The organism is Dactylosporangium cerinum, from assembly GCF_042653625.1.
Classification (GTDB): domain Bacteria; phylum Actinomycetota; class Actinomycetes; order Mycobacteriales; family Micromonosporaceae; genus Dactylosporangium; species Dactylosporangium cerinum.
The window spans coordinates 314,140-425,740 of the sequence record NZ_JBHSIU010000019.1; the positions used below are offsets into that span (position 1 = coordinate 314,140).

108 protein-coding genes, 4 tRNA genes and 3 pseudogenes (2 of these 115 running past the window's edge) are annotated in these 111,601 nt (G+C 72.6%); 53 read left to right on the forward strand and 62 right to left on the reverse strand.

The annotated features are described in order from the left end of the window. On the forward strand, window positions 1-453 hold the 3' portion of the coding sequence (locus ACFPIJ_RS19210) for a LutB/LldF family L-lactate oxidation iron-sulfur protein (RefSeq protein WP_380116513.1). Its footprint begins 1,077 nt before the window's first position; 453 of the gene's 1,530 nt are visible here — the last part of the coding sequence; the start codon falls outside the window, past its left edge; its stop codon occupies window positions 451-453. Then, the gene (locus ACFPIJ_RS19215) at window positions 450-1,109 is read left to right on the forward strand and encodes a LutC/YkgG family protein (RefSeq protein ID WP_380116514.1); all 660 of its coding nucleotides are present in this window, start codon (window positions 450-452) and stop codon (window positions 1,107-1,109) included. Before ACFPIJ_RS19210 ends, ACFPIJ_RS19215 begins: the two co-directional genes overlap by 4 nt. Here ACFPIJ_RS19215 and ACFPIJ_RS19220 read toward each other — a convergent pair. From ACFPIJ_RS19220 to ACFPIJ_RS19235, 4 genes are read right to left on the reverse strand one after another with little or no spacing between them, the layout of a single operon-like run. Continuing rightward, complete coding sequence (locus tag ACFPIJ_RS19220) at window positions 1,103-1,885, reverse strand: ComEA family DNA-binding protein (protein WP_380116515.1); 783 nt, start codon at window positions 1,883-1,885, stop codon at window positions 1,103-1,105. The genes ACFPIJ_RS19215 and ACFPIJ_RS19220 overlap by 7 nt on opposite strands. Window positions 1,886-1,911: 26 nt before the next feature. Continuing rightward, complete coding sequence (locus tag ACFPIJ_RS19225; protein ID WP_380116516.1) at window positions 1,912-2,367, reverse strand: hypothetical protein; 456 nt, start codon at window positions 2,365-2,367, stop codon at window positions 1,912-1,914. Between the two features lie 29 nt (window positions 2,368-2,396). Next, entirely contained in the window at window positions 2,397-2,930 is a 534-nt protein-coding gene (locus ACFPIJ_RS19230) for a M15 family metallopeptidase (protein ID WP_380116517.1), read from the reverse strand. A gap of 51 nt (window positions 2,931-2,981) precedes the next feature. Then, a complete protein-coding gene (locus tag ACFPIJ_RS19235; protein ID WP_380116518.1) occupies window positions 2,982-3,821 on the reverse strand; it encodes a cyclase family protein in 840 nt (279 codons plus the stop codon). A gap of 276 nt (window positions 3,822-4,097) precedes the next feature. Here ACFPIJ_RS19235 and ACFPIJ_RS19240 point away from each other — a divergent pair, with 276 nt between their 5' ends. From ACFPIJ_RS19240 to ACFPIJ_RS19250, 3 genes are all read left to right on the forward strand, one after another. Then, the gene (locus ACFPIJ_RS19240; RefSeq protein WP_380116519.1) at window positions 4,098-4,985 is read left to right on the forward strand and encodes a DUF929 family protein; all 888 of its coding nucleotides are present in this window, start codon (window positions 4,098-4,100) and stop codon (window positions 4,983-4,985) included. Window positions 4,986-4,987: 2 nt separating this feature from the next. Then, window positions 4,988-5,464, forward strand: a complete 477-nt coding sequence (locus tag ACFPIJ_RS19245; protein ID WP_380116520.1) for a vitamin K epoxide reductase family protein — start codon at window positions 4,988-4,990, stop codon at window positions 5,462-5,464. Between the two features lie 118 nt (window positions 5,465-5,582). Further along, window positions 5,583-6,299 carry a YcnI family protein gene (locus ACFPIJ_RS19250; protein WP_380116521.1) on the forward strand — a complete coding sequence of 239 codons (717 nt, stop codon included), beginning with the start codon at window positions 5,583-5,585 and terminating at the stop codon, window positions 6,297-6,299. A gap of 63 nt (window positions 6,300-6,362) precedes the next feature. Here the strand turns inward: ACFPIJ_RS19250 and ACFPIJ_RS19255 are convergent. Further along, window positions 6,363-6,656, reverse strand: a pseudogene (locus tag ACFPIJ_RS19255) (methyl-accepting chemotaxis protein); the annotation flags it as partial. A 216-nt stretch (window positions 6,657-6,872) separates the two neighbouring features. Between ACFPIJ_RS19255 and ACFPIJ_RS19260 the strand changes: the two are divergent. Together ACFPIJ_RS19260 and ACFPIJ_RS19265 are read left to right on the forward strand one after the other, a co-directional pair. Continuing rightward, window positions 6,873-7,382 carry a sigma-70 family RNA polymerase sigma factor gene (locus ACFPIJ_RS19260; protein ID WP_380116523.1) on the forward strand — a complete coding sequence of 170 codons (510 nt, stop codon included), beginning with the start codon at window positions 6,873-6,875 and terminating at the stop codon, window positions 7,380-7,382. Continuing rightward, window positions 7,379-8,098, forward strand: coding sequence for a zf-HC2 domain-containing protein (locus ACFPIJ_RS19265; protein WP_380116524.1), 720 nt, complete (start codon window positions 7,379-7,381; stop codon window positions 8,096-8,098). Before ACFPIJ_RS19260 ends, ACFPIJ_RS19265 begins: the two co-directional genes overlap by 4 nt. A 4-nt stretch (window positions 8,099-8,102) precedes the next feature. Here ACFPIJ_RS19265 and ACFPIJ_RS19270 read toward each other — a convergent pair whose 3' ends face one another. Beyond that, complete coding sequence (locus ACFPIJ_RS19270) at window positions 8,103-8,747, reverse strand: (2Fe-2S)-binding protein (RefSeq protein WP_380116525.1); 645 nt, start codon at window positions 8,745-8,747, stop codon at window positions 8,103-8,105. A gap of 50 nt (window positions 8,748-8,797) precedes the next feature. On the opposite strand from ACFPIJ_RS19270, the gene ACFPIJ_RS19275 reads away from it, so the two are divergent. Together ACFPIJ_RS19275 and ACFPIJ_RS19280 are read left to right on the forward strand one after the other, a co-directional pair. After that, complete coding sequence (locus ACFPIJ_RS19275; RefSeq protein WP_380116526.1) at window positions 8,798-9,406, forward strand: TetR/AcrR family transcriptional regulator; 609 nt, start codon at window positions 8,798-8,800, stop codon at window positions 9,404-9,406. Between the two features lie 40 nt (window positions 9,407-9,446). Continuing rightward, the gene (locus tag ACFPIJ_RS19280) at window positions 9,447-9,884 is read left to right on the forward strand and encodes a GntR family transcriptional regulator (RefSeq protein WP_380116527.1); all 438 of its coding nucleotides are present in this window, start codon (window positions 9,447-9,449) and stop codon (window positions 9,882-9,884) included. Between the two features lie 18 nt (window positions 9,885-9,902). Here ACFPIJ_RS19280 and ACFPIJ_RS19285 read toward each other — a convergent pair whose 3' ends face one another. The 3 genes from ACFPIJ_RS19285 to ACFPIJ_RS19295 form a co-directional block, all read right to left on the reverse strand. Beyond that, window positions 9,903-11,660, reverse strand: coding sequence for an Hsp70 family protein (locus ACFPIJ_RS19285; protein WP_380116528.1), 1,758 nt, complete (start codon window positions 11,658-11,660; stop codon window positions 9,903-9,905). Window positions 11,661-11,747: 87 nt separating this feature from the next. Then, window positions 11,748-12,563: a PP2C family protein-serine/threonine phosphatase gene (locus ACFPIJ_RS19290; protein ID WP_380116529.1), complete on the reverse strand. Its 816-nt coding sequence runs from the start codon at window positions 12,561-12,563 to the stop codon at window positions 11,748-11,750. Then, entirely contained in the window at window positions 12,563-13,198 is a 636-nt protein-coding gene (locus tag ACFPIJ_RS19295) for a hypothetical protein (RefSeq protein ID WP_380116530.1), read from the reverse strand. The genes ACFPIJ_RS19290 and ACFPIJ_RS19295 overlap by 1 nt, the downstream gene beginning before the upstream one ends. Before the next feature lie 225 nt (window positions 13,199-13,423). On the opposite strand from ACFPIJ_RS19295, the gene ACFPIJ_RS19300 reads away from it, so the two are divergent. Next, window positions 13,424-13,795 carry a nucleotidyl cyclase domain-containing protein gene (locus ACFPIJ_RS19300; protein WP_380116531.1) on the forward strand — a complete coding sequence of 124 codons (372 nt, stop codon included), beginning with the start codon at window positions 13,424-13,426 and terminating at the stop codon, window positions 13,793-13,795. 37 nt (window positions 13,796-13,832) lie between these two features. Here ACFPIJ_RS19300 and ACFPIJ_RS19305 read toward each other — a convergent pair whose 3' ends face one another. Both ACFPIJ_RS19305 and ACFPIJ_RS19310 read right to left on the reverse strand, forming a co-directional pair. Then, window positions 13,833-14,330, reverse strand: coding sequence for a hypothetical protein (locus tag ACFPIJ_RS19305; protein ID WP_380116532.1), 498 nt, complete (start codon window positions 14,328-14,330; stop codon window positions 13,833-13,835). Beyond that, a complete protein-coding gene (locus ACFPIJ_RS19310) occupies window positions 14,330-14,647 on the reverse strand; it encodes a DUF6959 family protein (RefSeq protein WP_380116533.1) in 318 nt (105 codons plus the stop codon). The genes ACFPIJ_RS19305 and ACFPIJ_RS19310 overlap by 1 nt, the downstream gene beginning before the upstream one ends. Window positions 14,648-14,797: 150 nt before the next feature. On the opposite strand from ACFPIJ_RS19310, the gene ACFPIJ_RS19315 reads away from it, so the two are divergent. The 3 genes from ACFPIJ_RS19315 to ACFPIJ_RS19325 all read left to right on the forward strand — a co-directional run bounded on the left by ACFPIJ_RS19315 (window position 14,798) and on the right by ACFPIJ_RS19325 (window position 17,938). Continuing rightward, window positions 14,798-15,334 (forward strand): hypothetical protein, encoded by a 537-nt coding sequence (locus ACFPIJ_RS19315; protein ID WP_380116534.1) that lies wholly within the window; start codon window positions 14,798-14,800, stop codon window positions 15,332-15,334. Between the two features lie 319 nt (window positions 15,335-15,653). After that, the gene (locus ACFPIJ_RS19320) at window positions 15,654-17,504 is read left to right on the forward strand and encodes a DUF4118 domain-containing protein (protein WP_380116535.1); all 1,851 of its coding nucleotides are present in this window, start codon (window positions 15,654-15,656) and stop codon (window positions 17,502-17,504) included. A 227-nt stretch (window positions 17,505-17,731) separates the two neighbouring features. Beyond that, the gene (locus tag ACFPIJ_RS19325) at window positions 17,732-17,938 is read left to right on the forward strand and encodes a hypothetical protein (protein ID WP_380116536.1); all 207 of its coding nucleotides are present in this window, start codon (window positions 17,732-17,734) and stop codon (window positions 17,936-17,938) included. A 103-nt stretch (window positions 17,939-18,041) separates the two neighbouring features. Here ACFPIJ_RS19325 and ACFPIJ_RS19330 read toward each other — a convergent pair. From ACFPIJ_RS19330 to ACFPIJ_RS19345, 4 genes are all read right to left on the reverse strand, one after another. Beyond that, window positions 18,042-18,116, reverse strand: a tRNA-Val gene (locus ACFPIJ_RS19330). Between the two features lie 34 nt (window positions 18,117-18,150). Beyond that, a tRNA-Cys gene (locus ACFPIJ_RS19335) sits at window positions 18,151-18,221 on the reverse strand. Between the two features lie 17 nt (window positions 18,222-18,238). Next, a tRNA-Gly gene (locus tag ACFPIJ_RS19340) sits at window positions 18,239-18,311 on the reverse strand. A gap of 110 nt (window positions 18,312-18,421) precedes the next feature. Beyond that, window positions 18,422-19,459 carry a CapA family protein gene (locus ACFPIJ_RS19345; RefSeq protein ID WP_380116828.1) on the reverse strand — a complete coding sequence of 346 codons (1,038 nt, stop codon included), beginning with the start codon at window positions 19,457-19,459 and terminating at the stop codon, window positions 18,422-18,424. Window positions 19,460-19,575: 116 nt separating this feature from the next. Here ACFPIJ_RS19345 and ACFPIJ_RS19350 point away from each other — a divergent pair. After that, window positions 19,576-19,651 (forward strand) — tRNA-Gly (locus tag ACFPIJ_RS19350). A 12-nt stretch (window positions 19,652-19,663) separates the two neighbouring features. Here ACFPIJ_RS19350 and ACFPIJ_RS19355 read toward each other — a convergent pair. Beyond that, window positions 19,664-21,370, reverse strand: coding sequence for a CehA/McbA family metallohydrolase domain-containing protein (locus ACFPIJ_RS19355; protein ID WP_380116537.1), 1,707 nt, complete (start codon window positions 21,368-21,370; stop codon window positions 19,664-19,666). A 107-nt stretch (window positions 21,371-21,477) separates the two neighbouring features. On the opposite strand from ACFPIJ_RS19355, the gene ACFPIJ_RS19360 reads away from it, so the two are divergent. Then, window positions 21,478-23,979 (forward strand): ATP-binding protein, encoded by a 2,502-nt coding sequence (locus tag ACFPIJ_RS19360; protein ID WP_380116538.1) that lies wholly within the window; start codon window positions 21,478-21,480, stop codon window positions 23,977-23,979. On the opposite strand, the gene ACFPIJ_RS19365 is transcribed toward ACFPIJ_RS19360, so the two are convergent. Beyond that, window positions 23,980-24,717, reverse strand: a complete 738-nt coding sequence (locus tag ACFPIJ_RS19365) for a YaaA family protein (protein WP_380116539.1) — start codon at window positions 24,715-24,717, stop codon at window positions 23,980-23,982. Between the two features lie 36 nt (window positions 24,718-24,753). After that, window positions 24,754-25,641 carry a sigma-70 family RNA polymerase sigma factor gene (locus ACFPIJ_RS19370; RefSeq protein WP_380116540.1) on the reverse strand — a complete coding sequence of 296 codons (888 nt, stop codon included), beginning with the start codon at window positions 25,639-25,641 and terminating at the stop codon, window positions 24,754-24,756. Between the two features lie 200 nt (window positions 25,642-25,841). Between ACFPIJ_RS19370 and ACFPIJ_RS19375 the strand changes: the two genes are divergently transcribed. Together ACFPIJ_RS19375 and ACFPIJ_RS19380 are read left to right on the forward strand one after the other, a co-directional pair. Further along, window positions 25,842-27,560, forward strand: a complete 1,719-nt coding sequence (locus ACFPIJ_RS19375; protein ID WP_380116541.1) for a RecQ family ATP-dependent DNA helicase — start codon at window positions 25,842-25,844, stop codon at window positions 27,558-27,560. 73 nt (window positions 27,561-27,633) lie between these two features. After that, window positions 27,634-28,050, forward strand: a complete 417-nt coding sequence (locus tag ACFPIJ_RS19380; RefSeq protein ID WP_380116542.1) for a nitroreductase/quinone reductase family protein — start codon at window positions 27,634-27,636, stop codon at window positions 28,048-28,050. On the opposite strand, the gene ACFPIJ_RS19385 is transcribed toward ACFPIJ_RS19380, so the two are convergent. After that, complete coding sequence (locus ACFPIJ_RS19385; protein WP_380116543.1) at window positions 28,037-28,546, reverse strand: DUF6980 family protein; 510 nt, start codon at window positions 28,544-28,546, stop codon at window positions 28,037-28,039. The genes ACFPIJ_RS19380 and ACFPIJ_RS19385 overlap by 14 nt on opposite strands. 47 nt (window positions 28,547-28,593) lie before the next feature. Between ACFPIJ_RS19385 and ACFPIJ_RS19390 the strand changes: the two genes are divergently transcribed. Further along, entirely contained in the window at window positions 28,594-29,004 is a 411-nt protein-coding gene (locus ACFPIJ_RS19390) for a hypothetical protein (RefSeq protein WP_380116544.1), read from the forward strand. Between the two features lie 53 nt (window positions 29,005-29,057). On the opposite strand, the gene ACFPIJ_RS19395 is transcribed toward ACFPIJ_RS19390, so the two are convergent. After that, a complete protein-coding gene (locus ACFPIJ_RS19395) occupies window positions 29,058-29,993 on the reverse strand; it encodes an ArsR/SmtB family transcription factor (RefSeq protein ID WP_380116545.1) in 936 nt (311 codons plus the stop codon). A 54-nt stretch (window positions 29,994-30,047) separates the two neighbouring features. On the opposite strand from ACFPIJ_RS19395, the gene ACFPIJ_RS19400 reads away from it, so the two are divergent. Then, window positions 30,048-30,842 carry an isocitrate lyase/PEP mutase family protein gene (locus ACFPIJ_RS19400; protein WP_380116546.1) on the forward strand — a complete coding sequence of 265 codons (795 nt, stop codon included), beginning with the start codon at window positions 30,048-30,050 and terminating at the stop codon, window positions 30,840-30,842. A 3-nt stretch (window positions 30,843-30,845) separates the two neighbouring features. Here the strand turns inward: ACFPIJ_RS19400 and ACFPIJ_RS19405 are convergent, their stop codons facing one another. Then, the gene (locus ACFPIJ_RS19405; RefSeq protein WP_380116547.1) at window positions 30,846-31,973 is read right to left on the reverse strand and encodes a geranylgeranyl reductase family protein; all 1,128 of its coding nucleotides are present in this window, start codon (window positions 31,971-31,973) and stop codon (window positions 30,846-30,848) included. Window positions 31,974-32,068: 95 nt separating this feature from the next. Here ACFPIJ_RS19405 and ACFPIJ_RS19410 point away from each other — a divergent pair, with 95 nt between their 5' ends. The 3 genes from ACFPIJ_RS19410 (at window position 32,069) to ACFPIJ_RS19420 (ending at window position 34,021) form a co-directional block, all read left to right on the forward strand. After that, complete coding sequence (locus ACFPIJ_RS19410) at window positions 32,069-32,557, forward strand: beta-class carbonic anhydrase (RefSeq protein WP_380116548.1); 489 nt, start codon at window positions 32,069-32,071, stop codon at window positions 32,555-32,557. 5 nt (window positions 32,558-32,562) lie between these two features. Further along, a complete protein-coding gene (locus tag ACFPIJ_RS19415; RefSeq protein ID WP_380116549.1) occupies window positions 32,563-33,327 on the forward strand; it encodes an SDR family NAD(P)-dependent oxidoreductase in 765 nt (254 codons plus the stop codon). A 109-nt stretch (window positions 33,328-33,436) separates the two neighbouring features. Then, window positions 33,437-34,021 (forward strand): hypothetical protein, encoded by a 585-nt coding sequence (locus tag ACFPIJ_RS19420; protein ID WP_380116550.1) that lies wholly within the window; start codon window positions 33,437-33,439, stop codon window positions 34,019-34,021. 71 nt (window positions 34,022-34,092) lie between these two features. Here the strand turns inward: ACFPIJ_RS19420 and ACFPIJ_RS19425 are convergent, their stop codons facing one another. After that, window positions 34,093-34,533, reverse strand: a complete 441-nt coding sequence (locus ACFPIJ_RS19425) for a hypothetical protein (RefSeq protein ID WP_380116551.1) — start codon at window positions 34,531-34,533, stop codon at window positions 34,093-34,095. Between the two features lie 485 nt (window positions 34,534-35,018). Between ACFPIJ_RS19425 and ACFPIJ_RS19430 the strand changes: the two genes are divergently transcribed. From ACFPIJ_RS19430 to ACFPIJ_RS19440, 3 genes are all read left to right on the forward strand, one after another. Next, window positions 35,019-35,906: an arginase family protein gene (locus tag ACFPIJ_RS19430; protein ID WP_380116552.1), complete on the forward strand. Its 888-nt coding sequence runs from the start codon at window positions 35,019-35,021 to the stop codon at window positions 35,904-35,906. Between the two features lie 31 nt (window positions 35,907-35,937). After that, complete coding sequence (locus tag ACFPIJ_RS19435; RefSeq protein WP_380116553.1) at window positions 35,938-36,561, forward strand: hypothetical protein; 624 nt, start codon at window positions 35,938-35,940, stop codon at window positions 36,559-36,561. 143 nt (window positions 36,562-36,704) lie between these two features. Next, window positions 36,705-38,090: a diguanylate cyclase domain-containing protein gene (locus ACFPIJ_RS19440; RefSeq protein ID WP_380116554.1), complete on the forward strand. Its 1,386-nt coding sequence runs from the start codon at window positions 36,705-36,707 to the stop codon at window positions 38,088-38,090. Window positions 38,091-38,158: 68 nt separating this feature from the next. Here the strand turns inward: ACFPIJ_RS19440 and ACFPIJ_RS19445 are convergent, their stop codons facing one another. The 3 genes from ACFPIJ_RS19445 to ACFPIJ_RS19455 all read right to left on the reverse strand — a co-directional run bounded on the left by ACFPIJ_RS19445 (window position 38,159) and on the right by ACFPIJ_RS19455 (window position 40,096). Next, complete coding sequence (locus tag ACFPIJ_RS19445; RefSeq protein ID WP_380116555.1) at window positions 38,159-38,605, reverse strand: SRPBCC family protein; 447 nt, start codon at window positions 38,603-38,605, stop codon at window positions 38,159-38,161. An 80-nt stretch (window positions 38,606-38,685) separates the two neighbouring features. Further along, entirely contained in the window at window positions 38,686-39,423 is a 738-nt protein-coding gene (locus tag ACFPIJ_RS19450; protein WP_380116556.1) for an SRPBCC family protein, read from the reverse strand. 1 nt (window position 39,424) lies between these two features. Next, entirely contained in the window at window positions 39,425-40,096 is a 672-nt protein-coding gene (locus ACFPIJ_RS19455; protein ID WP_380116557.1) for an ArsR/SmtB family transcription factor, read from the reverse strand. Window positions 40,097-40,172: 76 nt separating this feature from the next. Between ACFPIJ_RS19455 and ACFPIJ_RS19460 the strand changes: the two genes are divergently transcribed. Further along, window positions 40,173-41,318, forward strand: coding sequence for a low temperature requirement protein A (locus ACFPIJ_RS19460; protein WP_380116558.1), 1,146 nt, complete (start codon window positions 40,173-40,175; stop codon window positions 41,316-41,318). A 727-nt stretch (window positions 41,319-42,045) separates the two neighbouring features. Here the strand turns inward: ACFPIJ_RS19460 and ACFPIJ_RS19465 are convergent. From ACFPIJ_RS19465 to ACFPIJ_RS19485, 5 genes are all read right to left on the reverse strand, one after another. After that, on the reverse strand, window positions 42,046-42,693 hold the full coding sequence (locus ACFPIJ_RS19465) for a response regulator (RefSeq protein WP_380116559.1): 648 nt from the start codon (window positions 42,691-42,693) through the stop codon (window positions 42,046-42,048). Next, window positions 42,690-43,853: a sensor histidine kinase gene (locus ACFPIJ_RS19470; protein ID WP_380116561.1), complete on the reverse strand. Its 1,164-nt coding sequence runs from the start codon at window positions 43,851-43,853 to the stop codon at window positions 42,690-42,692. The genes ACFPIJ_RS19465 and ACFPIJ_RS19470 overlap by 4 nt, the downstream gene beginning before the upstream one ends. After that, entirely contained in the window at window positions 43,838-44,635 is a 798-nt protein-coding gene (locus ACFPIJ_RS19475) for an ABC transporter permease (RefSeq protein ID WP_380116562.1), read from the reverse strand. The genes ACFPIJ_RS19470 and ACFPIJ_RS19475 overlap by 16 nt, the downstream gene beginning before the upstream one ends. Beyond that, complete coding sequence (locus ACFPIJ_RS19480) at window positions 44,632-45,459, reverse strand: ABC transporter ATP-binding protein (protein ID WP_380116563.1); 828 nt, start codon at window positions 45,457-45,459, stop codon at window positions 44,632-44,634. The genes ACFPIJ_RS19475 and ACFPIJ_RS19480 overlap by 4 nt, the downstream gene beginning before the upstream one ends. A 168-nt stretch (window positions 45,460-45,627) precedes the next feature. Next, window positions 45,628-48,306 carry a discoidin domain-containing protein gene (locus ACFPIJ_RS19485; RefSeq protein ID WP_380116564.1) on the reverse strand — a complete coding sequence of 893 codons (2,679 nt, stop codon included), beginning with the start codon at window positions 48,304-48,306 and terminating at the stop codon, window positions 45,628-45,630. Window positions 48,307-48,795: 489 nt separating this feature from the next. Here ACFPIJ_RS19485 and ACFPIJ_RS19490 point away from each other — a divergent pair, with 489 nt between their 5' ends. From ACFPIJ_RS19490 to ACFPIJ_RS19510, 5 genes are all read left to right on the forward strand, one after another. Next, the gene (locus tag ACFPIJ_RS19490; protein ID WP_380116565.1) at window positions 48,796-50,088 is read left to right on the forward strand and encodes an ABC transporter substrate-binding protein; all 1,293 of its coding nucleotides are present in this window, start codon (window positions 48,796-48,798) and stop codon (window positions 50,086-50,088) included. Further along, window positions 50,085-51,149 (forward strand): carbohydrate ABC transporter permease, encoded by a 1,065-nt coding sequence (locus ACFPIJ_RS19495; RefSeq protein ID WP_380116566.1) that lies wholly within the window; start codon window positions 50,085-50,087, stop codon window positions 51,147-51,149. The genes ACFPIJ_RS19490 and ACFPIJ_RS19495 overlap by 4 nt, the downstream gene beginning before the upstream one ends. Beyond that, complete coding sequence (locus tag ACFPIJ_RS19500; protein ID WP_380116567.1) at window positions 51,142-51,981, forward strand: carbohydrate ABC transporter permease; 840 nt, start codon at window positions 51,142-51,144, stop codon at window positions 51,979-51,981. The genes ACFPIJ_RS19495 and ACFPIJ_RS19500 overlap by 8 nt, the downstream gene beginning before the upstream one ends. A 60-nt stretch (window positions 51,982-52,041) precedes the next feature. Next, window positions 52,042-53,412, forward strand: coding sequence for a GH1 family beta-glucosidase (locus ACFPIJ_RS19505; protein ID WP_380116568.1), 1,371 nt, complete (start codon window positions 52,042-52,044; stop codon window positions 53,410-53,412). Window positions 53,413-53,486: 74 nt separating this feature from the next. Further along, complete coding sequence (locus ACFPIJ_RS19510) at window positions 53,487-53,927, forward strand: DUF5709 domain-containing protein (protein ID WP_380116569.1); 441 nt, start codon at window positions 53,487-53,489, stop codon at window positions 53,925-53,927. A gap of 38 nt (window positions 53,928-53,965) precedes the next feature. Here ACFPIJ_RS19510 and ACFPIJ_RS19515 read toward each other — a convergent pair. Then, window positions 53,966-55,234 (reverse strand): annotated as a pseudogene (locus ACFPIJ_RS19515) (APC family permease); the annotation flags it as partial. 9 nt (window positions 55,235-55,243) lie between these two features. On the opposite strand from ACFPIJ_RS19515, the gene pdxR reads away from it, so the two are divergent. The 4 genes from pdxR (at window position 55,244) to ACFPIJ_RS19535 (ending at window position 59,182) form a co-directional block, all read left to right on the forward strand. Beyond that, window positions 55,244-56,656 (forward strand): MocR-like pyridoxine biosynthesis transcription factor PdxR, encoded by a 1,413-nt coding sequence (gene pdxR / locus ACFPIJ_RS19520; protein ID WP_380116570.1) that lies wholly within the window; start codon window positions 55,244-55,246, stop codon window positions 56,654-56,656. 34 nt (window positions 56,657-56,690) lie between these two features. Continuing rightward, window positions 56,691-57,542: a L,D-transpeptidase gene (locus ACFPIJ_RS19525; RefSeq protein ID WP_380116571.1), complete on the forward strand. Its 852-nt coding sequence runs from the start codon at window positions 56,691-56,693 to the stop codon at window positions 57,540-57,542. Window positions 57,543-57,616: 74 nt separating this feature from the next. Next, the gene (locus tag ACFPIJ_RS19530) at window positions 57,617-58,264 is read left to right on the forward strand and encodes a dTMP kinase (protein ID WP_380116572.1); all 648 of its coding nucleotides are present in this window, start codon (window positions 57,617-57,619) and stop codon (window positions 58,262-58,264) included. A 108-nt stretch (window positions 58,265-58,372) separates the two neighbouring features. After that, entirely contained in the window at window positions 58,373-59,182 is an 810-nt protein-coding gene (locus ACFPIJ_RS19535) for a histidine kinase dimerization/phospho-acceptor domain-containing protein (RefSeq protein ID WP_380116573.1), read from the forward strand. Between the two features lie 70 nt (window positions 59,183-59,252). Here the strand turns inward: ACFPIJ_RS19535 and ACFPIJ_RS19540 are convergent, their stop codons facing one another. The 4 genes from ACFPIJ_RS19540 to ACFPIJ_RS19555 all read right to left on the reverse strand — a co-directional run bounded on the left by ACFPIJ_RS19540 (window position 59,253) and on the right by ACFPIJ_RS19555 (window position 61,927). Continuing rightward, entirely contained in the window at window positions 59,253-59,651 is a 399-nt protein-coding gene (locus ACFPIJ_RS19540) for a PIN domain-containing protein (RefSeq protein ID WP_380116574.1), read from the reverse strand. Then, a complete protein-coding gene (locus ACFPIJ_RS19545) occupies window positions 59,648-59,800 on the reverse strand; it encodes a hypothetical protein (RefSeq protein WP_380116575.1) in 153 nt (50 codons plus the stop codon). Before ACFPIJ_RS19545 ends, ACFPIJ_RS19540 begins: the two co-directional genes overlap by 4 nt. 53 nt (window positions 59,801-59,853) lie before the next feature. Continuing rightward, window positions 59,854-60,555, reverse strand: coding sequence for a dethiobiotin synthase (gene bioD / locus ACFPIJ_RS19550; RefSeq protein WP_380116829.1), 702 nt, complete (start codon window positions 60,553-60,555; stop codon window positions 59,854-59,856). Between the two features lie 199 nt (window positions 60,556-60,754). After that, entirely contained in the window at window positions 60,755-61,927 is a 1,173-nt protein-coding gene (locus ACFPIJ_RS19555) for an aminotransferase class I/II-fold pyridoxal phosphate-dependent enzyme (protein ID WP_380116576.1), read from the reverse strand. A gap of 107 nt (window positions 61,928-62,034) precedes the next feature. On the opposite strand from ACFPIJ_RS19555, the gene bioB reads away from it, so the two are divergent. Together bioB and bsaP are read left to right on the forward strand one after the other, a co-directional pair. Further along, entirely contained in the window at window positions 62,035-63,018 is a 984-nt protein-coding gene (gene bioB, locus ACFPIJ_RS19560) for a biotin synthase BioB (protein WP_380116577.1), read from the forward strand. Then, the gene (gene bsaP, locus ACFPIJ_RS19565) at window positions 63,015-63,239 is read left to right on the forward strand and encodes a biotin synthase auxiliary protein BsaP (RefSeq protein ID WP_380116578.1); all 225 of its coding nucleotides are present in this window, start codon (window positions 63,015-63,017) and stop codon (window positions 63,237-63,239) included. Before bioB ends, bsaP begins: the two co-directional genes overlap by 4 nt. A 71-nt stretch (window positions 63,240-63,310) precedes the next feature. On the opposite strand, the gene ACFPIJ_RS19570 is transcribed toward bsaP, so the two are convergent. Further along, window positions 63,311-64,534, reverse strand: coding sequence for an FAD-dependent oxidoreductase (locus ACFPIJ_RS19570; protein WP_380116579.1), 1,224 nt, complete (start codon window positions 64,532-64,534; stop codon window positions 63,311-63,313). Between the two features lie 12 nt (window positions 64,535-64,546). Further along, a complete protein-coding gene (lgt, locus tag ACFPIJ_RS19575) occupies window positions 64,547-65,608 on the reverse strand; it encodes a prolipoprotein diacylglyceryl transferase (RefSeq protein ID WP_380116580.1) in 1,062 nt (353 codons plus the stop codon). Between the two features lie 152 nt (window positions 65,609-65,760). Here lgt and ACFPIJ_RS19580 point away from each other — a divergent pair, with 152 nt between their 5' ends. Continuing rightward, window positions 65,761-66,261, forward strand: a complete 501-nt coding sequence (locus ACFPIJ_RS19580) for an NUDIX hydrolase (protein WP_380116581.1) — start codon at window positions 65,761-65,763, stop codon at window positions 66,259-66,261. A 35-nt stretch (window positions 66,262-66,296) separates the two neighbouring features. Then, complete coding sequence (locus ACFPIJ_RS19585) at window positions 66,297-66,956, forward strand: GDSL-type esterase/lipase family protein (RefSeq protein WP_380116582.1); 660 nt, start codon at window positions 66,297-66,299, stop codon at window positions 66,954-66,956. Between the two features lie 86 nt (window positions 66,957-67,042). On the opposite strand, the gene ACFPIJ_RS19590 is transcribed toward ACFPIJ_RS19585, so the two are convergent. From ACFPIJ_RS19590 to trpC, 5 genes are all read right to left on the reverse strand, one after another. Continuing rightward, window positions 67,043-68,494, reverse strand: a complete 1,452-nt coding sequence (locus tag ACFPIJ_RS19590) for a methionine--tRNA ligase (RefSeq protein WP_380116583.1) — start codon at window positions 68,492-68,494, stop codon at window positions 67,043-67,045. Window positions 68,495-68,634: 140 nt separating this feature from the next. Next, window positions 68,635-69,921: an outer membrane protein assembly factor BamB family protein gene (locus ACFPIJ_RS19595; protein ID WP_380116584.1), complete on the reverse strand. Its 1,287-nt coding sequence runs from the start codon at window positions 69,919-69,921 to the stop codon at window positions 68,635-68,637. Window positions 69,922-69,986: 65 nt separating this feature from the next. After that, a complete protein-coding gene (gene trpA, locus ACFPIJ_RS19600; RefSeq protein WP_380116585.1) occupies window positions 69,987-70,784 on the reverse strand; it encodes a tryptophan synthase subunit alpha in 798 nt (265 codons plus the stop codon). A 1-nt stretch (window position 70,785) separates the two neighbouring features. After that, complete coding sequence (gene trpB, locus ACFPIJ_RS19605) at window positions 70,786-72,003, reverse strand: tryptophan synthase subunit beta (protein ID WP_380116586.1); 1,218 nt, start codon at window positions 72,001-72,003, stop codon at window positions 70,786-70,788. After that, a complete protein-coding gene (gene trpC / locus ACFPIJ_RS19610) occupies window positions 72,000-72,803 on the reverse strand; it encodes an indole-3-glycerol phosphate synthase TrpC (protein WP_380116830.1) in 804 nt (267 codons plus the stop codon). Before trpC ends, trpB begins: the two co-directional genes overlap by 4 nt. A gap of 154 nt (window positions 72,804-72,957) precedes the next feature. On the opposite strand from trpC, the gene ACFPIJ_RS19615 reads away from it, so the two are divergent. The 3 genes from ACFPIJ_RS19615 to ACFPIJ_RS19625 all read left to right on the forward strand — a co-directional run bounded on the left by ACFPIJ_RS19615 (window position 72,958) and on the right by ACFPIJ_RS19625 (window position 76,284). After that, window positions 72,958-74,034, forward strand: a complete 1,077-nt coding sequence (locus ACFPIJ_RS19615) for a serpin family protein (protein WP_380116587.1) — start codon at window positions 72,958-72,960, stop codon at window positions 74,032-74,034. Next, window positions 74,031-75,116, forward strand: coding sequence for a serpin family protein (locus ACFPIJ_RS19620; protein WP_380116588.1), 1,086 nt, complete (start codon window positions 74,031-74,033; stop codon window positions 75,114-75,116). Before ACFPIJ_RS19615 ends, ACFPIJ_RS19620 begins: the two co-directional genes overlap by 4 nt. A 67-nt stretch (window positions 75,117-75,183) precedes the next feature. After that, on the forward strand, window positions 75,184-76,284 hold the full coding sequence (locus ACFPIJ_RS19625) for a Kelch repeat-containing protein (RefSeq protein WP_380116589.1): 1,101 nt from the start codon (window positions 75,184-75,186) through the stop codon (window positions 76,282-76,284). Here ACFPIJ_RS19625 and ligD read toward each other — a convergent pair. From ligD to hisI, 4 genes are read right to left on the reverse strand one after another with little or no spacing between them, the layout of a single operon-like run. After that, window positions 76,281-77,564, reverse strand: a complete 1,284-nt coding sequence (gene ligD, locus ACFPIJ_RS19630; RefSeq protein ID WP_380116590.1) for a non-homologous end-joining DNA ligase — start codon at window positions 77,562-77,564, stop codon at window positions 76,281-76,283. The genes ACFPIJ_RS19625 and ligD overlap by 4 nt on opposite strands. Before the next feature lie 9 nt (window positions 77,565-77,573). After that, complete coding sequence (locus ACFPIJ_RS19635) at window positions 77,574-78,080, reverse strand: Trp biosynthesis-associated membrane protein (RefSeq protein WP_380116591.1); 507 nt, start codon at window positions 78,078-78,080, stop codon at window positions 77,574-77,576. An 11-nt stretch (window positions 78,081-78,091) separates the two neighbouring features. Further along, window positions 78,092-79,627 (reverse strand): anthranilate synthase component I, encoded by a 1,536-nt coding sequence (locus ACFPIJ_RS19640; protein WP_380116592.1) that lies wholly within the window; start codon window positions 79,625-79,627, stop codon window positions 78,092-78,094. Then, complete coding sequence (hisI, locus tag ACFPIJ_RS19645) at window positions 79,624-79,977, reverse strand: phosphoribosyl-AMP cyclohydrolase (RefSeq protein ID WP_380116593.1); 354 nt, start codon at window positions 79,975-79,977, stop codon at window positions 79,624-79,626. Before hisI ends, ACFPIJ_RS19640 begins: the two co-directional genes overlap by 4 nt. Window positions 79,978-80,267: 290 nt before the next feature. Here hisI and ACFPIJ_RS19650 point away from each other — a divergent pair, with 290 nt between their 5' ends. The 4 genes from ACFPIJ_RS19650 (at window position 80,268) to ACFPIJ_RS19665 (ending at window position 85,612) form a co-directional block, all read left to right on the forward strand. Next, the gene (locus ACFPIJ_RS19650) at window positions 80,268-83,366 is read left to right on the forward strand and encodes a midas domain-containing protein (RefSeq protein ID WP_380116594.1); all 3,099 of its coding nucleotides are present in this window, start codon (window positions 80,268-80,270) and stop codon (window positions 83,364-83,366) included. A 139-nt stretch (window positions 83,367-83,505) separates the two neighbouring features. Next, window positions 83,506-84,249, forward strand: a complete 744-nt coding sequence (locus ACFPIJ_RS19655) for an ABC transporter ATP-binding protein (protein ID WP_380116595.1) — start codon at window positions 83,506-83,508, stop codon at window positions 84,247-84,249. A 3-nt stretch (window positions 84,250-84,252) separates the two neighbouring features. Continuing rightward, window positions 84,253-84,990 (forward strand): ABC transporter permease, encoded by a 738-nt coding sequence (locus ACFPIJ_RS19660; protein ID WP_380116596.1) that lies wholly within the window; start codon window positions 84,253-84,255, stop codon window positions 84,988-84,990. A gap of 16 nt (window positions 84,991-85,006) precedes the next feature. Then, a complete protein-coding gene (locus tag ACFPIJ_RS19665) occupies window positions 85,007-85,612 on the forward strand; it encodes a TetR/AcrR family transcriptional regulator (RefSeq protein WP_380116597.1) in 606 nt (201 codons plus the stop codon). Here the strand turns inward: ACFPIJ_RS19665 and ACFPIJ_RS19670 are convergent. The 3 genes from ACFPIJ_RS19670 to ACFPIJ_RS19680 form a co-directional block, all read right to left on the reverse strand. Further along, the gene (locus ACFPIJ_RS19670) at window positions 85,609-86,055 is read right to left on the reverse strand and encodes a hypothetical protein (protein ID WP_380116598.1); all 447 of its coding nucleotides are present in this window, start codon (window positions 86,053-86,055) and stop codon (window positions 85,609-85,611) included. The two genes, ACFPIJ_RS19665 and ACFPIJ_RS19670, sit on opposite strands and share 4 nt — an antisense overlap. A gap of 1,309 nt (window positions 86,056-87,364) precedes the next feature. Beyond that, entirely contained in the window at window positions 87,365-89,137 is a 1,773-nt protein-coding gene (locus tag ACFPIJ_RS19675; RefSeq protein ID WP_380116599.1) for an ABC transporter ATP-binding protein, read from the reverse strand. Continuing rightward, window positions 89,134-90,963, reverse strand: a complete 1,830-nt coding sequence (locus tag ACFPIJ_RS19680; RefSeq protein WP_380116831.1) for an ABC transporter ATP-binding protein — start codon at window positions 90,961-90,963, stop codon at window positions 89,134-89,136. Before ACFPIJ_RS19680 ends, ACFPIJ_RS19675 begins: the two co-directional genes overlap by 4 nt. 123 nt (window positions 90,964-91,086) lie before the next feature. Between ACFPIJ_RS19680 and ACFPIJ_RS19685 the strand changes: the two genes are divergently transcribed. After that, complete coding sequence (locus ACFPIJ_RS19685) at window positions 91,087-91,704, forward strand: TIGR03085 family metal-binding protein (RefSeq protein ID WP_380116600.1); 618 nt, start codon at window positions 91,087-91,089, stop codon at window positions 91,702-91,704. Window positions 91,705-91,872: 168 nt separating this feature from the next. Continuing rightward, complete coding sequence (locus ACFPIJ_RS19690) at window positions 91,873-93,708, forward strand: AMP-dependent synthetase/ligase (protein WP_380116601.1); 1,836 nt, start codon at window positions 91,873-91,875, stop codon at window positions 93,706-93,708. Between the two features lie 308 nt (window positions 93,709-94,016). Here the strand turns inward: ACFPIJ_RS19690 and yczR are convergent, their stop codons facing one another. Further along, window positions 94,017-95,480 carry a MocR-like transcription factor YczR gene (gene yczR / locus ACFPIJ_RS19695; protein ID WP_460493717.1) on the reverse strand — a complete coding sequence of 488 codons (1,464 nt, stop codon included), beginning with the start codon at window positions 95,478-95,480 and terminating at the stop codon, window positions 94,017-94,019. A gap of 58 nt (window positions 95,481-95,538) precedes the next feature. Here yczR and yczE point away from each other — a divergent pair, with 58 nt between their 5' ends. After that, the gene (gene yczE / locus ACFPIJ_RS19700; protein ID WP_380116602.1) at window positions 95,539-96,204 is read left to right on the forward strand and encodes a membrane protein YczE; all 666 of its coding nucleotides are present in this window, start codon (window positions 95,539-95,541) and stop codon (window positions 96,202-96,204) included. Here the strand turns inward: yczE and ACFPIJ_RS19705 are convergent. After that, the gene (locus ACFPIJ_RS19705; protein ID WP_380116604.1) at window positions 96,122-97,051 is read right to left on the reverse strand and encodes an EamA family transporter; all 930 of its coding nucleotides are present in this window, start codon (window positions 97,049-97,051) and stop codon (window positions 96,122-96,124) included. The two genes, yczE and ACFPIJ_RS19705, sit on opposite strands and share 83 nt — an antisense overlap. 72 nt (window positions 97,052-97,123) lie before the next feature. On the opposite strand from ACFPIJ_RS19705, the gene ACFPIJ_RS19710 reads away from it, so the two are divergent. Both ACFPIJ_RS19710 and ACFPIJ_RS19715 read left to right on the forward strand, forming a co-directional pair. Then, window positions 97,124-98,050 (forward strand): LysR family transcriptional regulator, encoded by a 927-nt coding sequence (locus tag ACFPIJ_RS19710; protein ID WP_380116605.1) that lies wholly within the window; start codon window positions 97,124-97,126, stop codon window positions 98,048-98,050. Window positions 98,051-98,137: 87 nt separating this feature from the next. Beyond that, window positions 98,138-98,626, forward strand: coding sequence for a hypothetical protein (locus ACFPIJ_RS19715; RefSeq protein ID WP_380116606.1), 489 nt, complete (start codon window positions 98,138-98,140; stop codon window positions 98,624-98,626). Window positions 98,627-99,018: 392 nt separating this feature from the next. Here the strand turns inward: ACFPIJ_RS19715 and hisF are convergent, their stop codons facing one another. The 9 genes from hisF to ACFPIJ_RS19760 form a co-directional block, all read right to left on the reverse strand. Then, window positions 99,019-99,780 carry an imidazole glycerol phosphate synthase subunit HisF gene (hisF, locus tag ACFPIJ_RS19720; protein WP_380116607.1) on the reverse strand — a complete coding sequence of 254 codons (762 nt, stop codon included), beginning with the start codon at window positions 99,778-99,780 and terminating at the stop codon, window positions 99,019-99,021. A gap of 151 nt (window positions 99,781-99,931) precedes the next feature. Further along, window positions 99,932-100,663 (reverse strand): bifunctional 1-(5-phosphoribosyl)-5-((5-phosphoribosylamino)methylideneamino)imidazole-4-carboxamide isomerase/phosphoribosylanthranilate isomerase PriA, encoded by a 732-nt coding sequence (gene priA, locus ACFPIJ_RS19725; protein ID WP_380116608.1) that lies wholly within the window; start codon window positions 100,661-100,663, stop codon window positions 99,932-99,934. A gap of 30 nt (window positions 100,664-100,693) precedes the next feature. Further along, a complete protein-coding gene (locus ACFPIJ_RS19730; RefSeq protein WP_380116609.1) occupies window positions 100,694-101,008 on the reverse strand; it encodes a hypothetical protein in 315 nt (104 codons plus the stop codon). Then, complete coding sequence (gene hisH / locus ACFPIJ_RS19735) at window positions 101,001-101,624, reverse strand: imidazole glycerol phosphate synthase subunit HisH (RefSeq protein ID WP_380116610.1); 624 nt, start codon at window positions 101,622-101,624, stop codon at window positions 101,001-101,003. The genes ACFPIJ_RS19730 and hisH overlap by 8 nt, the downstream gene beginning before the upstream one ends. A 9-nt stretch (window positions 101,625-101,633) precedes the next feature. Continuing rightward, a complete protein-coding gene (locus tag ACFPIJ_RS19740) occupies window positions 101,634-101,777 on the reverse strand; it encodes a hypothetical protein (protein ID WP_380116612.1) in 144 nt (47 codons plus the stop codon). Next, window positions 101,774-102,388: an imidazoleglycerol-phosphate dehydratase HisB gene (gene hisB, locus ACFPIJ_RS19745; protein ID WP_380116613.1), complete on the reverse strand. Its 615-nt coding sequence runs from the start codon at window positions 102,386-102,388 to the stop codon at window positions 101,774-101,776. Before hisB ends, ACFPIJ_RS19740 begins: the two co-directional genes overlap by 4 nt. Continuing rightward, the gene (locus tag ACFPIJ_RS19750) at window positions 102,385-103,461 is read right to left on the reverse strand and encodes a histidinol-phosphate transaminase (protein WP_380116614.1); all 1,077 of its coding nucleotides are present in this window, start codon (window positions 103,459-103,461) and stop codon (window positions 102,385-102,387) included. The genes hisB and ACFPIJ_RS19750 overlap by 4 nt, the downstream gene beginning before the upstream one ends. Further along, window positions 103,458-104,750 (reverse strand): histidinol dehydrogenase, encoded by a 1,293-nt coding sequence (gene hisD, locus ACFPIJ_RS19755; protein WP_380116615.1) that lies wholly within the window; start codon window positions 104,748-104,750, stop codon window positions 103,458-103,460. The genes ACFPIJ_RS19750 and hisD overlap by 4 nt, the downstream gene beginning before the upstream one ends. A 30-nt stretch (window positions 104,751-104,780) precedes the next feature. After that, window positions 104,781-105,437 carry a TetR/AcrR family transcriptional regulator gene (locus ACFPIJ_RS19760; RefSeq protein WP_380116616.1) on the reverse strand — a complete coding sequence of 219 codons (657 nt, stop codon included), beginning with the start codon at window positions 105,435-105,437 and terminating at the stop codon, window positions 104,781-104,783. A 93-nt stretch (window positions 105,438-105,530) separates the two neighbouring features. On the opposite strand from ACFPIJ_RS19760, the gene ACFPIJ_RS19765 reads away from it, so the two are divergent. Together ACFPIJ_RS19765 and ACFPIJ_RS19770 are read left to right on the forward strand one after the other, a co-directional pair. After that, window positions 105,531-106,640 (forward strand): epoxide hydrolase family protein, encoded by a 1,110-nt coding sequence (locus ACFPIJ_RS19765; protein WP_380116617.1) that lies wholly within the window; start codon window positions 105,531-105,533, stop codon window positions 106,638-106,640. 46 nt (window positions 106,641-106,686) lie between these two features. Beyond that, a complete protein-coding gene (locus tag ACFPIJ_RS19770) occupies window positions 106,687-107,427 on the forward strand; it encodes an LON peptidase substrate-binding domain-containing protein (protein WP_380116618.1) in 741 nt (246 codons plus the stop codon). 491 nt (window positions 107,428-107,918) lie between these two features. Here ACFPIJ_RS19770 and ACFPIJ_RS19775 read toward each other — a convergent pair whose 3' ends face one another. Next, entirely contained in the window at window positions 107,919-108,998 is a 1,080-nt protein-coding gene (locus ACFPIJ_RS19775) for a DUF2567 domain-containing protein (RefSeq protein ID WP_380116619.1), read from the reverse strand. Window positions 108,999-109,117: 119 nt separating this feature from the next. Beyond that, window positions 109,118-111,601: pseudogene (gene dnaE, locus ACFPIJ_RS19780) on the reverse strand (DNA polymerase III subunit alpha); its annotated part runs 1,020 nt beyond the window's last position; the annotation flags it as partial.

Below are 111,601 nucleotides of genomic sequence, written 5' to 3' on the forward strand. Positions count from 1 at the left end.
CTCAGCCCGCAGCTCACCGGGGTCGAGGACAACGCCTCGCTGCCGTACGCGTCCAGCCTCTGCGGCGCGTGCTTCGACGCGTGTCCGGTGCGCATCGACATCCCGGCGATGCTGGTGCACCTGCGGGCCCGGCACGTCGAGGAGCGGGCCTCGCGGCCGGTGCCGTCCGCGGAGGCCGTCGCGATGGCGGCGATGGCGTGGGTGATGGCGAAGCCCGCACGGTTCCGCGGCGGGGAGCGGCTGATGCGGCTCGGCCGGCTCCTCGGGCGGCGCGCCGACCGGATCACGGCGCTGCCGCCGCCGCTGTCGGCGTGGACGGCGAGCCGGGACCTGCCCCGCCCACCCGGGCAGACGTTCCGCGAGTGGTGGCGCACCCGCCCGGCCGCACCCGTTTCACCCGCATCCGATTCGGCCGCGCCCGTTTCGCCCGCACCCGCCGAGGAGGACCGATGAGTGACGCGCGGGACGCGGTGCTGGCCCGGATCCGCACCGCCCTGGGCCCTGATCCGGTCGTGCCGGAGGTGCCCCGCGACTACCGGCGCGCCGGGACCGTCCCGGCCGGCTCCCCCGAGCTGCTGGATCTGCTGGTCGACCGCCTCGTCGACTACAAGGCGACGGTGATCACCACGACCGACGCCGGCCTGGCCGGCGACCTGCGCGCCGCGCTGGACGCCACGATGCCCACCGGCGGGCGGCTGATCGTCCCGCCGGGGCTGCCCGACGGCTGGCTTCCGCGCGCCGGCACAGACACCGGCAGCGCAGCCGCCGACATCACCGTCGACGACGGTGTCCTCGGGCCCCGCGACCTCGACGGGTTCGCGGGGGTGGTCACCGCGTGCGCGGCGGCGGTCGCCGAGACCGGCACGATCGCCCTCGACGCCGGCCCGGACCAGGGCCGGCGCGCGATCACGCTGGTCCCGGACCGGCACTACTGCGTCGTGCGGGCCGACCAGGTCGTGCAGACCGTCCCCGACCTGCTCGCCCGGCTCACCCCGACCCGCCCGCTGACGCTGATCAGCGGTCCGTCGGCGACCAGCGACATCGAGCTCAACCGGGTCGAGGGCGTGCACGGCCCGCGCACCCTCGTGGTCCTGCTCGTGACTCAGTAGCGGCGCGGCGGCGACAGCGTCAGGCGGTGCTGGATCCGCTCGAACTGGTAGGGCGTCAGCTGCGCCGTCGCGGCGAACTCCGCCAGGCTGGTGTAGCCGCCGCGACGCTGCCGCTCCGACAGCACGTAGGCGACCCGGGCGGCGTCGAAGGCCTCGAGCGTGCTGAACTGCGCGGCGTCGGCGATGTTCACGTCGACCGGGCCGTTCGGCGTCCACGGGGTCGGCGCCGGCCACGGCGTGGTCGATCCCGTGACAGTCGTCGGGAACTGCGCGGGGAAGCCGGCCGACGCCGTCGAGAACGGCGGCGGGGCAGCGTGCGGCGGGCCCGAGGACGGCGGGCCGGAGTAGGGCACCGCCGACGCGGGAGCGACCGGCGAGCCGTACGGCACCGCCGGGGAACCGTACGCGGCCGGGGCGCCGTACCCCTGCTGCGGCTGGGAAGCCAGGTAGCGCTGCTCCCGCCACCGCAGCCAGAACACGTTGAGCACGAACGAGTGCACGATGCTGGCGAGCCACAGCAGGCCCCACGCGGTGACGATGGTGTCGTCCAGGTGCTCGGGGGTGCCCGTCAACACCCGGTCGGAGGCGACGAACAGCGCGGTCTCGATCGCCATGTACGCCACGCCGGTGCCCCACCAGCCGGGCTTACGGGCGCGCAGCCCGATGAGGACGAAGCCGGCGCCGCTGAGGCAGCCGATCCCCACGATCGAGATGAGGACCCACCAGCTCTGCAGCAGCTTCCAGCCGAACCCCGGGCGGGCGGGTGCGGGATACATCAGGGCACCCTAACAGCGTTGCCGGGTCACCACTGCCCGTGCAACGTCACGGCCAGCAGCGCGGCGGCGAACGCCATCGCGACGAGGACCAGCATCGTCCACGCCCGCACGCGCAGGCCGTGGCGCAGCGCCGGGCGCTCGTCGGGCAGCGCGAACACCCGCGCCGGCCAGTGCCGCCACGAGACGTCGGCGAACACGGCGGCGGCTGCGCCGTACACCACCAACACCCCGAGGAACGTCAGCCGGATGCCGCCGCCGGTCAGCGCCGCGACACCCGCGCCGGTGACCAGGAGCGCCGCGATGATCGGCACGACCTTCCACCGGTTGCCCTGGGCGAGCAGCGTGAGGAAGTCCTCGAGGCGGTCGTCGTCGAACCCGAACCGGGCGACCTTCGGCTGGACCACGAGCAGGCTGTAACCCATCGACCCGCACCACATCGCGGCCAGGGCCAGGTGCACGGTGAGCAGCGACGACACCAGCATGCCCGCAGCCTAGCCGGGAACGGGGAGGCTCACCCGCCGGCGAACTTCCAGTGCCACGGCTCGCGCGGGGTGTTCTCGGTGAAGCCGAACCGTCCCGCGTTGGCCCGCATCCAGGCCTGCGCCTTCGCGTCGAGGTCCAGGTCGACGGCCATGCCCCAGCCGTGGTCGCTGGTGCCGGGCGCCGCGGCGAGGCCGCCCTGCGAGTAGAGGCCCTTGCGGCGGGCGAGGTCGACCTGCTCGTCGTAGCTGCGGTACGAGTCGGTGATGCCGATCGTGACCCCGTCCGCCTGCGCCTTGCGCAGCAGGCCCTCCATGGCGGTCGCGGCGGGCGCGGCGAGCCGGTGACCGGTCGCGCCGATCTCGGTGAGCGCGGTGGCCGGGATGCGGCCGTTGTCGTAGCGCTGTTTCAGCGTCGCCTCGGACACCCCGGTCGCTGCCGTCAGCGCGCCGGCGAACGCGGCGGCGTCCTGCGCCACGGGCGCGGCCGACGGGCGGAACGCGGCGAGCTGGTAGCGGATCTCTGCCATCCGGGTGGCGATGCCGGTGATGCCTTCCACACGCACCGCATCGGCACCCGGAGGCGCGACTTGACAGAAACTCAGGCTTGCACGAACTCAGGCGTGCACGCCGGGCGGGATCACGCCGTAGATGAGCGCCGTGGACCCGGAGCCCTTGGCGTTGATGAAGCCGCCGCAGAGGATCGAGGCGCCGGTGGTCGGGAACCCGGCCAGGTTGGCGAGGATCTCCAGGCTGATCCGGTGCCGCTGGTAGACCAGCAGCGACGCCAGGAACTCCGGGTCGGTGCCGAGGTCGGGGCCGAACGTGTCGATGCCGGTGCCGCCGTTGCGGCCGATCCGGCCGGTGTCGATGAACCACTGGACCGTCTGCGGCGCGAAGCCCGGCTGGTGCAGGACCCCGTCGGCGTCGAGGTTCGGGAAGGCGTCAGTGCCCCACTTGTACTCCCAGCCGGTCCACATGATGATCATCGACTCGTCCGGGATCCGACCGTGCCGGCGCTCCCACTGCTTGACGTCGTCGATGGTCAGCGCGTAGTCGGCATTGCGGGCGCACTTGTCCCGCACGTCGATCTTGACCGCGGGCAGGAACAGGTCGTTGGGGTCGAGGTCGTCGGCGAGGGGCTCGCCGGCGTTGAAGTGGCCGGGCGCGCCCCAGTGGGTGCCGGTCGCCTCGCCCTCCCGGACGAACTGCAGGTAGTAGCCGTCCTCCTCGATGGTGGCGATCGTCTCCAGCTCGAACGCCGGGTCGCCGGGGTAGATGTTGGTCTTCGCCGGGTCGTTGACGTGCGACAGGCTGATCAACCGGGTCTTGCCGGGCTTCAACTGTCCCGCTCCGCTTCCACTGCCGCTCTCGGCGGCCGCCGCGCTGCCGGCCAGTCCGGCGGCGCCGGCCACCGCACCGGTCGCGGCCGCTGTCAGAAGGTGTCGTCGCTGCATGATGTGGATCCGCCCCTCGCATCCGTGCTCTGGGTCAGTGTTCCTGTCAGTAATCCTGGTGCCGACATGCCACAGTGCACCCGCACACCGGACCGCGCAAGATCTGCCGTCCTACCCGGCGTGGCGGGACCTTCGACCCAGTGCGACGGCGGGCCATCCGCCTAAAGTCGGCGACGCAGGGAACCTGTGGGTGCTCCCGTACGACTAACCAGGCAGACGAGTGGGGGGTTGCGCGTGTCGAAGCGCCAGCGGGACTCGCGCGAGTACGCGCGACGCATGCGGATGATCCAGGAGCGGGCCACGGCCCGGAAGGGCCGGATGCGCCGGGCGACGGCCGCGATCGCCGCGGTTCTGGTCGTGTTCGCCGTCATGATCGTGGCGAAGCTCGGCGGGGCGGGCGAGGGCGGCGGTGGCGAGCAGGCCTCGCCGTTCCCGACCGGCGAGGCCGCCGCGGCGATCGTGGCCAAACTGACCTCGGTCCCGCCGTCGGTGCTCGACCAGGTCGGCACCGGCTCCGCCGCCGGCCCCGGATCCGCCGCGACACTGCCGAAGGCGATCAGCGGCCAGGAGGTGCTCACCGACGGGGGCAAGCCGCTGGTGCTGTACGTCGGCGCCGAGTACTGCCCGTTCTGCGCCGCGCAACGCTGGCCGGTCGTCGTGGCCCTGTCCCGGTTCGGGACGTTCAGCGGCCTGACGATCACCGCCTCGGCGTCGGACGACGTGTACCCGAACACGCCGACGGTGTCGTTCCACGGTTCCACGTACACCAGCGACGTGCTCACCTTCCAGGGCGTGGAGACCAGCAGCCGGACCCGCAAGGGCGGCTCGTACACGCCGCTGGACCAGTTGACGGCGCAGCAGGCGCAGCTGGTGCAGAAGTTCAACGCCCCGCCGTACGTCGACGCGAAGTCCGCCGGGTCGATCCCGTTCATCGACTTCGCCAACCAGGCCATCGCCGGTGGAGCGTCGTTCAGCCCGCAACTGCTCGCCGGCATGACCGCTGAGCAGGTCACGGCGGCGCTGGCCGACCCGAACAGCGACATCACCAAGGCCGTCGTCGGCAACGCCAACGCGATCACCGCCGTGCTGTGCAAGATCACCGGCGGCAAACCGGCGAACGTCTGCACCAGCCCGGCCGTGACCGCCTTCCAGGGAAAGGTCTGAGGATGACCGAGACCGCCGTCCACCCGATCGCCGGCGCCCTGGTCCAGCGGTGGGTGCCGCCCGTGTCGCTGGTGCTGTCCGTCCTCGGCCTGGCCGTGTCGGTGTACCTGACGATCGAGCACTACACGTCCTCGACGACCCTCGCGTGCCCGGACACCGGCGCGTTGAACTGCCTGAAGGTCACCACCAGCGAGCAGTCCACGATGTTCGGCGTGCCGGTCGCGCTCCTGGGCCTGCTGTACTTCGCGGTCATGGTGGCCCTGTCGCTGCTGTGGAGCACCCCGCGCCGGGACGTCCGGCTCGCCCGGCTCGCGTTCGCGGCGGTCGGGGTGGTCTTCGTCGCGTGGCTCGTCTACGCGGAGCTGTTCATCCTCGACGCGATCTGCCTGTGGTGCACGGCGGTGCACGTCCTGGCCGTCGGCCTGTTCGCGGTGACGGCGCTCGGCACGGCCTACGCGGACCCGGCCGACCTGACCTGACCTCCTGGCCCGTTTCCGGGTTTGCCCTTTTCCGGAGATGGCGGGAACTATCCGGCGGCCCGCGGCGACTATCCCGCAGACCGTGCAGTTCCCGTCTTCCGAGAGGACAGCCCGCATCATGCGCCTGACCCATGTGGTCCGGGCGGGTGTCGCCGCGGCCGCGGCCGCCGCCGCGGCACTCGCCTTCCCCGCCGTCGCCTCCGCCCACGTCACCGTCAACCCGGGCACCGCCACGCAGGGCGGCTACACGAAGGTGACGTTCCGGGTGCCGAACGAGCGCGACGACGCCTCCACCGTCAAGCTCGAAATCGCGCTGCCGACCGACACCCCGATCGCGTCCGTGTCGCTCAAACCGGTCCAGGGCTGGACCGCGGTCGCCGAGAACAGCAAGCTCGCGACGCCGATCAAGACCGACGACGGCGAGATCACCGACGCCGTCTCGAAGATCACCTGGACGGCGTCGGCGGGTGCGGAGATCAAGCCGCACACGTTCCAGGAGTTCGACGTGTCGCTCGGCCCGCTGCCGGCCGTCGACCAGATCGTGTTCAAGGCGCTGCAGACGTACTCCGGCGGCGAGGTCGTCCGCTGGATCGACGAGCCCGCCGCCGGCGCGGAGGCCGAGCACCCGGCCCCCGTCCTGAAGCTCACCAAGAAGACCGACCCGGCCGCGACCGCGGCGGCCACCGGCGCCGGGCCGGCGGTCGCGGCGAAGGACGACGACGGCGGCGACGGCACCGCGGTCGGGCTCGGCGTCGCGGGGCTCGTCCTGGGCCTCGCCGGCCTGGTCGTCGCGGTCCTCGCGTTCCGCCGCACGCGTCCGCAGCCCGGAGCCTGACCCGCCTCGACGGTGAACTGGACGGTGAACTAGACGGTGAACTCCGAGACGGCGTGGCGCGGCGATCGACGTGGCGATGCGGGCCGTGCCGTCGGCGGCCTCGGCCACGTTGCGGGTCATCTCCGCGGTCGTGGCCGACTGCTCCTCGACCGCGGAGGCGATCGTCGTCTGGTAGTCGCTGATCTGGGCGATGATCGCGCTGATCTCGGAGATCGCGGTGACCGCGTCGCCGCTGCCCTGCTGGATGGCGGCGACGCGCTGCGCGATGCTCTCCGTCGCCCGGGACGTCTCCTGGGCGAGGTCCTTGACCTCGTTGGCGACGACGGCGAAGCCGCGGCGCGTCGGCCCGGGCCGCGCCGTCGGCGATCGCGTGGCCGGCGGCCGCCGCCGCGGTGGACGCGCCGGTGAGCTCGGGCCGGCGGGAGAGTCGGGCCGGCGGTCGAACGGACCGTCCGGGTGACACATCGGACGTGCGGTGCCGGAGCTGCGGAAAAGTCCCGGCTCCCGGGTGGTTGAACCCGCAACCGTCTGGTGGGGTAGACCTCGACAGGACCCGCGCGTGAGGAGACCCAGTTGACCACGGACGAGGAGCTGATGACCGCGCTGTACACCGAGCACTACGGTGTGCTGCTCGGCTTCGTCTCGCGGTATGAACGCGACCGTCACCGTGCCGAGGACCTCGTCCAGGAGACGCTCCTGCGGGCCTGGAAGCACATCGGGCGGATCGACGTCAGCCGGGACACCACCCGCGCGTACCTGCTGACGATCGCGCGCAACGTGGTGAGCAACGCGTGGCGGGCGGAGCAGCGGCGGCCGCGGCTCGTCGACGACCCGGACGCGATCGCGGCGGTCGCCGACGCCGACAACGTCGACGAGCTCGTGGAGGGCTGGCTGGTCCGCGCCGCCCTGGACCGGCTGTCGGTCGAGCACCGGCAGGTCGTGGAGTCCGTGTACTACGACGGGCGTACCGTCGCCGACACCGCCCGCCGCCTGTCCGTGCCGGAGGGCACGGTCAAGTCCCGCGCCTACTACGCGGTCCGGGCGCTGCGCGCGGTGTTCGAGGAGATGGGGGTGCTGCGGTGAGCGAACACGACTCGGTGCGCCCACTGCTCGGCGGGTACCTCCTGGGCGGGCTGGACGAGACCGACCAGTTCAGGGTCGACGCGCACCTGAGCGGCTGCGCGGACTGCCGCGCCGAGGTCCATCGGCTCGCGCCGGTGCCGGAGCTGCTGCAGCGGCTGCCCGGCGACGGGCCCGCGGCGGTCCTCGAGGCGCCGACCCGGGACGGCGTCGACGCGCTGCTCCGCCGGGCCCGGCGGGCCGGGCCGCCGGTCCGGTGGCGGGCCCGGATCCTGGTAGGGGTCGCCGCCACGGTGGCCGCCCTGACCGTCGTGGGTTCGGTCGTGTGGTCGCGGTCCGCGCCGCAGACGCCTGCCCGGACCACGCAGGCCGCGCCGTCGGCGCCGGGTTCGAGCACGCCGGCGTCGAGCGCCCCGGCCGGCACCGTCGTGCAGTTCGTCGCGGCCGCCGGCAGCGCGCTGTCCGGCCGGGCCACGCTGACCCCGCGGCAATGGGGCGTGTCGGTGGCCCTGGAGCTCAGCGGCCTGCCGGGCGACGGGCCGTTCGTGCTCCGCGTGGTCGGCCGCGGCGGCCAGGAGGAGCAGGCGGCGTGCTGGGGCCGGACCACGTCCGCGTCGGCCCGGGTCACCGGGGCCAGCTCGATCCAGCTGCCGAACGTCGACAAGGTCACCGTCTCCGACCACGACGGCCACCTGTTGGGGACGGCCGCACAGACCTGAGCGGTCAGCGGCGCAGGACGCAGTCGCCGCAGGTGCCGCCGCCGGGGATCCGGTAGTACAGGCAGCAGTTGCGGCGGCGCAGCGCCCGGCCGTGCAGGTCCGCCGTGCCGGCGAGGGGCGCGACGCCGAGCAGCTCGGCGACGGTCGCCCAGACGGCGGGGTCGTCGAGCTGGCCGGCGGCGCCCGCCAGGGCCGAGCTGACATTGCCCCACAGCACCTTCGGGGAGAGCCGGAACTCCGCCTGGAACACGGCGAGCAGCGGCGCGACCAGCCCGAGCAGGATCCGGTCGCGGAACACCGCGATCCCTTCGGCCGCCTCGGCGCGCTCATCACCGGCCGGCACGGTGCACGCCATCGGCCAGGGCCCGCCGGCGACCGGTTTCCAGAACAGCTGCCCCGGCGCCGGGAACCTGGGCGTGAGCAGGGGCGGCGCGAGGAGCCGCGACGCGACCCCGAGGAACGTCACCGACGCGACCACCCGCACCGGCACCGTGGCGGGGTCGAGCCCGAACATCGTGACCAGGGTGTCCCGCGCGACCCCGACCCGTTCGGCGGCGACAGCCGGGTCGAGCAGGTCGGTGAACGGCCGCCAACCGGCGCCGGCCTCGGTGCCCGCCTTGAGGTCCTCCCACACGAAGTACGGATTCACCGCAGCAGCCTATTCCCGGCTCCGGGGCCGGTCCCCGATAGCATGGACTGATGTCCGTGACCGCAGACACCGGCGAGCGTTCGCGGATCATCGAGGCCGCGCACCGCTGCCTGGTCGACACCGGTGGGGGCGGCCTGTCCGTCACCGGTGTGCTCGCCGCCGCAGGCCTTTCCACCAGGGCGTTCTACCGGCACTTCGACTCCAAGGACGCGCTGCTGCTGGCGATGTTCCGCCGCGACAGCGACCGCGTCCACGCCGAGCTGACGGCGGCCGCCGACGCCGCGCCGACCCCGCCGGAGGCGTTGCGGGCGTGGATCTTCGGGCTCCTGTCGCTGACCGCCGACAGCCACCGCCGCCGGCGGGTCCTGGTGATGTCGTGCGGCGAGCTGATGGGCACCGCCGGCTACACCGCCGAGCGGGCGCGGATGTCCGCCGCACGCCACGCGGCGATCGCGGCGATCCTCGAGCGGGGCCGCGCCGACGGGTCCCTGCCGTGGGCTGACCCGGACGCCGACGCGCGGACCATCACGGCCGCGCTGTCGGCCGCGTTCCAGGAGCGGATGACGCCGGACGCGGCCCAGGACGACGCCGGCGCGACCCGGGCGGCCGAGCAGGTCACCGACTTCGCGTTCCGCGCCCTGGGCGCCACGGCCGTCTGAGACCTTCCGCCCCGTGTAGCCAAGTGGCTACAGTTTCCGGATGCCGCCACGGTACGAGCGTGTCGCCGACGCACTCCGGGCCCAGATCATGGCCGGGACGCTGCCACCCGGAGCTGTGGTGCCCAGCGCCGCCACACTCGCCCACGAGCACGACGTCGGCCGCGACACGGCGCTCAAGGGCATCGCCGTGCTGCGCCGCGAGGGCCTGCTGTTCCTCGCCCCCGACAAGTCGATCCGGGTCGGTCCGGTGACCGCCCGGCCGGCCCGCGGCCCCGGCGGCCCACCCGGTGGCCACCTCGACGGGCCCGCCGAGGTCCGCGCCGTCCCGCCCGGCGGGGTCGTGTCGGCGCGAATGCCGACCCCGCGGGAGCGGGAACGCTTCGGCCTCGCCGAGGGGGTGCCGGTCCTGGTGGTGCGCACCGGCGAGGCGGAGGAGATCCACCCCGCCGACCGGTTCGGCCTGCACTGGCCCTCCTGAGCTGTTCGCGCGCTTCGCTCAGTCGGCCCAGGCGATGATCCCGTCGAGCCGGGTCACGATCGCGTGCCAGTCCCAGCGGACCGCGTCGGCGTCGACGGCGTCCAGCCGCCGCCGGGCGGACCGGCCGGCGAGGGTCCGGTCGGCGTGGCGCAGCAGGTCGTCGACGCCATCGAGGAGGCTCCCCTCGGCGAGGAGCGCGATGACGTCCTGCAGGCCGAACGCCTCGGCCAGGTCGACGGCGACGTCCCGGGCGGCGACCAGCAGGTCCGGCATCCATTGCCGCGGCGGGAAGCCGAGGTTGTACTGCACCAGGTCCAGGTCGACCTCGTCCTCGTCGCCGGCGTCGTGCACGAGTGACACGAACAGGTCCCGGGCCGCCGGCCAGCCGTCGAGCCCGGCGAGCTCGTGGTCGCCGGCCTGCAGCAGGTACGTGGCGAGCCCGGCGACGCTGCGGAACAGCAGCGGGCCGCCACCGCGGCTGAGGAACACGGTGTGCTCCGGTTCGGCGAACCTGGCCCGGATCGTCCAGCCGTAGCCGGACGGCAGGCCGAGCCGCAGCGGGTGGAACGGCGCGTCCCGCCACGTCCACCCCGAGATCAGCACGGGATGCGCCGGCAGCCAGTCCCACAGGCGCCCGCCCTCGCCACTGTCGGGCGCTCCACTGTCCGGCCCGCCACTGTCCGGCACGGTCGGGTCCGGCACGACCTCCGGCACGGCCTGCGGGTGCGGCGTCGCGGCGGGCGGGTGCGGCGCGGCCAGGACCGCGACGCTGCCCTCGGCGGCGAGGAGCTCCGGCTGGCCGGACGCGACCGGCGGGATGCCGACGACGCGGTGCAGCAGGGTCGCGACGAGCGGCATCCGGGTGCCGCCGCCGGCGAGGTACACCCCGGCGACCGACGCCGCGTCGACGCCGGCGTCGCGCATCACCCGCAGTGTCAGGTCGGCGGTGGGGCGCACCAGTGGGGTCGCGATGCGTTCCAGGTCGTCCGGGGTCAGGGTCACCTCGCCCCGGCCGGCGACGGGCACGACGGCGGACGTCCCCGCGCTCAGCAGTTCCTTCGCGAGCCGGGCCTGCTCCGTCAGCCACCGCTGCTGCCCCGGATCGAGCCGCGCGCCGGCGGGTGCCACGGCCAGGAGGTGGGCCGCGATCGCCGCGTCGACGTCGAGGCCACCGGCGCCGGCGAGCCCGGCGGCCGCGACGACCTGCGGACCGGCGGCGGTGGAGCGCACCACGGTGACCTCGAAGGGGCCGGCGCCCAGTTCGTACACGACGATGCACTGCCCCTCGACGACCGGCGCCTGGAGCCGTCCGAGCAGCGTGGAGGCGACCGCGACCGGTGACGGCACGAGCCTGGCGGCAGGCAGTCCGGCCATGGACGCCGCGGCGAGCAGCGCCCCGCGGTGGTGGGCGTCCCAGAACACCGGATGGGTCAGGGCCACCTCGTGGGGCGCGACCCCGCCGGTGACCCGCAGCGCCTCGGCGTGCACGGCCCACAGGACCGCGGCGAACAGGTGCACGACGGGCACGCCGGTGCCGCCGAGCGGCACGGTGACGTCGGCGGCGCGCAGCTTCGGGTTGGGCTCGTAGCGGTCCGGGTCGGCCGTCCCGCCCCGCACGGCGGCACCGCCGACCGCGAGGACGCCCCCGGCGACGTCGAGGTGGACCGCCGACGGCAGCAGCGGCGAGCCGTCGAACAGCAGCGGCGTCACCGCCCCGTCGTCACCGGTCAGGACCGCGGCCGTGCTGGATGTACCGAAGTCGATGCCGAGGTGCATCGCACGATCTTGCCAGCAGGCGGCTCACCCGTCAGCCCCGGGACCTGCAGCGTCAGCCGGGGCGCAGCGTCAGCCCGGGGCGCAGCGTCAGCCGGGGCCGGCCGGGATGCCGAGCGGGTCGGTGTCGACGCCCGGGTAGACCACGATGCCCGGGTCGGTGTCCTCGTCCTCCGGGGCGGCGTGGGCACCACGGGTGTAGGTGCCGGTGTCCGCACCGGCGGTGACGAGGTGGTCGACGACGACGGCGGTGACGTTGTCGCGGCCACCGGCGAGCACGGCCCGGCGCACGAGGAGGTCCGCGGCGGCCTGCGCGGCCGGCTCGGCCCGCAGGACGTCGGCGATCTCGTCGTCGGTGAGCTCGAGGGACAGCCCGTCGGAGCAGACGACGAACCGCTCCCCCGGCACCGGCGGCAGGACCCACAGGTCCGCGTCCGGGGCGGGCCGGGTGCCGAGCGCCCGGGTGATCACCCCGCGCCGCCGGGTGACGCTCTCCGGGGCGGTGTGGTCGACGGTGAGCTGCGTGAGGACGCCGCCGACGAACCGGTACACCCGGGAGTCGCCGACGTTGAACACGGCCCACCGCTCCACACCGGCGTCGAGCACGAGGCTGATCCCGGTGAGGGTGGTGCCCATGCCGGTGCGGACCGGATGCTCGACCGCGGAGGCGAGGATGTCGGCGTTGGCGCGGGCGATCTCGTCGTGGACGTCCTGCGGGGTCCGGTCGGGCCGGGTGGCGAGCCGCCGCAGCGCCTCGACGGCGAGTTCGCTGGCGACGTCACCGGCGGCGTGGCCGCCCATGCCGTCGGCGACCGCGAAGACCCCGTCGGCGACGAGCGCGCTGTCCTCGTTGCGCCGGCGGACCCGGCCGACGTCGCTGGCGGCACCAGCCCGGACGGCCGCCATCACGCACCCGCCGCGACGGGGCTGCCGAAACGCTCGACCAGGGCGGCGACGACGCCGTCGCGGCTGGACGGCACCGCGTCCTGCGGGGAACCACTGGACAGCACCCAGGTGCCGTCGGCGGCGCGGGCGATCGCGAGCCCCACCTCGGGTTCGTCGCCGGTCCCGGACCTGATCGCGACGGCGGCCTCGCCGTCGCCGGCGGTGCAGCGGTCGACGAAGCGGGCCAGCGGCGCCGCCAGGGGCTCGGCCGGGTCGAGGGCCTCGACGCCGTAGAGCCCGAACGGCCCCGGATACGCGGCGAGGCCCGCCGCCGTGCCGCTGAACAGGTGCATCACCAGGGTGCGGTCACCGGCGGAGCCGGCCGCCTCGGTCGTCGTGTGCAGGGTCGACAGGGCGGCGACGGCGCTGAGCACGAGCGGGCCGGGCACGACGCTGCCGCCCTCGTCGGTGCACAGCCCGCGGGCGAGCAGTGACGCGACCCCGGCAGCGGTGACGATGTCGGTGGCCGCCTCGGGTTGCAGGCCGAGCCGGCGCCGGACGGCGTCCATGCCGGCGGTGCGCTCGCCGTGCGGCCCGGCGGCGGAGCGGAGCAGGAACTCAAGCTCCGCGAACGTGCACAACGTGGTGTCGGCCATGACCGGAAACGCTCCTCCTTCAGTGCTCGCCCCGTCTTGCCGTGCCGCTGCGCCGGCACCATTGCATGATCGACGGCCGGGACGCGAAAGTCATGCGCTTCCCCGGACGTCGGCACCTTTGGATGCGTCGGCCCGTTCTGCCAGGTGCGCCGGCTGGCGGCTTGATGCCCGCTGAGGGTGCGAGCGGCGCCGGGCAGCACCGGAAAGCACCGGAGGAACGGCCCGATGAGACTACCACCGCGGGCGGTCGGTGCTCGTAGACTGCCGCCCCCGGAAAGCCTGGACTTCGGTCCGCCCCGGCCGATCGGTCTGGACGTGGCACCGGACCCGGGTCGGACCGCCCGGCGCCGCCGCTGGGCCGGGTTCGCGCTGGTCACGGCTGTGCTGGTGGCCGGCCCCGGGGTCACGGCCGGCGGCGCGGTCACCGTCGAGCAGATGGAGCAGCGCTACGCCGGACGCCTGACGGACCGCTACGCGAGCGTCGGCGTCGCCCTCAACGACACCGGCGCCGACGTCGACGACATCGTGCGCGCCGCCGACGCCGCCATGTACCGCGCCAAAACCGCCGGCAAGGGCCGCTCCGTGCTCTCCCGGTGATCCTTGCCGGCGCCGGCGCATCGGTCTCCAGCAGGGTTCAGCAGGCGTCCCGGGCGTACTTGCGGTACGCCTTCCTGGACATCTTCTCCGCCTTCTTCCCGGGCTGGGCGAGCACCTCGTAGGGTCCCAGGTCCTTGAGCATCGGCGGCGTGAACTGGACGCCGCTGACGGACGACCGGCCGACGATGTCCCCACCGGCGACGTAGGTCCGGTCGTCGCGCAGCTCCTGCAGCGCTCCCTGCGTCTGCGTCCAGCCGTCCGGGGTGGTGAAGAGCGGGATCTCGGCGTAGTCCACCGCCTGCGGGGCGGCCACCTCCCACAGCGGTGCCGGATCCTCGAACAGGGAGACCCTTCTGACCTGACTGCCCTTGCACGGCGCGAGGACGATCACCGGCCGGCCGTCGACCCAGGCCATCGCGGCCAGGAACACCTCGCGCGGGGTACAGCCGGCGTTCGCACCGGACGCGACGAGCAGCGCCGCGCACACGACGAGCCGGAACGCCTTCACCGCGACGCCTCCGTCCAGTGCGGTCATCACCGATCGCTGCTCCGCACCGCGGACGAACCGTCGGCAGGACCAGGTCGGCTGAACGGCAGAGGAATGCCAGCCTCATCCAGCACGGCGACGTAACCGTCGAGGCGACCACCCAACTCCCCCGCAAGATCGTCGACCCATTCCAGCGCGCCGTCGATGTCTCCCGCCTCGATGGCGGAACGCAGCTCGGCGATCGTCGCGCACAGGGTGGACAGACTGTCCCCTTGGATCAGCACACCGGGAAACCGTCGCGGCGGGACTCTGAGCACCGCGAAGTTGCTCTCGTGCGCATACAGATCAACCTCGACGCGGTCCATCCAACGACGGTATCCCGACTCCGGACGGCGTACGGTGCGCCGACTAACGGTCCGCTAACGGTCTGCTAACGACCCGGATCGAGGATCGACGCAGCGGATGCCCATCAACGTCCGCTCCGGTCCATACGCCTCCATGACAGGAGAACGCACATGTCCGTCACGTCCCAACTCACGCACTTCCGCAGCGCCGTCGTCCGTCGGGCAATCGCTGCGGCGGTCGTGGGCGCCACCACCGTTGCCGGCCTGATCGCCACGGCCGGACCTGCCCACGCCGGCGGAGAGACCGATTTCGTCCTGATCGACAACGGGATCATCGACCTCGGCCTGATGATCGATCCGTTCACCACCCAGTTCCTCGCACCCGGCGCTCAGATCAGGTGGAATGCCAACAACACGACGCACACGTACGCGCCCTCCGTGTTCGGAGTCTTCTCCCTGACGAACGCCTCCCGCTCCTGCGGCTGGATCAAAATCGAAGCGTTCAGATACAACGGCACCTCGCTCGGCTCCGCGTGGAGCCCCGGATACTGTCCGATCACGAACTCCAAGAGGTTCTTCCCCGCCGAACCATCCCTGCCCCCGTTGAACCAGCCCGACGTGCACAAGGTGCGGGTCTCGGCCATCACCCAGACCAACGGCGGCAGCCTCATCGTCCAGGGCTCGGGCGACGCGTACCCGTACGACTAGCCAGCGGCAACCGGCCGCCGTCAAGCTACGGGAGGCCCGGTGCGTTGGTGGTGCGAGCCGCAGGCCGGCCGACCGGTCGGTTGTCACCCTTCACCTCGCTCGGCCGCACCATGTGAGCGGCATAGCGTGACCTGCGGCGTCCGACATGATGGTGATCGAGGGCAGGCGCATGGCCTTGTCCCTCACGTCCAGGTTGCCCAGGCGGCATTGTCGGCGCCGGAAAACAAGGTCGCATCGCCCGTGCCACATGGCCGAACTTGATCGTAGGAGTGACGTGGAGTGACGCTGGTGGCAGATGCTCGGGAGAGGGGTCTTGGTGATGTTGACGCGCCTGGCGGCCCGGCTGGTCCACCTGACGCCGCCGCCGATCTGGCTGGGGATCGTCGTCGGTGCGCTGCTCGTCGCGGCCGAGATGCTGCTGGTCCATCTGCTGGAACACATAGTGCCGCAGGAGGTCCTGGTGGTGTTCTTTCTGCTCGGCGTGCTGGTGATCTCCACGGTCTGGGGCCTGTGGCTGGCGTTGGCGATGTCGGTCGTGAGCGTCGCGGCGTACAACATCGGCTTTGTTCCAGCCGTTCGGAGGTTCGACTTCACGCAGACCGAGGCGTGGGCGGGACTTGCGGCGTTCTTGGTCGCGGTGGCTACCGCGAGCTTGTTGGCCGACCTCGCCCGGGTTCGAGCGGTCGAGGCGATTGAACGTCGCGAGGAGGCCGACCTTTTCGCCGGGCTGGCCCGGCGCTGTCTGGCTGTGCACAACCCGCGGTCGGTGCTGCCGGAGGCCTCGCGCCGCCTAGCGCGGGTATTGCGGCTGCCGTTCGCGGTGATCGAACTCGACGACGTCCCGGCCGAGGAGTGCCAAATGGCACTCCCGCTGCGGTACGGCTCGCAGACCGGCACCCTGCTCGTCCCAGCCGACCTGCCGGAGCCGAGCCTGCGTCGGCTGCGCGAACGGATGGTGCCCCGGTTGGAGATTCTGCTGCAGGCCGCGGCCGAGCGCGAGGCCCTGGTCAACTCTCTGAAGGAGCTTGCGACGGAACAGGAGAGCCTGCGGCGGGTGGCGGTGCTCGTCGCCCGTGGTGTCCCGCCGGCGGAGGTCGTCGCCGCAGTCGCTGCCGAGACGGCGTCGCTGCTGACGGCGGACGCCACGAGGCTGCTGCGACAGGAGATGCCCGGCACGGTCAGCGTCATCGCCGAGTACAGCAAACACGACATCGATCCACTGCTGGGGCGGCAGTTCACCGTCGAAGGAGGCATCGCCGAGCTCGTGCTGCGCGACGCCCGCCCGGCCCGCTTGGACAGCTACGACGACCGCAGCGGTCCTATTACCGACGTGATACGCAAAGAAGGGTTCCACACATCGGTCGCCACGCCGATCGTGGTCGAGGGCCGGGTGTGGGGCGTACTCGTTGTCCTGTGGGTCCGGCGCGAACCGGCGCCACCCGATACCGAGGAGCGGCTGGCCCAGTTTGCCGAGCTCGTCGGCACCGCGGTCGCGAACGCCGAGGGCCAGGCCGAGCTCAACGCGTCGCGGACCCGGATCGTTCTGGCCGCCGACGAGGCCCGCCGCCGTATCGAACGCGACCTGCACGACGGCGTCCAGCAGCGTATGGTCTCGCTCAGCCTTGAACTCCGCGCGGCCGAGGCGTGTGTACCGGGCGAGCTCGACGATCTCAAGGCGCGGCTCGGGCGGACAACGGAGGGCCTGGCCGGCGCGTTCAAGGAACTCCAGGAGATCTCGCGGGGCCTCCACCCGGCGATCCTCTCCCAGGGCGGCCTCATGTCCGCGCTGAAGGCGCTCGCCCGCCGCAGCCCCGTCCCGGTCAGGATCAAAACGGGCCCCAAATGCCGGCTGCCCAGCGGTGTCGAAGTTGCCGCCTACTACGTTGTGTCCGAAGCGCTCACGAACGTGGCCAAGCACGCCCGCGCCTCCGAGGTCGACGTGGATGTCGACGTCACCATCGACGATCACACAGCGCGTGAGGTCCTCGTGCTCTCGGTCCACGACGACGGCGTCGGTGGCGCCGACCCGGCCCTCGGCTCAGGGTTCGTGGGTCTCGTCGATCGGGTCGAGGCCCTCGGCGGACGCCTGCAGGTCTCAAGTCCACCAGGCGCCGGAACGACACTGCTCGCCACACTCCCGACCGACATCGATTCCGCACCGGCTGCGTGACACCTGATCATCGGGTGCGACCACCGAGGCGCGTAGAGGCGTGCCGGCTATCACGGTCGGTACGGCGCCCGCAGCTGGGTTCGCAAACACAGCATCACCGATTCGCAGACAGCCCCGGCTCCCGCACTGAGGATGCCCGGATGCAGCCCGCGTTCGGCTTGCCTGGTGGGGCGGCCGCAGCGCCGTAACCCTGGACAGCCGCAGTGGTGGCGAGGTATTGAAACCAGATGAACAAGGCTGACAGCCCGCCACCCTCCCGTACCGTCGGCGCGGTTGCTGGAATAGCCGTCATCTTCGCGCTGGCGGCGACGTCACGCCACTGGCTGCCTGGATACCCCGACTGGCAGAAAGCTCCGGCAGCCACACTGGTCGGCGTCGCCGTGGGCCGGATCGCTCAACGCATCGCCCTTCGATTGAAAGACCGACGACGGTGACGGCGACGCGGCGCCCACGGGCCGCTGCCGCGCCGTATACCCCCTGTTAGACCCCCTGCATGCAAAAGGCCCGTTCTCGATCTCCGAGAACGGGTCTTTTTGCTGGTGGGCGATACTGGGTTTGAACCAGTGACCTCTTCCGTGTCAAGGAAGCGCGCTCCCACTGCGCCAATCGCCCTAGCTGAGGTGCCCCACCGTGGTGTGGCCTCTCGAGGTGGGAACGGGATTTGAACCCGTGTACACGGCTTTGCAGGCCGTTGCCTCGCCTCTCGGCCACCCCACCGTGGTCACTTTTTCCCGAGCGGACGACGAGATTCGAACTCGCGACCCTCACCTTGGCAAGGTGATGCGCTACCAGCTGCGCTACGTCCGCACCGCCCGGCCAGTCGTGCACCCGGCGACGGATGCAAACTCTAGCCGACCCTCATCCCCCATGCCAAACCGGTATCCCGATCCGGCGTGTCAAGGGACGAAAGACAGAGCTCAAGGGGAGGAAGCAGTGAGGCCGGCGCAGGTGGAGAGGCCGGCGTAGCGCTGGCTGAGCTTGGTCGCGGCGGCGCCGGTGAGCAGGGTGGGCTGGCCGGTGTCCGAGACCACTGCAGGGAGGAACTCCCGGCGGGTGACAGCGCGGTCCCGGACGGTGAGCCGCAGGACGCCGGTCTCGACGCTCTTCGAGGTGCCGTACCAGAGGAAGTTGCCGAGGCCGTACGCGACGAACGTAGGGCCGAGCCAGCCGGAGCCCTGCAGGGTGTGGGCGTGGGCGCCGATGATCAGGTCGGCGCCGGCGGCGGAGAGTTTGCCGGCGAAGGTCTTCTGGGCGGTGTTGGCGCAGCTGTTGCCCTCGTCACCCCAGTGGTTGAACACGATGACGAGGTCGGCCTGCTGGCGGGCGGCGGTGACGGCGGCGACGGCGCGGGTGGTGTCGAAGGCCATGGCGATGCCGGGCTTCGACGGGCCGGGGGCCCAGCTCGACGAGAGCTCGCCGACCTGGCTGAAGCCGAGGACGGCGATCTTCACCCCGCGGACGGTGGTCAGCCAGGGGCGGTACGCCGACTCGACGTCCGCGCCGGCGCCGAACGCGGGGAAGGAAGCCGCGTGCAGCGCGTCGAGGGTGTCGAGGAGGCCGACGCGGCCGTAGTCGAGGGTGTGGTTGTTGGCGATGCTGACCGCGTCGATGCCGGCGGCCTTCAGGGCGTCGATCGCGACGGGCGTGGTGCGGAAGTGGTACGTCTTGGGCTCCTCGGCCCCCCTGGACGTGATCGCGGTCTCCAGGTTGACGATCGTGAGGTCCGCCGCGGACAGCTGCGACGCGATCGGGCCGAACGCGGTCGCCGGGTCCTTGAGCAGCTTCGCGGTGCGGTCCATGAAGTGCACGTCACCGGCGAACACGAGCGTCAGGTCGACCGGAGCGGGCGAGGAAGGGACCGCGGGCAACGCGGCAGCCGAGGAAGGGGGAGGTGGGGGCGCGGGCGGGGAGGACGACGAGCAGCCGGCAAGCAGCAGCGGAATCACGAGCACCATTCGCCTCACGGCGATCACGCTAACGGGTGACGACCCCCTCCGGGAACGCAACGCGACGATGCGCTACAGTCGAACCGCACCAAGGAGAACGGCACCAAGGAACAGCACTAAGCAACGCGGACGTAGCGCAGCTGGTAGCGCATCACCTTGCCAAGGTGAGGGTCGCGAGTTCGAATCTCGTCGTCCGCTCCAAGAAACGCACAGTCACACGAAGTAGGGCAGCGCTCTACGACGGGCCGCCGGGATCGGCGTTGCAGGCGCCTTCGCGAGCAGCCACAGCGGGTTCGACACCCCCGCCACCGTCTTGTCCTTCAGGCGCACCTGCGACCGCACATAGCTGCCCGGTGTGACCGTCGTCCGTGCAGACCCGGTCTTCACGGGCACCACCGACGTGGACGGCTGCAGGCCGGTGCCCAGCTTGCCGGTGACGATCTCCAGGGTCGCACCCTTCGGCAGTTTGGTCGCGGACACGTCGACCGCCACCGGCGCCGAGCCGACCAGGACCGCGCCCATGTAGGAGACGTCGCGGACGCGCAGGTCCATGGCGCCGCGGTACGAGGTCAGGTCCGTGAACCAGGCGGCGCCCGCCGACAGCGCCCGCAGCAGGTCCGCGCGGCTCTTCGACGGCGACCACACGTGGCTGACGAAGTGCTCCTCGTTCGCGGCCCAGTCGGTCGCGTCGTGGTCGTCGCTGGAGCCCAGGGCGGTGAAGAACACGCCGTTGCGGGCGGCGACGTCGTACACCCACAGCAGGTCCTCCAGGGGATCCCGGCCGATCTCGACGAGGTCGACGCCCAGGGCGCCCTGCGTCACGACCAGTTTCGCCAGCTCGTCGCGTTTCGCCACGTCCATCGGGTGGTTCCAGCAGACGAGACCGCCGTGCGCGTGCAGCCAGCGGACCATGGACGCGGTCAGCGCGGCGTCGTTGTCGCGCACCGGCGGGCTCGGAAACGCGGGCAGCGTCAGGTCGCCGCCGAACCAGTTCAGGTGCCGCACCATCGACACCTCGAGGGCCCGATACTGCGTCACGTCCGGATACCGAAGAGCGACCGCGTCGATCACCGAGGCGCGCAGCTGCTCGCCGGCCTGGCCCGCGCGGCGGCTCCGGTCGAACGTCAGCCGGTCGGCGACGAACCGGCCCTGCCGGGCCTCCAGGGCGAGCCCGGTCAGCGCGTTGTCGCCGGCGACGATGTCGGGCCACAGCTTGGCGATGTCGCCGCGGAGCACGAAGGTGAACCGCTGCCACCCGCCCGACCGAACGGGCAGCCGGACCGTGCCCTGTGCTCCGTCGGCCCTGTGCGTGACCTTGTCGACGTTGCCCATCTGGTACGCGACGCGCAGGATCCCCTTCCCCGGCTGGTTGGACAGCTGCAGGTCCAGGGTGAGGGCCCCGCCGCTGCCGATCTGCTCGGGCAGCACGTCCAGGGTCAGTGTGGTGTCGGCGACGCAGGCGTTCGCCATCGCGTTCCACGCCACGCCCTCGAAGCGGACCGCGCCGGCGCCGGTGGCGGTGAGCCGCAGCGCCTTGCCGGTGCCGTCGTGCGGCGAGTGCGGGGACGCGACGAAGTCGGCGCCGTGGCTGCCCGGTTTGCCCACGACGTGCTGCTTCCACGTCCAGGCCAGCCCGTGCTCGGGTTCGGCGGCGCCGTCGAAGTGCACGGCCTGCCGGTGCCCGGACGCCGCGATGCGGAAGTCGTGGTCGGTGAACCAGACCACGTCGACCTTGTACCGGCGGGCCTGGTCCAGGTGCGCGGCGTAGCTGGCCACGCCCTCACTGAACGGCCCGTGGATGTGCGTCGCCATACTGACCGGCCGGAGGACCGGAGCCGCCGCCGCCGCCGGAAGCGCAGCCGCCGCCGGAACAGCGGCGGCCGCGAGCAGCACGCCACGCCGGGAAACCCCCGTATCCACCCTCCGACCTTGCCCGCTTTGTCCCGCGTACCGCAGCGGAACAGCGAAAACGCAACGTTGTACGGCGCTCCGCCTCCCCCGTTGCCGAGCCGGAGCGCCGTCCACACGTGGTGCCGATCGTCCGGCGCGCCCGCGGATACGTGCTGGACGTCGACCCGGACGTGGTCGACCTGCACCGGTTCCGCCGGCTCGCGGCCACGGCACCCCGCGCGGCGCTGGACCTGTGGCACGGCACGCCCCTCGCCGACGTGGAGGGCGTCTGGGCGGCGGCGACCCGCACGCACTGGCGGCAGGAGCAGCGCGACGCGACGGTCGCCTGGGCCGACGACGAGTTGCGGCGCGGGCGGGCCCCGGCGGTCGTCGCCGCGCACCCCCTCGCGGAGCAGCCGGTGGAGCGGCTGATGCGGGCGCTGCAGGCCGAGCGGCGTTACGCGGAGGCCCTCGACGTGTACGCCCAGCTGCGCGAACGGCTCGCCGCGGTGCTCGGCGCCAGCCCGGCACCGTCCCTGCAGGCGCTGCACCGCTCGATCCTGCTCGGGGAGACTCCTCCGGCGCAGCCGGCGCCACAGGTCGCCGGCAATGACGGCAGGGCGCCATCGGTACCGGCGCAACTGCCGCTGGATGTGCGCGGGTTCGCCGGGCGGTCGGCGACGATCGCGGAGTTGGACGCGCTCGCCGACGGCACCGGCGTGACCAGCACGGCCGTGGTGATCTCGGCGCTGTCCGGGACCGCCGGGGTCGGCAAGACCGCCCTGGCGGTGCACTGGGCGCACCGGGCCGCGCGCCGGTTCCCCGACGGCCAGTTGTACGTCAACCTGCGCGGGTTCGGCCCGCCCGGTGCGGTGGCCGGCGCCGACGAGGCGATGCGGGTCCTGCTCGACGGGCTCGGGGTGCCCGCCGAGCGGGTGCCGGCCGGGCTCGACGCGCAGGCGGCGCTGTACCGCAGCGCCATCGCCGGCCGGCGGATGCTGATCCTCGTCGACAACGCCCGCGACGCCGGGCAGGTCCGGCCGTTGCTGCCGGGGGCGCCCGGCTGCCTGGTCCTGGTGACCAGCCGGGACAGCCTCACCGGCCTGGTCGCCGGCGAGGGGGCGGTGCCGCTGCCGCTCGACCTGCTCAGCCGCAGCGAGGCCCGCGAGCTGCTGGCCGGGCGGCTCGGCGCGGACCGGGTGGCCCGCGAGCCGGAGGCGGTCGAGGAGATCGTCGACCGGTGCGCCCGGCTGCCGCTCGCCCTCGCCATCGCCGCCGCCCGGGTCGCCACCGACCCGCGGCGGGCCCTCGGCGACGTCGCCCGCGAGCTCGCCGACGCCGAGCACCGGCTCGACCCGTTCGCCGGGACCGACGCCATGACCGACGTGCGGGCCGTGTTCTCGTGGTCCTACCACCGGCTGAGCCCGGCGGCGGCGCGGATGTTCCGCCTGCTCGGGCTGCACCCCGGCGACGACGTCACAGCACCGGCCGCGGCCAGCCTGACCGGCACGCCGCAGCAGCGGGCCGCGGCGGTCCTGGCCGAGCTCGCCGAGGTGCACCTGCTCACCGAGGCGCAGACCGGCCGGTACGGCTTCCACGACCTGCTGCGGGCCTTCGCCCAGGAGCAGGCGGCCGGCGACCCGGGCGCGCCCGCGGCGCTGCGCCGGCTGGCCGACCATTACCTGCACAGCGCCGCCGACGCCGCGTCGCAGCTGGATCCGTTCCGCGGGCGGGTGCCGCTACCGCCGGTCGCGCCCGGCACGGTGCCGGAGACGTTCACCGGTCAGGACGAGGCCCTAGCCTGGTTCGCCGCCGAGTACCGCGCGCTCATGGCCGCCGTGTCCCTGACCGCCGGTTCCGACGACCCGGGGCTCGCCCTGCATCCGGCCCGGCTGGCCCGCTCGCTGATCGACTTCCAGCAACGCACCGGGCGCTGGGGCGACGAGTTCGCCGCGCACGACGCCGCGGCGCGGGCCGCCCGGCAGCGCGACGACCGGCTCGGTGAGGCGTATGCGGAGCACGGGATCGCCCGGGCGAACGGGTATCTCGGCCGGCCCGACGCGGCCCGCGACGCGGGGTTGCGGGCCGCCGGGCTGTACCGCGACGCCGGGCTGCCGGTCGCCGAGGCCGACGCGCACAGCAGCATCGCCACCGCGATGCTCGCCGCGCGCCGCCTCCCCGAGGCGCTCGAGCACGCCGGGCGGCTGGTCGAGCTCGCCACGGCGCACGGCGGGGCGGTCGACCGGGCGCAGGGGCTCAACACGTACGGCTACACCCTCGCGCTGCTCGGCCGGTTCGACGAGGCGCTCGGCCCCCTCGAGCAGGCCCTGGACCTGCAGCACGCGTCCAGCGACGGGCACGGCGCCGCGTACACCCTCGACAGCATCGCGCTGGTCTGCCTGAACCTGGGCCGGCTCGACGAGGCGGCCGGGCACTACCGGCGCTCGGTGGAGCTGTTCGACCTGGCCGGCGACCGCTTCGGCAAGGTCTTCCCGCTGTGCGGCCTCGGTGACCTGTTCGTCGCGCGCGGCGACCGCGACGCGGCCCGGGAGACGTATGCACAGGCGCTGCGGATCAGCCGCGAGATGGACGCCAACCCCCGCACGGCGGAGCTGGAGGACCGCCTCAGCAACCTGTGACTACAGCGCCGCGACGTGGATGTCGAGCTCGGCAGGCCGGCGCGCCCGGACGTCGTAGCCGAGGTCTCGGACGGCGGCGGCGAGCGCGGCCGGGGTGCGGGGGCGGGCGCCGGCGAGCAGCAGCGCGCGCACCAGGCGGCCCTTGGTGGCCTTGTTGAAGTGGCTGACGACCTTGCCGCCGTGCAGGACGCGGACGCTGACGGCGTTGCGGGGGGTCCACATCCCGGTGTACGCCGAGGACCGCAGGTCCAGCACGAGCGAGTCGCCGGCCAGCTCGTCGAGGACCGGGGGCAGCGCCGAGCGCCAGTGCGCGGTGAGGGCGCCGGCGGTGGGCAGCCGCACGCCGATCGAGCAGCGATACGGCGGGACCCGGTCGGCGGGGCGCAGCGCACCCCACAGGCCGGAGAAGATCAGCAGCTGCCGGCGGGCGCGGGCGAGCGCCGGGCCGGTCAGCGACGCCAGGTCGAGCGCGTCGTAGAGGACACCGGTGTACAGCGCGGCGGCCGGCACGGCCGGGGCGGTGCGCAGGTGCCCGTTGCGGGCCGCCTCGTCTGCCAGGCCCGGGGTCAGTCCGAGCGTCGCGAGGGCGAGCTCCGGGTCGCCGCTGAGCTTCACCAGGTCGTCGATGACCGCGGCGCGGGCGGCGGACAGCGCCGGCAGGCCGAGACGGTCGAGGTCCAGGGGCGCGCCGCGGCGCGGGGCGGCCTTCCCCTCGGACGGTGGCAGCAGGATCAGCACCGCCCGAGGGTACAAGGGACTGTTGCGACAGAGCCCTCAGGCGTGCCGGCCGGCCTGCAGGAACGGCATGCCGTGGTGGTTCGTCTGCGCCAGGCGGCTGTTGAGGTTGCCGGCGTTGGCGATCTTGTCGTGGTACGCCTCGCGACGGCGGGCCACGCAGCCCGTCGGCTTGTCGCTGATCGAGACGAGATCCGGGTCGAGGTGCGTGTTGAGGCCGTCGCGCAGCAGCATGAGCGCCTCGGCGCGCAGCTGGGAGACCCGTGACTCGGTGACGCCGAGGTCGTGGGCGATCTCCATCATGGGGCGCTCCTGGAAGAAGTACCCCTTGACGACCTTGCCGAGGCGTTCGGGGAGCGCCTCGACGGCGTTGTGCAGATAGCCGATCCGTTCGCGGTGCAGGATCAGGTCCTCCGGGCCGGCGGCCCGCTCCGGCACCATGTCCTCGGCGCTGCCGGCCGCAAACCCCTGCAGCGACAGCACCGCGGCCCGCTGCACGTCGTCGTCGATCGACTGGAGCTCGTCGACGCTGACGCCCAGCGCCTCGGCCAGCTCATGGTTGGTCGGGGTGCGTCCGAGCGCCGCGGTCAGTTCCTGTTGCATCGCGTCGGCCTGCCTGGCCCTGGCCCGCACCGACCGGCTCGCCCAGTCCAGCCCGCGCAGCTCGTCGAGGATCGCGCCCCGGATGCGGGTCGTGGCGAAGCTGCCGAACGGGATGCCCCGGCTCGGGTCGAACGCCTTCGCGGCGCCGGCCAGGGCCGCCATGCCGGCGGAGACCAGGTCTTCGCGGCTGACGTGGGCGGGTAGGCGTCCGAGCGTCTGGCGCACCAGATGCCCGACGAGCGGCAGGTGCTCGCGGATCAGATCCTCGAGCTCGCGGCCTTCCAACTGGACCTTGAGCGTGGCACCCTCAAGGGTCGCTGTCATCGGTTCCCCCTCGTGTCTGTGGTGAACCCCGTGCAGGCGGTCCACCTGCTGACACGAAGAACTTTCGACTACGAAGGGTGCTGGCGCCGTCACTTTCGGGTGCCTTTTGGTTGCGAGACGGTGAGACTGCTCAGATTCGGCGTGTCGAAGAAACTCGCTCAGCGCGCCGTGGCATTCGAACACCGGTACAGTCGCCCGCGATGAATCTTGTACCGCTCGCACCCCGCCTACGCCGCGCCGCCCGCCAGCACTTCGGCTGGGAACAGCTGCGCGCAGGACAGCTTCCGCCGATGCGCGCCCTGCTCAAGCGGCGGGACGCCCTCGTGGTGTTACCCACCGGCGGCGGAAAGTCCGCCATCTACCAGGTCCCGGCGATGCTGCTGCCCGGACCCACTGTCGTCATCTCACCACTCCTCGCGCTGCAGCAGGACCAGATCGCCGGACTGAACCGCCGCCAGGCCGGTCAGGCGGTCCGGATCAGCTCGGCCGAGACCCCGAACCAGCAGAAGGCCGCGCTCGAGGCGCTGCGGGCGGGGACGGCCAGGTTCCTGTTCATCACGCCCGAGCAGCTCGGCAATCCCGCCAGGCTGGCAGAGGTGCGCGACCTCAAGCCGGCCATGGTGGCGGTCGACGAGGCGCACTGCGTCTCCGCCTGGGGCTACGACTTCCGCCCCGACTACCTGCAGCTCGGCCACCTCATCCGGGAGCTCGGCGACGGGCGGCACCGCCCCGTGATCGTGGCACTGACCGCGACGGCGTCGCCGCCCGTCCGCGCGGACATCACCGAGTCCCTCGGGCTGCGTGACCCGTTCACGCACGTCGCCGGCCTCGACCGGGCCAACCTGGAGCTGGCGACGGTGCACTGCACCAGCGACGAGCAGCGCTGGCAGCGGCTGCTCGCCCAGGTGCGGCAGGAGCCGCGGCCCGGGATCGTGTACGCGCCGACGCGGGCCATCGCCGAGCAGTACGCGACCCGGCTCACCGAGCACGGCGTCGAGGCGGTCGCGTTCCACGCCGGGCTCGCGTCCGGTGAGCGGACCCGCCGGTACACCGACTTCATGGCCGACAAGATCCCGGTCATGGTCGCGACCAGCGCCTTCGGCATGGGCGTCGACAAGCCCAACATCCGCTGGGTGCACCACGTGGCGCTGCCCGACTCCCCCGACAGCTACCTGCAGGAGATCGGCCGCGCCGGCCGGGACGGCGAACCGTCGCGCACGGTGCTGTTCTTCCGGCCCGAGGACGTGTCCCTGCAACGGTTCTTCGCCGCCGGCGCCCCCGACGGCCACGAGCTCACCCAGCTCGCCGCGGCGCTGCGCGAAGGCCCGGTCAGCCGGACCGCCCTCGCCACCCGCAGCGGGCTGCCGGCCCGGAAGGTCACCTCGCTGCTGAGCCTGCTGGAGCAGGTCGGCGCCGTCGAGGTGCTGTCCGGCAACAAGATCGGCACCCCCCGCTACGCGCCCACCCCGGCCGAGGCGTCCCGGCTCGCCCTCGCCCAGTTCGAGCGGCACCAGACGCTGCGGCGATCCAGGATCGACATGATGCGGCAGTACGCGGAGAGCGCCAACTGCCGCGGCAACTCGCTGCTCGCGTACTTCGGCGAACAGGCCGAACGGGCGTGCGGGCACTGCGACAACTGCGCCAACGGCACCGTCGTGGTCGACCCGGTGGTGCCGCACGTGCCGTGGTACCGGCGGATCCTCCGCAGAACCACGGCGACCCTTCCCGCGGACGAGGTCCCGGTCGCCGACCTGGCGCGGCCGTTCCCGGTGTCGAGCGAGGTCCGGCACACCGCCTGGGGCACCGGCACCGTCATGGCCTACGAGCAGGACCGGGTCGTCGTGCTGTTCGAGGAGGTCGGGTACAAGACGCTGTCGGTGCCGATCGTGCAGAAGTCGAAGCTGCTGGAGCCCGTGTGACACCCGTTGCCCGACCGGCGGGCCCGGCGGTGGTCGGCAGGCGCTGCTGCGGGCCACCGCCTAGGCTGTGGGCATGACCGAGCTGCCCGTCGACCAGCGTGAGTACAACCGCAACCTGATCGCCGAGTTCCGCGCCTCCGGGCGGAGGATCGAGAACCGGCCGTTGCTGCTGCTCACCACCGCCGGCCGCCGGAGCGGGCAGCCGCGCACGACGCCGATGATGTACATCCGCGTCGACGACGGCATGTATGTCATCGCCTCGAACGCGGGCGCCGTCAACGACCCGGACTGGTTCCGCAACCTGGTCGCCGAGCCGGCCGTCACCGTGGAGGCGGAGGGCGAGGAGTACGCCGCTATCGCCCGCCCCGTCGCCGATGAGGACCGGCCCGTGCTCTGGACCAGGATCTGTGAGCGCTATCCGTTCTTCACCGACCACCAGAACGGCGTCGAGCGGAAGATCCCCGTGGTCGAGCTGCTCAGACGGGGCTGATCACCTTCTCGGGCGTCACGTGCTCCCGGTTGACGGCCTCCTCGACCAGGTCCCGGGCCCACCAGCCGTCGCCGTGGAACTCCTCCGGGATCTCGTCCTCCCACGGGTCGAGGCCGAGTCCCTCCATCGCGTCGAACCACGCGTCGCGCCGCGACGCCGGCAGGCGCCCGCCGCACCACGGGCAGTACGCGATCACCGTCATCGACGTGCCGCCGTCCCGGACCGGCAGCCCGTACTCGTCGAACTTCGGGTCGTAGACCACGACCACGTCCGGGTTGTCCTCGCCGTCCTCCGACTCGGACAGGGCCAGTTGAGCACGCATGCCGTCGCAGCAATGTTTACGCACGGCAGGCAGTATGGCGGGCCCGTTCTGTCGGGTGTCCGGCAGGAGGACAACTGTCGTTTCGGGGATAGTCCAGGCCCCTGACCACGGTATACGCTCCCGCCACTGGCACGTTCCGGGGATTCGGCGCCACCAGGGCCCTCCTAGTGTCATCACCTGAATCGCAAATCCACACCCCCGCCATACCGAGAGGACCCACCATGAGCGAGTACGACGGCGGCGACACCGGCGCGGACTACGGTCACGTCGAGGCCGGCCAGGAGCACGAGTCGCTCGACCAGCTGCACCAGGTCGACGCCAGCGAGTCCGACTACAACAACCAGTTCAACGTGTACGAGCAGGACCACGCGGCCGCCGAGTCGACCTCGTTCGACCAGGGCCACCACGTCGAGTACACCAACCCGGAGGGCGCGCACTACGAGGAGTCGGACTTCACGTCCTACGACCACTCGGCCGCCGAGTCGGACCACGTCTTCGCCGCCGAGGGCAGCGAGTCGTCGCACCAGGCCGAGTTCTCGCAGCTCGACGCGCTGCAGGCGCAGCTGGACTCCGCGTTCTCGCAGGCCACGGTCATCGACACCGACACCCCGCCGTCGATCGCCGCCGGCTGATCTTTGTGTTGTTCGCCGGCCCACGGACTTGTCCGTGGGCCGGCGAACTGCGTTCAGTGACCCCTTGGCGCACCGAGGAGCGCGTCGGCGACGTCGGTGCGGATGTTGAGCACGGTGCGGCCGTCGCGGTGCGCGGTGACCAGCCCGGCCGCGCGCAGCGCCGCCAGGTGCTGGGAGACACCGCCGGCGGTCAGCCCGGTCCGCGCCGCGAGGGCCGTCGTCGACGCCGGCGCCGACAGCTCGACCAGCAGCCGCGCCCGGGACCTGCCGAGAACCGCGGCGAGTCCGTCCGGCGTGCCGGCGGGCCGCTCCCACAGCGCGCCCGTCCCCCGTGGGGGGTACGCCAACTGGGCGAGCCGCCCCGTCGAAACGGTCAGAATCGACGGCCACACGAACACCGACGGGATCAGGACGAGCCCGCCGCCGTCGGGCACGTCGTCCGCGGTGCACCACCGTTGCGCGACCGACAGCGTGTCGTCGGCCCACCGCACCTGCTCGTGCAGGTCGTTGAGCAGGCCGCCGACGCCGTCCGCGGCGAGGGCCCGGGCCCGGGTGAACACCTCCGCCTCGAGCAGCCGCCGGATCCGCGGCCAGTCGGGGGCCAGTGCCGCGTCGAAGTAGTCGCCGATCTGCGCGGCGAGCCGCTCCAGCAGCCCGTCCGGCGGCGCTGTGCCGTGCCACTGCGCCGCCACCTCCGCGGTCGGGGTGGCGCGCAGCGCGTCCAGCTCCGCCGGCAGGTCCGCGAACAGGCCGGCCGGCGCCGGGGTCAGGAAGTCCGGCACGTACGCCGGTCCCGGCGGCACCATCCGCCACAGCTCGCTCTGCGGCAGCCGGCCGAGCCGGGGCCTGACCCGGCGGACCCACGGCAGGTGGATCGCGTGGGCGCCGGGATCGCGCAGCACGCGGATGCTGGCGATCGTCTCCCACAGCGGCGAGATCGCGAACCGCACCCGGGCGACCCCGCCGGCGGACAGTCCGATGGCGACCATGCAGTCCAGACTAAAACGTTGGAGCGGCACCCGGGGCGCCGGAAGGATGGCGGCATGACCGACGCCACGCTGTTCCGTTCCCTGCACGACCCCGCCGACCCGCTCGTCCTCGTCAACGCGTGGGACGCCGCGTCCGCGCGGATCGTCGCCGCCGCCGGCGCCCGCGCGGTCGCCACCACCTCCGCCGGGGTCGCCTGGACGCTCGGGGTGCCCGACGGTGACGCGCTGACCCGGGACGCGATGCTCGCGCACCTGGCCCGGGTCGTCGCCGCTGTGGACGTCCCGGTGACCGCGGACGTCGAGTCGGGCTTCGGCGCGGACCCGGACGCCGTCGCCGAGACGCTGCGCGGGGTCGCCGCGGCCGGCGCCGTCGGCGTCAACCTGGAGGACACGGTGCGCGGCGACAGCCCCGGGCTGCGCGCCGTCGCCGACCAGGCGGAGCGGATCGCGGCCGCCCGCGCCGCGGCGCCGGACGTCTACATCAACGCGCGCATCGACACCTACCTGCGCGGCGCGAACGACCTCGACGGCACCCTCGCGCGGGCCCGCGCCTACCTGGACGCCGGGGCGAGCGGGATCTTCGTGCCGGGCGTCGTGGACGCGGCCACCATCACCGCGCTCGCCGCCGCGATCCCGGCGCCGCTGAACATCCTCGTCGGGCCGGGCGCACCGTCCGTCGCGGAGCTCGCCAAGCTGGGCGTGGCCCGGGTCAGCCTCGGCTCGTGGGTGGCGGAGGCGGCGTACACGGTCGCCCGGCGCGCCGCGGAGGAGGCGTTCACCGCCGGCACCTACACGAGCCTCGACGGCGCCATCGGATACGGCGACCTCAACGCCCTCATGTCCCGCTAGTTGTTATTGCAGCAGCTTCAGCGCCGTTCTGATCGGCAGGCGCTCCACGGTGCGTTCGAAGGACGTCTCGCCCAGGCAGAAGCGCTCGAACATGCGCCAGCCCGGCGGGGTCCGCAGCATCGCGTGGAAGAGCCCGGGCCGGCGGCTGAATGTGTCCAGCAGCCGCCGCCCGGCCGTCATCGCCGGGGCGAGGGTCCGCTCAACAGCGGTGACGTAGCCGTCGAGGTCGCCGCTCGCCGCCGCCGCGCCGGCGAGGCTGCCGGAGCGCACGGCGAAGCTGATCCCCTCCCGGGTCCACGGCTCGAGCAGACCCGCCGCGTCGCCGGCGACCAGGACCCGGCCGGTCCGCAGCGGCGACGCCGCGGTGCGGCAGCGGGTCAGGTGCCCGGAGTCGTGCACCGGTTCGATGCCGTCCAGGCCGAGCCGGGTGACGAAGTCACGCAGGTACCGTTTCGTGCGCTCGCCCTGGCCCCGGGCGGCGATCACGCCGACGGTGAGGACGTCGTCCTTCGGGAACACCCACGCGTAGGAGCCCGGCAGCGGGCCCCAGTCGATGAGCAGCCGGCCCTTCCAGCGGGCGGCGACGTCGGCGGGCACCGGCAGTTCGACCTCCAGGCCGAGGTCGACCTGGCCGTACTCGACGCCGGCGTGGCGGGCGGTGATCCCGGACGAGCCGTCGGCGCCGATGACCGTGGCGCCGGTGACGGCCGAGCCGTCCGCGAGCCGGACCACGACCCCGTCGCCGGTCTGCTCCAGCGACCGGGCCGTCGTGGACTGGCGCACGACCGCGCCGGCCTTCTCCGCGGCGAGGCGCAGCGCGTCGTCGAACTGCGGCCGGCGCACCATCAGCAGCAGCGGCCGTCGGCCCGCGGACCGGGCGAACGGCCGCCGGCCGTCGTGGGTGAACTCGACCCGCGTGATGTGGTCGTCGGCGGGGATCTCGATCCGGTCCGCGACCGCCTGAACGGTGAACCCGATCAGCCCCCCACCGCAGGTCTTGTACCGGGGATGCACCGCCTTCTCCAGCACGAGCGTCCTCGCCCCGCCGGCCGCCGCCGCGTGCGCCGCCGACAGTCCGGCCGGTCCGCCGCCGACGACGACCACGTCCCACTGCTGCTTGGGTTCACTCACCCGAGCAGCCTAGGAGGTCTGCGTTCACAGGTGAGATTGGCCTCGTGTGATGCAGACGTCATCCGAATGAGTGACCGATCTGTTTCACTGGCGGGATGTCGGCGATCGACCATCTCATCCACGCCAACGAGCAGTACGCGAGCACGTTCCCCGGCCCGCGTCCGCTCCGTCCGCGCCTGCGGCTGGCCGTCATCACCTGTATGGACTCGCGCCTGGACCTCTTCGGCGCGCTCGGCCTGGACATCGGCGACGCGCACCTCATCCGCAACGCCGGCGGCCTGCCGACGGAGGAGGTGCTGCGGTCCCTCGCGATCAGCCAGCGCCGGCTCGGCACCCGCGAGGTCGTCCTGATCCACCACACCGAGTGCGGCATGCAGGGCTTCGACGACGACGAATTCCGCGCGACGCTGTCCGCCGAGACCGGCCGGGCGCCGACCTGGGACGTGCCCGGCTTCAGCGACCTGCACGACACGATGCGTTCCTCGATCGCGACAGTGCGTGAGTGCGCCTGGCTGCCGCACCGCGAGGACGTGCGCGGGTTCATCTTCGACGTCGGCACCGCGAAGATCGAAGAGGTGCACTGAACCCGGTGCGGTCCTTCGTTGTCACGGGCGGCGGCCGGGGTGTCGGCCGCGCGATCGTGACGCGGCTGCTGCGTGACGAAGCCTCCGCCGTCGTCGTGCTCGAGCACGATCCGGCGGCGCTGACCTGGATCGAGGCCGGCCCTCGGCTTGTCGGGCTCGCCGGGGACGCCGGCGACGAGGCGGTCACCGAGCGCGCCGCCGACCTCGCCGAGGCGCGCGGCCCCCTCGCGGGCTGGGTCAACAACGCCGCCGTCTTCCGCGACGCGTGGATCGACACGGTGCCGGCCCGCGAGCTCCTCGCCCTGGTGATGGCGAACCTGGCACCGGCCGTGGCGGGCAGCGCCACCGCCGTGCGCCGCCTCCGCGCGGCCGGCCACGGCGGCGCCATCGTCAACGTCTCCTCCCACCAGGCGCAACGGGCGGTGCGCGGCGCACTGCCGTACGCGACGGCCAAGGCCGCGATCGAGGGCCTGACCCGCGCCCTCGCCGTCGACCACGGCCCGCACGGCATCCGGGTCAACGCCGTCGCCCTAGGATCGATCGGGACCGAACGTTCGGCCTCGTACCTGGCCGCCCGCCCACCGGACGAGGCCGCCCACATCGTGGACCAGCTCGCCCAGCTGCACCCGCTGGGGCGGCCCGGCGGCGCGGACGAGGTCGCCGAGGTGGTCGCGTTCCTGCTCTCCCCGGCGGCGTCGTTCGTCTCCGGGGCGGTGCTGCCGGTCGACGGCGGCCGCGCCGCTCGGGGCGCCGACCCCGAGGCCCGCTGAGCTTTTCCGGTTCGGCCTCCGTGTCCGGGCCCCGCGGGGTAAACAGCGGGGGTTCGCGCGAGGGGCGGCGGGCCGCCACGGACGCCGGTGATGCTGCACGATCGTTCCCATGCGATACGGGGGGCGGCTGAACCGCATCGAGTTCACTGCGCTGATCGACCAGCAGGCGAACCGGATCCGGGCGAGCGCCGCCGCGCTGCCGTTGTACGGGATCGCCGGCTGGACCGGTCCGTGCCGCATCGGCAGCTGGGCCTGGGACGACGACCGGCTCGTGCACGCCGGGCTGACGTTCGGCGACCCCGCGTCAGGCGGCTGGGTCGAGGTCGTCACCACCGCCGGCCCGCCGCTGCCGCTGCTCATCGACATCCGGGTCGCGGCCGTGATGCCGCAGCCGCCCGAGGACCGCAAGACCTACGAACGCAACCTGCGGGCCGCGTCGACACCGGCGCCGCACCGGGTCGGGATCACGGTCGACGGTATCCCGAAGCCGTTCCAGCGCTGGCCGGACCAGCAGGTGCTGCCGTCCCGGAAGGGCTGGCTGGCGGTCCTCGACGAGGTGCCGGGGCTCCTGCTGCGGGTGTCGGACCTGGCACCGGCGGAGATCCGGCTGGCCAGGATCGGCGACCTGGAGCCGCACCTGGTCGGAACCAGGGCGCAGCTGCTCGCCGGCTACGACGCGGACCCTTCCGCCTGAACCCCGGCTGCCGTTCCGTTCCCCGGTCGCCGTTCAGTTCCCCGGTCGCCGTTCAGTTCCCTGGTCCGCGCTCAGTACCGCGAGGCGAGGGCCTGCGCGAAGTTGACCCGCTGCAGTGCCTCGGCGGCGTGCTGCGGGGAGTACACCACCTCCCGCGCCAGGTAATGGAACTGTCCCGACTGCACCGACACGATCATCGGCCCCGACATCGTGTGCGTCTTCGCAGTCAGGAAGAACAGCCCGAACAGCAGGAACAGGCTCAGCCCGCAGGTGAACGGCGCCATGATCACGGCAAGGATCGCGAACGTGACGCCGAGCCCGATCCCCCAGCCCGCCGTCGTCGTCATCGGCACCGGCTGCGAGATCACCATCCACCGGCTGCCATGGATCGGCCAGACCCCGACCGGCGTGTAGATGGCGCGACCGTCGACGCGCACGTCACCGATCTGCACGTCGGGCCCGGTGTAGGCGGGAAGGTCACCGCCGCCGCTGTACGGGATGGGCAACGTCACGTGAGCATTGTGACGCGTCACCCCCCGTTCGCGGGACCCCCATCCGGCGCCGCGGCGTCCTTCACCCGGCCACAGTGCCCCATTCATCCGGCCACGGCACGCTTCACCCAGCCGCGACGCCCTTCTCGCCCGGCCGGAGCGCCCTTTGCCTGGCTGCGGCGCCCCTAGCCCAGCCGCAACGCCCTCGCCTGACTGCAGGCCCCTTCGCCCCCGCCGCCCCTTGCCTGGCCGCCGCGCCCCTTGCCTGGCCGCCGCGTTTTGCCTGGCCGCGGTGCCCGTTCACCGGGCCGCAGTGTGCCCGCGGAACAGCCGGCGCAATGACCGCCACTGGTTCCCGGCGGCACCCGAACCACGTATGACGAGCAATGCCACCGCGATGACCACGGCACACACGACCACCAGCACCGCCCGCACCGCCGCCGCGCTGAACGGCCCGGGCGTCCGGCGCGGGATCGGCGCCGCGTCGGCTGGCTTAGCCTGGTCGGATGCGACCCGTCGCGGTGCTCGACGCACCGTCCAACCTCGGCCTGCGGCCGCCCGCCGACGGCCTGGTCCCCGGCTGCTACAAGCTGGCCGGTGCCCTGCGCGACCAACGGCTCCTGCCCCGCCTGGACGCACGCGACGCCGGTGTCGTGGTGCCGCCCCGATACGACGTGCGCACCTGGCAGCGCGGCGACGGTGTCCTGAACGCCGCCGCGCTCGCCGCCTATACCCGCCGTCTCGCCGACCGCACCACCGCCGTCCTGGACGGCGACGAGTTCCTGCTCCTGCTCGGCGGCGACTGCTCCATCCTCTTCGGCCCGGCTCTCGCCCTGCGCCGCCGCGGCCGCTACGGCATCGCCTACCTCGACGGCTCGATCGACTTCCGGCACACCGGCAACAGCACCAACGTCGGCGCGACCGCCGGCGAGGGCACCGCGATCGTCACCGGCCGCGGCCAGCCCGACATCGCCGACATCGAGGGCCTCGCCCCCTACGTCCGCGACGACGACCTGGTGATCCTCGGCGTCCGCGACTACGACGACGAGCTCACCGAGGTCCGCGACCTGGGCATCGTCGTGCACACCACCCCGGAGATCCTGGCCGCTGGTCCCGCCTCTGTCGGCGAACACGTGGCCCGCCGTCTCAGCGTCCTCGACGGCTACTTCGTGCATCTCGACGCCGACGTGCTCGACCCGGCGGTCATGCCCGCCGCCGACGCCCCCGACCCGGGCGGCCTGGACCACCCGCAACTCGTCGAGCTGCTCCGCCCACTCGTCACGAACCCCGCCTGCGTCGGCCTCCAGGTCACCATCTACGACCCTGACCTCGATCCGGACGGCCGGCACGCCACCGCCCTCACCGACACGATCGTCACAGCCCTGCGCCACTGACCCGGCCCGACCGCCGATCCTCGATCACTCCATGGTGACTGTCCCTCCACGCCGCAGCACCATCACGCCGCAGCACCATTCCGCCGCGCTTCACCGCTGCACCGCGCCGCGCCGGGCCGGGCCGGGCCGGGCCGGGCCGGGCCCGGCCGGGCCGGGCCGGGTCACCGGGCCGCACCGCGCCACGTCGCCACACCGCGCACCACACCACCGCACCGCGCCGCGCCGCAGCGGGCTGCTGCACCACCCACACCGCGCCGCGCCACACCGCGCCACCGCACCGCGCACCACGGCACGCCACCGGCACGCCACCACGCCGCGCCACCGCACCGCACCACGCCGCGCCACCGCACCGCACCACGCCGCGCCACCGCACCGCACCGCGCCACCGCACCGCACCGCGCCGCGCCACCGCACCGCACCGCACCGCGCCACCGCACCGCAGCACCATGCACCACGGCACGCCACCACGCCGCGCCACCGCAGCGGGCCACCGCGCCACCGCGCCACGCACCACGGCACGCCACCACGCCACCACGCCGCACCGCACCGCGGCACGCCGCCGCAGCGGGCCACCGCGCCACCGCGCCGCATTGCGCCACGGCACGACACCATGCCGCGCCGCCGCGCCGGACCACCGCATCCGCGCTTCGCGTGAGCAGCACTGCGCCGTGCTGCCGCACCCGGGCCGGATCCGCATCGGACGGCCGAGCCTGGGGGTAGCGGGGTCTGGCGGGGCACCGGCGGAGATCCGGCCGTGTTCGGCCTTGATTCCGGTGCGCTGCTGCCGAATGGGCTGGTGTGCTGCGGTACGTCCGCGACGGGGTCGAGCCCGTCCTCGTCCTGCTCGTCATCGCCGTGCTGCGGCACGTCGGGATCGGCGGCACCGCGCCCTTCTGGCTGCTGGCGCTGACGCTGCTGCTCGGCATGGCCTACCAGCAGCCCACCGTCCAGCGCCGCCTCGCCGCCGGTGACCTCTCCCGCCGTCTGTGGCCCCGGCTCGCGCTCCACATGCTGATGACCTCGGTCGCCATGTATCTGCTGGGTTGGGGCTCGCTGCTCGCGATGGCCCACTTCCACATCATGTCGATGCATCTGGAGTGGTCCGGCGCTCGGGCGTGGCGCCCCGCCGTCGTGTCCAGCGCGGTCTGCATCGGGCTCGGCCAGCTCGCGATCGTGGCCGGCCTGCACAGCTACCTGCCGCAGCCGGAGGTCCACGGTGTCGCCGCCCTCATCGTCGTCGGGGTCGCCACGACCGGGCGGACCCTCGGTCGGTCCGTCGCCCGGCAGGAACGCGCGGAGGCCGCCCTGCGCAGCAACGCCGACCGATTCCGGGTCCTGGTCCTGGACTCATCCGACATCATCACCGTCAGCACCGCGCAGGGCGACATCACCTATGTCAGCTCCGCCGCCGACCACGTCATCGGCGTGCCCGCGGAGCAGCTCCTCGGGCGTGGCTTCTGGTCCCTCATCCATCCCGACGACGTCGCCGCCGCCCGCGCCCTGCACACCCGGGTCCTCGCCGCCGGCCCCCACGACAGCCAGCGCGGCGAGCTCCGTGTCCGTTCCGCAGGCGGTGAGTGGCGCTGGCGCGAGATCAGCTCCCGGAACCTCCTCGACCACCCGGCGGTCCGCGGCATCGTCGGCCATCACCGTGACATCACCGAACGCCGCGCCGCCCGCGAACGCATCGAATACCAGGCGACCCACGACGCTCTGACCGGGCTCGTCAACGCTCAGACCTTCGTGCCCGCCCTGGAACGCACCTTGGCCGACCGCGCCGACCCTCTCGGCCTGCTCTTTCTCGACCTGGACGGCTTCAAGCAGGTCAACGACACCCTCGGCCACGACGTCGGCGACGATCTGCTCACCGAGATCGGCCACCTGATCCGCTCCGCCACGAACCCGGCCGACGTCGTCGGCAGGCTCGGCGGCGACGAGTTCGGCGTCCTGCTCCCCCACGTCGCTGACCCGGCCGCCGCGCTCGCCGTGGCGCGCCGCATCGTCACCGCCATCGACCGCGACCTGTCCGTCGCCGGCCACCGCGTCCGCGTCGGTTGCAGCATCGGCGTCGCGATGAGCACGCCCGGCGTCGACGCCAAGGATCTGCTCCACCAGGCGGACCTCGCCATGTACGAAACGAAACGCCTCCGCCGCAACGGCTGCCGGCTCTTCGTCGCGGCGTAGCCCGCAGCGTCCCAACTCCTGCGACGGAACTGAGCACAGGAAGGCCGGGACGGCACGGGCGCGGTTCATCACTGCTCCAGGTGCTCTGCGAGCCGGTCGAAGAACTGGCGCCAACCGGCGACGGCATCCTCGGCGCTGGCGGCGTCGGTGCTGGCCCCCTGCTGCCGCATGGTCATCTCGGTGCCGCCGTCACCGGTCGGCTTGAACATCACGCTGACAGTTGCGGCGGTGCCACCGGTCGTGTCGTCAGGGTGGCCAGTCGTCATGACGAGCCGGGCGGGAGCGTCGAGCTCGCGGTAGACGCCGCCGAGCGCGTGCTCATTGCCTGCGTCGTCCAGCATGACGACCCGCCAGGCGCCGCCCGGCCGGGTCTGCATGACGATGCGGTCCTCCGGCGTGGTGAACTCCCGCGGGCCGAACCACCGGCTGAAGCCGGCGGGCGTGGTCCACGCCCGGTAGACCCGTTTCGGCTCCGCGGCGAGCTTGCGGGTGATCGAGTACTCGGCGGTGTGCACGCTGCGCTCCTTGCCAGTGCGGGGGAGCCGGCCCGGTCGCCGGCTCCCCCGGTCTGTCGTCGCCGGCTCCTCCGGCGTGGTCAGGCGTAAGCGGCGGCGAGCCACTCGGACCAGGTCCGTGCCGCCGCCTCCTGGTCGATGTCGGCGAACACGTGATGGCCGGTGAAGAGCATGCCGCCGCCTCCCACGAACCGCAGCAGCGCGTCGTCGGTGCGCACACCCAGGAAGCCGGGCTCCACGACCACGTCCACCACGCCGGCGACGTCCTGTCCCTCGATGGTGAACTGCACCTTGTCGCCCTCAACGACAGGCTCGGTCAGGCCGACCGCGGCGATGACCCCGGCCCACGCCCGCTCCTGGTCGGACTGCTGCGGGCCGAACGCGGTGACCGGAACCGCGGTGCGGCCGGGGAAATGCACCAGATACTGCTCGAGGGTGCGCAGGTAGAGCGGGTTGCCCTTGCGCAGCGCGTCATACTGCTCCTCCCAGTCGCCGGTCAGGATGCCGCTGTGCACCAGCCGCAGCGCGGTGCTCCCGCCGTCGCGGCCTTCGACCAGATACTCGAACGCCATGAACGCGCCGCTCTCGTCGGGCGTGCCCCGGTAGGCAAAACGGTGCGGCGGCTCCCACGCGGTGACCGTCGACTCGGCGGTGAAGCCCGGCATCGTGAGTGACCCGCGACCGCCGACCCGGGGCTCGACCTCGCTCTTGCCCATGAACCATGAGTCGATGCCGGGCCCGGTGGCGATGGCTTCCCAGACCTGCTCGGGCGTTGCCGCGATGTCGATGTCGTGGGTGAGCTCGAATTCGTGCGACATGTCAGGACTCCTTGGTCTCGGGGCGGTGCTGGATTTCGATCTGAACGTCGATGTCGGCGTCGACGGCCGCCGCGTCCATCGGACGCGTGACTTCCGGACGCAGGCTGGGGTGGAGCGCGACGATGACCCGGTGGTCCCGGCCGCCTTCCGCGTGCTCGTCGTGGTAGCGACTGACCAGCGCGGCCACGGCCGCGGTCAGCTCCTGGGCGAACGCGGCCCGGTCGGCGGCCGAGGCGAACCGCACGGTCCCGTCAAGGGCGAAGGTGGCTACTGGCTTGCCCGCCCGGTCCGCCCCGGTGATGAGCGTGCCGACCTCTTTGACGAGGCGGGCCGCGACCGCGAGCAGCCATCGCGCGGACAACCTGTCAGGTGATCTGGCCGGGTCGGGGGCGACGGCCGCGAGCGCCGTCGGTGAGATCACGAACGAGGCGGCGGCGGCCCGCAGCACCCGCTCCGTGACGTTTCCTTTGCGCCGCTCCTCGACCAACTCGACCAGGCCGTGTGCCTCGAGCGTCCTGAGGTGGTAGTTCACCTTCTGCCTGGGCAGGCCGACGATCGCCGCGAGACTGGTCGCCGAATGGGGCTCCACCAGCAACGCCAGCAGCCGCGTCCGGATCGGGTCCAGCGCTACCTCGGCGGCGCTTGACTCCTCGATGACACCCACTTCGAACATGCGAGAACCGTAACTGCTGACAACTTCCTCTGTCAAGACAAGAAAAATTGTCGGTACCCATCGCTACAGTGACCGCGTGACATCCCAGGTGCGGGGACCCCGGGTCTCCACCATCGAGTTGTTCTTCGACCTCGTGTTCGTCTTCACCGTGACCCAGTTCGCCACCGTGCTGGTCAAGCACGTCGACGTGACCCACGCCCTCCGGGTGCTGCTGATGCTCGGCATCATCTGGTGGATGTATGCGGGCTACGCCTGGCTCACCAACGCGGTGGCCCCGAGCAGCACGCTGCGCCGCACGCTGTTGCTCACCGGCATGGCCGGGTTCATGGTCATCGCCCTGTCGATCCCCTTCGCGTTCGACGGTGACGGGTGGGCGTTCGGCGTCGGGTATGTCATCGTCACCGCCGTCCACTCCGCGCTGTTCCTGCAGGCCGACGACAACGCCTCCATCGGTGCCGCAATCGCCGGCCTGGCACCGATCAACGGCACGGCCGCGCTCCTGGTGCTGGTCGGCGGATTCCTCGACGGTCCGTGGCACTACGGGCTGTGGACGGCGGCATTCGCGCTGGTCATCGCCGCGCCGTACCTGCAGCGCAGCATGGGCACCTGGACGATCAACGCGGGACACTTCGCGGAACGGCACGGGCTGGTCGTCATCGTCGCCATCGGCGAGTCGGTGATCGCGATCGGCCTGGCCTTCGAGGGCATGCATCTCGACCCGTCCACGCTCATCGTGGCGCTGCTGGGCCTGTGCATCGCGTACTACCTGTACTGGAACTACTTCTCCGGCGACGAGACGCGTGCCGAACACGCCCTGCACGCCATCACCGACCCCATCCGCAAGGCCCGCGTCGCAGTCCAGGCCTGGGGCTACGCGCACTACCTCCTGATCGCCGGCATCGTGTTCACCGCGGTCGGCGTGAAGTTGTCGGTCGGTCACGCCCTCGAGCCGCTGCACTGGCCGAGCGCCATCGTCCTGAGCGCCGGCGCCGCCACGTTCCTGCTCGGCCACGCCGCGTTCTTATCGATCCTGCAGCTGCCCGGCGCCTGGTATCGCGTGGCAGCCGCGGCCGGTGTCCTGGCGACGATCCCGCTCGGGCACTGGCGGGCCGTCGCTCAGCTCACCGCGATCCTGGTCGTGATGGCGGCCGCGGTCATCGCCAGAGACGTGAAGACCGTCCGCGTCGAGCACACCACCGCCATTCACGACTTCGGCCGCTGACACGTCTGGACCGAGGGCCCCACGCGCCGGACGGCGTTCTTCGCTGCGAAGAAGTGCTCGCCGTGTGCGCCAGGCACATGGGGGCTGCGACCGGCGGCGGGCCCCGGTGAAACCACAATGATCACGGCCGGGTCGAACCTGGTGAGGCCCGGGAGCGGCCTCCCACAGTAGGGCGGCCCAGCGGCCCCGTCGACGCAACAGCCCCGTCGACCCGGCGACGCAACAGCCCCGGAAGACCCGGAAGACCCGGAGACCCCGGAGACCCCGGAGACCCCGGAGACCCCGGAGACCAGGAGACCCCGGAGACCAGGAGACCAGGAGACCAGGAGACCAGGAGACCAGGAGACCAGGAGACCAGGAGACCAGGAGACCAGGAGACCAGGAGACCAGGAGACGCAACAGCCTGGCAGTCCCCGCCAACACGACGCCGCGTGCCCGCCGCCCGATCCGGCACTGCCGATGTCCGGATCGGCCTCGTTGCCCGCTTGCTCTGCGCCGGGAGCGGATCTTCCCCGGTGATCGAAGGACCAGGATGGCTGCCCGGGCGGCCTGCCCGGGCGGCCGGATTCCGTCCATCGATCAAGAACCGAGGGTCGAAGATCGCCGATCGGAACGTGGTACCCACCGGTCCAGTCGCTTTCGCCCGGAGGCGGCCCGTTCCGGTCCAGCGGTCATCGGCCGCAGGCAGTTGCGAGAGCGTGGCGATGCGGCAACGGGCTGGGCGGTGCTACGGGAAGGTCGGTGGGAGGAGGCCGAGGGCCATCGCCGTGGTGACGGCGGCGGTGCGGTCGCTGACGTCGAGCTTGTTGAAGGCGCGCAGCAGGTGGGTCTTCACGGTCGCCTCGGTGATGTGGAGGGTGCGGCCGATGTCGGCGTTGGTGTGGCCGGTGGCGACGAGGGACAGGACCTCCAGCTCGCGGGCCGAAAGGATCGGCGCGGCGGCGGTCGGGCGGGGCGGGTTGCGGACCTGCTGGACGAGGCGGCCGGCGACGGACGGGGCGAGGACCGTCTCGCCGCGGGCGGCGGCGCGGACGGCGGTGGTGAGGTCGGCGCGGGTGGCGTCCTTGAGCAGGTAACCGCTGGCGCCCGCTTCGACGGCGCGGAGGATGTCGGCGTCGGTGTCATAGGTGGTGAGGACGACGACCCGGGTCTGCGGGAGGGCGGCGAGGATGCGGTCGGTGGCGCCGGCGCCGTCGAGGCCGGGCATCCGCAGGTCCATGAGGATGACGTCGGGGCGGTGGGTGTGCGCGGCGGTGACGGCCTCGTCGCCGGAGCCCGCCTCGCCGACGACGGCCAGGTCGGCCTCGGCCTCCAGCATGCCGCGCAGGCCGTCGCGCACGACGGGGTGGTCGTCGACCAGCAGGATGCGGATCATGGCAGCTGGACCGTGACGGTGGTGCCGGCGCCGGGGCGGCTCTTGACGGTGCACAGGCCGCCGGCCTGCTCGACCCGGGAGCGCATGCCGGCGAGGCCGAAGCCGGAGCCGGCACCAGGAACGGCCGCGGCGGGGACGGTGAAGCCGACCCCGTCGTCGGTGACCGTCAGGACGACCGCCGGGCCGGTCATCGCAAGCCGCACGTCCACGGCGGTGGCCCGGGCGTGTCGGCGGACGTTGGTGAGGGCCTCCTGCAGGGAGCGCAGCAACACGACCTGCGCCGCGGTCGGCAGGTCGGCGAGGTGCTGGTCGAGGTGGCAGGCGGTGCGGATGCCGGTCTGCGACGCGAGCCGGGACAGCTGCCGGCGCACGGCGTCGCCGAGGCCGGAGGTGTGCAGGTCGGCGGGGCTGAGCGCGGCGACGAGGGCGCGGGCCTCGGCGAGGTTGTCGCGGGCGGTGCCGACGACCTGCTCGAGGCGGTGGCTGACAACGAGCGGGTCGGTGGCGGCGGAGGCCGCCTGGGCGAGGGTGATGACGCTGGTGAAGCCCTGGGCGAGGGTGTCGTGGATCTCGGCGGCGAGGCGGGCCCGTTCGGTGGCGACGCCGGCCTCGTGGGAGAGGCGGGCGACCTCGGCGCGGCTGGCGGACAGTTCGGCGATCATCGTGGCGCGTTCCTCATTCTGCTCGACGAGGTGGGAGACGAAGGTGCCGAGGAGGAGCGCGAAGGCCAGGCCGAGGACGGTGAGCGGGAGCAGGCCGTGGACGAGCGCCAGGGTGCCGTCGCGCAGGTACGTCATCGGAACGTGCAGGAGGGTGAGGGTGGCGACGATCGCTACCGAGGGGCGGCGGGGCACCGACGCGAAGATCATGGTGCCCCAGGCGAAGAGGGCGAACGACGCGGTGTGGTCGATCCAGACGGCGGTGAGGTGCAGGGCGGCGAGGACGGCGACGAAGATCCAGGCGCCGCGCGGGGTGACGGTGCGGAAGATGTGGCGGCTGCCGTAGAGGAAGTACCAGGCGAGGGCGGCGGCGACGAGGACCGATGAGACGTAGGCGGCACGGGGACCCGGGCCCTCGTCGAAGACCATGAACGCGATGACCGCGCCGGCCACGACGGTGAAGCCCAGGTCCCACTGCCAGCGCTTCACGAACGCGACCACCGGAACGTCACCAGGCTCAGCACGAGTCCGATCACGCACCACGCGCCCAGCACCAGGGCCGTCCTGCCGGGCTCCCATGAGCCTGCCACCTCCTGTGCGGCGAGGGCGTCGGGCAGGAACACCGAGCGGAATCCCTGGCCCATCCACTTGACGGGGAACAGCGCCGAGACATTGATCATCGCCGACGGCAGCGTCGCGATGTGCACGAAGATGCCGGACGTGAACTGCAGGACGAGCACTGGCAGGTTGAGCACCGCCGGGGCGCTGCGGGACGTGCGGGCGAGGGACGAGGCGGCGATGCCCAGCAGGGTACAGGCGATCACCGACAGGACGAGGAGCCAGCCGAGCGTGAACCAGCGCTCACCGGACGAGGGCAGCGGCAGGTCGAACAGGAGCACGCCGACGAGGAGCAGCAACAGCACCTCGAACAGCGCGGCGAAGAAGACCAGCACGATCTTGCCGATGAAGTACGACCCGGCGGTGATCGGTGTGCCGCGCAGGCGCTTCAACGTGCCGTCCTCACGGTCGACGGCGATCCCGACGCCGATGGAGATGAACGCGGTGGAGAGGATGCCGTAGGCGATCATGCCGGCGGCGAAGACCTGGCTGTGCGTGGTTGACGAGCCCGGCGTGACCGGGGTGTTGAAGATGAGCCCGAGCAGGATGGTGAGCAGCGCCGGGAACGCGAACGTGAAGATGATCGCGTCCTTCTGGCGGATCAGCTGCAGGACCTCGACGTAGCCACGGGAGCGGCCGGTCACCAGAACAGAGGGCATGGTCATGACCGGGCTCCGATCAGGTCGAGGTAGACGTCTTCCAGGCTGGGGCGGCGGATCTGCAGGTCGAGCGCGTCTGGCGGCAGCGTGCCCACGACGGTGTTGGGGGTGTCGGTGCGGACCTCGTGCAGTCCGGCCGAGTCCCGCCACGTGACGGTCGCCTGCGCCTGAGCGAGTCCGCCCACAGTGGACGGGGTACCGTCAGCGACCACCCGACCGCCGGCGATGATCGCGAGCCGGTCGGCGAGGGCCGCGGCCTCGTCGAGGTAGTGGGTGGTGAGCAGGATCGTGGTCCCGTCGGCGGCGAGGGAGCGGATCAGCGCCCAGAACTGCCGCCGCGCCTCCGGGTCGAACCCGGTCGTCGGCTCGTCGAGGAAGACCAGCGCGGGGTTGCCGATGATGCCCAGCGCCACGTCGACGCGGCGCCGCTGCCCGCCGGACAGCGTGCGGACCAGGGCGCCGGCCTTCGACGTGAGCCCGACGGAGGCGATCACCTCGTCGGGGTCGCGCGGCGTGGGGTAGAAGCGGGCGTAGTGCCGGACGGTCTCGCGCACCGTGAGGTCGGCCGCGTCGGTGGCGGTCTGCAGCACGATGCCGATCCGTGCGCGCCACCGCCGCCCGGCGAGACCGGGGTCCTCCCCCAGCACCAGCACGTCACCGGAGTCGCGGCGCCGGTGCCCTTCGAGAATCTCGATCGTGGTGCTCTTGCCCGCGCCGTTGGGCCCGAGCAGGGCGAAGATCTCCCCGGCGGCCACGGACAGCGAGATCCCGTCGACGGCTGTGAAGCCCCCGTACGTCTTGCGCAACCCATGCACTTCGATCGGTGTCATGTACCCATCGAAGCCGGTGCACCTGTCACCGCGGGACGACCGGAGGACGGACGACGGTTGTCAACCGGACGGTGGACAGGCGTCGAGCCGGAAGACCTGGGCGGGTAGGTCTCCCGGCTCGACAGTTACCTGAACAAAGAACGGTTACCTGAGCAACGAGCTAGAGGGTCACGGCCCGGCGGTCACATAAATGATCTGGTTGGCCGTGTTGGCGGGTCCCGCCGTGTTGTTGATGACGTGGTTGATCGTGCCGACGCCGCCGAGGGAGACGCTGACCATGTTGCGGAACTGGATACCGGACTTCACCGGCACCTCGAAGGAGCGTTCGCCGACGACGGCGGGGTTGACGTTGAAGTAGCAGTAACTGCCCAACCCCCACGCCTGGTGCGTGTTCACCGAGTCGGCCACCTTGTAGGCGGCCCAGCCCCTGGTGGAGCCGTTCATCCAGGCGGCCTGGTTCGGCGGGTCGTAGGGCATCTCGTTCTGGAAGAAGTACGTGCGGCCGCCGTTGCCGTTCCAGATGACCTGGTACTGCTGGTAGTGCTCGACGAACAGCCCGTACATCGTGACGTCGTTGCCGTTGACGACCATGCCGTTCTGGCCCTTGCTGACGGTCCAGCCGTAGGTGCCGGCGTTGCCGTGGTCGGCCCGCCAGACCCACATGTGGTCGCCGATCACGTTGTTGCTGTTGACCTGCAGGCTGACCGTGGCGTTGCCGACGTGGGCGCCGCCGATGCGGAAGTACACGTCGTGCAGCGAGGTCGGGTTGGCGGCGTGCGAGGCCGACGAGCCGGCCGGGCCGAGCTCGACCAGGGTCGGGGAGTTGACGGTGCCGGCGTCGATGAGGATGCCGGCGAGCTTGACCCCGTCGACGTCGGCGACCTTGATCGCGGTGACGCCGCCGTCCGGCACGAACGTCGCCAGGCCGAGGCCCAGGATGATCGTGTTCGGGTTGTTGACCTGCAGTGCCTGGTTGAGGTGGTAGACGCCGGGGGTCACCAGGAGGTGCCGGCCGGCGGCGAGGGCCGCGTTGATCTGCGCCGCGGTGTGTCCGGGCCGGACGATGAAGAACTGGTCCAGGGAGATCGACGAGCCCGCCGGGGTCTTGCCGAACCAGCTGGTGCCGGTCGTGTTGGTCTGCAGCGCCGGGACGAACACCCGGTACGTGCCGGTGCCGTCGATGTACAGGAACGGCTTCTCCCGCTGCAGCGGCGTCTGGTTGATGACTGTGTGCGACGGGTTCGGGAAGTTCGGCGGCGGGGCACCGGTGACGCCCTGGAAGACCATGTTCCACACCGAGCCGGCCCAGCTGCCGAGCTCGCTGTTGCGGGTGTACCACTGCTGCTGCGAACCGGACACGACCCGGCCGTCGACCTTGGTGTCGGCCATGAGACCGCCGGAGGACCAGCCGTCGCCGCCGTTCCAGAGCTGGATCTCGTTGTTGGCGCCGCGCAGGTGCATGCGGCGGTACTGCACCGCCTGCGACACCGCCCAGCGCTCGACCTGCACGCCGTTGCCGGTGTTCGGCAGGGTCACGGACAGGTTCTCCGCGCCGCGCCAGAAGTTCTGGGTGGCGTTGCCGCCGAACCAGGTGGCCTCGGCCCGGACGTGGCCGTTGATGTTGACGTCGTCGGGCGAGAAGCCGAGGCCGGCGACCTGGGTGTAGAAGCCGATGTTGGCGTCGATGGTGTGGTTGCCGGGCTTGAACAGCACCGCGTAGCGCTCGGTGCCGAACTGGTTGGTCTCCTGGCCGGCGAAGATCTGGTTGAGCCGGGCCTGCGCGGCCGCCTGCTGCGACGGGTCGTAGACGGAGACGTTGGGGCCGAAGTTCGGGTTCTTCGGGTCGGTCGGCTCGACCGGCTGATTCGACACAGGCGGGCTGCTGGAGGGCGGGTTCGAGCCGCCGAGGGCGTACACCTCGAACTCCCACAGCGAGACGCCCCACTGGGTCGCCTTGGCGGTGGCGTTGATCCGCACGTACCGGCCGTTGCCGGTCACGTCGAGGGTCTGCACCCCGCCGGTGCCGGTGGTGGTCGAGTAGATCGACGTGTAGGCGGCGTTGTCGGTCGAGGTCTGGATCTGGAAGGCGGTCGCGTAGGCGGCCTCCCAACGCAGGATCACCCGGCAGATCGGCAGGACCGAGCCCAGGTCGACGGTGAGCGACTGCGGGACGACGACGGCGCTGGACCAGCGGGTGCCGGTGTTGCCGTCGACGGCGGCGCTGGCGGGCGTGCCGGCGTTCTCGGTCGAGGAGGCGGTGGCCGGGCGGGCGATCGCGCGGTTCGTCGGGCCGCAGGTCTGGCCGGTCGGCGAAAGCTCGCCGAAGACCTGGAACTCCCACAGCGAGTAGCCGTAGGCGGTGTTGCGCACGGTGCCGTACAGCCGCACGTAGCGGCCGGTGCCGGTCACGTTGAGCGTCTGGGTGCCGCCCGCGCCGGTGGCGGTGGTGTAGACGGACGTCCAGGTGGCGGCGTCGTTGGAGATCTGGATCTGGAACGCCTTGCCGGAGGCGGCCTCCCAGTTGAGCACGACCTGGGACAGCGCGGCGGGCGCGCCGAGGTCGACCTGGATCCACTGCGGGTCGCTGAACGCGCTGGCCCAGCGGGTGCCGGTGTTGCCGTCGGTGGCGGCGGTGGCGGGGGTACCGGCGTTCTCACTGGACGAGGCGGTGGTGGGCTTGCCCTGCGAGAGCAGGGTCGGCGCGGCGCTCGCGTTGGGCAGCGCGATCGCGGCGACGGCGGTGGACAGCATCAGCGTGGCGGCCCCACCGAGGAGCCAGCGTCGCAGGGCAGAGCGACGCCTCCCCTCGGGTGCGGGCCCGGCATGCGCCGAGGTATAGCGCGACATACGCGGAAATTTCATGATCCTGCCTGTCAGTCGGGGGACGTGGCGGGGATCCAGACCGGGCAGGTTGGCGGTTCCCGGTCCGTGATCTGGGCGGTGAGCAGCGAACAACAGACATGCCGAAGCCAGGCGGGGCATCGACGGTCGTCGGCATGGGCATGCCGACCGCGGTGCGATGAGAGAGCGCTCTCTCAGAACCACGAGTGTTACGCCGGGGTTGCATCGCCGTCAAGACAAACTTCTATCGCGACGTGAAGAATCCCTTATGTGGCTTTTGTGGAGCGGGCCCGACCTTGACGTCCTGAAAGCGCCCCACTTTAATGACGACATTATTTAAGTCTCGATAGAAACTGGTCGCGGCAACACACCCCCCCGTTCGGCTGGGACCAGCACCACCCCACCCCCTGTCGAGCGCGCGACCGTCACACCGCAGCCCCAACCCCTGCGGTCGCCTCGGCACGCCGGTCGGCACCCATCGAAAGGGCAGACACCGTGGCGGGACGACACAAGCTCGCATTACTGATGGCGGCCGCCCTGCTGACCGGTTCGCTCGCCGCGTGCGGCGAGCCCGTGGCGGACGCCAAAACCCTCACGTACTGGGCGAGCAACCAGGGCAGCAGTCTCGAGTTCGACAAGCAGACCCTCGCACCCGTCCTCGAACGCTTCGAGCAGCAGACCGGCATCCACGTCAAGGTCGAGGTCGTGCCGTGGTCGGACCTGCTCAACCGGCTCCTCGCCGCGGCCACGTCCGGACGGGGCCCCGACGTGGTCAACATCGGCAACACCTGGTCGGCGTCGCTGCAGGCGACGAACGCGCTCATCTCGTTCGACCCGCAGGCGTTCGACCGCATCGGCGGCCGGGACCGGTTCGTGCCGGCGGCCCTGGCCGCGGCGGGCGCGCCGGGCAAGGCACCGGCTGCGGTGCCGCTGTACTCGCTGTCGTACGCGCTGTACTACAACAAGCAGATGTTCGCCGACGCCGGCATCAGCAAGCCCCCGGCGACGTGGGAGGAGCTCGTCGACGTCGGCAAGAAGCTCACCAACGGCAAGCAGTGGGGCCTGGCGATCGAGGGCGCCAACCCGTCGGAGAACGCCCACCACGCGTTCACGTTCAGCCAGCAGTACGGCGGCGAGTGGTTCGACGTCAGCGGCAAGCCCACGTTCGACACGGATCAGAACGTCGCGGCGATCAAGCGGTACATCGACCTCATGGCCGTGGACAAGATCGTCAACCCGAGCAACGCCGAGTACGCGAAGAACGAGTCGCTGTCCGACTTCGCCAACCGCAAGGCGGCGATGCTGCTGTGGCAGGCGGCCGGGTCGGCGTTCCAGGCGCAGGGCATGAGCCCCGAGGAGTACGGCATCGCGCACGTGCCGTTCCCGGCGAACCCACCGGCCGGCGGCAAGAAGGTCAACAGCATGGTCGCCGGGATCAACATCGCGGTCTTCCGGCACAGCAGGAACCTGGAGGGGGCGATGGAGTTCGTGAAGTTCATGACCAGCGACGCCGAGCAGGTCGCCCTCAACAAGGTGTACGGCTCGCTGCCGTCGGTGAAGGCGGCCCTGGCGGACCCCGCGTTCGCCGCGCCGGAGCAGAAGGTCCTCGCGGAGGTGCTCAACTCGACGGCGTCGCCGCTGCCGCAGGTCACCACGGAGAGCCAGTTCGAGACCCTGGTGGGCGCCGTGATGAAGGAGCAGTTCGCGAACGCCGCGAACGGCAAACCGATCACCGCGGCCGCGATCCGGGCAAAGCTGAAGGCCGTCGAGCAACGGATGAAGGGATGAGCCGCCCGAACCGCGCCCCCGTGCAAAGTGCCCGGGGCAGCGCGGCGGTGCCGGTGCGCCGGCCCATGCACGCCGCGCCCGACGTCCGCCAGCACCACGCGCGCGCGGTGGGCGCCCCGCCGAAGCAGCGCACCCAGCGCCAGCGGCGGCGCCGCCGGATCCGGTCGAAGTACCTGCCGTACCTGCTGGTCGCCCCGGCCGTGGTCCTGGAGATCGGCATCCACGTGGTGCCGATGCTGGTCGGCGTGTGGATGAGCCTGCTCGAACTGACCCAGTTCCACATCCAGGACTGGTCGACGGCACCGTTCGTCGGGATCGACAACTACGCCGCGACCGTCAACTTCCACAGCGAGACCGGCAAGGCGCTGCTGAAGTCGTTCGGCATCACCGTGCTGTACACGTCGCTGTCGGTGTTCCTGTCGTGGCTGTTCGGGCTGTCCGCGGCGGTGTTCATGCAACGGCCGTTCAAGGGCCGGGCACTGCTGCGCACCCTGTTCCTGACCCCGTACGCCCTGCCCGTCTACGCGGCCGTCATCACCTGGGGTTTCCTGTTCCAGCGGGACACCGGCCTGATCAACCACGTGCTGGTCGACCAGCTCGGGCTCGTCGACGGCGAGCGGCCGTTCTGGCTCATCGGCGAGAACAGCTTCTGGGCGCTGCTGATCGTGTCGGTGTGGCGGACCTGGCCGTTCGCGCTGCTGTGCATCACCGCCGGGCTGCAGAACGTGTCGACGGAGATGTACGAGGCGGCCGCGATCGACGGTGCCGGCTTCTGGCGGCGGCTGAGCGCGGTGACGCTGCCGTCGCTGCGCCCGGTCAACCAGGTGCTGCTGCTGGTGCTGTTCCTGTGGACGTTCAACGACTTCAACACCCCGTACGTGCTGTTCGGCGGGTCCGCGCCGCAGGAGGCGGACCTGATCTCGATCCACATCTACAACAGCTCGTTCAGCACCTGGGACTTCGGCATGGGCTCGGCGATGTCCGTGGTCCTGCTGCTGTTCCTGCTGCTGGTCACGGCGGTGTACCTGATGATCACGAACCGCAGGAGGATCCATGCGTGAGGGCCGGGGCGAGCGGATCGCCCGCTGGATCGTGCTGAGCTTCCTGGCCGTGTTCGTGTTGACGCCGCTGTTCGTGATGGTGAGCTCGGCGTTGAAGCCGCTGCAGGACGTCCAGGACGACTTCACCTGGCTGCCCTCGACGCTGACGTTCCAGGCGTTCGTCGACATGTGGAGCACGGTCCCGCTCGGCAACTATTTGCTCAACAGCGTGATCGTGTCGACGGTCGCGGCGGTGTTCTCGGTGGCGATCGCGGTCTTCGCGGCGTTCGCGATCAGCCGGTACCGGTTCCGCGGCCGGGGCGTGTTCTCGGTCGCGGTGCTGTCGACGCAGATGTTCCCCGGCATCCTGTTCCTGCTGCCGCTGTTCCTGATCTACGTGAACCTGGGCACGGCGACCGGGATCGAGCTGTACCAGACCCGGCTCGGCCTGGTCATCACGTACCTGACGTTCTCGCTGCCGTTCTCGATCTGGATGCTGGTCGGCTACTTCGACTCGATCCCGCGGGGGCTCGACGAGGCGGCCCAGGTCGACGGCGCCGGGTCGATGCGCACCCTGTTCACCGTCATCCTGCCCACGGCCGTGCCGGGGATCGTCGCGGTCACCGTGTACGCGTTCATGACCGCGTGGGGCGAGGTGCTGTTCGCCTCGATCATGACCGACCAGGACAGCCGTACCCTCGCCGTCGGCCTGCAGGCCTACTCGACGCAGTTCCAGGTGTACTGGAACCAGGTGATGGCCGCGTCCCTGGTGGTCAGCATCCCGGTCGTGGCCGGCTTCCTGGCACTCCAACGGTACTTCGTGGCCGGCCTGACCGCCGGTGCCGTCAAGTAGGGCCGCCGGGCAACCCAAGGTCCCCGTCCTCATCGCAGCTTCACAGAGGAGAATCTCCCCGTGCTGGATCTGTCCAACCTCCCACCGAACTTCATCTGGGGCTCCGCCACAGCGGCGTACCAGATCGAAGGCGCCGTCACGGAAGACGGCCGTGGACCGTCCATCTGGGACACGTTCAGCCATGCGCCCGGCAACGTCGACAACGGCGACACCGGAGACGTGGCCTGCGACCACTACCACCGCTGGCCGGAGGACATCGCGCTGATGCGCCGGCTGAACCTGGAGGCGTACCGGTTCTCGGTGGCGTGGCCGCGGATCGTCCCGGCCGGGACGGGCGCGGTGAACGAGGCGGGACTCGACTTCTACGACCGGCTCGTCGACGGCCTCCTGGAGGCGGGCATCCGGCCGTTCGCGACGCTGTACCACTGGGACCTGCCGCAGGCGTTGCAGGACGCCGGCGGCTGGCCCCGGCGGGAGACGGCGGAGGCATTCGCGGACTACGCGGCGATCGTCGCGGGCCGGCTCGGGGACCGGGTCGCGGACTGGAACACGGTCAACGAACCGCTGTGCGTGTGCTGGATCGGCCACCTCGAGGGCCGGATGGCGCCGGGCGAGCGGGACCTGACCCGGGCGGTGCACGCGTCGCACCACGTGCTGCTCGGGCACGGCCTGGTCAACCAGGCGATCCGGGCGTCGGCGCAGCTGCCGCCGGCGGTCGGGATCGTGCTGAACCTGAGCCCGACGGAGCCGGGCACCGACCGGCCTGAGGACGTGGCCGCGGCGCGGCGCGCGGACGGGCACATCAACCGCTGGTGGCTGGACCCGCTGCACGGGCTCGGCTACCCGGCGGACCTGCTGGACACGTATCAGGTGGACCTGCCGGTCCGCGACGGCGACCTGGACCTGATCGCGGCGCCGACGGAGTTCCTCGGGATCAACTACTACTTCCGGCAGATCATCGTCGACGACCCGGCGGGCCGGGCGCCGTTCATCCGGCAGATCCCGGTGCCGGGGTCGATCGAGACGGCGATGCCGTGGGAGGTCTACGCCAAGGGCCTGGAGGAGATCCTGGTCCGGGTCGCGGAGACCTACCGGCCGCGCAGCATCCTGATCACGGAGAACGGCTCGGCCTGGGCCGACACCGTCGAGCCCAGCGGTGAGGTGCAGGACAAGGAGCGGGTCGACTACCTGGAGCAGCACCTGGACGCGGTCCGCACCGCGGTCGTGCGGGGCGCGCCGGTCGACGGCTACTTCGCCTGGTCCCTGCTGGACAACTTCGAGTGGGGCTACGGCTACGACAAGCGGTTCGGCCTGGTCCGGGTCGACTACGACACGCAGCAGCGCACGATCAAGGCGAGCGGGCACCGGTACGCGGAGCTGATCAGAGCCCATCGCGCCGCCCATCCGGTTTCTCACGATTCGGTGATCTAGGGTCGATGTGGGGTGCTGCCGGGTAAGGGAACCGGGAGCACCCCCACAGGACCTGCCACCGAGGAGACGTGATCATGAGTTCTGACACCGCGAGCTGGGACCCGGCACCGGATGAGGAGGGCCAGCTCTCCGTCGAGGACACCCTGTCTGATCGCGGCCTGGACGATGCCCTGGACGAGGGGTACTCGCCGCCGGAGAAGCCCCTGGGACTCAACACGTTCGGCGTCACCCAGGCCGAGGCGCAGCGGGGCGAGTCCTGGGACCAGCGCATCGCGCAGGAGGAGCCGGACCCGACGGCCCGGCCCGACCTGGACGACTACGGCACGACGACCGAGTCCGGGGAGTTCTTCGACGCCGGTGAGGTCGGCGACCGGCGGGCCGGCCGGCTCGTCGCCCCGGACGAGGGCTGGGGCGAGGACGAGGAGAAGGACGAGATCGGCTCGGACGTCGGCATCGACGGCGGCGCCGCGTCGGCCGAGGAGGCCGCCATGCACATCATCGACGTCGAGCGCTGAGGCACCTGGACGCGACGGGCACGCCGGGCAGTGGTCGCCTGATAACCGAGAGCGACCACCGCCACCGCCGCCGCCCACAGCACGTACCACGTGGTGAGGGCGAGCAGCCCGACTACGCACAGCAACGCCACCATCGCGGTCCGCCGCGACCAGGAGCCGGCCGGTAGGAGCTTCACGGCCGCGGCCGTGCCGAGGACGTAGACGACGACGAACGACGCGGTCGTGGCCAGCATCAGCGGCTTCGTGCCGACACCGAGCGGCCCGGCGGCGGCGATGGTCGCGCCGGCGAGCCCCGCGGCCACGGCCAGGGACCGGCGGGGCACCTCGCCGGCCCCGGCGCCCTTGGCGAACCAGGCGGGCAGGGCGCCGTCGCGGCCCAGCGCCGCGCCCAGTTTGGCGGCCCCGGCGAAGTAGGCGTTGACGGCGCCGGCGGTGAGCAGCACCGCGACCACCGCGGTGAGGACCTTCACGTCGCGGCCGAGGCCGATGGTGAGCAGTTCGGCGAGGGGTGCGTCGACGGTGCCGGCCCGGGGGCCGAGGACGAGCTGGCTCGTGGTGGCGACGAGCAGGTAGAGCACGCCGACGACGGTGACCGCGATCCAGGTGGCGCGGGGCACGTCGCGGCGGGGGTTGCGGTAGTCGGCGGCGAGCGAGGTGAGGGCCTCCCAGCCGGCGAAGCCCCAGACGAGCACGGCGACGGCGGGGCCGACGGCGAGCCAGCCGTGCGGGGCGAAGGGCCGCAGGTTGGCGAGGTCCGCGTGCGGCAGCGCGGTGACGACGGCGAGCAGCAGCAGCCCGGCGAGGGCGGCGGCGAGGACGAGCTGCGCCTTGCCGGAGATCTTCACGCCGCCGAAGTTCAGCCCGGCGACGACGACGATGAGGGCACCGGCGGTGAGCAGCGTGGTGCGGTGGCCGCCGCCGAAGGCCGCGCTGACGTAGGCGCTGCCGAAGCTCGCGGCGGGCAGGAAGCCGACCGGGACCGCGACGTAGAAGATCCAGCCGACGACGGCGGCGGCCCGGGGGCCGAACGCGGTGCCGACATACGTGGAGACCCCACCGGCGTCGGGATACCTGGCGCCGAGGGCGGCGAAGGTGGCCGCGAGGGGCGCCGACAGCACGACGAGGGCGAGCCACGCGACGAGCGAGGCGGGGCCCGCGACCTGGGCGCCGAAGGCCGGCAGGGCGATCACGCCGGTGCCGAGGACGGCGCCGACGGACAGGGCGGCACCTTGCTTGACGGTGAGCATACGATCGACGCTAAGGCCGGGGTTGGCCCGGTTGAAGTGCCAATTGATCACGTATTGCATTGGGCCAAGTTGGACCTGCACATCAGCCTCGAAGGCCGCGGTGACCAGGGCGCCCGCATCTACCGGCAGGTCCGTGACGCGATCCTCGACGGGCGGTTGCGAGCCGGCGACCGGGTGCCGCCGAGCCGGGACCTCGCCCGGCAGCTGGCGGTGTCGCGCAACACGGTCGCGGCCGCCTACGACCGGCTCGTCGGTGACGGGTTCCTGGAGGGCCGCGCGGGCGCGGGCACGTTCGTGGCGATGCCGGCACCCGGCGGGTCGCGGCGGGCGCCGGGCGGGGCGCTGCGCCCGTCGCCGCGCTGGGCCGCGCTCGCCGACGACCTCTCCGCCCGGCCGCCGGTCGCGAAGGCCCGCTACGACCTGCGGGCCGGGCACCCCGACGGCGCGTTGTTCCCCCTCGCCACCTGGCGGCGGCTGCTCTCCCGGTCGTTGCGCGCCGACGCCGAGTACGCCGACCCGGCGGGCCTGGAGGGGCTGCGCGTGGCGATCGCGCGGGCCGTGGGGCTGTCCCGGTCCGTGCGGGCGTCCGCCGCGGACGTGATCGTCACCAACGGCGCGCAGCAGGGCCTGGACCTCGTCGGCCGGGTGCTGATCGAGCCGGGGTCGGTGGTCGCCGTCGAGGAGCCCGGCTACCCGCCGGCGCGGCTCGCCTTCACCGCACTCGGCGCCCGCGTGGTCCCGGTCCCGGTCGACGGCGACGGCCTGGTCGTGGACGCGCTCCCCCGCCCGGCCCGGCTGGTGTACGTGACGCCGTCGCACCAGTACCCCCTCGGCGTCCCGATGTCCCTCGCCCGCCGCGCGGCGTTGCTCGGGTGGGCGGAGCGGCACGGCGCGGCGATCGTCGAGGACGACTACGACAGCGAGTTCCGTTACTCCGACCGGCCCCTGGAGCCGCTGCAGAGCCTGGACCGGGCCGGCAGGGTCGTCTACGTCGGCTCGTTCGCCAAGACGCTGCTGCCCGCGCTGCGGCTCGGGTTCCTGGTGCCGCCGGCGTCGCTGCGGCCGGCCCTGGTCGCGGCGAAGCGTCTCGCCGACTGGCACGTCGAACCGGCCGCGCAGGCGGCCCTGGCGGACTTCATCGACGAGGGACTCCTGCGCCGGCACGTGCGGACGGTGACGCGGGTGTACGCGGCCCGCCACGAACTGGTGACCACCGCCGCACGGGGTCCCCTCGCCGACCGGTTCACGCCGGTGCCGTCCTCGGCCGGGCTGCACGTGACGCTGCTCGCCGCCCCCCACGTCGACGTGCCGCGGACCCTGGCGCGGCTGCGGGACGCGGACGTCGCCGTGGAAGGGCTGGCCGGCTTCTACACCTCCGCCGCGCCGGCGGACGGCCTCGTCATCGGCTACGGCATGATCACCGCCCGGGACCTGCCGGCCGCCCTGGACCTGCTGGACCGCGCCTCCCGCCCGTTGGGGTGACAGCGCGGCCCGGGCCGCCCGCTACGGTGTACGGATGCTCGTGCGCCGCGTCGCCGCCCTCACCGTGCTCGCGATCGGTCTCGCCGGCGGGGTCACCGCCTGCGGCGGGAAGGCCAAACCGCAGGCCCGGCCACCGGCCGCCACGACGTCACCGGCCCCGTCGGAGTCCGCGTCCGCCTCGCCGGCCGCTCCCGCGACGACCCCACCGGCCGCCCCGGCCGCCGCCGGCATCCCGACGATCACGTACACGAAGGGCGCCACGGGGTTCCCCGCCGACCCGGACCAGTCCTCGACGGTGCCGCTGACCGAGGCGCTGCACCCGACGGCGAAGCTCGCCGCCTACGACGCGCCCGGCGGCACCGCCCGCGCGTACCTGACCCCCGACATCAGCGGCGTGCAGCTGGTCATGCCGATCGTGGCGAAGCAGGCGGGCTGGGTCGCGGTGCTGCTGCCGTCGATCAACCGCAGCGTCGGCTGGCTCCCCGCCGGCAACTGGACCACCGTGCCGCTGCGGGACCAGATCATCGTGCGCCGCGGCGCGTTCACGCTCACCTGGCTGCGGGACGGCGTCGCGCAGCAGACGTGGACCGTGACCGTCGGCGCCGCGGCGACCGTGACCCCGCTGGGCCGCACGTTCGTCCTGGGCCGCTCGCGCCTGACCGGCAAGGTGTACGCCGGGCTCGACGGCCTCGCCCTCGGCGCCGTCCCCGACGACAAGAACGCCGTCGCCGACGGTCTGGAGGACGCGCACACCGGCATCCACGCCTGGTACCGCAACGAGTTCGGCTACCGCAAGTCCAACGGCTGCGTCCGGATGCCCCCGGCCGCCCAGAAGGTCCTGCTCGACGCGGTCGCCAGCGGCACCAGCGTCGTCGTCCTGCCCTGATCGTCCCCTGATCGTCTGGTCGGGAATCATCCCCTTCACTGGCGCTTCACCGCCGACGGCTTACCGTTGGGAGGGTGATCCGTACAGTGGCACTGATTGGTATCGACGGCGCCGGCAAGTCCACCCAGGCGCGGTGGCTCGCCGACTGGCTCGACGCGAGCGGCATCCCCGCCCGCTACCACCGCAACGCCGCCGGACGGGTCTTCTTCGGCCGGCTGGCCCAGCGACTCGGCCGGCGCGACGCCGAGCACCTGCTCGGGGTCCGGCTGTTCCTGCTGGTGGAGACCCTGCTGCGGGGGTTCGTCATCACCCGCGCGCTGCTCCTGTCGCGGCTGACCGGCACCGTGGCCGTCATGGACCGCTACACCTACTGCCAGTACACCAGCATCACCGTCCGCGGCGGGCGGCCCGGGCCGGCCCGGCTGCTGTTCCGGCTGCTGCCGCAGCCCGAGCTCGTCCTCTACCTGGCGGTGCCGCCCCTGGTGGCGCAGGCCCGGGTCGACGCGCGGGGCAAGGACCACGAGGAGCTGGACTACCTGACGGCGTGCGACGCGGCGTACCGGGGACTGCCGGAGGCCGACCGGTTCACCGTCGTCGACGCGGGCACCGACCCGTCGGCGGTGCAGGCCCAGCTGCGCGAGGCCGTGCAACGGGACCTGCTGGCGGACGCGACGCGCCGCCACCCGTCGCGCGCCGCGCAGCACCTGCTCCCGATCGGGTGACCTGATCGCCGGTCGGGGACGTGACCGGCCGGACGCCGGTTAGCGTCGATGTCTCGGGGTCACGCGGGCGGCTGAGGTCGGCGACCGGGGTTGGCGAAAGGAACGCGCGTGTTCTCCACCGGCGACGATCCCGCGGCGCGGCTGCGACACGAGCTGCACACCCCGCTGACCTCGATCCTCGCGTACACCCGGCTGCTGCGCGACGACCTGGCCGGCGCGCCCGCGGCCGACGCGCTGACCGAGGGCGTCGCCTGCCTCGACGCGATCGACCGCAACGCGGTGCGGCTGCAGCGGTACGTCGACGGGGTCGTCCTGCCGCTCGCCGCCACCGACCCCACCGACGCCGGTGACGGGCCGCACCGGCAGTGCGCGACGGACCTGGTCGCGGTGCTCCGCGACGCGGTCGACCTGGCCCGCCGGGTCGCGGTCGCGGGTGCGGTGAGCATCCACGCGGACGCGCCGGCGACGGTGCCGGTCGCCGTGGACGACCTCGTCTGCCGGCATCTCGTCGGGCAGCTCGTGCTGTGGCTGGCGACGGCCGCGCCGAGCCGCGCACACATCGAGATCGCGTTGCGGGCCGACCCGGTCCCGGCGATCGACGCGAGGATCGTCGGGCACGGCGAGCTGACCGCGCCGCAACCCCGGCCGAGCGACCCGCAGAAGCCCGCGGTAACCCGCGAACCGGCGAAGCCCGCGGTAACCCGCGAACCGGCGAAGCCCGCGGTAACCCGCGAACCGGCGAAGCCCGCGGAAACCCGCGAACCGGCGAAGCCCGCGGAAACCCGCGGACCCGCGGACCTGCGGGTGGCGAGCGCCGTGGCGAGCCTCTGCGGCGGCGAGGTCCGCCTCGACGAGACGTCGTTCCGCCTCACCCTGCCGGCGAGCGTCCTGGCCACGGCGAGCCGGCGCTCCCCGTGACCGGCCCGTTTGCGGTTTCCGGCCCGTTCGTGGCTCCCGTTTGTGGCTCCCGGCCCGTTGCGGTGACCGCTCAGACCTCGACGAGGCCGTCGAGCTCGCCGATGGCGCGGCGGACGGCCGGGGCGTGCGCGGTGAGCAGGCGGGCCTCGTGGCGGTGGGCCTCGGCGACCGCGTGGGCGAGGCCGAGGCTGCCGTTGAGCCGGGACGCCAGCCGTCCCAGGCCGACCGCGTCGGCACCGCCGAGCGGCGCGACCGTGACCGTGCCGAGCAGGGCGTCGAGGCGGGCGAGCTCCTCGGCGTAGGCGAGTTCGCTGCGGGTCTCGGCGAGCGCCACCGCCGGGACGACGACGGTGCCGCCGTCGGCGAGGACGGTGCTGACGAGTTCGTCGACGCCGGTGTCGCCCTGGGTGTACGCGAGCACCGCCGACGGGTCGAGCACCAGGCGGGTCGGCTCGGGGCGGTCGTTCATGACCAGCCCATGAGTTCGCGGACCTGCTCACGGGACTCGGTGCGGGCCTCGGCGGTGACGTGCGCGCCGGCGTCGTCGAGCCGTTTGCGGGCCCGGGCGCGGCGCTCCTCGTCCGGTGCGGGAGCCGGCTCGGGGTCGATCTCGGTCATGGCGTGACCGTACCGCGTCACATCGACCGACGCGGTCCCCCGAAGCGCCGCGTTCAGCGGCTGTGGGACCGGAACGCGACCGGGTCGAACCGTCCGTGCAGCAGCGGTGCGAGCCAGTGCGGCGCCTCCCGCCGGAACAGCGCCGGGGCCAGTCCGCCGGCCCCTTCCGGCACGGCTCCGACCAGGTCACCGGCGAGGTCGTGCAGGTTCGTGCGGTGCACCAGCTCCGGCTCGGCCGGCCACGAGCCGAGGACGACGGCGGCCGGGACGCCCCGGTGGGCGAGGGCCTGCAGCGTCAGCGCCGTGTGGTTGAGCGTGCCGAGACCGGGCCGGGCGACGACGATGCCGGTCGCCCCGAGCGCGGCGGCGAGGTCCAGGACCGTCCATCCACCCTCGCCCATCGGCACGAGCAGGCCGCCGGCGCCCTCGATGAGGGTGATGTCGTGGTCCTCGGCGATCGTGCGCAGGGCGAGCTGCGCCATGACCGCGGTCAGCGGGTCCTCGCCCGCGACCCGCGCCGCGGCGAGCGGCGCGAGGGGGTCGGGGAAGCTGGTCAGGGTCCGCACGGTGACCGGCTCCGCGAGGCGCAGGACGGTCGCGGCGTCGGGCTCGTCGCCGTCGGCGGTGCCGGTCTGCGCGGGTTTGACCACCGCGACGCGGCGCCCGGCGGCGGACGCGGCGGCGGCGATGGCGGCGGTGACGATGGTCTTGCCGACGCCGGTGTCGGTGCCGGTGACGACGACGGCCCCGGTGATCGGCTCGGTCGCCGCCGGGGTCGCGGCCTCCTCGAGGAGCGCCTCGGACCGCAGCGCCTCGGCGAGGAGGGCCTCGGCGGGCAGGACGTCACGGGGCTCGGCGGGTCGCGGGTCGCTCACGGCTGTCTCTCAGCGTCCTTCCGAGTCGTTTCCGTTGCTCAGCTGTTCCGTGCCCTTCGGCGCTGCTCGGGGCCGGTCCTCACGGGCGTTCCTTGACCACGATGTCGAGCGCGTGCTCGAACGCCGCCGATGGCACGCCGACGTTGACGGTGAGCCGGAGGCGCGACCGACCGTCCGGTGTGGACGGTGGGCGGAAGCAGCCTACCGCGACGCCCCGGTCCCGGCAGGCGGCCGCCCACGCGAAGGCCTCGTCGGCGCTGGGCGCGGCGACGGAGATGACGCCGCCGTCGGGGTCGGAGACCTCGAGGCCCTCGGCGCGCAGCCGGGCGACGGCGAGGGCCGCCCGGGCGGCCAGCTCGGCCCGCCGGTCGTCGCCGGCGGCGAGCAGGTCGAGGGCGGCGAGGGCGCCGGCGGCGACGACCGGCGGCAGGGCGGTGTCGTAGATGAAGGTGCGGCCGGTGTCGACGAGGTGCCGGCGCAGCTGGTGCGGGCCGGCGACGACGCCGCCGGCCGCGCCGAGGGACTTCGACAGGGTGGCGGTGACGATCACGTCGGGCCGCCCGGCCAGGCCGGCGGCGGCGACCCCGCCGGCGCCGCCGGGCCCGATGACGCCGAGGGCGTGGGCGTCGTCGACGAGCAGGAGCGCGCCGCCGGGGTGCGCCCGGCAGGCGGCGTGCAGGTCGGCGAGCGGGGCCAGGTCGCCGTCGACGGAGAACACGCTCTCGGTGACGACGACGGCGGGCCGGTCCGGCTGGGCGGCGAGCAGCGCCCGGACCGCGCCCGGGTCGGCGTGCGGCGCGACGACGGTGCCGGCACCCTCCCTGGCGGCGCGCCCGGCGCAGGCGAGCCGGCAGCCGTCGACGATCGACGCGTGGTTGTGCGCGTCGGACACGACGAGCGTGCCGGGGCGCACCAGGGCCCGGATCGCGCCGAGGTTGGCGAGGTAGCCGGAGGAATACACGAGCGCGGTCTGCGCGCCGAGCAGCCGGGCGAGCCCGTCTTCGAGGGCCTGGTGGACGCCCGTCGAGCCGCGCACGAGCCGCGACCCGGTCGCGCCGAGCCCGTAGTCGGCGAGGGCCCGCGCCGCGGCGGCGAGCACCTCGGGGTGCCGGGACAGGCCGAGGTAGTCGTTGCCGGCGAGGTCGATCACGTCGTCGCCGGCGTCGCGGAGCCGCAGCTCCCGGCGCAGCCCGGCGGCCCGCCGCGCGGCGGCCTCACCGTCCAGTGTGGACAGCCACGATCCGTCTTCCATCGCCACATCCTCGCATCGCCGTTGTGGAACCCCTACCACATCGATTGTCCGATGTGCACAATTTCACCGTCTCCCCGCCCGGCCCTAACGTTTTGTAAGGTACGAGCATGCTTGCTGCTGCCAAGGCCGTCATCGACACCGGCGTCGGGCTCGACCTCGAAGGTGTCCTCGCGGTGCTGCGCTGCTCCGACGAGGAGCTGCCCGAATATCTCGCGATCGCGCACGAGGTGCGGATGACGTGGTGCGGCCCGGAGGTCGAGGTCGAGGGCATCGTCTCGCTCAAGACCGGCGGCTGTCCCGAGGACTGCCACTTCTGCTCGCAGTCGGGCCTGTTCACCTCCCCGGTGCGCGCCGTCTGGCTCGACATCCCGTCGCTGGTCGAGGCGGCGAAGCAGACCGCCGCGACCGGGGCCACCGAGTTCTGCATCGTCGCGGCCGTGCGCGGGCCCGACGAGCGGCTCATGTCGCAGCTCGCCGACGGCGTCGCGGCGATCCGCGAGGCGGTCGACATCAACATCGCCGCGTCGCTGGGCATGCTCACCCAGGACCAGGTGGACCAGCTGTCGGCACTGGACATCCACCGCTACAACCACAACCTGGAGACCGCCCGGTCACACTTCCCGCAGGTCGTCACCACCCACACGTGGGAGGAGCGGTGGGACACGCTGCGCATGGTCCGTGACGCCGGCATGGAGGTCTGCTGCGGCGGCATCCTCGGCCTCGGCGAGACCGTCGAGCAGCGGGCCGAGTTCGCGATCCAGCTGCAGGAGCTCGACCCGCACGAGGTCCCGCTCAACTTCCTCAACCCGCGCCCCGGCACCCCGCTGAGCGACCAGCCGGTGCTCGACCCGAAGGACGCGCTGCGGGCCGTCGCCGCGTTCCGCCTGGCCCTGCCCCGCACCCTGCTGCGCTACGCCGGCGGCCGCGAGATCACCCTCGGCGACCTCGGCACCCGCGACGGCCTGCTCGGCGGCGTCAACGCGGTGATCGTCGGCAACTACCTCACGACCCTGGGCCGCTCCCCCGACCAGGACCTGGCCCTGCTCGACGAGCTGCGCATGCCGGTCAAGGCACTCTCGGCGACGCTGTGAACGCCCCGGACGGCACGGACACCGCCGTCTGGTGCGACCGCTGCGGCGAGCCACTTACCACGGCGGCGCCACCCGGCCCGGCGCCGCACGCCGCGTGCGCGGCGGCGCGGGAGCTCGAGCCGCCGCGGTTCTGCCCGCGGTGCCGCCGCCGGATGAAGGTCCAGGTCCTGCCGAAGGGCTGGTCCGCCACCTGCGTCGAGCACGGCACCACCTCGTCCTGACCCCGTCTCATGATCCGGTAGACCTTGTGCAGCCCTGAGTGCCCAAGGTCTGCCGGATCATGAGCAATGCGTCAGGAGGACGTCGGGCCGGCCCACTCGGCGGCCGCGGCGGCCGCCCGGTCGAGGGTGCGCGGGTTGGCGCGGCCGAGCGCGGCACCCATCGCGCGGCTGGTGAGGCCGCCCCGGGGTTGCAGGACGGCGGACGCCTTGCGGTTCTGCTGCAGGACCCGGGCCACCCTGGGGCGGCGCAGGCGGCTGTACTCGTCCAGGGCGGGCCCCAACGGTCCCCGCACGTTGGCGAGGACCGCCTGGAGGGTCGCGACATCCTCCAGGGCCAGGCAGGCGCCCTGGGCGAGGTGGTGCGGCATGGCGTGGGCGGCGTCGCCGATCAGGGCGTAGCCGCCGGTGCCGGCCCGCACGCCGAAGGTCTCCGGCAGCGGGGCCAGCTCGCCGATCGGCTCCTGGACCAGGTCGTCGGGTTCGGTCGCGGCGAGCAGCTGCGGGATGGGGGCGTGCCAGCCGGCGAACCAGCGGCGCAGCAGCGCCAGCTGGCCCGCGGGGGGTTCGGGGCGCAGGGCGCCGGGGACGGTCGCGACCCAGGAGATGCCGCCGCGGGTCGAGCCGCCGGACGAGCCGCGCTCGCCGAGGGAGGCGAACGTGAAACGGTGACCGCCGTCGAGGGTCTCGCCGTGTGGCGGGAGGCCCGGTGGCAGGTCGGGGATGCGATACCACGGGATGACGGCCCGCCACGCGGCGAAGCCGCCGCTGGTGAAGCTGGTCGCCGGGGCGAGCCGGCGGCGGATCGCGCTCTGCACGCCGTCGGCGGCGACGATGAGGTCCGCCTCGAACGTGGTGCGGCCGTCGCCGACGGCGGGGCGCTCGCGGCGCACCCTGGCGGGCTGCACCTCGATGGCGTTGCGGATGTCGACCTGGTCGCTGAGGCCGGCGATGAACGCGTCGTGCAGGTCCTCGCGGTGCACCACCACCGGCGGCGACTCGACGTCCCCGCCGTCGATGGCGCCGGAGCCGGCCCCGGCGACGGGACGGACCAGCCACTGCCCGTCGGGACGGCGGATGCCGACCGGCGGGACGGGGGTGGCGATGCCGTCCAGGCCGCCGGCGAGCCCGAGGCCGCGCAGCGCCCGGACCCCGTTGGGCCACAGGACGAGCGCGCCCTGGCCCGGGCGGAGCCGGTCGTCACGTTCCAGGAGGGTGACCTGCCAGCCGGTCCGGGCGAGCGCGCCGGCCGCGGCGATCCCGCCGATGCCGGCGCCCACCACGACAGCGGTGCGCATCCGCTCGCTACCTCAGCCCTTGTTCAGCGACGGGCCCGACGAACTGCTGGACGCGTCCTCGGACGGCGCCTCACCGTCCTCGACCAGGGCGCTGTCCGAGGAAGGCTCGTCGTCGGCCGCCGGGTCGTCGGCCACCGCCGGGGCCTCGTCAGCGGCGTCGTCAGCGGCGTCGCTGACCGCCGCCGGCTGCTCGCCGTCGGTGACGACCGTGATGCGGCCGTCCTCGTCGTAGGTGACCCGCTCCTGCGGGCCGCGCACGCGCACGAAGTAGGCAAGGGCTGCGGCGAACACCACCAGCGCGGTCCAGTTGTTGAGCCGCATGCCCAGGAAGTGGTGGGCGTCGTCGATGCGCAGCGCCTCGATCCAGAACCGGCCCACGCAGTACAGCGCGACGTACAGCGCGAACGCCCGGCCGCGGCCGAGGGTCCAGCGCTTGTCCACGTACCAGACGGCCGCGGCGACGCCGAGGCACCACAGGAACTCGTACAGGAACGTGGGGTGGAAGATCCCGAGCTCGAGCGCCTTGCCGTTGGCGGTCTGGGCGTGGCCGGCGCCCGCGTCCCAGTTGTAGACCTTCAGGCCCCACGGCAGGTCGGTCGGCTTGCCGTAGAGCTCGTTGTTGAACCAGTTGCCCCAGCGGCCCAGGGCCTGCGCGACGGGCAGGCCAACCGCCAGGGTGTCGGCGGCCATCGCGAAGGGCAGGTTGAGCCGGCGGCAGGCGATGTACGCGCCGACGGCGCCACCCGCGATGCCGCCCCAGATGCCGAGGCCGCCCTCCCAGATCTTGAACGCCTTGATCAGGTCGCCACCCTCACCGAAATACGCCTCGGGTGAGGTGATCACGTGATAGATCCGGGCACCGATGATGCCGGCGGGAACCGCCCACACCGCGATGTCGAGGATCACCCACGGCGGGGCACCACGCTGCCGCAGCCGCCGGTCGGCGATGAAGCACGCGGCGACGATGCCGAGCACGATGCACAGCGCATAGGCGCGCAACGGCAAGGGTCCCAGGTCCCACACGCCCTGCGTGGGGCTGGGGATCACGGCCAGCGGGGTAAGGGCAGCATCCACGGGTGCACACGCTACCGCCGATCCGCCGAAACGCGATGCCCTGGGTTCGCCCAATTCGCCACCCGACGCTGCGCTCGCACACCCTCCCACCGGCGAAGATCACCATCAGCGAAGGTATCGCAACGGTCCGCTATGGCGCTTAGAGTGCGAATATGAGCTACGAAGTCACGTCTGCCGTTGCCGCGATCATTGAGGATGCCTCCGGCCGCGTGCTGCTGTGCCAGCAGGCGGGCGGCCACCAGCTGTGGGGTCTCCCCGGCGGCCGGGTCCGCGCCGCGGAGAGCCCGGTGCACGCCGCGGTCCGCGACATCTTCGAGGAGACCGGCCTGGAGGCCGAGATCGTCGAGCTCGTCGGCATGTACGAGGTGACCGGCGACGGCTGCGGCGCGGCGGTCCCCGACCTGTTCGTGCACGTGTTCCGCGGCCGCCTGGGCGGCCGGCTGGAGGGTGGCGGGCCGGCGTTGAACGCACCCGGCCGGATCAGCCGCCTGGCGTGGCACGACCCGGCGTCGTTGCCGGAGCCGCTGACCGCCACCACCCGCACCGCCATCGCCGACGCCGGCGCGGGCCGCACCGGGGTGATTCGCAACATCACCCGGGACGACCTGCGTGAGGCGCGGCAGGAGGCCCCGCAGGAGGCCGCGGTCGCGTGAGAAATACGGTCGCGGCCGGGTGATCTACTGGTTTCGTGGCCTATTACGCGCTCGGCGACTCCATCTCGATCGACGACTATGCCGGCGGTCCGGGCCTGGGCGCCGCCTCGCTGCTCGCCGACGACCTCGGCATCGACCTGACCATGCTCGCCCGTGACGGTGCGACCAGCGACGACGTCGTGCGCTACCAGCTGGACAAGGTCGAGGGCCGGCCCGCCCTGATCACGCTGACCATGGGCGGCAACGACCTGCTCACGACGCTGTTCGCGCCCGCGAAGGTCGGGCTGCCACCGGATCTGGACGCGGCGCACCGCACCGTGGCGCAGGTGGCCACCAACTACGCGATCGCCCTGCCGGCCCTCACCGCGACCGGCGCCCGGGTCGTGCTGTCCACCGTGTACGACCCGACCGACGGCACCGGCGACCTGTCCTGGGTGGGGCTGCCCGCCTGGGAGGGTGGCCTGGAGGTCCTGGCGGCGCTCAACGCCATGATCCGCGACGCGGCCGCCCGGCACGGGGCCGCGGTCGCCGACCTGCACGCCGCGTTCCTCGGTCACGGCGCCGAGGCCGGCGACGTGACCGGCGCCGAGCCCCGGCCGGACAACCGCGACCTGTGGCTGTGCGGGCACATCGAACCCAACGCGTGGGGCGCCGGAGCCGTCCGCGACACCTGGCGGGCCGCCCTGCGCGGCTGAGCGCCACACAAAGCGGCCAGCGCCACCACAAGGCGACCTGCGCCACCACAAGGCGGTCAGCGCCACCACAAACCGCCGCAGAGCGGTCAGCGGCGCGGGAACACCGGGTCCGGCACGCCGACCCGGTCGCCGTCGCCGAGCTGGGCGGCGAGCCGCGCCGCACCCGCCGGCAGGAACGGCCCCAGCTCCCGCACCACCGACCGGCACGCCGCCACCAGTTCGGCCAGGACCCTGTCGAGCTCCGCCCCCGCAGCGGCGTCACCCGCCCCCTCGCGCTTCGCCAGGTCCCACGGCCGCGTCTCCTCGACCAGGCGGTTGCCGGCCGCGACCGCGGCCCAGATCGCCCCGGTCGCCGCCCGCAGGTCGAACACCGCCAGCGCCCGGTCGACCGCCGCGGGCAGCGCCGGGTCCGCGACCGCGGCGAAGGGCACCGCGCCGCCCCGGTACCGCCGCACGAGGGCGATCGTGCGGTTGACGAGGTTGCCCAGACCGTTGGCGAGATCCTGGTGGTACCGCTGCAGCAGCCGCTCCTCGGTGAAGTCCGTGTCCCCCAGCGGCGCCACCTCCCGCAGCAGCCACCAGCGCAGCGCGTCGGCACCGTAGCGGCCGGCGAGGTCCGCCGGGTCGACCGCGTTGCCGGCGCTCTTGGACAGCTTGGCGCCGTCGATGGTCAGGTACTCGTGCACGAAGACCGCGGTCGGCAACGGCAGGCCCGCGGACAGCAGCAGCGCCAGCCAGTACACGGCGTGGAACCGCACGATGCCCTTGCCGATCACGTGCACCCGCGACGCGCTGTCCTGCCACCACTCGCGATGCAGCGAGCCGTCCAGGGCGCCCAGCGCGGTCACGTAGTTGGCCAGGGCGTCCCACCAGACGTAGATGACCTGCGACGGGTCGCCGGGCACCGGGATGCCCCACCCGCCGGCGCGGGCCGCGGGCCGGGAGACGCTGATGTCCTGCAGCCCGGCCCGGACGAACGCGAGGACCTCGTTGCGCTTCGCGGACGGCTCGATCCGCACCTCCTCGGACGTAAGGGCCTTCAGGATGCGCTCGGTGTACCCCGACAACCGGAAGAACCAGTTGGACTCGGTGATCACCTCCAGCGGGGCGTCATGCTCGGCGCACTGCTCGGAGGGTTCGTAGAACTGTTCGCAGCCCTGGCAGTACCGGCCCTGGTAGTCACGCCGGTAGAAGTCGCCGCGCTCGGCGGAGCGCCGCCACAGCTCCTCGACGCCGCGGGCGTGCCGCGGGTCCTCGGAGGTGCGGATGAAGTCGTCGAACGACAGGTCGAGCACGTCGCGCAGGGCGGCGAACCGGTCCGCGTTGGCGGCGACGAAGCCGGCCACGTCGACGCCCGCCGCGGCGGCCGCGGTGACGTTCTTCAACGCGTTCTCGTCGGTGCCGGTGAGGAACCGGACCGGTTCCCCACGCAGCCTGCGGTGCCGGGCGAGGACGTCGGCCTGGACGAGCTCCAGGGCGTGGCCGAGGTGCGGGGCGGCGTTGACATACGGGATGGCGGTGGTGACGTAGAAGCTCATAACGGATCTCCGGTCTGCGAAACCCCGAAGGGACGGACCTGATCCGGCTCGCCCCAGAACGCTGGGGCGAGTGGTGAGCGGATTAGCGCACGCCGACGGACCCCGTGACGGGGCGCATCATTCGGCGGGCGTACATGCGACTAGCGTACCCCGAGCGCGATGAGCTTTTCGAGAGCCGCGAAATAGACGTGGTCGCCGGCCAGCAGCAGCGGCTCGGCGCCGTGCAGGGCGTCGAACGCGAGGTCGTGCCGGGCCAGGACGGTCCCGTCGGCGGCGTCGAGCGCGAGCAGCTCGACCCGGTGCTCAGGGGCGCCGTCCCGCAGCAGGAAGTGGTAGACGATGTCGTACACCACGCCGCCGCCGTTGACCGGGGACCAGTAGGACGTGGCGACCTCCGCGCCGGCGATGCCCCAGTCGCGGGTCCAGCGGACCGCGCCGTCGCCGACCGTGAACCCGGCGGCGTGCCCGTGGGCGTCGAAGACCGTGAGGATCTGCCCGTCGGTGGTCGCCGACCGCGGATCGGGCAAGGTCCTGGTGTCGCACCAGCGGCGGGCGCCGTCGGCGACGGTGTGGGCGCAGACCCCGCCCGTGCCGGTGGTGTAGGCGATGCCACCGGCCGCGATCAGCCACGGCCCGCTGACGTCCTGCCGCCACACCCGCGTGCCGGTGCGCAGGTCGAACGCGGCGAGCCCCGCAGTGAGCCCCGTGCCGCTGGTGCCGCCGGTCTCGAACGTCTGCAGGGCGAGGCCGGCGTCCGCGACCGGTGGGTGCAGGCCCGCCTCGCCGTCCAGGGGCGCGGTCCACGCCATGGTGCCGTCGGCGAGCCGCAGCGCGGTCAGGGTGGCGCCGGCGGCGCGCAGCACCAGGTCTCCCGCGACGGTGTAACCGCCGGACACCTCGTCGGGCAGCGCCGTCTCCCAGACCGCTGCACCGCGGCCGGTGTACGCGTTGAGGTGCCGTTCGAGGAGGTTCCCCGTCGCCGGGTCGAACGTCTGGGACTCCACCAGCAGGCCGCCCGGTCCGGTCACGGACGGCCCGGTGGCGAGCTGGCCGAACACGCGGCGCGGGACGTCGACGACGGCACCGAGGTCGGCGCCGGTGACCGCGTCGTAGCGGCGGATCTGGCCGGTCGGGCCGCCGGAGGACCGCAGCAGCGTCCCGTCGGCGATGACGGCACCGCCGACCTGCTCCTCGGGCCGGGAGGCGGGGGCGGTCCACACCGTGCCGAGCCGGCCTGCGGCGGCGACCCCCAGGTCCCGGGTGACCGGCTGGAACCCGGCGCGGCCCGGCCCGTTGCCGTCCTGCCGCCAGCTGGCGTCGAGCACGGCCGGGGCCGGCGTCCCCGTCGTAGCGGGTCGCTGCGCGGCCGGTAGGGCCAGGGCAACGCCGGCAGGCGCCGAGGCGAGCAGGAGCGCTACAGGTACCAAACGGAAAAATCGCCGCACGCCGGGCTCAACGACGACGGTCGAGCCCGGTGACTGCCGGGAACTGCCTAGCGGCGGCGGACGCCCTCGGCGAGGTCGGCGCTGAGCGCGGCGATCGCGGCGACCCCCGCGGCGGGCGTCGCGGCGTCCTGCAGGCAGCGCACCAGGGCACTGCCGACGATGACCCCGTCGGCGAACGCGCCGACCTCCGCGGCCTGGTCGCCGTTGGAGACGCCGAGCCCGACCGCGACCGGCACGTGCTTGTCCGCCGCGCGGATCCGCTCGACGAGGGCCGGCGCCGCGGTGCTGGTGCTGCTGCGGGCGCCGGTGACGCCCATGACGCTGGTCGCGTAGACGAAGCCGCGGCACCGGCCGGCGGTCATCGCGATCCGGGCGTCGGTCGAGGACGGCGACACCAGGAACACCCGGTCGAGGTCGTGCGCGTCGGAGGCCTCCAGCCACGGCGCGGACTCGTCGGGGATCAGGTCGGGCGTGATCAGCCCGGCGCCACCGGCGGCGGCGAGGTCGGCGGAGAACCGCTCGACCCCGTAGCGCTCGACCAGGTTCCAGTACGTCATGACGAGGATCGGGGCGCCCGCGGCGGCGACCGCCTCGACGGTGCGCAGGCCGTCGGCGACCCGGAAGCCGCCCGCCAGGGCCGCCTCGGTGGCGCGCTGGATGACCGGGCCGTCCATGACCGGGTCGGAGTACGGCAGGCCGACCTCGACGATGTCCACCCCGTTGTCGATCATCGCCTTGATCGCGTCGATCGCGCCCGGAACGGTCGGGAACCCGGCCGGCAGGTAGCCGATCAGCGCACTGCGGCCCTCCGCGCGGGCCTTCTCGAACGCGACGGAAACACTCACTTCACACCCCGAAGAAGTCGCGCGCGGTGTCCATGTCCTTGTCGCCGCGGCCGGACAGGCAGATCACCACGACCGGCTCGCGGCCGAGGTCGGCGGCCAGCTTCGGGATGACCCGCAGCGCACCGGCGACCGCGTGGGCGCTCTCGATCGCGGGGATGATCCCCTCGACCCGGCACAGCAGCTTGAACGCGGCCATCGCCTCGGCGTCGGTGACCGGCTCGTAGATCGCGCGGCCGGTGTCGTGCAGGTAGGCGTGCTCCGGCCCGACGGCCGGGTAGTCCAGGCCCGCGGAGATGGAGTGCGACTCGACGGTCTGGCCGTCCTCGTCCTGCAGCAGGTACGTGCGGGCGCCGTGCAGCACACCTATGGAGCCGCCGGTGATGCTGGCGGCGTGCCGGCCGGTCTCGACGCCGTCGCCGCCGGCCTCGAAGCCGTACAGCGCGACGCTCTCGTCGGGGACGAACGCGTGGAACGCCCCGATCGCGTTGGAGCCGCCGCCGACGCACGCGGCGACCGCGTCCGGCAGCCGGCCGGTCTGCTCCTGGATCTGCCGGCGTGCCTCGACGCTGATCCCGCTGACGAAGTCGCGGACCATCGCCGGGAACGGGTGCGGGCCGGCGGCCGTGCCGAGCAGGTAGTGGGTCGTGTCGACGTTGGTGACCCAGTCGCGCAGCGCCTCGTTGATCGCGTCCTTGAGCGTCTTGGAACCGGTCGTGACGGGCACGACGGTGGCGCCGAGCATCCGCATGCGGGCGACGTTGAGCGCCTGCCGACGGGTGTCCTCCTCGCCCATGTAGACGACGCATTCGAGGTCGAGCAGGGCGCAGGCGGTGGCGCTGGCGACGCCGTGCTGGCCGGCGCCGGTCTCGGCGATGACCCGCGGCTTGCCCATCCGCTTGGTCAGCAGCGCCTGGCCGAGCACGTTGCGGACCTTGTGCGCGCCGGTGTGGTTGAGGTCCTCACGCTTGAGGAACACCCGGGCGCCCGCGTGCGCGGAGAGCCGGTCGGCCCGGTACAGCGGCGACGGCGTGTTGGCGTAGTCGCGCAGCAGCCGGCCGAACTCGGCCTGGAACGCCTCGTCGGCCTGCGCGTGCCGGTACGCCGCGTCGAGGCCGTCCAGGGCCGCGATCAGCGCCTCCGGGACGAACCGGCCCCCGAAGGTGCCGAAGTGCCCCGACTGGTCCGGCAGCAGTCCCGCGGCGGACAGGAACGCGTTCACCGTGCCGGCCTCGGCGTCGCCGGGTGGCTCCCGGCGGTGACCAGCTCGGCGACCGCGTCGCGCGGACTCTTCTGGGTGACCAGGCCCTCGCCGACCAGGACCGCGTCGGCCCCGGCGGACGCATACCGGATCAGGTCGTGCGGCCCGCGGACACCCGACTCGGCGATCTTCACCACGTCGTTGGGCAGGCCCGGCGCGATCCGCTCGAACACGGTCCGGTCCACCTCGAGGGTCCGCAGGTTGCGCGCGTTGATCCCGATCACCCGGGCGCCGGCTTCGAGGGCGCGGTCGGTCTCCTCCTCGTCGTGCACCTCGACCAGGGCCGTCATGCCCAGGCTCTCGATGCGGTCGAGGAGCCCCGACAGGGTGTTCTGGTCCAGCGCGGCCACGATCAGCAGGACGAGGTCGGCGCCGAACGCCCTGGCCTCGTGCACCTGATAGGAGGACACGATGAAGTCCTTGCGCAGCAGCGGCACGTCGACGGCGGCGCGCACGGCGGCGAAGTCGTCAAGGCTGCCACCGAACCAGCGGCCCTCGGTCAGCACGCTGACCGCCCGGGCGCCACCCGCGGCATACTCCTTGGCCAGCTCCGCCGGATCGGGGATCTCGGCGAGCTGCCCCTTCGACGGCGACGCGCGCTTCACCTCGGCGATCACCCCCACCCCGGGGGCCCTCAGTTTCGCGTAGGCATCCAGTGGCGGTGACGCCTGCGCCGCTGCTTGCTTGATCTCGTCCAGGGGCACCTGTGCCTCGCGGATGGCCAAGTCTTCGCGCACGCCGGCGAGGATCTCGTCGAGCACACGGCCAGATTCCGCGTTGATCAAGGAGCTCCCCTCTCCGGTGGTCATGCGTCCGATGCTAGGAGCCCCCCGGTCAGTGGATGGCCGTGGGGGTATGGCCGACGTCACCTGATGGACTAGGGCATAATGCGTTGCCGTTCGTATGGTTGTGGGCATGACCGTGGATCGATCCAACGCTCTGACCTCGCGCTGGGCGGCCGCATCGGACGGCCCGGCGGTGTTCTCCGGCGCGGGGGTCTACCCGCTGCTCGCCCTGCTCGCCGGGGTGGCGTCCGGCCCCGCCCGCGACGAGCTCCGCGCCGTCGCGCCCTCCGCCCTGAAACTTCCGCCGGTCGATGGCGTCAGCGCGGCGCTCGGCGTCTGGACCCGCCATGACCTCCCACTCTCCCCCGGCTGGGACCCGGGCACCCGGCTGTCCGGGGACCCCTCCGTCGACCAGCCACGGCTGGACGCGTGGGCCTTCGCCGAGACCGGCGGGCGCATCCCGGCGCTGCCCGTCGCCGTCGACGAGGACACCGGCGTCGTCCTGGCCTCGGCGCTGTCCGTCGTCACCGAGTGGAAGCGGCCGTTCGACAACGGCGTCATGTCCCCGGCCGCCGGCCCCTGGTCCGGCCGGACCCTCGCCGCCCTGCACCGCCGCCACGCCGCCGACGACGCCCTGCGGCCGCTGCGGGTCCTCGACGGGGCCGTCACGCTGCTCACCGTCGAGGGCAGCGACGACATCGACGTGCTGCTCGCCCTCGGCACCGACGCCGCCGCCCCCGGATCCGTCCTGGCCGCCGCGATCGACGGCTTCGCCCGGTCCACGCCGTCGACCACCGGGCCCGGCATCTCCGCGCAGGAGGTCGACGCCACCGACCCGGCGCCGGAGCTCCTCCTCGGCCTGCCGGCGTTCGACGTGGCCGCGGGCCACGACCTCCTCGCCGACCCGGACCTGTTCGGGCTGCGCACCGCGTCCCGGGACGGCACGTTCCCCGGCATCAGCCCCGTCGACCTGGCCGTGTCCTCGGCCCGGCAGCAGGCCGTCGCCAGCTTCACCGCCCTGGGCTTCCAGGCCGCGACCGTGACGGCCCTCGCCATGCACCCCCTGGCCTACCGCCCGCCGACGGCGCGGAAACTGCGGGTGACGGTCACCTTCGACCGGCCGTTCGGGTTCCTCGCCGTGCACCGGCCCACCGGCCTCGTCCTCGTCGCCGGCTGGGTGTCCGACCCGGCAGACTGGGCCCCGTGACAACCACCGCCGCCAACGCCCTGACCGCCGCCTGGGCCCGCACCATCACCGGCGGGACCGTGCTGTCCGGCGCCGGGGTGTACCCGCTGCTGCACCTCCTCGCGACCGCCGCCGACGGGCCGGCCCGCGACGAGCTCCTCGCCGTGGCCGCGACGCCGCTGACGTTGCCTTCCGGGGATGCCGTGCGGGCCGCGACCGGGCTGTGGCCACGCGCTGACGTCCCGCTCAGCCCCGCCTGGGAGGCCCTGGTCGCGGGCGTGCTCACCGGCGACCGGGCGCCGCTGGACGCATGGGCGGCCGAGTGGACCGGTGGGCTCGTGCCGCGGATGCCGGTGACCGTTGACTCGTCCACACGCCTCGTCCTGGCCAGCGCCCTGACCGTCGTCACCACCTGGGACCTGCCGTTCAACGACGGCTGGCTGCTGCCGTCCCCCGGGCCCTGGGCCGGGCGGCGCCTCGCCGAGCTGTCCCGGTTCGACCCGGACCTCGGCACCGTCCGGGTCGTCGCCTCCCCCGCCGGGCCGCTGACGACGGTCACCGTGCACGGCGGCGACGACCTCGACGTGGTGCTGCTGCTCGGCGGGCCGTCCTCGGCCCCGGGCTCCGTCGTGGCCGCCGGCATCACCACGCTGGACGGGCCCTCGCTGCCCCTCGACGGGCCCGGGATCCGGCACCACCGGTGGCCCGGCGCGCCCGGGGTCTACCTGCGGCTGCCCCGGTTCACCGTCGGCGGCGACCACGACCTGCTCGACCACGCGGACCTCTTCGGCCTGGCCACCGCCACGGACGCCGGCCGGGGGCACTTTCCCGGCATCGGCCCCGAGCCCCTCGCCGTGCAGCGGGCCGCGCAGGCGGCGACCGCGACGTTCACGGCCGTCGGGTTCAAGGCCGCCGCGATCACCGTGGTCGCGACGATGGCGGGCGGCGCCATGCTCGGCGACCAGCACGACCAGGTGGAGGTCGCGTTCGACCGGCCGTTCGGCTTCCTCACCGTCCACCGGCCGACGGGCCTGGTCCTGTTCGCCGGCTGGGTCGACGACCCGGAGCCGTCCCCCTTCTCCGACGACGCCGTGCTCGTCTGACGTCTCGGCCCCGGGTCCGGCCGTGCGCCGCCCCCACCCGAGCCGCGTCCCGCGACATACTGCTGGCATGCGGAGGAGCCTCGCGACCCTCGCCCTCGCGGTGACCGTGGCCGGCTGCACGGCGGTGGACGGCCACGCCCCGCCGCCCGGCGACCGCTCCTGGGCCGCGGTGGCCGCGGGGCCTCTCTCGGCGCGGCACGACGCGCTCGGCGTGTGGGACGGCCGGCGGTTCGTCGTCGTGGGCGGCTCGTCGGGCGTGCCGTGCCCGCCCCAGGCGGACTGCGCACCGGCGCCCGCCCTGACCGACGGCGCCGCGTACGACCCGGCGACCGGCACCTGGCAGCCGATCCCCGCCGCCCCCGTGGCGCTGGGCCTCGGCGACCAGCTCGTCGCCGCCGGCGGCCGGCTCTACGCGCTGACCCGGGACGCGGCGTTCCTGGGATACGACGGCGCCGCCTGGACGACGCTCCCGTCGCCGCCGGGCGCCGGGCAGCTGCTCGACGCGGGCGGCACGCCGGTGCTCGTCGCCGGCACCGACGAGCACGGCGCGACCGTGGACGCCGCGTTCGACGCCGCGAACGGCGCGTGGCGGGTGCTGCCCGACGACCCGCTCGGCCCGTCGTTCAACCGGATGGCGGCGTGGGCCGGCGACCGGCTGCTGCTCGCCGCGCAGGACCTCGTCCCGGACCTTGGCGCCACCAAGCCGTCGCTGGTGCGGCTGGCCACCCTCGACGCGGCGCTGACGACGTGGGCGGCGCCCACCGGCACCGAGGTCCTGCACTCCAGCCTGGCGGTGGCGGCCGGCACGGTCGTGTGGACCGGCACCGGCCACGCCGACGGCGGGCAGGTGGGCAACTGGGGCCGCGCCTACCCCGAGGGCGGCATGCTCACCGTCGCCACCGGGCAGTGGCGGCCGCTGCCGCAGCCGCCGCGGCCGGCCGGTTCGCTGCCGATCGACCCGGCGCTCAGCACCGGCGGCCGGGTCACCGTCGGCGGCCACCTGCTCGACCCGGCGACCGGCGACTGGCTGCGCGTGTCGGACCCGCCCGGCGGCCAGCGGTTCGCCGCGACCCTGGTGGCCGGCCCGGACCTGCTCTTCCTCTGGGGCGGCGCGGTCGAGCACGACGCCGGGCGCAACCTCGGCGACGGCCACCTGCTGCGGGTCTAGGCGTCGGTGGGCTCGTCGGTGGGCTCGTCGGTGGGCTCGTCCGTAGGGCGCCGCCAGCGGGCCGGGATCTCGCCGCGGGCCTGCATCTCCTTCCACTTCGCGAACGGGTCGAAGTCGACCTCGAGGGGCTCCTGCGCGGGGCGGTCCGCCTCCGGCACGTGCACCAGGTTGAGCCGGATGCGGGTCCACAGGCTGTTGATGCCGCGCATCGAGTCGACGAGCACGTCGGCGGGCTCCAGCAGCGGCCACACCGCCGGGTGCCGGGCCTTCCACCGGTCGAGGCCCGCCAGGGCCTCCTCCTTCGTCGCGGCCCGGGCGATCTCGATCAGGGGCATGCTCGGCGTCCGGCGGCCCGTGCCCTTCTTGGCCGGCGCCTGCTTCTTGTAGGTCGCCGCGAGTTCGAGCAGCGCCGTCAGGTCCCCGCGGGCGTCCTCGATCCCGGCCCACGCGTCCGGCCGTCCCTGCACGGACTCCATGGTGTACGCGGCCGGGTCGCACCCCGGCACCTCGTCCCAGGTGAGCGGCGTGGAGACGCGGGCCTCCTCGGACGGGCGCACCGAGTAGCCGGACGCGGTCGTGTGGTCCTTCGCGTTCTGGTTGTAGTCGACGAAGACCCCGTGCCGCTCCTCCTTCCACCAGGCGCCGGTCGCGATGTCCGGGGCCCGGCGGGCCACCTCCCTGGCGAAGCCCTCGGCCGCCCGCCGCACCTCGGCGAAGGTCCAGTTCGGCTGGATCCGGGCGTACACGTGGAACCCGCGCGAACCGGAGGTCTTCGGCCATCCGATCAGCCCGTGGTCGGCCAGGACGTCCCGGGCGACCAGCGCCACCTCGACGACCTGCGACCACGGCACGCCCGGCACCGGGTCCAGGTCGATGCGCAGCTCGTCGGGGTGATCGACGTCCTCGGCGAGGACCGAGTGCGTGTGCAGCTCCAGGCAGCCGAGGTTGACGACCCAGGCGAGCTGGGCGGCGTCGCGCAGGACGACCTCCTCGGCGGTGCGGCCCGACGGGTACCGCAGCTGCGCCGTCTCGATCCAGTCGGGCCGTTTCTCCGGCGCCCGCTTCTGGAAGAAGGCCTCGCCCTCGATGCCGTTGACGTAGCGCTTCAACGCCATCGGCCGCCCGCCGGCGCCGCGCAGGGCACCATCGGCGACGGCGATGTAGTAGCGCACGACGTCGATCTTGGTGCGGCCGGACTTCGGGAAGTACACCTTGTCGGGGTTGGTGACGGTCACCTCACGCCCGGCGACCTCGAGGACTTCCTTGCTGCTGCTCGCCATACGGCGACCCTACTTGTCGGCGGTCGGATCCTCGCCCCGGTCGAGCGCGTCCCACAGCTGCGTCTGTCCTGGTTTCGGGGTCGATTCCGGCCGCTCGTACCGCGCGCCCATCTCCGGCCAGGTGTCGCTGCTCCTGATCACGACGGCGCCGGCGGCCACGATCGTCGCCGCGGCGACCAGCGTCAGGATCGGCCAGCCCACGTCGATGCGGTGCTGCAGGGTCTCGATCACCGCACCGATGATGCCGATGCCCGTGAGCGCGAGGAGGCCGCCGACCACGGTCCGCAGCTTCCTCCGGGTCGCCAGCAGGGCCCCGGCGCCGGCGAGGCCGACCGCGCCGAGCGCCGGCAGCCACGGCGACATCTCCGAGCCCGTCCGGTAGTCGGTCATCGGCGGCAGCGGCGACACCTGATGCGTCATGATCGCGTCCCAGTTGCGGGTGGCGGCGAACAGCACCACCGCCGACGCCACCGCGGTCGCGAGGGTCGTGACGGTCAGACCCCGGCGTCCGTTCATCGGGGCTTCCTTCATCGCGCCGGCCTCAGGGTCTCGGCGGTCGCGATCGCGGCGAGGACGGCGGCGGCCTTGTTCCGGGTCTCCGTCTCCTCGGCCAGGGGGTCCGAGTCGGCCACGATCCCGGCGCCCGCCTGCACGTATGCCATCCGGTCCCGCATCAGCGCGGTCCGGATCGCGATGGCGGTGTCCATGTCGCCGCCGAACCCGAAGTAGCCGACGACGCCGCCGTACAGGCCGCGCCGGGTCGGTTCGAGCTCCTCGATGATCTCCATCGCCCGGACCTTCGGCGCCCCGGACAGCGTCCCGGCCGGGAACGTCGCGGCCAGGGTGTCGAACGCGGTCCGGTCGTCGTTGAGCTCGCCGACGACCGTGGACACGATATGCATGACGTGGCTGTACCGCTCGACCGTCATGAACTCCGGCACCTCGACGGTCCCCGGCTTGCAGACCCGGCCCAGGTCGTTGCGGGCCAGGTCGACGAGCATCACGTGCTCGGCGCGTTCCTTCGGGTCGGCGAGCAGGTCCGCGGCGAGAGCGTTGTCCTCCTCGGGCGTCGCGCCCCGCCACCTGGTCCCCGCGATCGGGTGCAGCAGCGCGCGCCGCCCGTCGACCTTGACGTGCACCTCCGGCGACGAGCCGACGACGTCGAAGCCCTCGAAGCGCAGCAGGTACATGTACGGGCTCGGGTTCGTGGAGCGCAGCACCCGGTACACGTCGATCGGGTCGGCGTCCGTGGCCCGCTCGAACCGCTGGGCGACCACGATCTGGAAGCACTCCCCGGCCCGGATCGCCTCCTTGGCCACCTCGACCGCCTTCGGGTACCCACCCGCCGGGGTTCGGCTCTGGTGCTTCTCGGGTCCAACTTTGTCCACTGTGGACACCATCGGCGGGGTCGGCCTGGACAGCGCCGTCGTCATCGCGTCGAGGCGGCCGATCGCCTGGTGGTACGCCGCCGTGACGGTCGCCTCGTCGGCGCCCTTGTCCGGCAGGATCGCGTTGGCGATGAGCAGCGCCGCGCCCTCGAAGTGGTCCAGGGCCACCAGGTCGGTCGCCAGCATCATGCCGAGCTCGGGGTGGTGCAGGTCGTCCTCGGCGAGCTCCGGCAGCTTCTCGAAGCGCCGGACCGCGTCATAGGAGAGGAACCCGACCAGCCCGCCCGACAGCGGTGGCAGGTTGAGGTGTTCGAGGTCGGCGTCGTCCCCCGTGAGCGCTTCGACGGCTTTTCTGAGGACCTGCGTCGGGTCGCCCTCCGTCGGGATGTTGGCCGGCGGGTCGCCGAGCCAGTGCGCGCCGCCGTCCCGCTCGATCAGGGTGGCCACGCTGCGCACGCCGATGAAGCTGTACCGCGACCAGACCGCACCCGCGGCCCCGGCGCCCTGCTCGGCGGACTCGAGCAGGAACGTGCCCGGCCCACCGGCGAGCTTGCGGTACACCCCGACCGGCGTCTCCCCGTCGGCGAGCAGCCGCCGCGTCACCGGCACCACCCGCCGGGTCCTGGCGAGCTCACGGAACGTCGCCTCGTCGGGCGCCACGGCACCGGTCGTCACTGTGCGCTCTCCAAGCTCAGCGGGGTGTAGAAGCAGGTGTGGTTGCCCGTGTGGCAGGCCGCCCCGGTCTGCTCGACCGTGAGCAGCAGCGTGTCGCCGTCGCAGTCGACCGCCACCGACCGGACATGCTGGGCGTGCCCGGACGTCTCGCCCTTCACCCAGTACTTGTTGCGGCTGCGCGACCAGTACGTCGCCCGACCCGTCGTCAGCGTCCGATGCAACGCCTCGTCGTCCATCCAGGCCAACATCAACACCTTCCCGGTCCCGTGCTCCTGCACGATCGCAGGCACCAACCCGGCCTCGTTGCGCAGCAGACGGTCCGCGACTTCTGGATCAAGGTTCGACGACACGTCGTTAATTCTCCCGCACGGCCCTCTCTCGGCAGTTTGGGGTCTATGGCTGGTCGTGTTTGCGGAGTACCTTGACGGTGCGCCGCACGGAAGTCTGGGCGGTCGCTCATCCCTCCCCGCCTGCCGTCGGCCGACCCTCCTCGCCCGGGGGTCCCGCTTGCCGTCGGCTCGGCGGCATCGGGCCGGGCGCCGTTCGGCCTCCCGGCGTCCGCGACCCCAGCGCTGAGCCCACAGCAGTCTGACCGGGTGGCCCCTCCCCCCGTTCGGACCGAGCGGACGGAGGACCCGCCATGCATCCCAACTTCACCCCGCCGAACGACCAGTCGAGCCCCTCGCCGGAAGTCACGACCCCACCGGGCGTGCCCGAGCAGCGCCAGCCCGTCGAGGACATCACCCCACCGGTCGAGGCCGCTGCCGACGCATCCCCGTCCCCGGAACCTGCCTCATCCTCGGAACCTGCCTCATCCTCGGAATCCGACGCGTCCCCGGAATCCGCTGCGTCCGCAGTGGAGGACGGGCCGGCGCTGGCGGACACCGTGGCGATCACGGTCGCCGTGCCCGATGACATCTCCGACATCGTCGGCCCGGCCGACGAGGATGCCGTCGCCACCGACGAGGAGCCGGCCGCTGGGGTCGACGCAGACGCCGCCGAGTCCGTCCCGACCGCCGACCTCCAGGCGACCGACACCCTCACCACCGTTGACGACTCAGAGCCGGCCGCCCTCGACGCGGTGGAGGCCGACGCGCTCTCCACCGACGCGCTCTCCACCGAGGACGCCGACGCCATCGACGAGCCCGAGGCCGTCGTCGAGGAGGTCGCGGCTGAAACCACGGACGAGCCTGAGGCCCTGGAGGAGGTCTCCACCGAGGAGACCACCGACGCCGAGGAGCCGGCCGCAGAAGCCGAGGCCGAAGAGACCGACGCCGCCGACGAACCGGAGGCCGTCGAAGAGGTCGCCGCCGAGGACGAGCCCACCGCGGAAGCCGAAACCACCGACGAGCCCGAGGCGCTGGAGGAGGTCGCCGCCGAGGAGACCGCTGACGCCGAGGAGCCGGCCGCAGAAGCCGACGCCGAGGAAACCGACGCCGCCGACGAGCCGGAGGCCGTCGAAGAGGTCGCGGCCGAGTCGGAAACCACCGACGAGCCCGAGGCGCTCGAGGAGGTCTCCGCCGAAGAGACCACCGACGCCGAGGAGCCGGCCGCAGAAGCCGACGCCGAGGAAACCGACGCCGACGAGGAACCGACCGCCGAGGCCGACGCCGCGGAGGCCGAGACCACCGACGAGCCCGAGGCCTTGGAAGAGGTCGCCGCCGAGGAAACCGACGCCGCCGAGGAACCGGCCGCAGAAGCCGACGCCGAAGAGCCCGAGGCCGTCGACGAAGTCTCCGCCGAGGAGACCGCCGACGACGAACCGGCCGCGGAAGCCGACGCCGTGGAAACCGACGCCGCCGACGAACCGGAGGCCGTCGAAGAGCCGGAGGCCGTCGAAGAGCCGGAGGCCGTCGAAGAGGTCGCCGCCGAGGACGAGCCCACCGCGGAAGCCGACGAAGCCGAAACCACCGACGAGCCCGAGGCGCTCGAGGAGGTCACCGCCGAGGAGACCGCCGCTGACGAACCGGCCGCAGAAGCCGACGCCGAGGAAACCGACGCCGCCGACGAACCGGAGGCCGTCGAAGAGCCGGAGGCCGTCGAAGAGGTCGCCACCGAGGAGGAGCCGGCCGCGGAAGCCGAGGCCGAGGCGCTCGAGGAGGTCTCCGCCGAGGAGACCACCGACGACGAACCGGCCGCAGAAGCCGACGCCGAAGAAACCGACACCGCCGACGAACCGGAAGCCGTCGAAGAAGTCGCCACCGAGGAGGAGCCAGCCGCGGAAGCCGAGGCCGAGGCTCTGGAGGAGGTCTCCGCCGAGGAGACCACCGACGACGAACCGGCCGCAGAAGCCGACGCCGAAGAAACCGACACCGCCGACGAACCGGAGGCCGTCGAAGAGGTCGCCACCGAGGAGGAGCCGGCCGCGGAGTCCGAGGACGAGGTCGCTGCTGAGGGGCCGGCGGCCGAGTCGGAGTCCGACGACGAGCCCGAGGCCGTGGTCGACGAGACCACCGACGAAGCGGTCGCCGAGGAAGCCGCCGACGAGCCGGAAGCCGAAACCACGGTCGACACCGACGCAGAGGCCGCTGCTGACGAAGCCGTGGTCGACGACGAGGTGGCTGAGCCCGAGGCTGAGGCCACGGTCGAAGAGGAGCCGGCAGCCGAGGCAGCCAACGACGAGCCGGAGGCTCAGGCCGAAGCCACCGCTGAGGAAGCAGCCGCCGACTCCGAGCCGGACGCCGAAGCCACCGCCGAGGACGAGCCAGCCGCAGAAGCCGAAGAGGCCACCGCGGAGACCGACCTGGACGCCGAGGCGGCCGGTGAGGACGAGCCGGAGGCCGAGGCGACCGAGGACGCGGACGGCGACGTCGCCGAGGACGTCGTGGCAGAGGCCGGCGACGAGACCGACGCCGACACGGAGGACGAGGCGGACGGCACCGAACCGGCTGCGGAGGCCGAGACCCCCGCGGACGTCCTGGCCGAGGCCATCGACAGCGGCGTCGACAACAGCGACGACAGCGGCGCCGACGACGTCAACCTGGTCGCCGACGTCGACGAGCTGACCGCCGGTGCCGTCGAGACCGGCGACGAAGCCGAGGACGAGCCCACCGCCGAAGCCGACAGCGACGAAGACGGGGACGAGGCCACGGAGCCGGCCGCCGAAGCCGACGACGCCGAGGCTGACGATGCCGAGGCCGAGACCGACGAGGCCGAGACCGACGAGGCCGAGACCGACGAGGCCGAGACCGACGAGGCCGACACCGACGAGGCCGACACCGACGAGGCCGACACCGACGAGGAACCCGCAGCAGAAGCCGAGGCCGACACCGACGAGGACGACGAAGACGAAGACGACGAGCCCACCGCCGAAGCCGAGGCTGACGACGAGGACGAGGACGAAGACGACGAGCCCGTCGCCGAAGCGAGCGACGACACCGACGAGGACGATGAGGAGGAGGCGGACGACGAGGAGCCCGAGTACGCGGCCGTCGCGGCCCTCCCCCTCCGTCCCGGTGACGTGAGCGAGCAGCGGATCGTGCTGTGGAAGCCGAAGCGGGCGGACAAGTTCCGGTCGCGGCTGGTGAAGGCGGAGTCGAAGTTCGTCGACGACCCGGTGAAGGCGTTGACGCGGGCGTCCGCGGTGGTGAGTGACGCCATCGAGACACTTGCGGAGAAGTTGCAGGAGCAGCAGCTCGCGATCGACCCGCACCGGACGGCGAAGAACCCGGACACCGAGGCGCTGCGGGTGGCGTTGCGGCAGTACAAGGAGTTCCTGGAGCGCGTCCTGGCGCTCTAGCCACGACCTGGACACGAAGAGCACGGGGCGGACCGAGGCATCGGTCCGCCCCGATTTTCGTGTTTGACGCACGTCCAAGATTTCATTTACCGTTGAGTTCATCAGCCGTTGAGTTATTTCCCGACCGGAGGAATCGAAGATGACCAACGCGATCGAGGTCGAGCACCTCGTCATCGCGCGCGGCAAACGACGGGTGCTGCACGATTTCACCTGTTCGGTGCCCAGCGGGAGCGTCACAGGGCTGCTCGGACCGAGCGGCAGCGGCAAGACCACGTTCATGCGCGCGGTCGTCGGCGTGCAGCAGATCGTCAGCGGCACCGTGACGGTGCTGGGACACCCGGCGGGGTCGAAGCCGCTGCGGGACAAGGTGGGCTACCTGACGCAGGCGCCGAGCGTCTACGCCGACCTGACCGTCAAGGAGAACGCGCGGTACTTCGCCTCCCTGTACGGGCTGGGCGCCGCCGAGGCCGACGCGGCCGTGTCCGACGTTGGACTGAGCCAGGCGAAGGACCAGCTCGTCGGGACGCTCTCCGGCGGCCAGCGGGCCCGCGCGTCCCTGGCCTGCGCGATCGTGAGCAAGCCGCAGCTGCTCGTGCTGGACGAGCCCACCGTCGGGCAGGACCCGGTGCTGCGCAACGAGCTGTGGCAACGGTTCCACGCGCTGGCGAAGGCCGGCTCGACGCTGCTGGTGTCGAGTCACGTGATGGACGAGGCTGGGCGCTGCGACCGGCTCCTGCTGATCCGTGAGGGACTGCTCATCGCCGACGAGTCGCCCGCCGCCGTGCGGGAGCGGGCCGGCACCGACGATCTGGAAGAGGCGTTCCTGCGACTCGTGCAAGCCCAGGAGTCGGTGCAGGAATCAGACAAAGAGAAGGTGGCCTGAGCCATGTCCGCCCGTTTGACCCTCGCGACCGCCGGCCGCATCCTGCGGCAGCTCCGGCACGACCGGCGCACGATCGCGCTGATCCTCGTCGTGCCGACGGTGCTGCTGACGCTTCTGCGCTACCTGTACGACAACAATCCCCTGCTGTTCGACCGCATCGGCCTGATCATGCTGGGCGTGTTCCCCCTCGTGATCATGTTCCTGCTGACCAGCGTGGCAATGCTCCGCGAACGGACCACCGGCACCCTCGAACGGCTGCTCACCACCCCGATCGGCAAGGTCGACATCCTGCTCGGCTACGGCATCGCGTTCGCCGTCGCCGCAGCGGTGCAGGCAACGATCGCGTCGGCACTCGCGTACCTCCTCCTCGGCCTGGACACCCTCGGACCGGCGTGGCTCGTCGGCGTGATCGCGGTCGGCAACTCGGTGCTCGGCATGGCACTCGGCCTGCTCGTGAGCGCATTCGCCAACAGCGAGTTCCAGGCCGTGCAGTTCATGCCCGCGGTGGTCCTGCCCCAGGTGCTGCTCTGCGGGCTGCTGCAGCCCCGCGACCAGATGGCCGGCTGGCTGCAGGCGATCAGTGACGTCCTGCCCATGTCGTACGCGGTGCAGGCGCTCACCGAGCTCGGCAACCACACCGAACCGACCGGCGTCATGTGGCGGGACCTCGCCATCATCGTCGGGTGCGTCATCGTGGCACTCTTGCTCGGTGCGGCCACGCTGCGCCGACGTACCCCCTGAGCGACGGAAGAGGCACATGGCTCGCACCGGACGACGCCCCGGCAACCAGGACACCCGCCAGGCGATCCTGAGCGCCGCCCGCCAGGCGTTCGCCGAGCGCGGCTACGACGGAGCGTCCATCCGCCAGATCGCGACCAGCGCCGGGGTCGACCCGGCGCTGGTGCACCACTACTTCGGCGCGAAGGACAAGCTGTTCCTCGCCACGATGGAAGCGCCGATCGACCCCGGCGAGCTAATCCCGAAGATCTTCGAGGCGGGCCTCGACGGCATCGGCGAGCGGCTCGTCCGCACCTTCCTCGGCGTGTGGGACTCCCCCGCCGGCTCCTCGGCGGCGGCACTGTTCCGCAGCGCCCTGCAGCATGAGTGGTCCGCCCGGATGCTGCGCGAGTTCCTGGTCACCCAGGTCCTGCGCCGGGCGATCGGCCACCTGCAGCTCGACCCCGCCGAGGCCCCGCGCCGCGCCGCCCTGGTCGCGTCGCAGATGGCGGGCATCGTCATGGTCCGCTACATCCTCAAGGTCGAGCCGATGGCCTCGATGTCCCAGGAGGAGCTTGTGCACAGCATCGCGCCGACGATCCAGCGGTACCTCTCCGAGCCCCTGTACGCGCCCGCGCCCGACTAGTCGTCCACGTCGGCGCAGTGCACCCTGGCCTGCGGCGTCAGGAGCAGGCCGACCAGTCCGGCGGCGCAACACACCGGCACCACCGCGAACGGCAGCGGCGCCGGCAGCAGCCACGTCAGCAGCGGCGCCATCGTGCCGACGAACGCCCAGAACACCAGGCTCGCCAGCCAGGCCCAGTGCTCGCCGCGCTTGACCCGCGTACCGAGGAACACCAGCACCACTGCCAGCGGAAACAGGAACAGCACCGCATTGAAGAACAGCACGAAGTCGAGATAGCCGGTGCCGCCCTGGTTGACCGGATCGACCTGCATCCCGGACAGCAGCACCCCGAGTGCCGTGAGCGCAAGGGTCAACATGACGCCGCCGATCGCGTTGAACCCGGTCACCGCGACCCGGACCTGCATCGGCACGTATCGACGCCCCCCGGCTGGCACATCAGCCACTCTAGGTCCTGAGGCCCACGTCACCACCCCGACGCGCGGCTGCTGCATCGATCGCCCGGGTACGCCGAGCCGTCGCCCGCACCCTCGACCGCCTCCGCCCACCCAACCAGGATCAAACCGGTGAGGGCACCCGGCGGGGCGCCCTGGGCAGGGCGGCCGTTCGCGCCAGACGCCCGTCGCCGCGATCACGGAACCCTGTTGGCGCCCCGGTCCCACCGATGACCAACCCGGGAAGGACCACACTCCGGACAGCGATCTTCGCGTCCAGTTCATGATCGAAGGCGCGGGCTGGTCGCCCGGGGCGACCCAGGAGCGACTTTTGATCACACCGCACGTCCCAAAGTCGGGCTCCGCATGCTGCGTTGCGTGATCGAAGCCGTGCACGGGCTGCGCGGGCAGCCAGCCGGCGACTTCGATCACCGGGAGATCCACTCCCGGCGCAGAACACGCGGGCGAAGCAGCTGATCCGGACATCGGCAACGCCGTATCGGGCGCTGGACACGCGGCGACGTTGCCGGATGCCCCACAACCCGAGGATCCCAGGGCGCCTGACCCGGAATCGTTCTGCTTGTCGCGCCACCACCCGCTGGACAAGACCTTGCACAGCTCGAAGGACGATCCTGGTCATCCCGACCATCAACCCATCGTTCGATGACCGCTCCCGGCGCCGGGACAGCGCGGGACGACGCGGGCAGGGCGGGGCAGGACGGAGGGGCGGGACGGCTCGCGGTCGTGTCCGCTGCGGTCGTGTACGGCCGTGCTGGCCTGCACGTTTCGAGCAGCGCCGTTGCGCAGTGCCAGCGGACCTGCGCTTCCTGACGGACTCGCTTCGGTTGCGCCGCCGTTTCGTCCTGTGGCCCGTGTAAGCGGCCGTGATGCTCGCTCACGACCCGGATCGAAGGTGTCCCGTAGCCCGTCCGGACAACCAGTCCGCAACGTCGACCTGTGCAGGGTCCTGTCCAGCGGGCGGTGGTGCGACAAGCGCAACGATCTCCGGTGTCAGGTGCCCGGGGATCCTTCCGGTTGTGGGGAATCCGGCCACGACGCACGACCGCCCGACGTGGCGGCGGATGCGGCGGCTCGTTCGTGATCCAGGGCGCCACCCGGCCACTCGCTCACCACGACAGCGGACACGACCTGTCTCGCGGACACGCAAGCGGCATGAACGTGGCCCGCCGACCCGAACCCCGGCAGCATCCGGAGGGACCGGCGCCGGACAAACGCTCAGCCTGCCCTCGGAGCCAGCCAACCCCGACCGGCCTCGGCGCCGGGCTGCGGGTGCAGACGGGGTCGCGGCGTGGGGGCGTGGTCAGCGGGTCTGTTCGAGCCAGGACGCGTACAGCCGGCCGTAGATCGAGTCGGGGTTCGTGACGAGGTCGGCGTGCGGGCCGCGCTGCACCACGTGCCCCTTGTCGACGACGATGACCTCGTCGGCGCTCTGCGCGGTTGACAGCCGGTGCGCGATCGCGATCGTCGTCCGCCCGCGGGTCACCGCGTCGAGGGTGCGCTGGAGGCGGACCTCGGTCGCGGGGTCGACGGCACTGGTGGCCTCGTCGAGGACCAGCAGGTCGGGGTCGGCGACATAGGCGCGGGCCAGGGCGACGAGTTGCCGCTCGCCCACGGACAGCGCCTCGCCGCGCTCGCCGACCTGGGTCTGCAGCCCGTCGCTGAGCCCGTCGACCCAGTCGACGAGACCCAGCTCGGTGAACGCCAGCTCCAGGTCGACGTCGCTCAGGTCGGGCCGGGCGAAGCGGACGTTGTCGGCGACGGTCGCGTCGAAGAGGAACCCGTCCTGCGGGACCATGACGACGCGGCTGCGCAGCGAGTCGAACCGCACCTCGGTCAGCGGCACCCCGGACAGCAGCACACTGCCGGTGGTGGGGTCCATGAGCCGGGTCAGCAGCTTCGCGAACGTGGTCTTGCCGCTGCCGGTCTCACCGACGACGGCGACGCGGGTGCGGGCGGTCACCGTCAGGTCGACGTCGGTGAGGACCTCGGGGCCGTCCGGGTACGCGAAGTGCACGTGGTCGAACCGCACGTCGACCGCGCCCTCGGGCAGGTCCCGGCCGGCCGCGCCGGGGTCGGCGACGTCCGGCGACGTCTCGATGATGTCCAGGACGCGGCGCCAGCCGGCGATCGCGTTCTGCGCCTCGTTGAGCACCTCGGTGGCGACCTGCACCGGCTGGACGAACAGCGTGGCGAGGAACAGGAACGCGGTCAGCTGCCCGATGCTCAGCTGGCCGTCGACGCCGAGGAGGGTGCCGACGACGATCACGCTGCCGAGCGCGAGGCCGGCCGCGAACTCGCCGAAACTCATGCTGATCACATTGTTGGTCTGCGCGCGGAACTGGGCGCGGCGGCTGCGGTCGATGGCGGTGTCGAGCCGCTCGGCGGTGCGGTGCTGCACGCCGTAGGCCCGCACGACGGGCGCGCCGACGACGCTCTCGGCGATCGCGCCGAGCATCGCGCCGATGCTCTCCCGCACGTCGAGGTAGAGGACGCTGAGCCGGCGCTGGAAGTGCCGGACGACGAAGACCAGCGGCGCGAACGCGACGATCACGACCAGCGTCAGCTGCCACGAGTAGACGAACATCACGGCGGTGGTGACGATCAGCTGGCCGAGACTGATCAGGAAGATCAAGCCCCCGAACTGCAGGAACTGGCTGATCTGGTCGACGTCGCCGGTGACCCGGGAGACGAGGGCGCCGCGCCGCTCCGACTGCTGGTGCAGCATCGACAGGTCGTGGATGTGCCGGAACGTGCGGGTGCGGATGCCCGCGAGCGCGGTCTCGCTGACGGTGAACAGCCGCACGTTCATCAGTGCGGCGCTGAGCATCGTCAGGAACAGCACGCCGGCCGTGATCGACACGATGACCGTGAGCACGCCGACGTCGGGGCCGCCGGGCGCCCGCAGTCCCTTGTCGATGCCCTGCTGGATGGCGACCGGGATCGCGACCCGGCCGGCGGTGGCGAGGACGGCGAGACCGAGGGTGCCGGCCAGCCCGGTGAACAGCTCCGGCGACAGGCTCAGCCCGCGCCGCAGCACGCCCGCCTTGGCAAGATCAGGAGTGGCCGTGGTCATGCGGTCACGCTCTCCTCGTCGTCGAACAGGTGCTCCCGTTCCTTCTCCGCCTCGGCCTTCTCGTAGGCCGTGACGAGGTCGGCATAGCCGGGCACGGTGGCGAGCAGGTCGGCGTGGGTGCCACGGGCGGCGACCCGGCCCCGCTCGAGATAGACGACCTCGTCGGCGAGGGCGATCGTCGCCCGCCGGTATGCCACGACGAGGATCGACGCCTGCCGGTCGTCGTCACGGCGCAGCGCGGCGAGGATCGCGGCCTCGACGCGCGGGTCGACGGCGCTGGTCGCGTCGTCGAGGACGAGCAGCCGCGGCGCGCCGGCCAGGGCCCGGGCGATGGTGAGGCGCTGCCGCTGCCCGCCGGACAGTGACGTGCCCCGCTCCCCCACCTTGGTGTCGAGGCCCTCGCCGAGCTGGCCGACGAACCCGTCGGCCTGGGCGAGCCGCAGCGCCGACCAGGCCGCCTCGTCGTCGACGGGATGCCCGGCGCCGGTGCGCCGGTCGAGGGTCACGTTGCCCCGCACGGTGTCGTCGAAGACGAACGGCACCTGCGCGACCAGCGCGACCGTGCCGACGAGCGCCTCCTGGGTCAGGTCGCGGGCGTCGACGCCGTCGAGCCGGACGACCCCGGCGTGCGGGTCGACGAGGCGGGCGGCGAGGCCGGCGACCGTCGACTTGCCGGAGCCGGTCGAGCCGACGAGGGCGACGGTCCGCCCGGCCGGGACCTCGAACGTGACGCCGGTGAGCACGTCGCCGCCCCGCTCGCCGTCGGCGTCGGTGTAGGCGAAGTGGACGTCGTCGAAGCGCAGCGCCGCCGGCTTGTGCACCTCGGGCAGCGTGGTCTCGCCGTAGGCCATGTCACCCTCGGCGTCCAGCACGTGCCGGATCCGCTCCCAGCCGACGACGCTGCGAGGCAGCTCGGCGAGGACCCAGCCGATGGCCCGGACGGGGAACGCGAGGACCGTGAACAGGAACGCGACGCTGACCACCTCGGCGACCTCGACCGCGCCCTGCCGGAAGCGCAGCCCGCCGACGACGAGCACGGCGAGGGTGCCGATGCTCGGCAGCGCGTCGAGCACCGGGTCGAACACCGCCCGCACCCGCCCGACCTGGATCGTGGCGTCGCGCAGCTCGATCGTCCTGGCGGCGAACCGCTCGGTCTCGGCGGCCTCCCGGCCCATCGTCTTCACCACGAGCGCACCGTCGAAGCTCTCGTGCGCAACGGCGCTCACCTCGGCCCGCAGCTGCTGGGACCGGGCGACGCGGGGCGCCATCCGGCGCGAATAGGCGACGTTGACCCCGAGCAGCGTGGGGAAGATCGCGACGCCGACGAGCGCGAGGGCCCAGTCGGTGGCGAAGAGCGAGACGATCGCGGCGACGAGCATGACGACGGTGCCGACCGCCATCGGGAACGGCGCGATCGGATACCAGGCGGACTCGACGTCGGCGTTGGCGTTGGACAGCAAGGTGCCGGTCGCGTGCCGCTGGTGCCACTCGAGGGGCAGCCGCAGGTAACGCCGGGTGACGGCCTGCCGGTAGCGCGCCTGGAGGCGGAACTGCATGGCGCCCGCGCCGAGCCGCCGGCCGAAGATGCCGATGATCTTGCCGATGCTGACGGCGAGGATCGCGACACCGCCGAGCAGCAGCGTGCCGAACGTGACGTGCCGGTCGTCGATCGCGGGGAGGGCGATCTCGCCGACCACCCAGCCGGAGACGAACGCGGTGGCGATGGTGAGCAGGCTGAACACCACGCTGCCGGCGACCGAGATCGCGAACATGTGAGGCTCGTCACGAACGGCACGGCCGAGCACCCACAGCCCCTTGAGAAGCACCTTGCCGCTGGTCACAACCCACCCTCCGCCGGAAAGGCCGGTAAGTCGTCCCGGCCGCCTGCAACCTTACCGACGGGGTACGACACAAAACGGCCCTGACCGACCCCCGCTAGCGTTACGTTCATGACTTCCTTCGCGCGGGCCGAGCGCCTGGCGCTCGCCGACACCCTCCTCGCCGCCGGCCCCGACGCACCGACGCTCTGCACCGGCTGGGCGACCCGGGACCTCGCCGCGCACCTCGTGCTGCGGGAGCGCCGGCCGGACGCCGCCGCGGGCATCCTGCTCAAAAAAGTGGCAGACCATACGAAAAAGGTCCAGGACCGGCTCGCGAACGGCGACTACGCGACGCTGGTCGGCAAGGTCCGCACGCCGGCCCTCTGGGTGCGCCCGGCCGCGGTCGACGAGGCCGTCAACATCACCGAGTTCCTCGTCCACCACGAAGACGTGCGCCGCGCCGCGCCCGGCTGGACCCCGCGTTCCCTGGGCGACGACTACGAGCGGGCCCTCGCCGGCCGTCTCAAGCAGTCGGCCCGCCTGTCGACCCGGAAGTTCCCGGCCGCGATCACGGTGCACCCGGAACACGGCACGCCGTTCACGGTGGGCAAGGGCGGCGACGCGCTGGACGTACACGGGAAACCCTCGGAACTCCTCCTGTTCTTCACCGGGCGGCAGGGCGTCGCCGACGTGACCGTGACGGGTCAGCTCGCGGAACGGCTCAAGGGCGCCCGCCTCGGCCTGTGAACCACCGGCGCTGAGTCTTGAATCTGGTTCCAGGCAAGGGATCCAGCATTCCACTACGTTTCGGTTTCGGGTCTAGCCGGTAACGCGACCAACCATTTACCCTCCAGTAACCGACGGGACGTGATGCCAGTCACCGTTACGTCCACGCCAGCCCGGGAGGCCTTCCACATGACCAAGCGGCTCGAACTGCCCTACCGCTCGATCCCGGACATGTTCCTGCACCGCGTGGCCGAGACCCCGGACAAGCGGGCGTTCGGCAAGCCCGCCGCCGACGACGCCGGCGACCCCGTCTGGCTCACCTGGCGCGAGGTCGACGAGCAGGCCCGCGCGATCGCCGCCGGCCTCACCACCCTGGGCGTGCAGCCCGAGGACCGCGTCGGCATCCTGGCCAACACCCGGCTCGACTGGATCCTCGCCGACCTCGGCATCATGCTCGCCGGCGCGGCCACCACCACGGTGTATCCGACGACCGAGCCCGAGGACGCCGTCTACATCGTCGCCGACTCCGGCTCGAAGGTCCTCTTCGCCGAGAACGCCGCGCAGGCCGCCAAGCTCGACGGCGCCGACCTGCCAGACCTCGTCGCGATCGTGCTCATCGACGGCATTCCCGGCGGTGGCGAGCACACGAAGACCCTGTCCCTGGCCCAGCTGGAGGCCGCCGGACGCGAAGCGCTGGCCAAAGACCCGGAGCTCATCGAGCGGATCGTCGCCGGCATCACCGGTGACCAGCTCGCCACCCTGATCTACACCTCCGGCACCACCGGGCGCCCGAAGGGCGTCGAGCTGATGCACCTCGGCTGGGTCTGGCAGGGCTACACGCAGGTCGACATGGGCCTGCTGACCGCCGACGACCTGCAGTACCTGTGGCTGCCGCTGTCGCACTCGTTCGGCAAGACCCTGCTGTGCGGGATCGTGTACGTCGGGCTGCCCACGTACGTCGACGGCCGCGTCGACAAGCTCATCGACAACCTCGGCAAGATCCAGCCGACGATCATGTGCGCCGCGCCCCGCGTCTTCGAGAAGGTCTACAACCGGGTCGTCACCGGCGCCCAGGCCGACGGCGGCGCCAAGTGGAAGATCTTCACCTGGGCGGTCAAGGTCGGCAAGCAGGCCTCCGCCGAACGCCTCGCCGGCCGGCAGCCCGGCGGCGCGCTGAAGATCCAGGCCGGCATCGCCGACAAGCTGGTCTTCAGCAAGCTCCGCGCCCGCCTCGGCGGCCGGATGCGCGCCATGGTGTCCGGCTCCGCGCCGCTGTCGAAGGAGATCGGCGAGTTCTTCTTCGCCGCGAGCCTGCCGATCCTGGAGGGCTACGGCCTGACCGAGACCTCCGCGGGCTCCTTCGTCAACCGCGAGGCCACGCCCCGCATCGGCACCGTCGGCCAGGCCCTCGGCGACCTGGAGGCCAAGCTCGACACCGACGGCGAGGTCCTGCTCAAGGGCACCCCGATCATGCGCGGCTACCACAACCTGCCCGACGAGACCGCCGCCGCCTTCACCGACGACGGCTGGTTCCGCACCGGCGACATCGGCGAGTTCGACGCCGACGGCTACCTGCGCATCACCGACCGCAAGAAGGACCTGATCAAGACCTCGGGCGGCAAGTACGTCGCGCCGAGCCACATCGAGGGCCTGTTCAAGTCGGTCTGCCCCTACACCTCCCAGTGCATCGTCGTCGGCCAGGCCCGCAACTACGTCACGCTGCTGGTCAGCCTCGACCCCGACGCCATCAAGGGCTGGGCGGACGGCACCCCGCTCGCCGGGAAGTCCTACGGCGAGATCGCCGCGTCGCCCGAGGCGAACGCCCTGATCGAGGGCTACGTCAAGGAGCTCAACACCAAGCTCAACCGCTGGGAGACGGTGAAGAAGTTCACCATCCTCAGCCGCGACCTCTCCATCGAGGACGGCGAACTCACGCCGTCGCTCAAGGTCAAGCGCCGTGTGGTCGAGAAGTCCTTCGCATCGGACATCGACCGGATGTACGCGGGGTCGCTCGCCGAACTCTGATCACACCCCACAGTGTCATGGCCTCCGGGATCCGCCATCCCGGAGGCCATGACGCTTTCCAGGGCTTCACGAGCAAGGCTCCGGCCCGCCGGGCGCAAGGTCCGCCGCTCCCGTCAGCCACCGGTCGGCCGTGAACGGCCTCCCTGCCGACTCCGCGGACAGTTACGCAGACACGACCTGCGGTCGTGAACAGGCCCGCGGCCGTGGACGGCCGCGACACGACCTGCGGTCGTGAACACCCGCAACCAGTTGACCTTGGACAATCTGACTGGTCATAGGCAGTCAGATTGTCCAAGGTCAACGAGACGTCAGGCCACCACGACCGGCGACGACCAGGCATGCCGCCGGGGACGATCCAGATCCGCCCGAGCCGCGGCGAGCCGCCGCACCGCCTCGACCAGATCCGCCTCCGGCAGCGTGAACGGCAGCCGCAGGAACCGCTCCATCGTCCCGTCCGCCCCGAACCGCGGCCCCGGCGCGACCCGCACCCCGAGCTCCTCCGCCGACCGGGCGAGGGCACTGGACACCGGCGCGTCGAGCTCGACCCACAGGACCATCCCGCCGCCCGGCAGGACGAACCGCCACTCGGGCACCTCGGCGCGCAACGCGGCGGCGAGGGTGTCGCGGCGGGCCAGGAGCTGCCGGCGGCGCGCCGAGACGATCGCCGAACGGCGGCGCAGCAGCTGCACGGCGACGAGCTGGTCGAGCACCGGCGAGGCCATGTCGACGCCGACCCGGGCCGCGGCGAGCCGGGCGATCAGCGGCGCCGCGCCGCGCACCCAGCCGATGCGCAGGCCACCCCAGTACGGCTTGCTCATGCCGCCGATCGTGAGCACCCGCGCGCTGCGGTCGAACGCGGCGACCGACGGTGGCATGACGACGTCGTCGAGGGCCAGGTCGACGAACGACTCGTCGATGATCAGGTCGGTGCCGGCGGCGTGCGCGGCGGAGGGCAGCCGCTCCCGCAGCGCCGTCTGCATGAGGTGGCCGGTCGGGTTGTGGAAGTCCGGGATGAGGTACGCCACGCGCGCCTGCGCTGCCCGTACCGTGGACAACAGCAGATCCTCGTCCCACCCGTCGGGACCGATCGCGTAGGCGCTGATCCTGGCGCGGCTGGCGGTGAAGGCGCTCAACGCGTTCGGATAGGTGGGCGTCTCGACGAGGGCCCGCTGGCCGGGCGCGACGAGCAGGCGCAGCAGCAGGTCGAGGGCCTGCTGGACGCCGCCGGTGACCATGACCTGGTCGGGGTCGGTCGGCAGGCCGCGCTCGGTGTAGCAGTGCGCGATCGCCTCACGGAGCACCGGCAGGCCCATCGGCTGATAACCGGCGCCGAGCATGTAAGGGGCGAGGTCGGCGACCGCCTCCGTGGCGGCCTCGGCGAGCTCCGCGGGGGCGGGCATCGCGGCGCAGCCGAGGTCGATGAGGTCGGCGTCGTCGCTCGGCGTCCACAGCCCGGAGGTGCCGACGCGGTGGCCGGCGGGCAGCGCGGTCCAGCTGCCGGCGCCGCGGCGGCTGCTGAGGTGACCACTGTCACGCAGCTCACGGTAGGCGGCGGTGACGGTCGTCCGGCTGATCCCGAGCGCGGCGGCGAGCTCACGCTCCGCGGGCAGCCGCACACCGAGCGCGAGGCGGCCGTCGATGAGCAGGCCACGGACGGCGCTGGCGAGCACCACGTACTCCGGGCGGCGGCCGGCGGGTCCGCGCACACCGACGGCGACCTGCCAGGCGTTGAGCATGCGGGCCAGTTGGGCGCCGCGGACGATCGCTGACAAGGCCAGTCCCCCTCAATTGGCTCTTTGCACGTTCCGGATTGGCCCTAGGGTGGCATGCATGGCCGCCTCAGGCAAGACCAATCCCATGCCACTTCGCCACCGCTTCGTGCGACGATTCGTCCAGTTGCAGGTTGGTCTGCTGGTCTACGGCGTGAGCCTCGCGCTCCTCGTGCGGGCCCATCTGGGACTCGATCCGTGGGACGTGTTCCAGCAGGGCATCTCCCGACATACCGGGCTGAGCTTCGGCACCGTGGTCTGCGCGGTCGGCGCGCTCGTGCTGCTGCTGTGGATCCCGCTGCGCCAGCGGCCGGGGCTCGGCACGATCAGCAACGTCGTGGTCATCGGCGCCGTCGCCGACCTCGCCCTGCGCGTCGTGCCGGACGCCGAGGCGTGGTGGCTGCGCGGCGCGCTGATGGTCGCGGGCGTGGTGCTCAACGCGGCCGCCACCGGCCTGTACATCGGCGCGCGCCTGGGACCCGGCCCGCGCGACGGGCTGATGACCGGCCTGTCGCAACGCTTCGGCTGGCTGTCCGTCCGGGTCGCGCGGACGTCGATCGAGGTGACCGTGCTCGCCGCGGGGTTCCTGCTCGGCGGCTCCATCGGCGTCGCGACCGTCCTGTACGCGTTCGGCATCGGCCCGCTCACGCAGCTGTTCCTACCGCTGTTCTCGATCCGGGATCCTCGGTCGGCACCGCCGGCGACGGCGGCTGCGGCCCTCGCCTGACCTGCACCGCGCCCAGCAGCACCCCGCCGAGGATCGCGGCACCGCCGGCGGCGTCGTACCAGTGGATGTGCTCACCGAGCAGCAACGCCGAGGACACGATCGCGAACACCGGGGCCAGGGCCGCGAACGGCGCGACCGTGCCGGCGTCGTAGCGGGCGATGAGCCGGCCCCACACACCGAAGCCGAACAGCGTGCTGAGGTAGGCGATGTACGCGATCGCGCCGACCGCGGTCAGGTCCAGGCCACGCAGCGTGTGCCAGACCTCGGCCGGCCCGTCGACGGCGAGGGTCAGCGCGATCAGGGGCGGGGTCGCGACCGCGCTGACCCACACCATGAAGTTGAGCATGTCGGTCGCCTTCGCCTTCCGCATCGCGATGTTGGCCAGGCCCCAGGCCGCTCCGGCGGCGACGACCAGCAGGAACGCGCCGAGCGGCCGGTCCAGGCCGAGCTGCGAGGCGATGAGCACGATGCCCGCCCCGGACAGGGCGACCCCCGCGAGGCGGCGCCGGCCCGGCCGGTCGCGGAGCAGCACCACCGCGAAGACGAGGGTGAACACCACCTGGCTCTGCAGGACCAGCGCCGACAGCCCGGACGGCAGCCCGGCCGCCATCCCGGCAAACAGCAGCGAGAACTTCACCACGCCGAGCGCCACGCCGGTCGCGATCACCCACCGCCACGGGACCTTCGGCCGGCCGACCAGCAGCACGGCGGGCAGCGCGGCCACCGCGAACCGCAGCGCGCAGAACAGCAGCGGCGACATGCTGTCCAGCCCGACGTGGATGACCACGAAGTTCACGCCCCAGACGGCCGAGACGAGCACGGCCAGGGCGACGTCACGATGCTTCATACGCTTCACGGTCGCCGCTGGAACCATGAAGCACCATCGAAAGGTTCTACAATATCGTTGTAGTATCGCTTCATGCTTGACCTGCCCAGGCTCCAGGCACTGCGGGCCGTCGCCGTGTTCGGCACGGTCACGGCCGCCGCCGAGGCCCTGCACTGCACCCCGTCGGCGATCTCCCAGCACATCGCGAAGCTCGAACGCGAGACCAGGAACACCCTCGTGGAGAAGGACGGCCGCCGGTTGCGGCTCACCGGGGCGGGCCGGGTCCTCGTCGAGCACGCCGGACGGATCCTCGCCACCGTCGAGGAGGCCGAGGCCGCCCTCGCTGCCCATCAGGAGACGGTGTCCGGGCACCTGAGCATCGCCTCGTTCCCGACCGCGTGCCGCGGGCTGCTGCCGCACGCCCTGCGCAGCCTCGCCGTCGACCACCCGCTCCTCGAGCCGACCCTGCAGGAGACCGACCGGCAGGCCGGCTTCGACGGCATCCTGCGCGGCACCGTCGACGTGGCCGTCATCGACGAGTGGCTGGACATGCCGGCCACGTTCCCCGCCGGGCTGGCCAGCCTCGAGCTCGGCCTCGACGTCGGCGACCTGATCCTGCCCGTCGACCACCCCCTCGCCGCCGAGTCCGGCCCGGTCCGCCTCGACGACCTGCGCGGCGAACGGTGGATCGCGTCGAAGCCCGGCACCGTCTGCCACGAGTGGCTGCAGCGGATGCTGCCCGGCGCCCGTCCCACGATCCTCGTCAACGAGTTCGAGACCCAGCTGACCTTCGTGGCCGAACGTCTCGGCGTGGCCTTCGTCCCGCGCCTGGCCCGCGGCACCCTCCCACCGGGCGTCGTGGCCCGCCCCATCACCCCCGAGGCGGCCCGCCGCGTCACCGCCGTCTGGCGCGCCGCCGCCGGCCACCGCCCGGCCATCGGCGCGACCGTCCGTGCGCTGCGTGACGCCTGGTCACACCGCGACCACTGGGCCGGCGACCTGTCCATTCATGTCGTATAACTGCAGCTCAAACGGTCTTTTCCGGTTTAAACGCTCACTCACTCATTCACTTCTGCGGGTTTCGGCGCCGCCCCTTACATTGATGTCATGGCCATCTTCGGACGCACCCGCACAGCCACCGGCGCAGGCGTCCTGGCGACGCTGCTCCTCGTCCTGATCTTCGGCAACCAGATCTTCACGGAATGGGCCGACCGCCACGCCGACACCAACACGGTGTGGGGCTGGTTCCTGAAGCTGCTCACCTGGCCACGCTGGTGGCTCGTCCCCAGGGACGACTCCGGCAACGCCGCCCGCGAGCTCCTCGCGAACGACCTCAAAGCCCTCCTCCTCGTCCTCTTCACTGCCCTGATCCTCGCGATCGCCGGCAAATCCATCGTCACCGGCGGCGGCGCCTTCATCATCGGCTGGGCGGCGCTGATCTTCGGCGCGGCACTCGCCGCCTTCGTCACCGACTTCATCCTCGCCAACCCGACCCTGCTCGGCGCGTTCGGCGCCGCCGCCGGCGCCACCGGCTACGGCCTGTTCGTCGGCTGGATCGTCGGCATCGCCGTCACCACCGGCAAGCGCGGCGACTAGCCCGGCAGCACCGCCGCCACGGCAACGGGTAGTCACATCGGACTACCCGTTGCCGAGCGCACCTGTTCAGGTTTTCCGGCCTTCTCGCCCCCGGGCGCTTGATCGCGCTTGATCGAAGGCGCCGGGTGGTCGCGTGGACGACCACGGCGCTCCTTCGACCAGGAGCGTGGCGGGAGATCGCTGCTTCGACTTGGGTACCCCGCGGTCCGGCGCGATGTGATCGACGGGCGCCCGGGGGGGCGGCCCGGCGGCTTCGATCATGGCGGTGCTGTGCCTGACGACCGTGGAGGTCGAAGGCTCCGCAACGGCAGGTCGGTGCGGAGCGGACACAGCCCGTCGCCGGGGGCCGCGGCACCCGGCGATGAACGTCCGAGGGACAGTGCCGGCCGGGGTCAGCGGACCGGGTGGCCGGCCCCGCGCAGTGAGGTCTTCACGTCGGCGATGGACAGGTCGCCGAAGTGGAAGACGCTGGCGGCGAGGACCGCGTCGGCGCCGGCGGCGACCGCCGGGGCGAAGTGCTCCAGGGCGCCCGCGCCGCCGCTGGCGATGACCGGGATCGTCACGACCGCGCGAACGGCCTGGATGAGCTCAAGGTCGAAGCCGTCCTTGGTGCCGTCGGCGTCCATCGAGTTGAGCAGGATCTCGCCGGCGCCGAGCTGCGCGACCCGGGCGGCCCACTCGACGGCGTCGAGGCCCGCACCACGGCGGCCGCCGTGGGTGGTCACCTCGAACCCGCTGGGCTGGCCGGCGGAGCGCCGCACGTCGAGGGAGAGCGTCAGGACCTGGTTGCCGAAGCGTTCGGCGATCTCGGCGATGAGCTCGGGGCGGGCGATCGCGGCGGTGTTGACGCCGACCTTGTCCGCGCCCGCGCGCAGGAGCGTGTCGACGTCGGACACGGCGCGGACGCCCCCGCCGACGGTGAGCGGGATGAAGACGGTCTCGGCGGTGCGACGGACCACGTCGAGCATGGTGGAACGCCCGTCGGACGAGGCGGTCACGTCGAGGAAGACGAGTTCGTCAGCGCCCGCGGCGTCGTACGCGGCGCCGAGCGCCACCGGGTCACCGGCGTCGCGCAGGTTGACGAAGTTGACCCCCTTGACGACCCGGCCGGCGTCGACGTCCAGACACGGGATCACCCGCACCGCGACGCTCATGCCGCCACCTCCGCCGGGCCGGCACCGCGCGCACTCGTCACAGCCCGTCCACCGCGCCGCAGAACGGTCATGCGCCCTCCGCTGCGCTCCGGCCGCCTGACCTCCGGACTGCGCTCACGACGACCGGCCCCTCCGCTGCGCTCCGGACCGGTCATGACGCCGAGTCCTTCAGCACCTCGAGGGCCTCGGTCACGTCGAAGGCGCCCGCATACAGGGCCTTGCCGACGATGACGCCCTCGACACCGGCGGGCTCGAGCGCGGCGAGCTGGCGCAGGTCGTCGAGCTTGGAGACGCCGCCGCTGGCGATGACCGGCTTCTTGGTGCGGCCGGTGACCTCCAGCAGCAGGGTCAGGTTGGGGCCGGTGAGGGTGCCGTCGCGCATGACGTCGGTGACGACATACCGGGCGCAGCCGGCCCGTTCGAGGCGGTCGAGCACCTCGAACAGGTCGCCGCCCTCCTTCGTCCAGCCCCGGGCGGCCAGCTGGTGACCACGGACGTCGAGACCGACCGCGACCTGGTCGCCGTACGTGGCGCAGACGTGGTCGCACCACTCCGGGTTCTCCAGCGCGGCGGTGCCCAGGTTGACCCGGGTGGCGCCGGTCGACAGGGCCGCCCGCAGCGAGGCCTCGTCGCGGATGCCGCCGGAGAGCTCGACCTGCACGTCCAGCCGGCGCACGACGTCGGCGAGCAGCTCGGCGTTGGAGCCGCGGCCGAAGGCGGCGTCGAGGTCGACCAGGTGGATCCACTCGGCGCCCTGCCGCTGCCAGGCGAGGGCGGCCTCGAGCGGGTCACCATACGTGGTTTCGCTGCCGGCGGCGCCCTGGACGAGACGGACCGCCTGGCCGTCGGCGACGTCGACGGCGGGCAGGAGCTGCAGGGCCATGGTTCAAGATCCTTCGGTCAGATTCGGCGGTCAGAGCCGGCGGTCGAGGACGAGCACGGTGAGCGCCGGAGTGGCGACGATGACGAGGGCGCTGAGCCCGATGCGTGCCGCGACGGAGTCGACGAGCAGCCAGATCAGCAGCAGTGCCAGCAGGACGAGCAGGACGATGACGGAGCGCTGGCCCCGGGAACGACGTGCGAAGAGCTTACCGGTCCGGCCGATCTTGACCTTCGGCACCAGCCGGCGGACCGCGCTGCGCCGGCGGCGGCGCTGCTCGGCCTTGCGCAGGCGCTCGGCCCGCTCGGCCTCCAGCACCGCCCGGCGCCGGGCGCGTTCCTTAGACAAGGCTGCCGAGCCAGTTGGCCAGCAGGGTCGCGCCCGCGTCGCCGGACTTCTCCGGGTGGAACTGGGTGGCGCGCAGCACCTCGGACTCGAACGCGGCGACGAACGGCTCGCCGTGCACCGTGGTCGCGACGCTGATGCCGGCGGCGCGCTGGGCGTCGACCGGGGTGGGCGCGTAGGAGTGCACGAAGTAGAAGCGGGTGTCGGCGGGCAGCCCGGCGCCGAGGACGGTGTCCGCGGGCCAGTCCACCGTGTTCCACCCCATGTGCGGCACCACCGGGGCGTGCAGCACGGTCACCGCGCCGGGGGCGAGGCCGAGGCCCTTGGTGACGACGCCGTGCTCCTCGCCCTCCTCGAAGAGGACCTGCATGCCGACGCAGATGCCGAGCACCGGCGCGCCGACCCGGACCCGCTCGGCGATCACCGGGCCGGCGCCGAGCTCGTCGATGCCGGCCATGCAGGCCGCATACGCACCGACGCCCGGCACGACCAGCCCGTCGGCGCGGGCGGCCCGGCCGAGGTCGGACGTGACCTCGACGTCGGCGCCGACCCTGGCGACGGCCCGCTCGGCGGAGCGCAGGTTGCCCGAGCCGTAGTCGAGGATGACCACCTTCTTCATGCCGTCCCCTTACAGCCAGAGCAGGCCGCCGGCCGCGGACAGCGCGGCGAGCAGCAGCGTGATCACGAACGGGGCCTTGGACGTGCTCTGCTGCCGCAGCGTGATGGCGCCGCCGACCAGCAGCCCGGCGAGGCCGAGCAGGACGATGCTCACAGGGCACCCTTGGTGCTGGGCACGACGCCGGCGTTGCGGGGGTCGAGCGCGCACGCCTGCCGCAGCGCCCGGGCGACCGCCTTGAACTGCGCCTCGACGATGTGGTGCGCGTCGGGCTGGGCGCCGTGCCGGCCGGCCCGCAGGATGCTGACGTGCAGCGTCACCCGGGCCGAGTGGGCGAAGGACTCCCAGATGTGGCGGGTCAGGCTGGTCGGGTAGTTGCCACCGATGTGCGGGGCGATGTTCGCCGGCTCGTCGTGCACCATGTAGGGCCGGCCGGACAGGTCGACGACGGCGGAGGCGAGCACCTCGTCGAGCGGGACCTGGGCGTTGCCATACCGGGTGACGCCAGCCTTGTCGCCGAGCGCCTCGGCGAACGCGGCGCCGAGCGCGAGCGCGGTGTCCTCGACCGTGTGGTGGGCGTCGATCTCGAGGTCGCCGACGGTCTGCACGCGCAGGTCGAACCCGCCGTGCTTGGCGATCTGGTTGAGCATGTGGTCGTAGAAGCCCACGCCGGTGGAGATCTCACCGACCCCGGTGCCGTCGAGGTCGAGCTCCACGGAGACCTTGGTCTCCTTGGTGACCCGCTCGATCTTGGCGGTGCGACTCACAGCAACTCCTCCAGTGCGTTCAGGAAAGCGTCGGTCTCCTCCGGCGTGCCGGCGGTGACCCGCAGCCAGCCGGGGACGCCCACGTCGCGGATCAGCACGTCGCGGTCGAGCAGCGCCTGCCAGACCCCCTTGCTGTCGTCGCGGGGCGCGGCGAACAGCACGAAGTTGGCGTCGCTGTCGGCGACCCGCAGCCCCCAGCCGCGCAGCGTCGCGACGATCCGGTCGCGCTGGGCCTTGACCGCGTCGACGGTCGACAGCAGCGCGCCGGTGTGCGCGAGCGCGGCCCGCGCGGCGGCCTGGGTCAGCGCCGACAGGTGATAGGGCAGGCGCACCAGCTGCACCGCGTCGACGACGGCCGGTCCGGCCGCGAGATAGCCGACCCGCCCGCCGGCGAGCGCGAACGCCTTGCTCATCGTGCGGGTGACGACGAGACGCGGGAACTCCTGGAGGAGCGAGAGCGCGAACGGCGTGCCGGGCCGGGCGAACTCCGCATACGCCTCGTCGACGATCACCATCCCGTCGGCGGCCTCCGCGACGGCCCGGACCACGTCCAGGGGCAGCGCCGTGCCGGTCGGGTTGTTGGGTGAGCAGAGGATGACCACGTCCGGCCGGTGCTCCCGGACCTTCGCGACCGCGTGCTCCGCGGTCAGCGCGAAGTCGCCGCCCCGCCGCCCGTCGACCCAGGCGGTGCCGGTGCCCGCGGCGAGCAGCGGGTGCATCGAGTAGGACGGGGTGAAGCCGAGCGCGGTGCGGCCGGGCCCGCCGAAGGTCTGCAGCAGCTGCTGCTGGATCTCGTTGGAACCGTTGGCCGCCCACACGTTGTGCCAGGTCAGCCCGTGCCGCAGGTAGGCGGCGAGGTCGGTGCGCAGCGCGACCGCGTCGCGGTCCGGGTAGCGGTTGAGGTCGCGCAGGACCGCGGAGAGCGCCTTCTCCATCTCCGCGACGGCCGCCTCGGGCAGCGGGTAGGAGTTCTCGTTGGTGTTGAGCCGCACGGCCACGTCGAGCTGCGGCGCGCCATACGGCGTCAGCCCGCGCAGCTCGTCGCGGAGCGGCAGGTCCTCAAGGCCGGTCACTGGGCGAACCTCACCTTCACGGCGGCGCCGTGCGCCGGCAGGTCCTCGGCCTCGGACAGGGCGACCACGTGGTCGGCGACCTCGGCCAGGGCGTCACGTCCATACTCGATGAGCTGCACGCCGCGCAGGAACGTCTGCGTCGACAGCCCCGAGGAGTGCCGGGCGCAGCCGCCCGTGGGCAGCACGTGGTTGGAGCCGGCGCAGTAGTCGCCGAGCGACACCGGCGACCAGGCCCCGACGAAGATCGCCCCCGCGTTCCAGACGCGCTCGGCGACGGCCCGCGCGTCGCGGGTCTGGATCTCCAGGTGCTCCGCGCCGTAGGCGTCGACGACCCGCAGGCCCTGCTCCAGGTCGTCGACGATCACGGTCGCGGACTGGGTCCCGGTGAGCGCCTCGGTGACCCGCTCCAGGTGCTTGGTCGCCGCGACCTGCCGGGCGATCTCCTGCTCGACCGCCTCGACGAGCTCCAGCGACGGCGTGACCAGCACACTCGCGGCGAGCGGGTCGTGCTCGGCCTGGCTGATCAGGTCGGCGGCGACGTGCCGCGGGTCGGCGGTGTCGTCGGCGAGGATCGCGATCTCGGTCGGCCCCGCCTCGGCGTCGATGCCGACGATCCCGCGCAGCATCCGCTTCGCGGCGGTGACCCAGATGTTGCCCGGGCCGGTGATCATGTCGACCGGCTCGCAGCCCTCCTGGTCGCCGTAGCCGAACATGGCGATCGCCTGGGCGCCGCCGACGGCATAGACCTCGTCGATGCCGAGCAGCGCGCACGCGGCCAGGATGTTGACGTTGGGCAGGCCGGTGCCCTTCTGCGGCGGGCTGGTGACCGCGATCGACGGCACCCCCGCGACCTGGGCCGGCACCACGTTCATGATCACGCTCGACGGGTAGACGGCGAGGCCGCCCGGCACGTAGAGCCCCACCCGGCGGACCGGGACCCACCGCTGGGTGACGGTGCCGCTGGTGCTCAGCAGTGTCGTCACCTCGGTGCGCCGCTGGTCGCCATGGACCTTGCGGGCCCGCTTGATGGACTCGAGCAGCGCGGCCCGCACCGCAGGGTCGAGGCCGGCCTCGGCCGCGGCGATCGCCGCGGCGGGCACGCGCAGGTCGGTCAGCTCCACCCCGTCGAGGCGACGGGTGGCGTCACGGACCGCGCTCGCCCCATGCTCGCGGATCGCCTCGACGATCGGGCGCACCTGCTCGGTGGCGACGGAGACATCCATGGCGGCGCGGGGCAGCAGACGGCGCGGATCCGTGGTGGAGCCGCGCAGGTCGATCCGGTTCAACACGCTTGGGAGTCTAGGCGGAACCGCTGACAATTATTCGGTCGTATCCCGCTGTGCGGGCTGTCGGGATTGCGCCCAGCGCCAGTTCAGCTCGGCCGCGTCCGGTGGCGGGCCGGGCAGCCCAGCAGCGTCCCCGCGCCGCATCCCGTCCAGGATCAGGGCCAGCTGGCGGCGGCGCAGCTCGACGGTGCGATCGCGGTCCGGCACGCGGATCGCGGCGCACGCCTCGAGCACCAGCGTGACGTCCGCCACCACGACGTCAGGGCGCAGCGTCCCGTCCTCGTGCGCCCGCGCGACGAGGCCACCGGCGAGGGTGCCGGCCCGCACGGCGTCGGCGCTCATCTCCGGCGTGGGGGTGAAGGTGCCCGCCAGATGCACCGTGAGGGAGTGCACGTCCGCCTCGACGACGCCGCTGAGGAACCGGACCAGGGCCACCCACCCGTCCTGCTCCTCCGCGGCCCGCTCGGCCTCGGCGATGAAGGTGCGCAGACCGTCGTGGCACAGTGTCCGCAGCAGGTCGTCCTTGCCCTTGTACCGCCGGTACAGCGCACTGATCCCGACCCCCGCCCGTTCCGCCACGGCGGCGATCGGCGCCTTCGGGTCCTCCAGGAACACGTCGCGCGCGGCGGAGAGGATCACGCCGTCGTTGCGGGCCGCCTGCACGCGCCGCCCGGACAGGTTGGTCGTCATGACACCAGTGTACCCCAAAGCTGGAACGGATCATTCCGGTCTGCTATCGTCAGAACGGAACGAAGCATTCCGTTCACAAACTCGGAGGTTGACATGATCCGCTCGTACACGGTGGACGTCCCGCAGACCGCGATCGACGACCTGCACGCCCGGCTCCGCAGGGCGCTGTGGCCCAACGAGCTGCCCGGCGTCGGCGACAGCTACGGCGTGCCCGCCGACCGGGTCCGGGCCCTCGCCGAGCACTGGCTGGAGCGCTTCGACTGGCGCGCCGTCGAGTCCCGGATCAACCGGCACCCGCAGTACGTCACCGAGATCGACGGCGAGGACATCCACTTCCTGCACGTCCGGTCGCCCCGCGAGGACGCCCTCCCGCTGATCCTCACCCACGGCTGGCCCGGCTCGATCGTCGAGTACCTCGACGTCATCGAACCCCTGTCGCAGGACTTCCACCTGGTCATCCCGTCGCTGCCCGGATTCGGGTTCTCCGGCCCGACCCGCTCCCGCGGCTGGAACCGGCACCGCACCGCCCGCGCCTGGAACGAGCTCATGCGCCGCCTCGGCTACGACCGCTTCGGCGCGGTCGGCAACGACGCCGGCTCGATGATCGCGCCCGAGCAGGGCCGCAACGCCCCCGACCGGGTGATCGGGGTGCACGTCACCCAGCTCTTCTCGTTCCCCAGCGGCGACCCGGCCGAGTTCGCCGCCCTCGACGAGACCGGCCACGCCGCCCTGGCGAAGCTCCAGTGGTTCTACGACAACCTCATGTCGTTCAACACCCTGCACAGCCAGCAGCCGCAGACCCTCGCGTTCGCGCTCGCCGACTCCCCCGTCGGCCTGCTGGCCTGGAACTCCCAGCTCTTCGGCGGCAGCCTCGACGCCGACTTCATCCTCGCCAACGTCGCCGTCTACTGGTTCACCGGCACCGCGGCCTCGGCGATGCGCTTCTACTACGAGGACGCGCACGCCGAAGAGACCGTCGAAGGCCCCACGACCGTGCCGACCGGCCTGGCCATGTTCGCCGGCGACTTCCAGTCGATCCGCCCGTTCGCCGAGCGTGACCACGCCCAGATCGTGAGCTGGCACTCGTACGACCCCGGCCGCCCCAGCCCCCAGGGCCGCGACGCCGGCGGCCACTACGCCGCGCACGAGGCCACCGACCTCCTCGTCAACGACATCCGCGAATTCTTCGCCACCCTGAAGTGACCGGCGTCGTGCGGCAAACCGGGTCCGCTCGGCTAGGCTTCGCCCCGTGGAGGAAGCGAACGAACCCGAGCGGACCCTCCTGCCGCTGTTCCCCCTCGGCACCGTGCTGTTCCCGGGCCTGGTCCTGCCCCTGCACGTGTTCGAGCCCCGCTACCGCACGCTCGTGCAGCACCTCGCCGAGCTGCCCGCCAGCCTCCCCCGCGAGTTCGGCGTGATCGCGATCCGCCGCGGCTGGGAGGTCGGCCGGGTCGACGGCGAGCAGGGCGAGACGACCGACGCGTCGATCACCGCCGGCGAGGCCCTGTCGCTGTACGAGGTCGGCTGCGCCGCCGAGATCCGCCAGCTGACCGAGCTCCCTGACGGCCGCTTCGACCTCATGACCGTCGGCCGGCGCCGTTTCCGGCTGCTCGGCCTCGCCCGCAACGACGCCCCGTACCTGACCGGCGAGGTCGAGTGGCTCCCCGAGCCGAAGGGCGAGCCGGACCGCGAGGAGGAACTGGCGGCGGGCGTCCTCGCCGCGTTCCAGCAGTACCTCAAGGCGGTCCGCAGCGACGACGACAGCGACGGCGAGCAGCTGCCCGACGACCCGACGGTGCTGTCACACCTGGTCGCGGCGACGGCGTCGCTGACCCTCGAGGACCGCCAGTCGCTGCTCGCCGAGCCGGACACGATCAGCCGCCTGAAGGCCGAACGGGCCCTGCTGCGCCGCGAGGCCGCTCTCCTCGGACAGGTGCGGGCGGTGCCGGTCGCACTGTCGGACCTCGCCGTCCCCTCCAGCCCCAACTGACCCCGCGCGGCTTCGATCTCGACCGGTCGGCGGCGCGACAAGCCGAAGGATCCCAGGGTCAGGTGCCCGGAAGTCCTCCGGGTTGTGGGGAACTGGCAACGACGCCGCGTGCCCGCCGTCCGATCCGGCACCACCGAGGTCCGGACCAGCCTCTTTGCCCGCTTGTTCCGCGCCGGGAGTGAATCTCCCCGGGTGATATCCCGGTGATCGAAGTCGCCTGCCGGCTGTCCGCACAGCCCGTGCACGGCTTCGATCACGCCTGCATCGACGTCACGCAGCGACGCTGCGGGCACTGCCACCGAGCGACGGGGGCTCAGGCACGAGACCCGCAGCCCGCAAGATCCGGTCCGGCGACACGAGGCGTTTCCTGGAGTCGCCGACGTAAGCCCGTGAAAAGGCAGGACGGCGACGCGCGGACAGCGAGACGGGCAACCCAGCAGGACGGCGACGCGCGGGGCGCTACCGTGCCCGAGCGGGTTGCCGCCCGGCGCTCAGGGCGACCGCCAATCCTCACGGGACGGGTCCGCAGCGGGCCGAGCCGACCCGTCCGCGGTGGCGGATCCGGCGGCGGTGCCGTCCGAGTGGGTGGACGGCGGCCCCGCGGGCTCACCCGCGGCGGACGTGCCCGGCGCCGGCTTGGTCAGGTCGAGCCGGGCGGGTGCCGGGTGCTCGTGCGGCTGGCCGTTCACCGGTGGTCCAACCGGCACCTGGTCGTCTCCGGCCGGACCGGGCCGGTCGCCCTCAGGCCAGGAACCGGCCCCGGGCTGACCACCGCCGGGCCACGACCCCGGCAGCGCACCCTCCGGCCAAGGACCAGGCCCGGGCTGAACGCCCTCCGGCCAGGGACCGGACCCGGGCTGAGCGCCCTCCGGCCAAGGGCCGTAGACGGGGGGCGACTGGTTCGGGTCGCCGTACGGGTAGCCCGCGTAAGCGGGGTGGTAGGCGTAGTCGTGACCGAGGGGCGGGGGGTCGAGGTCGTACGTCAAGGTGGGCGAGGTGTGGAAGCCCGCCAGGCCCGTGTAGACGACGGCGGCCAGCACCGCCTGGATGAGCAGCGAGCCCTGGACCCACGGGATGAAGCCATACAGCAGGCCCGCGTCGCCGGCCCGGACCTTCGCGGGGCGGAAGATGTGGGTGTCGACCGGGGCGTGTTCGACGAGGTCGAGGTAGTGCGCGTAGCCGATCTTGTTGCCGAGCCAGGCGGCGAGGGCCGCGCCGGCCGCGGAGCCGACGACGAGCCCGGCGAGGACGAGCGGTCCTCGGTAGCGGCGCAGGATGATCCAGGCGGCCACCGCGATCAGGATCCCGACGCCCGCCCCGATGATCATGAACCAGCCGTCGTCGGCGAAGTAGCCCTCGGGCTCGCCCTCGATCGGGTAGGGGCCGTACTGCGTCTGGACCAGCTCGACCTTCGGGGCGATCCAGGACCAGAGCAGGCCGACCGGCGCGCCGAGCGCGGCCACGACCACCGCGACGATCAGGCCGAACAGCGCCTCCAGGCCCGGTGACCGGCGCCGCGGCGGCGAGGACGGCTTCGGCTGGTCGATCGGCTCGATCGGGGCGATGCTCACCATCCCATCCTGCCAGGCGCCGCGCCGGTGCCCCGACCCGTGCCGCCCGCCGCCGACCCCGCCGCCACGGACGGCAGCGCGGACGGGGGCGGCGGAGCTGCCGGCGGGGGCACGACCTGGGGCACCGCGTCCGGGCCGAGCAGCGCGGTCAGGTCGGCGAGCAGCGCGGGCGTGACCGTGACGCACTGCGGGCCGATCGCCAGGAGGGTCCTTTTGTCCCCGTTGACCAGCTCGACCTGCACCTCGGTGTCGCCGGGGTGCCGGGCGAGGACCTCCTGGAGCCGGTGCACGAGCGGCGTCGTGCACCGCTCCGGCGACAGCGAGAGCAGCAGCGGCCCGGGTGCCGCCGCCGGACCGGCGGGGCCGGCCACGGTCAGGTCGGGCATGCCCAGGTCGCTCGCCATCACGCGGGGTGCCTCCTCGCGGCGGTCGACCCGGCCGCGGACCGCCACCACGGCGTCCTCGACGACATACTGCCCGACCTGCTCATAGGTGTTGGGGAAGAACATGACCTCGACCGCGCCGTCCAGGTCCTCCAGGGTCGCCGACGCCCACGGGCGGCCCTGGCGGGTGACCCGCCGCTGGACGCCGGACAGGATGCCGGCGAGGGTCACGGACGTGCCCTCGGGGACGGTGCTCTCGTCGGCGAGGGCGGCGATGGACCGGTCGGCGGCGCGCCGCAGTGCCGTTTCGAGGCCGCGCAGCGGATGGTCGGAGACGTAGAGGCCGAGCATCTCGCGCTCGAAGGCGAGCCGCTCCGCGGTGTCCCACTCGATGGCGGGGATCGGCGGGGACGCGACGAGGGCGGTGTGACCGAAGAGGTCGAACTGGCCGATCGCCTCGTTGCGTTTGGTGACCATGACGGCCTCGATGGCGTCGGCGTGGACGGCGAGCAGGCCGCGCCGGGTGTGGCCGAGCGAGTCGAACGCGCCCGCCTTGATGAGCGACTCGAGCGTCTTCTTGTTGCACACGACCTGGTCGACCTTGGCGAGGAAGTCGTGGAAGTCACGATACGGCCGGGCCCGCACGATCGCCGCGACCACCGCCGGCCCCACGTTGCGCACGGCGCTCAGGCCGAAGCGGATGTCGGCGCCGACCGCGGAGAAGCGGCCCTGGGAGGCGTTGACGTCGGGCGGCAGGACGCGGATGCCCATCCGCCGGCACTCGGCGAGATAGAACGCGGAGCGGTCCTTGTCGCCGCCGATCGAGGTGAGCAGCCCGCTCATGTACTCCGCGGGGTAGTTGGCCTTCAGGTAGGCGGTCCAGTAGGCGACCAGCCCGTAGGCGGCGCTGTGCGCCTTGTTGAACGCGTAGTCGGAGAAGGGCACGAGCAGGTCCCACAGGGTCCGGATCGCGCCGTCGGAGTAGCCCCGCTCGCGCATCCCGGCGCTGAACGGGGCGAACTCCCGGTCGAGGATCTCCTTCTTCTTCTTGCCCATGGCGCGGCGCAGCAGGTCGGCGGCGCCGAGGGAGTAGCCGGCGACGCGCTGCGCGATCGCCATGACCTGCTCCTGGTAGACGATCAGGCCGTAGGTGTCGCCGAGGATGTCGGCGAGGGGCTCGGCCAGCTCGGGGTGGATCGGGGTGACGGGGCGGCGGCCGTTCTTGCGGTCGGCGTATTCGTTGTGCGCGTTGGCGCCCATCGGGCCGGGCCGGTAGAGCGCGCCGACGGCGGAGATGTCGGCGAACGTGTCGGGGGCCATGGAGCGCAGCAGGGCCCGGACGGGACCGCCGTCGAACTGGAAGACGCCGATCGTGTCGCCGCGGGACAGCAGCGCATAGGTCGCCTCGTCGTCGAGTGGCACGTCCTCGACGGCGACGTCGACGCCCCGGTTCTGCCGGATCGCGTCGAGGGCGTCGTCGAGGATGGTGAGGTTGCGCAGGCCGAGCAGGTCCATCTTGAGCAGGCCGATGTCCTCGCAGGCGCCCATGTCCCACTGGGTGATGATCGCGCCGTCCTGCTCACGGCGGTGGATGGGCAGGACGTCCAGCAGCGGCTCGCGGGACAGGATGACACCGGCGGCGTGCACACCCCACTGCCGTTTGAGGCCCTCCAGGCCGCGGGCGGTGTCCACGACGGTGCGGACCTCTGGCTCGGCCTCATACAGCCGGCGCAGCTCGACGGCCTCCGGGTAGCGCGGGTGGGCCGGGTCGAAGGCGCCGCTGAGCGGCATGTCGCGGCCCAGCACCGGCGGCGGCACCACCTTGGTGATCCGCTCGCCGACGGAGAACGGCAGGCCCAGAACCCGGGCCGAGTCCTTGATCGCGGCCTTGGCCTTGATCGTGCCGAACGTGATGATCTGGGAGACGCGGTCGTCGCCGTAGCGCTCGGTGGCGTAGCGGATGACCTCGCCGCGGCGGCGCTCGTCGAAGTCCATGTCGATGTCGGGCATGCTGACCCGCTCGGGGTTGAGGAACCGCTCGAAGAGCAGGCCGTGTTCGAGGGGGTCGAGCTGGGTGATCCCGAGGGCGTAGGCGATGAGGGCACCGGCGGCGGACCCGCGGCCGGGGCCCACGCGGATCCCGGACTCGCGGGCGTGCGCGACCAGGTCGGCGACGACCAGGAAGTAGCCCGGAAAGCCCATGCTGCTGATCACCGACAG

Coding starts and splice junctions, on each gene's coding strand:
- ACFPIJ_RS19215 (WP_380116514.1), top strand. CDS start 450: ATGAGTGACGCGCGGGACGCGGTGCTGGCCCGGATCCGCACCGCCCTG.
- ACFPIJ_RS19220 (WP_380116515.1), bottom strand. CDS start 1,885: ATGTATCCCGCACCCGCCCGCCCGGGGTTCGGCTGGAAGCTGCTGCAG.
- ACFPIJ_RS19225 (WP_380116516.1), bottom strand. CDS start 2,367: ATGCTGGTGTCGTCGCTGCTCACCGTGCACCTGGCCCTGGCCGCGATG.
- ACFPIJ_RS19235 (WP_380116518.1), bottom strand. CDS start 3,821: ATGCAGCGACGACACCTTCTGACAGCGGCCGCGACCGGTGCGGTGGCC.
- ACFPIJ_RS19240 (WP_380116519.1), top strand. CDS start 4,098: ATGCGGATGATCCAGGAGCGGGCCACGGCCCGGAAGGGCCGGATGCGC.
- ACFPIJ_RS19245 (WP_380116520.1), top strand. CDS start 4,988: ATGACCGAGACCGCCGTCCACCCGATCGCCGGCGCCCTGGTCCAGCGG.
- ACFPIJ_RS19250 (WP_380116521.1), top strand. CDS start 5,583: ATGCGCCTGACCCATGTGGTCCGGGCGGGTGTCGCCGCGGCCGCGGCC.
- ACFPIJ_RS19275 (WP_380116526.1), top strand. CDS start 8,798: ATGTCCGTGACCGCAGACACCGGCGAGCGTTCGCGGATCATCGAGGCC.
- ACFPIJ_RS19280 (WP_380116527.1), top strand. CDS start 9,447: ATGCCGCCACGGTACGAGCGTGTCGCCGACGCACTCCGGGCCCAGATC.
- ACFPIJ_RS19285 (WP_380116528.1), bottom strand. CDS start 11,660: ATGCACCTCGGCATCGACTTCGGTACATCCAGCACGGCCGCGGTCCTG.
- ACFPIJ_RS19290 (WP_380116529.1), bottom strand. CDS start 12,563: ATGGCGGCCGTCCGGGCTGGTGCCGCCAGCGACGTCGGCCGGGTCCGC.
- ACFPIJ_RS19295 (WP_380116530.1), bottom strand. CDS start 13,198: ATGGCCGACACCACGTTGTGCACGTTCGCGGAGCTTGAGTTCCTGCTC.
- ACFPIJ_RS19300 (WP_380116531.1), top strand. CDS start 13,424: ATGAGACTACCACCGCGGGCGGTCGGTGCTCGTAGACTGCCGCCCCCG.
- ACFPIJ_RS19305 (WP_380116532.1), bottom strand. CDS start 14,330: ATGACCGCACTGGACGGAGGCGTCGCGGTGAAGGCGTTCCGGCTCGTC.
- ACFPIJ_RS19310 (WP_380116533.1), bottom strand. CDS start 14,647: ATGGACCGCGTCGAGGTTGATCTGTATGCGCACGAGAGCAACTTCGCG.
- ACFPIJ_RS19315 (WP_380116534.1), top strand. CDS start 14,798: ATGTCCGTCACGTCCCAACTCACGCACTTCCGCAGCGCCGTCGTCCGT.
- ACFPIJ_RS19320 (WP_380116535.1), top strand. CDS start 15,654: ATGTTGACGCGCCTGGCGGCCCGGCTGGTCCACCTGACGCCGCCGCCG.
- ACFPIJ_RS19325 (WP_380116536.1), top strand. CDS start 17,732: ATGAACAAGGCTGACAGCCCGCCACCCTCCCGTACCGTCGGCGCGGTT.
- ACFPIJ_RS19345 (WP_380116828.1), bottom strand. CDS start 19,459: ATGGTGCTCGTGATTCCGCTGCTGCTTGCCGGCTGCTCGTCGTCCTCC.
- ACFPIJ_RS19370 (WP_380116540.1), bottom strand. CDS start 25,641: ATGACAGCGACCCTTGAGGGTGCCACGCTCAAGGTCCAGTTGGAAGGC.
- ACFPIJ_RS19375 (WP_380116541.1), top strand. CDS start 25,842: ATGAATCTTGTACCGCTCGCACCCCGCCTACGCCGCGCCGCCCGCCAG.
- ACFPIJ_RS19380 (WP_380116542.1), top strand. CDS start 27,634: ATGACCGAGCTGCCCGTCGACCAGCGTGAGTACAACCGCAACCTGATC.
- ACFPIJ_RS19385 (WP_380116543.1), bottom strand. CDS start 28,546: ATGACACTAGGAGGGCCCTGGTGGCGCCGAATCCCCGGAACGTGCCAG.
- ACFPIJ_RS19390 (WP_380116544.1), top strand. CDS start 28,594: ATGAGCGAGTACGACGGCGGCGACACCGGCGCGGACTACGGTCACGTC.
- ACFPIJ_RS19395 (WP_380116545.1), bottom strand. CDS start 29,993: ATGGTCGCCATCGGACTGTCCGCCGGCGGGGTCGCCCGGGTGCGGTTC.
- ACFPIJ_RS19400 (WP_380116546.1), top strand. CDS start 30,048: ATGACCGACGCCACGCTGTTCCGTTCCCTGCACGACCCCGCCGACCCG.
- ACFPIJ_RS19410 (WP_380116548.1), top strand. CDS start 32,069: ATGTCGGCGATCGACCATCTCATCCACGCCAACGAGCAGTACGCGAGC.
- ACFPIJ_RS19420 (WP_380116550.1), top strand. CDS start 33,437: ATGCGATACGGGGGGCGGCTGAACCGCATCGAGTTCACTGCGCTGATC.
- ACFPIJ_RS19430 (WP_380116552.1), top strand. CDS start 35,019: ATGCGACCCGTCGCGGTGCTCGACGCACCGTCCAACCTCGGCCTGCGG.
- ACFPIJ_RS19435 (WP_380116553.1), top strand. CDS start 35,938: ATGGTGACTGTCCCTCCACGCCGCAGCACCATCACGCCGCAGCACCAT.
- ACFPIJ_RS19450 (WP_380116556.1), bottom strand. CDS start 39,423: ATGTCGCACGAATTCGAGCTCACCCACGACATCGACATCGCGGCAACG.
- ACFPIJ_RS19455 (WP_380116557.1), bottom strand. CDS start 40,096: ATGTTCGAAGTGGGTGTCATCGAGGAGTCAAGCGCCGCCGAGGTAGCG.
- ACFPIJ_RS19465 (WP_380116559.1), bottom strand. CDS start 42,693: ATGATCCGCATCCTGCTGGTCGACGACCACCCCGTCGTGCGCGACGGC.
- ACFPIJ_RS19475 (WP_380116562.1), bottom strand. CDS start 44,635: ATGACCATGCCCTCTGTTCTGGTGACCGGCCGCTCCCGTGGCTACGTC.
- ACFPIJ_RS19480 (WP_380116563.1), bottom strand. CDS start 45,459: ATGACACCGATCGAAGTGCATGGGTTGCGCAAGACGTACGGGGGCTTC.
- ACFPIJ_RS19485 (WP_380116564.1), bottom strand. CDS start 48,306: ATGTCGCGCTATACCTCGGCGCATGCCGGGCCCGCACCCGAGGGGAGG.
- ACFPIJ_RS19495 (WP_380116566.1), top strand. CDS start 50,085: ATGAGCCGCCCGAACCGCGCCCCCGTGCAAAGTGCCCGGGGCAGCGCG.
- ACFPIJ_RS19500 (WP_380116567.1), top strand. CDS start 51,142: ATGCGTGAGGGCCGGGGCGAGCGGATCGCCCGCTGGATCGTGCTGAGC.
- ACFPIJ_RS19510 (WP_380116569.1), top strand. CDS start 53,487: ATGAGTTCTGACACCGCGAGCTGGGACCCGGCACCGGATGAGGAGGGC.
- ACFPIJ_RS19525 (WP_380116571.1), top strand. CDS start 56,691: ATGCTCGTGCGCCGCGTCGCCGCCCTCACCGTGCTCGCGATCGGTCTC.
- ACFPIJ_RS19540 (WP_380116574.1), bottom strand. CDS start 59,651: ATGAACGACCGCCCCGAGCCGACCCGCCTGGTGCTCGACCCGTCGGCG.
- ACFPIJ_RS19545 (WP_380116575.1), bottom strand. CDS start 59,800: ATGACCGAGATCGACCCCGAGCCGGCTCCCGCACCGGACGAGGAGCGC.
- ACFPIJ_RS19555 (WP_380116576.1), bottom strand. CDS start 61,927: ATGGAAGACGGATCGTGGCTGTCCACACTGGACGGTGAGGCCGCCGCG.
- bioB (WP_380116577.1), top strand. CDS start 62,035: ATGCTTGCTGCTGCCAAGGCCGTCATCGACACCGGCGTCGGGCTCGAC.
- ACFPIJ_RS19570 (WP_380116579.1), bottom strand. CDS start 64,534: ATGCGCACCGCTGTCGTGGTGGGCGCCGGCATCGGCGGGATCGCCGCG.
- ACFPIJ_RS19580 (WP_380116581.1), top strand. CDS start 65,761: ATGAGCTACGAAGTCACGTCTGCCGTTGCCGCGATCATTGAGGATGCC.
- ACFPIJ_RS19590 (WP_380116583.1), bottom strand. CDS start 68,494: ATGAGCTTCTACGTCACCACCGCCATCCCGTATGTCAACGCCGCCCCG.
- ACFPIJ_RS19615 (WP_380116587.1), top strand. CDS start 72,958: ATGACCGTGGATCGATCCAACGCTCTGACCTCGCGCTGGGCGGCCGCA.
- ACFPIJ_RS19625 (WP_380116589.1), top strand. CDS start 75,184: ATGCGGAGGAGCCTCGCGACCCTCGCCCTCGCGGTGACCGTGGCCGGC.
- ligD (WP_380116590.1), bottom strand. CDS start 77,564: ATGGCGAGCAGCAGCAAGGAAGTCCTCGAGGTCGCCGGGCGTGAGGTG.
- ACFPIJ_RS19635 (WP_380116591.1), bottom strand. CDS start 78,080: ATGAACGGACGCCGGGGTCTGACCGTCACGACCCTCGCGACCGCGGTG.
- ACFPIJ_RS19650 (WP_380116594.1), top strand. CDS start 80,268: ATGCATCCCAACTTCACCCCGCCGAACGACCAGTCGAGCCCCTCGCCG.
- ACFPIJ_RS19655 (WP_380116595.1), top strand. CDS start 83,506: ATGACCAACGCGATCGAGGTCGAGCACCTCGTCATCGCGCGCGGCAAA.
- ACFPIJ_RS19660 (WP_380116596.1), top strand. CDS start 84,253: ATGTCCGCCCGTTTGACCCTCGCGACCGCCGGCCGCATCCTGCGGCAG.
- ACFPIJ_RS19665 (WP_380116597.1), top strand. CDS start 85,007: ATGGCTCGCACCGGACGACGCCCCGGCAACCAGGACACCCGCCAGGCG.
- ACFPIJ_RS19675 (WP_380116599.1), bottom strand. CDS start 89,137: ATGACCACGGCCACTCCTGATCTTGCCAAGGCGGGCGTGCTGCGGCGC.
- ACFPIJ_RS19685 (WP_380116600.1), top strand. CDS start 91,087: ATGACTTCCTTCGCGCGGGCCGAGCGCCTGGCGCTCGCCGACACCCTC.
- ACFPIJ_RS19690 (WP_380116601.1), top strand. CDS start 91,873: ATGACCAAGCGGCTCGAACTGCCCTACCGCTCGATCCCGGACATGTTC.
- yczE (WP_380116602.1), top strand. CDS start 95,539: ATGGCCGCCTCAGGCAAGACCAATCCCATGCCACTTCGCCACCGCTTC.
- ACFPIJ_RS19705 (WP_380116604.1), bottom strand. CDS start 97,051: ATGAAGCATCGTGACGTCGCCCTGGCCGTGCTCGTCTCGGCCGTCTGG.
- ACFPIJ_RS19710 (WP_380116605.1), top strand. CDS start 97,124: ATGCTTGACCTGCCCAGGCTCCAGGCACTGCGGGCCGTCGCCGTGTTC.
- ACFPIJ_RS19715 (WP_380116606.1), top strand. CDS start 98,138: ATGGCCATCTTCGGACGCACCCGCACAGCCACCGGCGCAGGCGTCCTG.
- hisF (WP_380116607.1), bottom strand. CDS start 99,780: ATGAGCGTCGCGGTGCGGGTGATCCCGTGTCTGGACGTCGACGCCGGC.
- priA (WP_380116608.1), bottom strand. CDS start 100,663: ATGGCCCTGCAGCTCCTGCCCGCCGTCGACGTCGCCGACGGCCAGGCG.
- hisH (WP_380116610.1), bottom strand. CDS start 101,624: ATGAAGAAGGTGGTCATCCTCGACTACGGCTCGGGCAACCTGCGCTCC.
- ACFPIJ_RS19760 (WP_380116616.1), bottom strand. CDS start 105,437: ATGACGACCAACCTGTCCGGGCGGCGCGTGCAGGCGGCCCGCAACGAC.
- ACFPIJ_RS19765 (WP_380116617.1), top strand. CDS start 105,531: ATGATCCGCTCGTACACGGTGGACGTCCCGCAGACCGCGATCGACGAC.